The sequence below is a fragment of the Streptomyces amakusaensis genome (assembly GCF_039532665.1).
GTDB classification, from domain to species: Bacteria; Actinomycetota; Actinomycetes; order Streptomycetales; family Streptomycetaceae; genus Streptomyces; species Streptomyces amakusaensis.
Genome location: NZ_BAAASB010000002.1, coordinates 226474 through 341169, shown reverse-complemented (window position 1 = coordinate 341169; position 114696 = coordinate 226474). Strand labels below are relative to the sequence as shown.

General features: G+C 71.1%; 99 protein-coding genes and 1 riboswitch (2 of these 100 cut by a window edge). Of the genes, 32 read left to right on the top strand and 67 right to left on the bottom strand.

The genetic code is table 11. From position 1 onward, the window contains the following. The 9 genes from ABD371_RS04065 to ABD371_RS04025 form a co-directional block, all read right to left on the bottom strand. Positions 1-603 carry the 5' portion of a trimeric intracellular cation channel family protein gene (locus tag ABD371_RS04065; RefSeq protein WP_190125334.1) on the bottom strand. Its footprint begins 60 nt before the window's first position, so the window shows 603 of its 663 coding nt (coding positions 1-603); its start codon is at positions 601-603; its stop codon lies beyond the left edge, outside the window. Between the two features lie 41 nt (positions 604-644). After that, positions 645-1790: an ABC transporter ATP-binding protein gene (locus ABD371_RS04060; RefSeq protein WP_344472774.1), complete on the bottom strand. Its 1146-nt coding sequence runs from the start codon at positions 1788-1790 to the stop codon at positions 645-647. After that, complete coding sequence (locus ABD371_RS04055; protein ID WP_344472772.1) at positions 1787-2902, bottom strand: ABC transporter ATP-binding protein; 1116 nt, start codon at positions 2900-2902, stop codon at positions 1787-1789. The genes ABD371_RS04060 and ABD371_RS04055 overlap by 4 nt, the downstream gene beginning before the upstream one ends. Further along, complete coding sequence (locus tag ABD371_RS04050) at positions 2899-3897, bottom strand: ABC transporter permease (protein ID WP_190125337.1); 999 nt, start codon at positions 3895-3897, stop codon at positions 2899-2901. Before ABD371_RS04050 ends, ABD371_RS04055 begins: the two co-directional genes overlap by 4 nt. Positions 3898-4043: 146 nt before the next feature. Then, a complete protein-coding gene (locus tag ABD371_RS04045; RefSeq protein ID WP_344472768.1) occupies positions 4044-5822 on the bottom strand; it encodes an ABC transporter substrate-binding protein in 1779 nt (592 codons plus the stop codon). Positions 5823-5944: 122 nt separating this feature from the next. After that, a complete protein-coding gene (locus ABD371_RS04040; protein WP_344472766.1) occupies positions 5945-6946 on the bottom strand; it encodes an ABC transporter permease in 1002 nt (333 codons plus the stop codon). Positions 6947-7445: 499 nt separating this feature from the next. After that, complete coding sequence (locus ABD371_RS04035; protein WP_344472764.1) at positions 7446-8234, bottom strand: enhanced serine sensitivity protein SseB C-terminal domain-containing protein; 789 nt, start codon at positions 8232-8234, stop codon at positions 7446-7448. 128 nt (positions 8235-8362) lie between these two features. Next, positions 8363-9169, bottom strand: coding sequence for an enhanced serine sensitivity protein SseB (locus ABD371_RS04030; protein ID WP_344472762.1), 807 nt, complete (start codon positions 9167-9169; stop codon positions 8363-8365). Positions 9170-9394: 225 nt separating this feature from the next. Further along, the gene (locus ABD371_RS04025; protein WP_344472760.1) at positions 9395-10069 is read right to left on the bottom strand and encodes an AAA family ATPase; all 675 of its coding nucleotides are present in this window, start codon (positions 10067-10069) and stop codon (positions 9395-9397) included. 234 nt (positions 10070-10303) lie between these two features. Beyond that, positions 10304-10400, top strand: a riboswitch (glycine riboswitch). A gap of 164 nt (positions 10401-10564) precedes the next feature. On the opposite strand from ABD371_RS04025, the gene gcvT reads away from it, so the two are divergent. From gcvT to ABD371_RS03980, 9 genes are all read left to right on the top strand, one after another. Further along, complete coding sequence (gene gcvT / locus ABD371_RS04020) at positions 10565-11680, top strand: glycine cleavage system aminomethyltransferase GcvT (RefSeq protein ID WP_344472758.1); 1116 nt, start codon at positions 10565-10567, stop codon at positions 11678-11680. Between the two features lie 130 nt (positions 11681-11810). Beyond that, on the top strand, positions 11811-12188 hold the full coding sequence (gcvH, locus tag ABD371_RS04015; RefSeq protein WP_344472756.1) for a glycine cleavage system protein GcvH: 378 nt from the start codon (positions 11811-11813) through the stop codon (positions 12186-12188). Positions 12189-12226: 38 nt separating this feature from the next. Next, positions 12227-13486, top strand: a complete 1260-nt coding sequence (glyA, locus tag ABD371_RS04010; RefSeq protein ID WP_344472754.1) for a serine hydroxymethyltransferase — start codon at positions 12227-12229, stop codon at positions 13484-13486. Positions 13487-13680: 194 nt separating this feature from the next. Continuing rightward, on the top strand, positions 13681-15048 hold the full coding sequence (locus ABD371_RS04005; protein WP_344472752.1) for an L-serine ammonia-lyase: 1368 nt from the start codon (positions 13681-13683) through the stop codon (positions 15046-15048). A 534-nt stretch (positions 15049-15582) separates the two neighbouring features. After that, the gene (locus tag ABD371_RS04000) at positions 15583-16797 is read left to right on the top strand and encodes a hypothetical protein (protein ID WP_344472750.1); all 1215 of its coding nucleotides are present in this window, start codon (positions 15583-15585) and stop codon (positions 16795-16797) included. Positions 16798-17328: 531 nt separating this feature from the next. Next, complete coding sequence (locus tag ABD371_RS03995) at positions 17329-18009, top strand: hypothetical protein (protein ID WP_344472748.1); 681 nt, start codon at positions 17329-17331, stop codon at positions 18007-18009. After that, the gene (locus ABD371_RS03990) at positions 18006-21101 is read left to right on the top strand and encodes a coiled-coil domain-containing protein (protein ID WP_344472744.1); all 3096 of its coding nucleotides are present in this window, start codon (positions 18006-18008) and stop codon (positions 21099-21101) included. The genes ABD371_RS03995 and ABD371_RS03990 overlap by 4 nt, the downstream gene beginning before the upstream one ends. Continuing rightward, on the top strand, positions 21098-22468 hold the full coding sequence (locus ABD371_RS03985) for a serine/threonine-protein kinase (protein ID WP_344472742.1): 1371 nt from the start codon (positions 21098-21100) through the stop codon (positions 22466-22468). Before ABD371_RS03990 ends, ABD371_RS03985 begins: the two co-directional genes overlap by 4 nt. A gap of 63 nt (positions 22469-22531) precedes the next feature. Next, complete coding sequence (locus ABD371_RS03980) at positions 22532-23575, top strand: hypothetical protein (protein WP_344472740.1); 1044 nt, start codon at positions 22532-22534, stop codon at positions 23573-23575. A 587-nt stretch (positions 23576-24162) separates the two neighbouring features. On the opposite strand, the gene ABD371_RS03975 is transcribed toward ABD371_RS03980, so the two are convergent. From ABD371_RS03975 to ABD371_RS03945, 7 genes are all read right to left on the bottom strand, one after another. Beyond that, the gene (locus tag ABD371_RS03975) at positions 24163-24375 is read right to left on the bottom strand and encodes a hypothetical protein (RefSeq protein WP_344472738.1); all 213 of its coding nucleotides are present in this window, start codon (positions 24373-24375) and stop codon (positions 24163-24165) included. 980 nt (positions 24376-25355) lie between these two features. Further along, the gene (locus ABD371_RS03970) at positions 25356-26384 is read right to left on the bottom strand and encodes a thiopeptide-type bacteriocin biosynthesis protein (protein WP_344472736.1); all 1029 of its coding nucleotides are present in this window, start codon (positions 26382-26384) and stop codon (positions 25356-25358) included. Continuing rightward, a complete protein-coding gene (locus ABD371_RS03965; protein WP_344472734.1) occupies positions 26366-27589 on the bottom strand; it encodes a lanthionine synthetase C family protein in 1224 nt (407 codons plus the stop codon). The genes ABD371_RS03970 and ABD371_RS03965 overlap by 19 nt, the downstream gene beginning before the upstream one ends. After that, positions 27586-30645 carry a lantibiotic dehydratase gene (locus tag ABD371_RS03960; RefSeq protein ID WP_344472732.1) on the bottom strand — a complete coding sequence of 1020 codons (3060 nt, stop codon included), beginning with the start codon at positions 30643-30645 and terminating at the stop codon, positions 27586-27588. The genes ABD371_RS03965 and ABD371_RS03960 overlap by 4 nt, the downstream gene beginning before the upstream one ends. Before the next feature lie 85 nt (positions 30646-30730). Beyond that, entirely contained in the window at positions 30731-30925 is a 195-nt protein-coding gene (locus ABD371_RS03955) for an FxLD family lanthipeptide (protein WP_344472731.1), read from the bottom strand. Positions 30926-30979: 54 nt separating this feature from the next. Next, entirely contained in the window at positions 30980-32203 is a 1224-nt protein-coding gene (fxlM, locus tag ABD371_RS03950) for a methyltransferase, FxLD system (protein ID WP_344472730.1), read from the bottom strand. 264 nt (positions 32204-32467) lie between these two features. Next, a complete protein-coding gene (locus ABD371_RS03945; RefSeq protein ID WP_344472728.1) occupies positions 32468-33061 on the bottom strand; it encodes an ATP-binding protein in 594 nt (197 codons plus the stop codon). Positions 33062-33247: 186 nt separating this feature from the next. On the opposite strand from ABD371_RS03945, the gene ABD371_RS03940 reads away from it, so the two are divergent. From ABD371_RS03940 to ABD371_RS03895, 10 genes are all read left to right on the top strand, one after another. Next, positions 33248-34738 carry a helix-turn-helix domain-containing protein gene (locus ABD371_RS03940; RefSeq protein WP_344473194.1) on the top strand — a complete coding sequence of 497 codons (1491 nt, stop codon included), beginning with the start codon at positions 33248-33250 and terminating at the stop codon, positions 34736-34738. Further along, positions 34735-35427 (top strand): HAD family hydrolase, encoded by a 693-nt coding sequence (locus ABD371_RS03935; protein ID WP_344472726.1) that lies wholly within the window; start codon positions 34735-34737, stop codon positions 35425-35427. Before ABD371_RS03940 ends, ABD371_RS03935 begins: the two co-directional genes overlap by 4 nt. 132 nt (positions 35428-35559) lie before the next feature. Then, positions 35560-35826 (top strand): helix-turn-helix transcriptional regulator, encoded by a 267-nt coding sequence (locus ABD371_RS03930; protein ID WP_344472724.1) that lies wholly within the window; start codon positions 35560-35562, stop codon positions 35824-35826. A 123-nt stretch (positions 35827-35949) separates the two neighbouring features. After that, positions 35950-37383 carry a tyrosine-type recombinase/integrase gene (locus tag ABD371_RS03925; protein WP_344472722.1) on the top strand — a complete coding sequence of 478 codons (1434 nt, stop codon included), beginning with the start codon at positions 35950-35952 and terminating at the stop codon, positions 37381-37383. A 533-nt stretch (positions 37384-37916) separates the two neighbouring features. Further along, a complete protein-coding gene (locus ABD371_RS03920; protein ID WP_344472719.1) occupies positions 37917-38384 on the top strand; it encodes a VOC family protein in 468 nt (155 codons plus the stop codon). Next, on the top strand, positions 38381-38782 hold the full coding sequence (locus ABD371_RS03915) for a nuclear transport factor 2 family protein (RefSeq protein WP_344472717.1): 402 nt from the start codon (positions 38381-38383) through the stop codon (positions 38780-38782). Before ABD371_RS03920 ends, ABD371_RS03915 begins: the two co-directional genes overlap by 4 nt. A gap of 328 nt (positions 38783-39110) precedes the next feature. Then, entirely contained in the window at positions 39111-40313 is a 1203-nt protein-coding gene (locus ABD371_RS03910; protein ID WP_344472715.1) for a sensor histidine kinase, read from the top strand. Between the two features lie 159 nt (positions 40314-40472). After that, entirely contained in the window at positions 40473-41291 is an 819-nt protein-coding gene (locus tag ABD371_RS03905) for a hypothetical protein (protein ID WP_344472712.1), read from the top strand. Positions 41292-41360: 69 nt separating this feature from the next. After that, a complete protein-coding gene (locus ABD371_RS03900) occupies positions 41361-41891 on the top strand; it encodes a carboxymuconolactone decarboxylase family protein (RefSeq protein WP_344472710.1) in 531 nt (176 codons plus the stop codon). Between the two features lie 81 nt (positions 41892-41972). Further along, positions 41973-43250 carry an MFS transporter gene (locus tag ABD371_RS03895; RefSeq protein WP_344472708.1) on the top strand — a complete coding sequence of 426 codons (1278 nt, stop codon included), beginning with the start codon at positions 41973-41975 and terminating at the stop codon, positions 43248-43250. Here the strand turns inward: ABD371_RS03895 and ABD371_RS03890 are convergent, their stop codons facing one another. Continuing rightward, positions 43251-43883 carry an alpha/beta fold hydrolase gene (locus ABD371_RS03890; protein ID WP_344472706.1) on the bottom strand — a complete coding sequence of 211 codons (633 nt, stop codon included), beginning with the start codon at positions 43881-43883 and terminating at the stop codon, positions 43251-43253. It abuts the gene before it with no gap. Positions 43884-43999: 116 nt separating this feature from the next. Between ABD371_RS03890 and ABD371_RS03885 the strand changes: the two genes are divergently transcribed. Beyond that, complete coding sequence (locus ABD371_RS03885) at positions 44000-44299, top strand: hypothetical protein (RefSeq protein WP_344472704.1); 300 nt, start codon at positions 44000-44002, stop codon at positions 44297-44299. Between the two features lie 64 nt (positions 44300-44363). Here ABD371_RS03885 and ABD371_RS03880 read toward each other — a convergent pair whose 3' ends face one another. Both ABD371_RS03880 and ABD371_RS03875 read right to left on the bottom strand, forming a co-directional pair. Continuing rightward, positions 44364-44879, bottom strand: coding sequence for a hypothetical protein (locus ABD371_RS03880; protein ID WP_344472702.1), 516 nt, complete (start codon positions 44877-44879; stop codon positions 44364-44366). 118 nt (positions 44880-44997) lie between these two features. Further along, positions 44998-45441: a winged helix-turn-helix transcriptional regulator gene (locus tag ABD371_RS03875; RefSeq protein ID WP_344472700.1), complete on the bottom strand. Its 444-nt coding sequence runs from the start codon at positions 45439-45441 to the stop codon at positions 44998-45000. Positions 45442-45736: 295 nt separating this feature from the next. On the opposite strand from ABD371_RS03875, the gene ABD371_RS03870 reads away from it, so the two are divergent. Beyond that, on the top strand, positions 45737-46099 hold the full coding sequence (locus tag ABD371_RS03870) for a putative quinol monooxygenase (protein ID WP_344472698.1): 363 nt from the start codon (positions 45737-45739) through the stop codon (positions 46097-46099). Between the two features lie 82 nt (positions 46100-46181). On the opposite strand, the gene ABD371_RS03865 is transcribed toward ABD371_RS03870, so the two are convergent. Then, complete coding sequence (locus tag ABD371_RS03865) at positions 46182-47765, bottom strand: MFS transporter (protein WP_344472696.1); 1584 nt, start codon at positions 47763-47765, stop codon at positions 46182-46184. A 204-nt stretch (positions 47766-47969) separates the two neighbouring features. Here ABD371_RS03865 and ABD371_RS03860 point away from each other — a divergent pair, with 204 nt between their 5' ends. Next, the gene (locus ABD371_RS03860; protein ID WP_344472694.1) at positions 47970-48953 is read left to right on the top strand and encodes a sigma-70 family RNA polymerase sigma factor; all 984 of its coding nucleotides are present in this window, start codon (positions 47970-47972) and stop codon (positions 48951-48953) included. A 33-nt stretch (positions 48954-48986) separates the two neighbouring features. On the opposite strand, the gene ABD371_RS03855 is transcribed toward ABD371_RS03860, so the two are convergent. The 26 genes from ABD371_RS03855 to ABD371_RS03730 all read right to left on the bottom strand — a co-directional run bounded on the left by ABD371_RS03855 (position 48987) and on the right by ABD371_RS03730 (position 78207). Then, on the bottom strand, positions 48987-49703 hold the full coding sequence (locus ABD371_RS03855; RefSeq protein ID WP_344472692.1) for a thioesterase II family protein: 717 nt from the start codon (positions 49701-49703) through the stop codon (positions 48987-48989). Further along, entirely contained in the window at positions 49703-51118 is a 1416-nt protein-coding gene (locus tag ABD371_RS03850; protein ID WP_344472690.1) for a class I adenylate-forming enzyme family protein, read from the bottom strand. The genes ABD371_RS03855 and ABD371_RS03850 overlap by 1 nt, the downstream gene beginning before the upstream one ends. Positions 51119-51125: 7 nt before the next feature. Next, complete coding sequence (locus tag ABD371_RS03845) at positions 51126-51674, bottom strand: beta-ketoacyl-[acyl-carrier-protein] synthase family protein (RefSeq protein ID WP_344472688.1); 549 nt, start codon at positions 51672-51674, stop codon at positions 51126-51128. Further along, positions 51664-52821 carry a beta-ketoacyl synthase N-terminal-like domain-containing protein gene (locus ABD371_RS03840; protein WP_344472686.1) on the bottom strand — a complete coding sequence of 386 codons (1158 nt, stop codon included), beginning with the start codon at positions 52819-52821 and terminating at the stop codon, positions 51664-51666. The genes ABD371_RS03845 and ABD371_RS03840 overlap by 11 nt, the downstream gene beginning before the upstream one ends. Beyond that, a complete protein-coding gene (locus tag ABD371_RS03835) occupies positions 52818-53330 on the bottom strand; it encodes a 3-hydroxyacyl-ACP dehydratase FabZ family protein (RefSeq protein ID WP_344472684.1) in 513 nt (170 codons plus the stop codon). Before ABD371_RS03835 ends, ABD371_RS03840 begins: the two co-directional genes overlap by 4 nt. Before the next feature lie 12 nt (positions 53331-53342). After that, complete coding sequence (locus ABD371_RS03830; protein ID WP_344472682.1) at positions 53343-53774, bottom strand: acyl-CoA thioesterase; 432 nt, start codon at positions 53772-53774, stop codon at positions 53343-53345. Beyond that, positions 53771-55168, bottom strand: coding sequence for an aminotransferase class III-fold pyridoxal phosphate-dependent enzyme (locus ABD371_RS03825; protein ID WP_344472680.1), 1398 nt, complete (start codon positions 55166-55168; stop codon positions 53771-53773). Before ABD371_RS03825 ends, ABD371_RS03830 begins: the two co-directional genes overlap by 4 nt. After that, positions 55165-55419: an acyl carrier protein gene (locus tag ABD371_RS03820; RefSeq protein WP_344472678.1), complete on the bottom strand. Its 255-nt coding sequence runs from the start codon at positions 55417-55419 to the stop codon at positions 55165-55167. Before ABD371_RS03820 ends, ABD371_RS03825 begins: the two co-directional genes overlap by 4 nt. A gap of 189 nt (positions 55420-55608) precedes the next feature. Then, complete coding sequence (locus ABD371_RS03815) at positions 55609-57495, bottom strand: amino acid adenylation domain-containing protein (RefSeq protein ID WP_344472676.1); 1887 nt, start codon at positions 57493-57495, stop codon at positions 55609-55611. 282 nt (positions 57496-57777) lie between these two features. Next, a complete protein-coding gene (locus ABD371_RS03810) occupies positions 57778-58815 on the bottom strand; it encodes a ketoacyl-ACP synthase III family protein (protein WP_344472674.1) in 1038 nt (345 codons plus the stop codon). A gap of 4 nt (positions 58816-58819) precedes the next feature. After that, entirely contained in the window at positions 58820-60205 is a 1386-nt protein-coding gene (locus ABD371_RS03805) for a condensation domain-containing protein (protein ID WP_344472672.1), read from the bottom strand. Positions 60206-60266: 61 nt separating this feature from the next. Continuing rightward, complete coding sequence (locus ABD371_RS03800; RefSeq protein ID WP_344472670.1) at positions 60267-62048, bottom strand: amino acid adenylation domain-containing protein; 1782 nt, start codon at positions 62046-62048, stop codon at positions 60267-60269. Continuing rightward, on the bottom strand, positions 62045-63313 hold the full coding sequence (locus ABD371_RS03795; protein ID WP_344472668.1) for a cytochrome P450: 1269 nt from the start codon (positions 63311-63313) through the stop codon (positions 62045-62047). Before ABD371_RS03795 ends, ABD371_RS03800 begins: the two co-directional genes overlap by 4 nt. A 1-nt stretch (position 63314) precedes the next feature. Further along, on the bottom strand, positions 63315-64412 hold the full coding sequence (gene hppD / locus ABD371_RS03790; protein WP_344472666.1) for a 4-hydroxyphenylpyruvate dioxygenase: 1098 nt from the start codon (positions 64410-64412) through the stop codon (positions 63315-63317). A 173-nt stretch (positions 64413-64585) separates the two neighbouring features. After that, a complete protein-coding gene (locus ABD371_RS03785; RefSeq protein ID WP_344472664.1) occupies positions 64586-65743 on the bottom strand; it encodes an epoxide hydrolase family protein in 1158 nt (385 codons plus the stop codon). After that, positions 65724-67109 carry an FAD-dependent oxidoreductase gene (locus ABD371_RS03780; RefSeq protein ID WP_344472662.1) on the bottom strand — a complete coding sequence of 462 codons (1386 nt, stop codon included), beginning with the start codon at positions 67107-67109 and terminating at the stop codon, positions 65724-65726. Before ABD371_RS03780 ends, ABD371_RS03785 begins: the two co-directional genes overlap by 20 nt. A gap of 31 nt (positions 67110-67140) precedes the next feature. Then, entirely contained in the window at positions 67141-67584 is a 444-nt protein-coding gene (locus ABD371_RS03775; RefSeq protein WP_344472660.1) for an SgcJ/EcaC family oxidoreductase, read from the bottom strand. Positions 67585-67624: 40 nt separating this feature from the next. Then, entirely contained in the window at positions 67625-68803 is a 1179-nt protein-coding gene (locus tag ABD371_RS03770; protein ID WP_344472658.1) for an acyl-CoA dehydrogenase family protein, read from the bottom strand. 142 nt (positions 68804-68945) lie between these two features. Continuing rightward, the gene (locus tag ABD371_RS03765; protein WP_344472656.1) at positions 68946-69749 is read right to left on the bottom strand and encodes a DUF2306 domain-containing protein; all 804 of its coding nucleotides are present in this window, start codon (positions 69747-69749) and stop codon (positions 68946-68948) included. A gap of 98 nt (positions 69750-69847) precedes the next feature. Beyond that, the gene (locus ABD371_RS03760; protein WP_344472654.1) at positions 69848-71299 is read right to left on the bottom strand and encodes an extracellular solute-binding protein; all 1452 of its coding nucleotides are present in this window, start codon (positions 71297-71299) and stop codon (positions 69848-69850) included. A gap of 47 nt (positions 71300-71346) precedes the next feature. Beyond that, the gene (locus tag ABD371_RS03755) at positions 71347-72147 is read right to left on the bottom strand and encodes a TIGR03084 family metal-binding protein (RefSeq protein WP_344472652.1); all 801 of its coding nucleotides are present in this window, start codon (positions 72145-72147) and stop codon (positions 71347-71349) included. Positions 72148-72488: 341 nt separating this feature from the next. Further along, positions 72489-73985 carry an MFS transporter gene (locus tag ABD371_RS03750; protein ID WP_344472651.1) on the bottom strand — a complete coding sequence of 499 codons (1497 nt, stop codon included), beginning with the start codon at positions 73983-73985 and terminating at the stop codon, positions 72489-72491. A gap of 35 nt (positions 73986-74020) precedes the next feature. After that, on the bottom strand, positions 74021-74851 hold the full coding sequence (locus ABD371_RS03745) for a TIGR03084 family metal-binding protein (protein ID WP_344472648.1): 831 nt from the start codon (positions 74849-74851) through the stop codon (positions 74021-74023). Further along, positions 74848-75921, bottom strand: a complete 1074-nt coding sequence (locus tag ABD371_RS03740; RefSeq protein WP_344472646.1) for a carboxymuconolactone decarboxylase family protein — start codon at positions 75919-75921, stop codon at positions 74848-74850. The genes ABD371_RS03745 and ABD371_RS03740 overlap by 4 nt, the downstream gene beginning before the upstream one ends. A 61-nt stretch (positions 75922-75982) precedes the next feature. Next, the gene (locus ABD371_RS03735) at positions 75983-77641 is read right to left on the bottom strand and encodes an FAD-dependent oxidoreductase (protein WP_344472644.1); all 1659 of its coding nucleotides are present in this window, start codon (positions 77639-77641) and stop codon (positions 75983-75985) included. Next, entirely contained in the window at positions 77638-78207 is a 570-nt protein-coding gene (locus ABD371_RS03730) for a DUF5987 family protein (protein ID WP_344472642.1), read from the bottom strand. Before ABD371_RS03730 ends, ABD371_RS03735 begins: the two co-directional genes overlap by 4 nt. 369 nt (positions 78208-78576) lie before the next feature. Between ABD371_RS03730 and ABD371_RS03725 the strand changes: the two genes are divergently transcribed. Together ABD371_RS03725 and ABD371_RS03720 are read left to right on the top strand one after the other, a co-directional pair. Then, positions 78577-79539 (top strand): ParB/RepB/Spo0J family partition protein, encoded by a 963-nt coding sequence (locus ABD371_RS03725; protein ID WP_344472640.1) that lies wholly within the window; start codon positions 78577-78579, stop codon positions 79537-79539. Positions 79540-79652: 113 nt separating this feature from the next. After that, the gene (locus ABD371_RS03720; protein ID WP_344472638.1) at positions 79653-80420 is read left to right on the top strand and encodes a helix-turn-helix domain-containing protein; all 768 of its coding nucleotides are present in this window, start codon (positions 79653-79655) and stop codon (positions 80418-80420) included. Positions 80421-80467: 47 nt separating this feature from the next. On the opposite strand, the gene ABD371_RS03715 is transcribed toward ABD371_RS03720, so the two are convergent. From ABD371_RS03715 to ABD371_RS03665, 11 genes are all read right to left on the bottom strand, one after another. After that, complete coding sequence (locus ABD371_RS03715; protein ID WP_344472636.1) at positions 80468-81862, bottom strand: cytochrome P450; 1395 nt, start codon at positions 81860-81862, stop codon at positions 80468-80470. Continuing rightward, a complete protein-coding gene (locus tag ABD371_RS03710; RefSeq protein WP_344472633.1) occupies positions 81859-82419 on the bottom strand; it encodes a flavin reductase family protein in 561 nt (186 codons plus the stop codon). Before ABD371_RS03710 ends, ABD371_RS03715 begins: the two co-directional genes overlap by 4 nt. Next, positions 82416-82883, bottom strand: coding sequence for an acyl-CoA thioesterase (locus tag ABD371_RS03705; protein ID WP_344472631.1), 468 nt, complete (start codon positions 82881-82883; stop codon positions 82416-82418). The genes ABD371_RS03710 and ABD371_RS03705 overlap by 4 nt, the downstream gene beginning before the upstream one ends. Beyond that, the gene (locus tag ABD371_RS03700) at positions 82880-88696 is read right to left on the bottom strand and encodes a type I polyketide synthase (protein ID WP_344472629.1); all 5817 of its coding nucleotides are present in this window, start codon (positions 88694-88696) and stop codon (positions 82880-82882) included. Before ABD371_RS03700 ends, ABD371_RS03705 begins: the two co-directional genes overlap by 4 nt. Continuing rightward, a complete protein-coding gene (locus ABD371_RS03695) occupies positions 88693-89721 on the bottom strand; it encodes an enediyne biosynthesis protein (protein WP_344472626.1) in 1029 nt (342 codons plus the stop codon). The genes ABD371_RS03700 and ABD371_RS03695 overlap by 4 nt, the downstream gene beginning before the upstream one ends. A gap of 5 nt (positions 89722-89726) precedes the next feature. Then, entirely contained in the window at positions 89727-91628 is a 1902-nt protein-coding gene (locus ABD371_RS03690) for a CRTAC1 family protein (RefSeq protein ID WP_425575802.1), read from the bottom strand. Positions 91629-91632: 4 nt separating this feature from the next. Beyond that, positions 91633-92604, bottom strand: a complete 972-nt coding sequence (locus ABD371_RS03685; protein ID WP_344472620.1) for a DUF1702 family protein — start codon at positions 92602-92604, stop codon at positions 91633-91635. A gap of 97 nt (positions 92605-92701) precedes the next feature. Beyond that, positions 92702-93688, bottom strand: a complete 987-nt coding sequence (locus ABD371_RS03680) for a DUF1702 family protein (RefSeq protein WP_344472617.1) — start codon at positions 93686-93688, stop codon at positions 92702-92704. Between the two features lie 157 nt (positions 93689-93845). Continuing rightward, positions 93846-95183: a diacylglycerol/lipid kinase family protein gene (locus ABD371_RS03675; protein ID WP_344472615.1), complete on the bottom strand. Its 1338-nt coding sequence runs from the start codon at positions 95181-95183 to the stop codon at positions 93846-93848. Positions 95184-95259: 76 nt separating this feature from the next. Further along, complete coding sequence (locus ABD371_RS03670; RefSeq protein WP_344472612.1) at positions 95260-96243, bottom strand: CopD family protein; 984 nt, start codon at positions 96241-96243, stop codon at positions 95260-95262. A 108-nt stretch (positions 96244-96351) separates the two neighbouring features. Then, positions 96352-96573, bottom strand: coding sequence for an EF-hand domain-containing protein (locus ABD371_RS03665; protein ID WP_344472609.1), 222 nt, complete (start codon positions 96571-96573; stop codon positions 96352-96354). A 105-nt stretch (positions 96574-96678) separates the two neighbouring features. On the opposite strand from ABD371_RS03665, the gene ABD371_RS03660 reads away from it, so the two are divergent. Then, a complete protein-coding gene (locus ABD371_RS03660) occupies positions 96679-97332 on the top strand; it encodes a GNAT family N-acetyltransferase (protein ID WP_344472606.1) in 654 nt (217 codons plus the stop codon). Here ABD371_RS03660 and ABD371_RS03655 read toward each other — a convergent pair. The 3 genes from ABD371_RS03655 to ABD371_RS03645 are packed head-to-tail and all read right to left on the bottom strand — an operon-like array spanning position 97325 to position 98922. Further along, positions 97325-97975: an ADP-ribosyltransferase gene (locus ABD371_RS03655; protein ID WP_344472603.1), complete on the bottom strand. Its 651-nt coding sequence runs from the start codon at positions 97973-97975 to the stop codon at positions 97325-97327. The genes ABD371_RS03660 and ABD371_RS03655 overlap by 8 nt on opposite strands. A gap of 42 nt (positions 97976-98017) precedes the next feature. Further along, positions 98018-98740, bottom strand: a complete 723-nt coding sequence (locus ABD371_RS03650) for a SpoIIE family protein phosphatase (protein WP_344472600.1) — start codon at positions 98738-98740, stop codon at positions 98018-98020. Further along, positions 98737-98922: a hypothetical protein gene (locus ABD371_RS03645; RefSeq protein WP_344472598.1), complete on the bottom strand. Its 186-nt coding sequence runs from the start codon at positions 98920-98922 to the stop codon at positions 98737-98739. The genes ABD371_RS03650 and ABD371_RS03645 overlap by 4 nt, the downstream gene beginning before the upstream one ends. A 127-nt stretch (positions 98923-99049) precedes the next feature. On the opposite strand from ABD371_RS03645, the gene ABD371_RS03640 reads away from it, so the two are divergent. Together ABD371_RS03640 and ABD371_RS03635 are read left to right on the top strand one after the other, a co-directional pair. Next, positions 99050-100381 (top strand): NsdA family TPR-like regulatory protein, encoded by a 1332-nt coding sequence (locus tag ABD371_RS03640; RefSeq protein ID WP_344472595.1) that lies wholly within the window; start codon positions 99050-99052, stop codon positions 100379-100381. Between the two features lie 43 nt (positions 100382-100424). Continuing rightward, positions 100425-100973 carry an NUDIX domain-containing protein gene (locus ABD371_RS03635; RefSeq protein ID WP_344473191.1) on the top strand — a complete coding sequence of 183 codons (549 nt, stop codon included), beginning with the start codon at positions 100425-100427 and terminating at the stop codon, positions 100971-100973. A 429-nt stretch (positions 100974-101402) separates the two neighbouring features. On the opposite strand, the gene ABD371_RS03630 is transcribed toward ABD371_RS03635, so the two are convergent. The 6 genes from ABD371_RS03630 to ABD371_RS03605 form a co-directional block, all read right to left on the bottom strand. Continuing rightward, positions 101403-102605, bottom strand: coding sequence for a YVTN family beta-propeller repeat protein (locus tag ABD371_RS03630; protein WP_344472592.1), 1203 nt, complete (start codon positions 102603-102605; stop codon positions 101403-101405). Then, positions 102605-103399, bottom strand: coding sequence for a polysaccharide deacetylase family protein (locus tag ABD371_RS03625; protein WP_344472589.1), 795 nt, complete (start codon positions 103397-103399; stop codon positions 102605-102607). The genes ABD371_RS03630 and ABD371_RS03625 overlap by 1 nt, the downstream gene beginning before the upstream one ends. 419 nt (positions 103400-103818) lie before the next feature. Beyond that, entirely contained in the window at positions 103819-104352 is a 534-nt protein-coding gene (locus ABD371_RS03620) for an ATP-binding protein (protein WP_344472586.1), read from the bottom strand. Between the two features lie 259 nt (positions 104353-104611). Beyond that, positions 104612-105388 carry an enoyl-CoA hydratase/isomerase family protein gene (locus ABD371_RS03615; protein WP_344472583.1) on the bottom strand — a complete coding sequence of 259 codons (777 nt, stop codon included), beginning with the start codon at positions 105386-105388 and terminating at the stop codon, positions 104612-104614. Positions 105389-105429: 41 nt separating this feature from the next. Then, a complete protein-coding gene (locus ABD371_RS03610) occupies positions 105430-106695 on the bottom strand; it encodes a L,D-transpeptidase (RefSeq protein WP_344472580.1) in 1266 nt (421 codons plus the stop codon). Between the two features lie 245 nt (positions 106696-106940). Then, on the bottom strand, positions 106941-108167 hold the full coding sequence (locus ABD371_RS03605; RefSeq protein WP_344472578.1) for a L,D-transpeptidase: 1227 nt from the start codon (positions 108165-108167) through the stop codon (positions 106941-106943). Between the two features lie 143 nt (positions 108168-108310). Here ABD371_RS03605 and ABD371_RS03600 point away from each other — a divergent pair, with 143 nt between their 5' ends. The 3 genes from ABD371_RS03600 to ABD371_RS03590 all read left to right on the top strand — a co-directional run bounded on the left by ABD371_RS03600 (position 108311) and on the right by ABD371_RS03590 (position 112527). Then, a complete protein-coding gene (locus ABD371_RS03600) occupies positions 108311-110179 on the top strand; it encodes an ABC transporter ATP-binding protein (protein ID WP_344472575.1) in 1869 nt (622 codons plus the stop codon). Continuing rightward, a complete protein-coding gene (locus ABD371_RS03595; RefSeq protein ID WP_344472572.1) occupies positions 110176-112080 on the top strand; it encodes an ABC transporter ATP-binding protein in 1905 nt (634 codons plus the stop codon). Before ABD371_RS03600 ends, ABD371_RS03595 begins: the two co-directional genes overlap by 4 nt. Before the next feature lie 72 nt (positions 112081-112152). Beyond that, positions 112153-112527 (top strand): CU044_2847 family protein, encoded by a 375-nt coding sequence (locus ABD371_RS03590; RefSeq protein ID WP_344472569.1) that lies wholly within the window; start codon positions 112153-112155, stop codon positions 112525-112527. Between the two features lie 40 nt (positions 112528-112567). Here ABD371_RS03590 and ABD371_RS03585 read toward each other — a convergent pair whose 3' ends face one another. Continuing rightward, the gene (locus ABD371_RS03585; RefSeq protein WP_344472566.1) at positions 112568-112807 is read right to left on the bottom strand and encodes a hypothetical protein; all 240 of its coding nucleotides are present in this window, start codon (positions 112805-112807) and stop codon (positions 112568-112570) included. Positions 112808-113026: 219 nt separating this feature from the next. Here ABD371_RS03585 and ABD371_RS03580 point away from each other — a divergent pair, with 219 nt between their 5' ends. Next, on the top strand, positions 113027-113320 hold the full coding sequence (locus ABD371_RS03580) for a hypothetical protein (RefSeq protein ID WP_344472564.1): 294 nt from the start codon (positions 113027-113029) through the stop codon (positions 113318-113320). Between the two features lie 332 nt (positions 113321-113652). Beyond that, positions 113653-114696, top strand: partial view of a M4 family metallopeptidase gene (locus ABD371_RS03575; protein WP_344472560.1) — the 5' portion only. Its footprint extends 993 nt past the window's final position; only the first 1044 of its 2037 coding nucleotides appear in the window; its start codon is at positions 113653-113655; its stop codon lies off the right edge, out of view.

The window sequence follows — 114696 nt, the reverse complement described above, 5'->3', positions numbered from 1 at the left end:
GAAGCGCATGGCGAGCAGCCGCAGGGTGAAGGCGGTGAGGGCGGCCAGCGCGCTGGTGAAGGCGTTCAGCTCGTCGAAGCGGATGCACAGGACGACGATGACCGCGCCGACGATGGCGGGCACCGCGTACAGATCGCGGTCCCAGCGCAGCAGCGAGGGGACCTCGTTGGCCAGGACGTCCCGCAGCACACCGCCGCCGACCGCGGTCGCGAGGCCGAGGACGGCGGAGGAGGTGAGGCCGAGGCCGTACTCGTACGCCTTGGTGGTGCCGGTCACGCAGAACAGCCCGAGCCCCGCCGCGTCGAAGACGTTGACCCCGGTCTGGATGCGCTCCACGTGGGGGTGGAGGAAGAAGACTATGGCCGTGGCGACCAGCGGCATCAGGAAGTAGCCGAGGTCGGTGAAGGCGGCCGGGGGCACGGCCCCGATGACCAGGTCGCGGAAGAGCCCTCCGCCCAGCGCGGTCACCTCGGCGAGCACCGCCATCCCGAAGACGTCGAAGTTCTTGCGGACGGCGAGGAGAGCACCGGAGATCGCGAAGACGAAGATTCCGGCGAGGTCGAGCGCATGCTGGACGGAGGGGGAGAACAATTCTTGGAGCACCGGACGATTGTGCCGGTATCGGACCCCTGCTGGTGCCCGGGCTACTCCTCCCCGGACTCCGCGGAGTCTCCGGACTCCGCCTCGGGCTGTTCCGCTTCCTTCGCCGGGACCGCCTTCCCGATCTCGACCGGCACCGGGCCGGCCGCCTCCCCGGGCGTGTTCTCGGGCGTGTTCTCGGGGTGGTGGCAGGCCACCTGGCGGCCCGGGGCCAGCGCGATCAGCGGCGGCTCCTCGGTCTTGCAGCGCTCGGTCGCCTTCCAGCAGCGGGTGTGGAAGCGGCAGCCGGCCGGCGGGGCGATCGGGGAGGGCACATCGCCCTTCAGCAGGATCCGCTCGCTGCCGCCGCCGCGCCTCCTGGGGTCCGGCACGGGCACGGCGGAGAGCAGCGCCTTGGTGTACGGGTGCATCGGCGACTCGTAGAGCGCGGTGCGGTCCGCCAGCTCCACGATCTTGCCGAGGTACATCACGGCGATCCGGTCCGAGACGTGCCGGATCACCGAGAGGTCGTGGGCGACGATCACATAGGTGAGCCCCAGCTCGTCCTGGAGGTCGTCCAGCAGATTGACGACCTGCGCCTGGATGGAGACGTCCAGCGCGGAGACGGGCTCGTCCGCCACCACGAGCTTCGGCTTCAGCGCGAGGGCCCGGGCGATGCCGATGCGCTGGCGCTGTCCGCCGGAGAACTCGTGCGGATAGCGGTTGTAGTGCTCGGGGTTGAGGCCCACCAGCTCCAGCAGCCGCTGGACCTCGGCCCGCACCCCGCCCTCGGGCGTGACGCCCTGGAGCTTGAAGGGCGCGGAGACGATGGTGCCGATCGTGTGCCGGGGGTTCAGCGAGGAGTACGGGTCCTGGAAGATCATCTGGATGTCGCGGCGCAGCGGTCGCATGGCCCCGACGCCCAGATGGGTGATGTCGTGGCCCTGGAACTCGATCTTCCCGGCGGTCGGCTCCAGCAGCCGGGTGATGAGCCGGCCCATGGTCGACTTTCCGCAGCCGGACTCGCCGACCACGCCGAGGGTCTCGCCGGGGCGGACGTCGAAGCTCAGCCCGTCGACGGCCCGCACGGCCGCGGTCTGCCGCCGCAGCAGCCCCTTCTTGATGGGGAAGTGCTTGACCAGGCCGTCGACCTTCAGCAGCGCCTGGGGGGCCGGCGCCGTCTGTCCGGGAATCTTCACAGTGTCAGTCACAGCTTGGGCGCAATCTCTTCGGTCCAGATCCGCGTCCGGTCCTCCGTCGCCATGTGGCAGGCGGAGAAGTGCCGGTCGCCCGCCGGGCGGAGGTCGGGGCGGACGGTGCGCGTCGCGTTCTTCTCCGGCACGTCGGCGTAGGGGCACCGCGGATTGAAGGCACAGCCGTCGGGGATGTTGATCAGGCTGGGCGGGGAGCCCTTGACCGGGATGAGCCGCTCGGTCTGGTCCCGGTCGACGCGCGGCATCGAGCCGAGCAGTCCCCAGGTGTAGGGGTGCTGGGGCTCGTAGAAGACCTTCTCGGCGGGCCCGCGCTCCACGCACCGGCCGCCGTACATCACCAGGATGTCGTCGGCGAGTTCGGCGACGACGCCGAGGTCGTGGGTGATGACGATGACCGCCGAGCCGAACTCCTTCTGGAGGTCGCGGATCAGATCGAGGATCTGCGCCTGGACGGTGACGTCGAGCGCGGTCGTCGGCTCGTCCGCGATCAGCAGCTCGGGGTTGTTGACCAGCGACATGGCGATCATGGCGCGCTGGCGCATACCGCCGGAGAACTCGTGCGGATAGCTGTCCACCCGCTTGTCCGGCTGGGGGATGCCGACCCGGTCGAGCATCTCGACGGCCCGCTTGCGGGCGGTCTTCTTGTCGACCTTGTGGTGGACCCGGTAGGCCTCCACGATCTGCTTGCCGATCGTGTAGTACGGGTGGAGCGCGGAGAGCGGGTCCTGGAAGATCATCGCCATGTTGCGGCCCCGGAGCCTGCGCACCTGGTCCGGATCCGCGCCCAGCAGCTCCTGGCCGTCCAGCCAGACCTCGCCGGAGATCCGGGCCTTGCGCCGGCCGTACTGCCCGGCGGTGTGCAGGCCCATGATGCCCAGCGAGGTGACGGACTTCCCGGAGCCCGACTCCCCGACGATGCCGAGGGTCTTGCCGCGCTCCAGCTGGAAGCTGAGGCCGTCGACGGACTTGACCAGACCGTCGTCGGTCGGGAAGTGCACCTTCAGGTCGCGCACTTCGAGGAAGGCGGTGGGGGCGGCGGAACCGGCCGCTCCGACCTCGCCGGGGGCGAGGACCGGTCCGGAGGTTCCGGCTTTGCCGAGGTTGGTCATCCGATCCTCACTCGCGGGTCGATTACGGCGTACAACAGGTCCACGAGGAGGTTCGCGACACAGATGAACAGGGCGGCGACGAGGGTGACGCCGAGGATCACCGGAAGGTCCTTGGTGCCGATGGAGTCGATAGCGAGCCGGCCGAGGCCCGGCAGGTTGTAGGTGGACTCGGTGAGCACCGCACCGCCCAGCAGCGCCCCGATGTCCAGTCCGAGGAGGGTGAGCACCGGCGTCCAGGTGGAGCGCATCGCGTGCCGTCCGATGACGACCCGCTCGGTGAGGCCCTTGGCGCGGGCCGTGCGGATGTAGTCCTCGCCCATGACCTCCAGCATGGTGGCCCGGGTGAGCCGGGCGTACATCGCCGCGTAGAGGAAGGCGAGGGTGATCCAGGGCAGCACCAGGGTCTGGAACCACTGGGCGAAGTCCTCTTCGAGCGGCGCGTACTCGCCGCCGACCCAGTCGAGCTGGTAGCTGAAGACCGCCAGGGAGAGCAGACCGGTGAAGTAGATGGGCAGCGAGACGCCGGCCAGCGCGACCGTCATCGCGGCCCGGTCCCACAGGGTGCCCCGGCGCAGCGCGGAGACCACACCGGCGGCGACACCGCCGACGACCCAGAGCAGACACGCCCCGGCGGCCAGCGAGAGGGTGACCGGGATCGCCTCGGTGAGCTGCGGCCAGACGTCCTGCTCGGTGCGGAAGGAGTAACCGAAGCAGGGGGCCGGGCAGTTGGTGACATCGGCGCCGTTGGTGTACTCCCGGCCGACGATCAGGCCCTGGACGAAGTTCCAGAACTGCACCAGCACCGGATCGGCGAGGCCCAGCTTCTGCCGGATGCCCTCGATCGCGGCCGGGTCGGTCTGCTTTCCGGCGAAGAGATAGGCCGGGTCGGAGCCCGCCCACTTGGGGAGCACGAAGAAGATGACGAAGGTCGTCAGGGTCACGACCAGCAGCATCATGGCGACGGCGAACAAGCGCCGGATGACGTAAGCAAGCACTGTGCGCGGCCCGGCGGTGGCCCGGGGACCCCTTTCACGGGGCCCCCGGGCCACCGCCCGAGGCCATCACCTGCCCTTCGGGACTGGCGGGTTGGGCGATGGTGGGAGGTGACGCGTCACCATGGGGCGGTTGACCGTGACAACGGTTACTTGACGACGCCCAGGGAGACGTAGTCGTAGCGGCCGTTGTACGCGGCGGTGGAGTACGCGTTCGTCAGCCGCGAGCTGCGCCAGGTGAAGTTCTTCTCGTAGATGAACGGCATCTGCGCGGCCCGGTCGGAGACGGCGTGGTTCATCTCCTTGTAGATCTCACCGGCCTTGTCGGCGTCGGTCTCCTGGAGCGCGTCGTCGAAGAGCTTGTTGATCTTCGGGTCGTTGGTCTCGGAGACGTTGTAGTTGCCGTTGGGGGCGATGAAGCGGCCGTCCACCAGCGGCTGCGAGAAGCCCTGACCGGTCGGGAAGTCGGGACCCCAGCCGGTCATGACCAGGCCCAGACCGCGCTGCTTCACCACGGCCGGGGAGCCGGTGATGGTGGAGGACTCGGCACCGTCGATGGCCTCGACCTCGGCCTTGATGCCGACGGCCTGGAGCGACTGCTGAAGCGCCTCGGCGGTCTGCACCTCGCCCGGGTTGTTGCTGCGGGCGCTGATGTTGGTGCTGAAGCCGTCCGGCTTGCCGCACGCCTTCAGGGCCGCCTTGGCCTTGGCGACGTCGGGCTTGCCGTCGCGGGCGAGGATGCCGTACGGGTCGTAGTCGTCCGAGCCCTTGATGGACTTGGGCAGCATGTTGGTGGCGATGTCGCCGCCGGCCTCCGGGCCGCCGCGGACCGTCTGCATCGACTTGTAGTCGGCCGCGTAGATCACGGCCTTGCGGCACTCGACGTTGTCGAACGGCTTGACCTTGCTGGCGATGTCGACGTACCGGATGAAGCTGGTCTCGATGTTGTCGACATTGGCCTTGTGCTTCTGGAGCGCCTTGGTGCGGCCCGCCTGCGACATGCCGGTGGCGTTCATGTCGAGGTCGTAGTCGCCCTTGATCAGCAGCTCGTCGATCGCCTCGATGTTGGAGTTGACCGTGACCGTGATCTTGTCCGGGAGCGCGGCGCGGATCGGGTCCGAGGCCTTCTGCCACTTGTCGTTGCGGACGAGGACCGCGCCCTTCTTCGGGCTGTACGACTCGAACTTGTACGGGCCCGAGGAGAACGGCTTCAGCTGGTACTTGGCGCCGGTGTCCTTCTCCTTCTTCACCGGGGAGCCGGCCGGCATGGCGAGCATCTGCTCGAAGTCGCCGTTGGGCTTGGCCAGGTTGAAGACGATGGTCTTGGCGTCCGGCGTCTGCACGGCCTTGAGGCCGAGCTTGTCCGCGGAGGTGTCCTTGTACGGGCCCTTGTACTCGTTCTTGGGGTCGAGGACCTGGCGCAGATAGGCCGGGCCGCCGGTGATGACGTCCGAGGCCCAGGTGCGCTCGATGCCGTACTTGATGTCCTGGGAGGTGACCGGTGTGCCGTCCTCCCAGGTGATCCCGTCGCGCAGCTCGTAGGTGTAGGTCTTGCCGCCGTTGGAGACGACGCCCTTGGCCTTGGCGAGGTCCGGCACCAGCTCAGCGCCGGCGGGGCCCGGCTTGGGGGCGTAGGAGACCAGCTGGCGCGAGTAGAACCGGGAGAAGTCCCAGGCGAAGCCGTAGTACTGGCGCTGCGGGTCGGTCGAGTCGAAGTCCTGCTTGCCGATGAACTTCAGCGTGCCGCCCTTTTTGACGGACGGGTTGGCGATGCCCTTGACGGCCGCGTTGAAGCCCGCGGCCTTCCCGTCACCGCCCTCCTCGCCGTCCTTCGAACCGCCGCCGCACGCCGCGGTGGCCGTGAGGGCGGCCACGACGAGCGCCGCTCCGGCGATGCGCCTGGTCCTCGACGAACGTTGGGGTGTCATTGTTCCTGCAACCTCCGGGATAGCGCGGTTCCCCGCCGTGGTGCCGGGGACGTCGGTGTACCGCCTGGCCTTCGGGGCCCGGCGCGTTCAGTTGTGTGACGGTCGAGCGGCGGCCCGCGGGCTCACCGGGTTCCCTTGGGGTCCAGCGCGTCCCGTACCCCGTCGCCGAAGAGGTTGAAGGCCAGCACCGTGATGAAGATCGCCACGCCGGGGACGATCATGAAGGTCGGATTGGACTCATAGGTGTCCACGGCGGTGGAGAGCATCTGTCCCCAGGAGGCGGTCGGCGGTCGCACCCCCGCGCCGAGGAAGCTGAGCGCGGCCTCGGTGAGGATGTTGGTGGGGATCATCAGGGTGGCGTAGACGGTGATCGGGGCGACCAGGTTGGGCAGCAGCTCCTTGAAGAGGACATAGCGCCGGCCCGCGCCCAGGCTGCGGGCGGCCTCGACGTACTCCTTCTCCCGCAGGGAGAGCGTCTGGCCGCGCACGATCCGCCCGACGTAGGGCCAGCCGAAGAAGCCGATGACCCCGACCAGGATGGCGATGCGGACATTGCTGCCGGTCATGCCCAGCAGATTGTTGGGGAGGACCGAGACCAGCGAGATGATGAAGAGCAGCTGCGGGAAGGCCAGCAGCATGTCCATCACCCGGCTGATGGCCGAGTCGACCCAGCCGCCGAAGTATCCGGCGACGATGCCGAGGACGGTGCCGATGAAGACGGCGACGACCGCGGCGAGGAAGGCCACCAGCAGCGAGATGCGCGCGCCGTAGACGATCCGGCTGAAGACGTCGCGGCCGTTGTTGGGCTCGACGCCCAGCAGATGCTCGGAGCTGATGCCGCCGAAGGAGCCGGCGGGGGTGCCGAAGAGCGGGTCGATCTTGTCCTGGTGGAACTCGTTGGGCGGATGGCCCAGCAGGCTGACGATGAGCGGGGCGAAGATCGCGACGATGACGAGGAGGAGAACGACGACACCGCCGGCGAGCGCGAGCTTGTCCCGCTTGAGGCGGGTCCACGCGATCTGACGCAGCGACCGCCCCTGGACCGGCGTGCCGGCCGGCGCCGCGGCGTCGGCGGTCGTGGACTTCTCCGCGTCCACGCTCGTGTCGTGCAGTGGTGCCGTCATCGTGGTGGGGACCCCTCTCGGCCGGAGGTGACCGGCCCGTACCCGCCGCTGTGGCGGCTTCTCTCACAACATCGGTCGTACTTGGGACACTTGGTACGAGATTCACTTGCGGAGCCCGCCGGGGACGGGAGCGAATCTTCCCTTGCTGCGGGAGTCTTCAATGGTCAGGCGACCAGCCGCCAGACCCATCGGGGAATGTTTGCTCAAACGTGATGCGCGTAGAGGGAATCCGTTATCCGGACCGTGCCAACGGCTGAGCGGAACCCCATCTGCCGCATATCGGTGACGAGTTGAGGTTTATCCCGCTCCCTGGACACCGGAGCGGCTCTGCGTTTCGAAGGTGACAGCCCGATGGGGATAGCGCTTTCCGTGGGAGATCGGGATGGTCACCGTGTGAAAGCCCGGAGGTGCGAGGGGTGATGGTCCGGGCTCACCACAACGCGCCCCGAACAGGAATGCGTTCGGGGCGCGTCGATGAATGCGCGAGGGAGATTTTCGGTCAGCGAACGGGGGCCGGCGGATAGCCGTAGCCGGTCTGCTGATCGGGGGCGGCGTGCGCGTCGCGGTCGTAGAAGGGGCGGGCGTTGGCCCGCAGCCACATGGTCACCGGGTCGTACTCGTCCGACATCGCCACCGTCGAGACCGGCAGTCCCTCGGGGACCGCCGCGATCGACTGCTGCATCATCGCCCGGGCCGCGTCCACCGACTGGGGGGCGGTGTCATAGAGGTCGAGCCCGATGACCAGGTACGGAGCGCCCAGGGCGGGCTGGACCCAGGCCCGGCGCAGCGATCTGACCGGGGGTGTGCGGTGGGCGTGCTGGGAGAGCAGGGCGTAGAAGTGCGGGATCTCGATGGCGGGCTCGGTGAGCCGCAGCGGTCCCGCGGGCATCCGCTCCAGGCCGGTGGCGATCCTGCGGAGATCGGGCCAGGGGATGCCGACCCCGCCGCCGGGTGCATGCGGATTCAGCCAGATGCCCCAGCGCTCGGGGAAGAGGGTGCGGGCGATGTCGGGGCCGGAGACCACCTCGTGGGCGCGGTTCCAGCCGGAGACGGCCAGCTCCTGGGCGGAGGTGACGCAGGGGGCGTAGCCGACTCCGTCGATCTCCATGTTCCCGTACTGGGCGTCGGGGGAGCCGGGCCTGCCGTGCCAGAGCAGCATCCAGACCCTGCCGCCCGCCGGGTCGGCGAGCGCCTTCAGCAACGCCTCGTACGCGTCGTACCGTCCGGGCGTCACCTGGCGCAGCATGTGCTCGACCTGCCCGGTCGCCGCGGTGCCTGACGCGCTCACCCTCGTTCCGCCCCTCTCCTGCTCCGTGCTCCTGCTCCGTGTTCCGCACAGCCCTGGGACCGGTGGGAGCCGGGCTGTGGAGCCAGCTTAATCGGCCGCCTTGACACCGACTTGACGCGCGCGGGCGCTCACCGGGTTCCCGGTGGCGGGCTCTCGTGGTGATCCCGCTGGTAGAAGGGCCGGACCTGGGCGAGCATCCAGTCGGCGACCGGGTCCTGGGCGACATCGAGGAGTACGAGATTGACCGGCCAGCCGACCTGGACGCGGCCCAGTGCCCGGCCCAGCGCGTCGAGGGGGGCGGATCCGCCGGGGCCCTCCCAGGAGGCGAGCTGGACTCCGATGAAGAGGGCGGGCGGGTCCCCCTCCACGGAGGCGAGCGCCCGGCGGGCGGTGAGGACGTTTCCGGCCTGCTGGAACTCTCCGGCGGCGGCGGAGAGGAAGTCGATCGGCTCCTCCTGCCAGTCGGGTTCGAACATCCGGACCCGGCCGCCGGGGGCGGGACCGGCGGCCGGGGCGGGCGCTCCGGCCCGGCACAGCTCGGCGACGGCGGGCGGGGGGAGCGGCGCGCCGACGGTGCCGCCGGGGTTGACCGCGATGCCCAGCTGGGGGGGCAGGCCCCGGGCGAAGTCACGGGCGGGGGCGACGGTGAAGGACATGTGGGGGCCGACGCAGCTCATGAACTGCTGTTCGGAGCTGAAGACGGGGACATAGGGGAGGCCGTCGATCTCCATGGTGGGCAGATCGAGGTCCCGGCTCTCCGGGGAGCCGCCCCGGGGCAGGGGCACCCAGATCGGGCTGCGGCCGATCACCTCCACCAGCCGGGCTCCGGCCTGGGGGTCGCCGAGGGACGCGGTCAGCGTCTCCTCCAGCTCGTTCGCGGGCCAGCCGCCGCCGTAGGGCTGCGGATACGGGTGCGGATGCTCCGGAATGGTCATGTACTGGCCCTCTCCCCCGGCTCCGCCGGTCGTCCCCTCTGCTTTCTCCCCGACCCTAATGCCGACGGCGATCTCCGGGCACCGCCTCCCGGGTGCGGACCCGCCGGGGTGACCCCGGGCACGCGTGTACGAGCGGGGGCGGGGGGCGCGGGTGCGGAAACGGGGTCGGCGCGGAGGGGCGGGGGCCGGGCGTACGGGTGGGTCGGGGCTCAGGGGGGGCAGGGGTCAGGACGGTTCGAAGCCGAGCAGGGTCAGGGCGGAGGCCGCGTCGCGGTCGAGGAGGACGGCGGAGGAGCAGCCCGCCGGGAGACGGCCCGCCTCCGCGTCGGCGATCAGCCGGCCCACTCCACGCCGGTGGCGGGCGAAGGCGTATCCGGAGACTCCGCGACCGCGCTCGCGCTGGCCCTGCCGGGCGACCTTGGGCGGGACGTCGAGCAGCACCAGATGGAGCGCCGCGCCCCGGCGGCGGGCCCGGCGGGCCAGCCAGCGCCGCACCCAGGCCTGGGTGCCGCAGTCGTGGACCACGACGCTCTCGCCGGAGCGCAGGGCCCGGCGGAGCCCGGCGTAGTGCGCGAGGCGGACGAGGGGGCGGTAGACCGCGTACGGCAGGAAGCCCGGCGTCCACGCGTCCCAGCGGTCCCGGCTGTCCTGCGAGTCGATGCCCCGGCCGGCCGCCGCGCGGCGGATCAGGGTGGATTTCCCGCTGCCCGGCAGACCGGACACCACCACCAGGTCCCCGGCGGCGAACATCAGACGGCGCGGGCCGTGCCCCGAGCGGTCCCTGAGGTCGCGCAGTACGGGCGCGGCCCCCGCCCCCTCGCGGATTCCGCTGACCGCCGGCCGTGGCTGCGCGGGCACACCCGCGGTCGTGGCGTACGCACCGGAGTGCTGCAACGTCATCACACCCTCCCCCTTGTCAGGTCACCCACACACTTGCCCAAGAAGCGTAAAGAAATGGTAATGGGACGCAACTGATTTGCGTCCGAGGCGCGTACGGCGTGTGGCGTGTCGCTCCCCGGCCCCGGGCGGCCCCGCCCCGCGCGTCCCGGGCATCGCTCAGAACGACCGGGATCACACCCCCCACCAGCGCCGAATGCGTGCAATGATGTGCCCGCCAACTGCATACCGGCCGCTTGAATCCACGCGGGAGAGTCCCGGGCACCCCTGTGCCGGGCGCCGAAGGAGCAAGTTCCTCCCTTGAATCTCTCAGGCCCCGTACCGCGCGCGATGAGGCAGATCTGAAAAGCGAGTCGCCCCCGTGCGGCTCCACCCAAGGTGCAAGTCACGGCCACCGGTACGTACGGTCACCCGTACACACGGTCGCGACGAACCTCTCAGGTTCCGATGACAGATGGGGAGGGTCGTCCTCGCCCGCATGCCCTGGGAGCCTTTTTCATGAGCAACGCCCATCGTCAGACAGCGCTCGACGCCCTCCATCGCTCGCTGGGCGCGACCATGACCGACTTCGCCGGCTGGGACATGCCGCTGCGGTACGGCAGCGAGCGCGACGAGCACCTCGCCGTCCGCACCCGCGCCGGGCTCTTCGACCTCTCCCACATGGGCGAGATCACCGTCACCGGCCCCGGGGCCGCCGCGCTGCTGGACCACGCGCTGGTGGGGAACATCGGTTCGGTGGGGCTGGGCCGCGCCCGCTACACCATGATCTGCCGGGCGGACGGCGGCATCCTGGACGACCTGATCGTCTACCGGCTCGGCGAGACCGAGTACATGGTCGTCGCCAACGCCGGGAACGCCCAGATCGTGCTGGACGCGATCACCGAGCGGTCGGCCGGCTTCGACGCCGAGGTCCGTGACGACCGGGACGCCTACGCGCTGATCGCGATCCAGGGCCCCGAGTCCTCCGGAATCCTGAAGTCCGTCACCGACGCCGACCTGGACGGGCTGAAGTACTACGCGGGCCTGCCCGGCACCGTCGCGGGCGTCCCCGCGCTGATCGCCCGTACCGGCTACACCGGCGAGGACGGCTTCGAGCTGTTCGTCGAGCCCCGGTACGCGGAGTCCCTGTGGCGGGCGCTGACCGAGGCGGGCGAGCCGGCGGGCCTGGTGCCCTGCGGCCTCTCCTGCCGGGACACCCTGCGTCTGGAGGCGGGCATGCCGCTCTACGGGCACGAGCTGACCACCGACCTCACCCCCTTCGACGCGGGCCTGGGCCGGGTCGTCAAGTTCGAGAAGGCGGGCGACTTCGTCGGCCGCGAGGCCCTGACGGCCGCCGCCGAGCGGGCCGGGACCGCCCCGCCGCGCAAGCTGGTCGGGCTGATCGCGAAGGGCCGGCGGGTCCCCCGCGCCGGGTACCCGGTCGTCGCGGACGGAGCGGTGATCGGCGAGGTCACCTCCGGCGCCCCCTCCCCCACGCTGGGCAAGCCGATCGCCATCGCCTATGTGGACGCGGCCCACGCCGCCCCCGGCACCGAGGGCGTCGGCGTCGACATCCGCGGGACGCACGAGCCGTACGAGGTCGTCGCGCTGCCGTTCTACCAGCGCGAGAAGTGACGATTCCGCTCCACGGACTCGTACAGAGCCTCGCACGAAGCGGCGCTCCGGCCCCAGAAGTGACCAGCGGCACGCCCGCACGCCCCCAGCCCGTTCATCCGCCCTTCCCGCGTACAGGAGAATTCAGGTCATGAGCAACCCCCAGCAGCTGCGCTACAGCAAGGAGCACGAGTGGCTGTCGGACGCCGAGAACGGCGTGTCGACGGTCGGGATCACGGAGTTCGCCGCGAGCGCGCTCGGTGACGTCGTGTACGCCCAGCTCCCCCAGGTGGGCGACACCGTGATCGCGGGCGAGACCTGCGGCGAGCTGGAGTCCACCAAGTCCGTCAGCGATCTGTACTCCCCCGTCTCCGGTGAGGTCACCGAGGCGAACCAGAACGTCGTCGACGACCCCTCCCTGGTGAACAGCGCCCCCTTCGAGGGCGGCTGGCTGTTCAAGGTGCGGGTGAGCGAGGAGCCGAAGGACCTGCTCTCCGCCGACGAGTACTCCGCTTTCTCCAGCAGCTGATTTCCAGTACCCGACCACGACTACGACAGGGACCCGAGATGTCGCTTCTCAACACCCCTCTCCATGAGCTGGACCCGGACGTCGCCGCCGCCGTCGACGCCGAGCTCCACCGTCAGCAGTCCACCCTGGAAATGATCGCCTCGGAGAACTTCGCTCCGGTCGCGGTGATGGAGGCCCAGGGATCGGTCCTCACCAACAAGTACGCCGAGGGCTACCCGGGCCGCCGTTACTACGGCGGCTGTGAGCACGTCGACGTCATCGAGCAGATCGCGATCGACCGCGTCAAGGAGCTGTTCGGCGCGGAGCACGCCAATGTGCAGCCGCACTCCGGCGCGCAGGCGAACGCGGCGGCGATGTTCGCGCTGCTGAAGCCGGGCGACACGATCATGGGTCTGAATCTCGCCCACGGCGGGCACCTGACCCACGGAATGAAGATCAACTTCTCCGGCAAGCTCTACAACGTGGTCGCCTACCACGTCGACGACGCCACCGGCCAGGTCGACATGGCCGAGGTGGAGAAGCTCGCCAAGGAGTCCCGCCCGAAGCTGATCGTGGCCGGCTGGTCCGCGTACCCGCGCCAGCTGGACTTCGCCGCCTTCCGCCGGATCGCGGACGAGGTCGGCGCGTATCTGATGGTCGACATGGCCCACTTCGCGGGCCTCGTCGCGGCCGGGCTGCACCCCAACCCGGTGCCGCACGCCCATGTGGTCACCACCACCACCCACAAGACGCTGGGCGGCCCCCGGGGCGGAGTGATCCTCTCCACCCAGGAGCTGGCGAAGAAGATCAACTCTGCGGTCTTCCCCGGTCAGCAGGGCGGTCCGCTGGAGCACGTCGTGGCGGCGAAGGCGGTCTCCTTCAAGGTCGCCGCGTCCGAGGACTTCAAGGAGCGCCAGCAGCGCACCCTGGACGGCGCGCGGATCCTCGCCGAGCGCCTGGTCCGCGAGGACGTCACCGAGCACGGCGTCTCGGTGCTCTCCGGCGGCACGGACGTCCACCTGGTCCTGGTCGACCTGCGCGACTCCCAGCTGGACGGCCAGCAGGCCGAGGACCGGCTCCACGAGGTCGGCATCACGGTCAACCGCAACGCGATCCCGAACGACCCCCGGCCCCCGATGGTCACCTCGGGCCTGCGCATCGGCACCCCGGCGCTCGCCACCCGCGGTTTCCAGGCGGAGGACTTCCGCGAGGTCGCCGACATCATCGCCGAGGTCCTGAAGCCCTCGTACGACACCGAGGCGCTGCGCACCCGGGTCTCCGCGCTGGCCGCGAAGCACCCGCTCTACCCCGGGCTGTAAAGCCCGCCTGAAGCGTATGCGTACTTTTGTACGCTTCTTCTTCGGGGGCACCGCGCACACTGGAAGGTGGGCGCGGTGCCCCTGCCCGTCTCCCCGCCCCGCTCCCGTCCTCCTCGCCTTTTCGCACAAGGCGCTTCGCGCCGCCGAGTCACCTGGCAGACAACGGCGTCTACCAACCTCCTAGGAGTCACCCCGTGGCCATCTCGGTCTTCGACCTGTTCTCGGTCGGCATCGGCCCCTCCAGCTCGCACACGGTCGGCCCGATGCGCGCGGCCCGTATGTTCGCCCGCCGGCTCAAGAACGAGGACCTGCTGGAGCGCACCGCCTCCGTCCGCGCCGAGCTGTACGGCTCCCTCGGCGCGACCGGCCACGGCCACGGCACCCCCAAGGCCGTCCTGCTCGGCCTCACCGGCAGCTCCCCGCGCACCGTCGACGTGGAGACCGCCGACGACCAGGTCGAACAGATCAAGAAGTCCGGCCGGCTCGGTCTGCTCGGCACCCACGAGGTCGGCTTCGACTTCGACCGCGATCTGGTGCTCCACCGCCGCAAGACCCTGCCGTACCACGCCAACGGGATGACGGTCTTCGCGTACGACGCCGAGGGCGCGAGCCTCCTGGAGAAGACCTACTACTCGGTCGGCGGCGGATTCGTCGTCGACGAGGACGCCGTCGGCGAAGACCGGATCAAGCTCGACGACACCGTGCTGAAGTATCCTTTCCGCACCGGCGACGAGCTGCTCCGGCTGGCCCGCGAGACCGGCCTCTCCATCTCCTCCCTCATGCTGGAGAACGAGAAGGCCTGGCGCACCGAGGACGAGATCCGCGCCGGCCTCCTGGAGATCTGGCGCGTCATGCAGGCCTGCGTCTCCCGCGGCATGGCCCGCGAGGGCATCCTCCCCGGCGGCCTCAAGGTCCGCCGCCGCGCCGCCAACTCCGCCCGCCAGCTCCGCGCCGAGGGCGACCCGCTGGCCCGCGCCATGGAGTGGATCACCCTCTACGCCATGGCCGTCAACGAGGAGAACGCCGCCGGCGGCCGCGTCGTGACCGCCCCCACCAACGGCGCCGCCGGCATCATCCCCGCCGTCCTCCACTACTACATGAACTTCGTCCCCGGCGCCGACGACGACGGCGTCGTCCGCTTCCTCCTCTCCGCCGGCGCCATCGGCATGCTCTTCAAGGAGAACGCCTCCATCTCCGGCGCCGAGGTCGGCTGCCAGGGCGAAGTCGGCTCCGCCTGCTCCATGGCCGCCGGCGCCCTCGCCGAGGTCCTCGGCGGCACCCCCGAACAGGTCGAGAACGCCGCCGAGATCGGCATGGAGCACAACCTCGGCCTCACCTGCGACCCCGTCGGCGGCCTCGTCCAGATCCCCTGCATCGAACGCAACGGCATGGCCGCCGTCAAAGCCGTGACCGCCGCCAAGATGGCGATGCGCGGCGACGGCAGCCACAAGGTCTCCCTCGACAAGGTCATCAAGACGATGAAGGAGACCGGGGCGGACATGTCGGTGAAGTACAAGGAGACGGCGCGGGGTGGGCTCGCGGTGAACATCATCGAGTGCTGAGCCCGGTATGACGGGTAGGCCCTGATCAGCGCTTTCTGTCTTTCAGCGCTGTCAGGGCCTTCCCTGCTTGCACGGCGGAAAGTCCCTGGATCGCCCCTGGGACAGGCGTGAAAGTCCCTGAAAAGTCCCTGGGATGTCCCTGCTGGCACGGCCCTGAAGGTGTCGGTTGCTCCAGTCTCCTGAGACCCGAAGGTCTCGTCCGAAGAGCTCGGTACCGCTGCTCGGTTCGAGCTCGGACTCGCACACCACCCTGACCAACAGGTCGCCCTTGGGTATACGCAGACCCTGCTTAGTTTGAGCACCACGACCTCGTCATCGACCACAGCCCTGGCATGACCGTGATCGCAATACGCCCCGACCCTCCTATCAGATCAGCTACCCTGCGTGCTGTGGTTGGGACTGGAGGCAACGAGATCGACCTGGAGCGGCCAACTCCTCATGCACGACCGTCGAACGCATCAGAGTTACACCTCCCTCAGGCAAACCGAGGTGGAACCCCAACTCTAGAGTCAGGACACAACCAGGGGCGGTTCAGTGGCGGACGAGCAGTTTGGACTGGATACAGTGGCGGCCGAGCAGGCCGTCGCTTCTGTGTTTGGGCAGATTGTCGCCGTCCTTGCGCGCCGGGCTGACGCGGCTATCGATGACGCGGTCTTGTTCCGGCTGGCGAACACGCTGTTTGCTGCGTTTGCCCGCGCGGGCGAGGACGGGCTGACAGTAGAGCAGATCAGGGCGGCATGCGCCGCCTTTCCGGACGAAGTGATCGAAAATCGCCTGGGCGTCCTGAAGAAGCTCGGCGCGATCCAGCCCGCATTCGACAAGCCCTACCAGCACGAGTTCCGGGCCTCGTTCACCAGCTACGTGTCAATGTTGTTCGTCCAGCGGATGCTGGCCCGCGGGGGTCAGTCTGAATTGCACCAGCTTCTGACGATGGAGAAGATCAGACTAGAGGGCGGGCAAGGTACAGCCGAGGAAGCCCTCGAGGTAGTCATCGGGGTAACCACGGCGCTTCGGCTCCTGGTCGCCGAGCTCGTGGCACTGACCGTCGGCGGCACCGTGGAGGCTCTTCGGGAACGCGCGCCGCTCCTGTGGAACGCGAAGGCGCTCATTGACCAGGCCTCTGCGGTACATGAGATCTTGCTGGCCTCCTGGCCGGAACTCAGCCGCAAATGCGGGGAGCTGCGATCGGCGATCGCAGCCTACGAAGATGCTTCGACGAACGCGTCGGCACGCCTGATGACCGCAGCGGGGACCACGAGGGCGCTGAACCTGCTACCACCCGAGATGTGGCGACGCTTTGCGCGGCGGGCAACCGTGGATGAGCTCGCAGCAGTACTAGCTGATCAAGTCTTCGACGCGCCTGCCCCATGGCACGACGTCTCCGACCTGACAGAGGTCGTTGTCGGCAGACCGCAGCCAAGCGGCAGTCGTTCCACGCCGCCGCGTTCCCGGGTTCCCGATAGCGATGAGCAGCCGTTCCAGGAACGCCCAGACTCGGAGGCCGAGCGACTGGTAGAAGTCGCCGAGGAGGTGCTCGGCGGCGGGGACTCTGTTGCGGTCGAGCAAATTCTGTCGGGCATGGATTGGGTGACGGCACGCCGCGTGCTCGCCGACCTAGTCGCCGCGAGCAACAACGACCGACTCGGCTACCGGCTGGCATGGTCTGGCCCGGTCCAGGTACAGGCGGGCAGCGTGCCGTCCTGGCTTACCCCAGGGGTGTTCGAGCGAGAGCGGAGACTGCGTGAGTAGTACAGAGGCGGCGCTGTGGTGGGCGAGGGCTCGAGCCGAAGGCCCGCTCCGCGTACCGTCAGCAACCACAATCCCTGCAGGCATGCTGCGGCTGGTGGAGCGGGACAGTGAGCATTGTTGGTTGCTGCCCCGCCCGCCCGACGACGTGACGCCGGCCGTGCTGCGTGAGCTGCGGATGCAGGTGCTCCCAGTGGAGTTCCCGAACGAGACCAGCCGGGTTTTGGCAGCAGCGCTTCGCTGCTGCTGGCCAGACGTACAAACCAGCCCGTGGCCAGGGCAGTCGGCGACAACGCGCGAGGTGCTGGATGTAGTGGACCAGCTCATTCCCGGACGCGGGGAAGAGGTGTTGCACCGCCTCGGAACGGGGGCACTCCGACGCCTACATACCAACTGGTGGTTGGAAATCGATGCCGAGGCCCAGAGGGTTTACCTCGGCCCCCGGGTGGCTACCTGGCCGGAGCAGGACCTACCGGCGCTGCGGGAGCTGTGCCGGGGGCTGCCGCTCCCGCGGCCCGACCGGGAGCTGGACCGATGAGCGGCTTGTTCGATGATCAACTCCAGCCGCTCGGCGACAAGGAGCGCGACGCACTGGTCTCAGCCTGGGCCGCTCTGGAGTACGGAAGCGAACCTGCCAGTGAGGCCGCGCTGCCGGCACTTCGAGACGCGACGCTACGTCACCTGCTTGACCAGATACTGCAAAGGACCGGCCGCACGCTCGTGCACGCTGGTGCCAACCTGTGGACATCGGGGTACCGGGACGACATAGCCGCAGAACTAGTGGCGAAGGGCTGGGGGATATTGGAGCCTCTGGAACGAGCTGCGCTGATCTTGGTGCTGATCCACTCGGTCGCGATCCCCCGGGCAGAAGGGCATCTGATCGGGGACGACTGGCAGTCGCCCCATCCGACCACACCGACCCGCCTGCGAAAGCTCTCGCAGGTTCACGGGCAGCGGCGCCTGTCCGATGCCTTGCAGTGGCTGCGCGCAGCCGGGTTGGTCCGCCAGGTGCGCGGCTCTGATCCCGAGACTACCGGCGCCTCCTACGTCCCTGGGCCGGCGCTGCATCGGCTCACTCCCGCTACGCGCCAGCGCCTGCAAGAGAACCTAATCCTGGCCGTAGGCCCGGATACCGCGCTCGCAACATCGATCGCGGTCCGCCGGAGCTTGGGCCGCCCCCAGGAAGTGACGATTTCCCCAAGGAGCGGTTCATGAGCGACAGCACACCACAAGAAGAGGACATCGTCGGTGACCGTGTCCTTGTCGGCCTACAGAGCGTGCGGGTCTCCCGGCTGTCCATGCATCCCATCCCGATTGCCGCTGGCACTCTTATTGCCGTGGCCGGGCAGGGGCCGAAAGATTCCAACGGGGCGGGAAAATCGTCGCTTCTGGCCCAGATCAGCTTGCTGCATGCCGATGAGCAGTGGAGATTCGGCTCCGGCGCGCCTGCCGCAGTCGACCTACTGTTCAACTCGGAGGACGCCGGTGGTGAAGACCGTTGGGGCAACGCAGACCATGGGTATGTCATCGGCGTATTCGCACCCGCCGCCGGAACTCTTGATCAGCTTCAAGCCAGGGCTCTGACCGTGTGGATCCGGATCGACCGCAGGAGCCAAAAAGGGCCCCGACTGAAGCTGCGCTGGCAGGACGGGCTGCATCTACCAGCCGGGGAGAGCGAGGCCAAGCGAGAACAAGCCGCTGACTTGGTTTGGCAATCCCTGCCCCCGCGGGCTAGGAAGCAGGACGTAGCGGCCCGTGATCTTCCGCGGACACTCTACGGAGAGCACGTGCGATGCGTGTCGTTCTTGTCGACATCGGTGCGGGCCAGCGCCGCCCCAAACCTGCTCGCCCAACCGCTCAACGAGATCTCCGAGCGGCGGATTTTCGAGGCGATCGCAGCGCTCACTGGCATCGACCGCGAGCTGGAGACGGAACGGCAGGCACGCCGCCGCGAGTACGACCTCCTCCAGAAGGCCCAGGCCACCGAGTCTGATCTGGCCACCTGGGAGAAAAGCGCCCAGGTCACCGAGGAGGGTATCGATGCCCGAGACCAGGCGCGTGAGCACCTCGCGGAAGCTGCTGACCACTGGCGGTCGCGCACGGCACGGCTGTTGTGCGATGCCCTCCGGCGCGACGCCGAAATCCAGGCCGAGATTGCTGGCATTGATACCGAGACTGAGAAGGCCAGTCGCACGGCACAAACGCTAGTCAGACAGGTGGCGGAGCTGGCCGATGACAAGGCATTCGCACGACGGCAGCAGGATGCAGAAAGCACGTTCAGCAGGCTCGACGGCGAAGAACGCGAGCTGAGTAAACAGATTGCAACGCTGGAACATCAGATCGAGGAGACCGACCGTCGACTGCGCGCGGTCAGGGAAACAGCCCGTGACGCTGATGGCCGTGACGAGCCAACCGCCAACCAGGAACGCGCCGTCGCGGACACTGAGCTGGAAGAATCAGTCAAGGCAGTTGGAGTGGCAGAGAAATCGCTCTCCGACGCCGAAACAAGCCTGCAGGACGCGGAAAGCGGCAGAGATTTGGCCCGGCAGCAGATCGACGTCCTCGCAGCCGAGGGAATCAGTGGGATCTGCCTGCTTGACGCAGTTGTCCTCAACGCGCAACAAAGGCCAAAGTGGGAGCCAGCCCTCTGGCCGTACCGTGAGGCGACTGTCGTGGACTCGGACGATCTTGACAGGGCTGGCACACTTTTGGCAGACGTACCTGGGTCGACCCTGATCGCCGCCAATCTCATCGCGAGTGCGGGGCACGTCGACCTCCCGCGCAACGCCAACCCGCAGTACGATCTGAGCGGCTTCCTCGCAGCCATTGACGTGCGAGCTACTCCCCGCGCCAACCCTGACCGAGTCCACGACGACGCAGGCATCGTGATCATCGGCGGGTTTCCCAGACCTGTGACCGGCCGAGCCGCCCGCATCGCCGCCGCACAGGAGCTCGTTCGCCAGGAATCCGAACAGCATCAGCAGGCCGAGGGAAGATGGAAGGCTGCCAGCCAGCAGGTTACCGCTGCTGAGCGTCGGCAGAAGGGCGCAAGAGCCGCAGTCGAGGCAAACCAATTGGACGTACAGATTGGCAACCTGCGGAAGCGAGATCAGGCCATGCGGGACGAGCAGGCGAAACTCGCCCAAGCTCTGACCTCTGCAACAGCCGAACGGAACGATGTGCTCCGCCTGGATGGCTTCCGTCAGAAGGAGATTCAGTCTCTGCAGGGTCAAAAGACCAGCCTCGACAACACAACCAAGAATCTGCGAGCGAAGCGCGAGAATCTCAAGAAGGAGCAGTCGCAGCTCGGCCTTCCGGAACTAACCTCCCAATGGGATGGCACTCTCGACTCTGCCAGCGAGCACCTGCTCGCCCTGCCCGACAACCAGCAGTCCTGGACTGCCGAGAACTGGTGGGAGGAGGCCAGAGATCCGATCAGTATCGCGATATCCAAGTGTTTCCCTTCCGCTGCTTCTGACAACATGCCGATGGAGATCACTGGCCTGCTGAAAGAGTTCAGCCAGCGCGGAGCCGACGGCAGCCGACGGGCACAGGCTGCTTTCGTTCCATTGCGCCATGCACTCCACGTCTACCTGCGCCAGCATGATGACAGCGACCAGTACGAGCGTCAGCAGATCGTCAGGCAGCGCAAAGAGCGCTACGAGAGCCTCGACGCCGCGCGGATTGGTCATGAGGAGGCGGTCCAGGCCAGCCGGGCCTACCGAGGAGCGCTCACCTCCGCTATCAAGAAGAAGCTGGAGGACGTAAAGGCCGAGTTCGACCGGCTCGATACGGCTCACGGCGGGTACGGGGCATCGCTCCTGTACGACGAACCTCCGCCGCCGGCCGACCCCACCGAGCACTGGGGCTGGAAGGTCACGCCGATTTGGCGACGCGCCCACGGGCGGCGACACATCCCCTACAACCGGCGAGCCAACACCGCACAGATCGATGATCGGGCGATCAAGCTCGTGTGCGCCGCCGCTGCTGCAAGCGGCACGGGCCGTCCACTGGTACTCGTTCTGGACGAACTCGGCCGCAACCTCGGTAAGCAGCACCGCCGCGAAGCCGTCGCCCTACTCGGGCAGATCGGCGGGGAGAGCGGTATCACCGTCATCGGGGCACTGCAAGACGACATGGAATCCTATGCCATCGGTGCCTGCGGCGAATACGTCAAGCTGCGCCGCAGCTCTGACTCCAGCCCGTACAACGAGGAACCTGTCATTGTCGGCTATGACGAGCACACTCCGCGTGTCGAACTGCTCCGCGCCTGGCTGACCGGCAACGGGTACCGTGAGCCGGCATGACCGCCCGCTCCCGCCCACGCGGCTTCGCGATGCGCCACCTCAGCGTCTACCCAGGCCTGACCACATATGCCGTCCCTCGGCCCGACGGCAACTACAGCACCGACCGCAACGGCAATCCAAAGTTCACGCGCGTCACTCTGGAGCCGGAAGGCTTTCCGGCGCCTCACCGCCCGTCCGGCCTGACCGACAGGCAGTGGGCCTTCGCCACCAACAGCCCCCGCCGGTGGCAATCCGCTGTCACCACCTTCGGCGCTCGTGCCGAAGACATAGCCGCTGAGCTTGCGCGCAACGGGTGCATCATCCTCGAATGCGACTTCCGCGACGCTCGCGTGGTCCTGCCACCCCGTGGATGGGCTCCGCATCCTGATCTGCAGGCTGCCCGGCAAGAGCACAGCGACCAGCGCGCATGCCGACGAGCTGCTCAAGGTGACGAGGCACGCCGTCTTACCGTCGAGCTCGCTCCACATCCGACTGCCAGGCCACTGGTGGCCATCCTCGGAGCGCAACGGGACGGGGCCTTCCGTGACCACGTCATCAAAGTCGCCCAAGACTTTCTCAACGACGAGGCCATGACGGGCGCCGGGGACGTCGCGCCGTGGGCCGCTGTGCGGTGGCTCAAGCGTGGGGCGAAATCGGACTACGAAAGGGATCAGGAGTCGCTTGCGGAAGGCGGCCAGGGAGCGGTCTACGGCGGCGTGCACAAGTACACCCGCATCCCTGTCGCTCTGAAGCAGCTCCGCTACGGCGATGAGGACTCTGTACACCGCATGGGCCGCGAGATCTTCATCGGGCACCTCTACGGAGAACACCCAAACGTCATGCCGGTACTTGACTCTGACCCAGACAGGCGGTGGTTCGTCATGCCGCTTGCGAGTGGTAGCGCGGCCAGCCACGCAGAACGTCTACGGCGAGAGACCGGTGCGCTCCGGGACCTCGTCACTGCAGTCTGCGAAGGACTGCGCGGCCCGCACGCCGACGACCGAATTCATCGCGACATCAAGCCAGCGAACGTCCTACTCCTCAACGGCAAGTGGGTCGTGGCGGACTGGGGGCTGGGCCGCCAGCCCCGAGGGGAGACTAGCGTTCCGCGCCGGACTCAGACCGGCACCGGCTTCGGGTCCGAGGGATTCGCGGCGCCGGAGGTGTCATCCGGAAACCCCCATAACGTGGCGGCCACCGCCGATATCTACAGCATCGGACGGCTCATCGCAGCAATCCTGACCGGGGAGCGTCCGGCGCAGAACCTCCCGCTACTGCCCTCACATGGACCATGGCGAGCCGTAGTAGCGGAGGCAACCCAGCACAAGCCGACTGACCGGCCTCAGGACGTGAACGAGTTCCTCCGTCTACTTGAAGACATCCCGTGAGCGTTGCCACGCCATCCCGCCATCGCCAGGCAGTGAGTCTGGTCCGTCCCAGCTAAAAGGATCATGTCGTCGATGACGCGCATCTCGCTAGAGCCATACTTCCTGCACCAGGACCAAGTTCAGTCCCTCCTCGGTGACCAGCGGACGGAGTCCGCGCGAGCACGGGCTGCCCGCAGGAGCGATCCCGAGGCAGCGTTGCCCTATGTGCTTGCCACAGAACTGGCCGAGGCGCTCTCCTCGCTGGGAGTCCGCGAGCTGGCGAGATGCGTCCTGGAACAGGACCTACGCACGGGGCAGGTCGTCGGCGCTGAACTGGCATTTGCGTTTCAGAGGAACCGCGACCAAGACGCCCCAGGCTTCAAACCGGTCGGCTTCACAGCAGTGCTTGACGCGGGCAAGCCGGTGCACGTCACCGGCACATTCAACTCGGCAAGAACCGCCAGCTCATCCGCGACTGGCAGTCTCACCGGGCACAGGCAGGCCTATCTGATCGGAACGGTCACTGATCTCAGCGCAGCGAAAGTTGAGCTCAGGCCAGTCTTCATCGGGGTCAGGTCGTTCGTCGATGACCACCTTGCCGCCGAAGGCTCGGCACCGGGAGCACGGGTGTATCCGGGCGATATCGGCCAGTTCAGCGGGATCGACTTCGCTTCTCCCCTCACAGAAGCTGAGCGTGAAGCAGTCCTACACGTGCCGGAGAACGCAGTGAAGCACGCCTTCGCCAAGCTGATCGGCGAACCATACGTTCCCAAGGACTGGGGTGGCGAGCGTTCCGATCTCTACACATCACGGGTGTTCTCCCGTGGACGTCAGATGTCGGCCGCCTGGCTGTTCAAGGGACCCAGCTACCCTCGCGCCATGGACGTCAGGGCACTGGGCAAGAATGGCGACCAAATCGACCGGCTGTTCACCGAGCCCGCGGAGCTACTCGTTCTACAGCATTGTCATCAGATTAAGACGGGCGTGGTTGGCATGATGGACGCCTACGCCCATGACGCCCGGCGCCCTCGCTCCTACATGATCATCGACGGGGCTGATACCGGACGCATACTGAAGTCATTGGGCCTGCTCCCGGCTGTGCCAGCAAGGCTGACTCTGTTCGAGTGACGGGCTGGATGCTCTGGTTTCCACAGCACTCGTTCGACCGCCCCTGTCGACGCCTTGACTGGGCTAGCTGGAGTTTAAATCCTTGCCATCTGATTGAGGTCGCCCCCGGCTCAAGCAAACGACCGGCGGTCATCAGTTCCTCGGCCAGGGCCCGCTGCTCGGTCAGCCACGCGCGGACGTCGCCGTGGATGCGGGCAAGGACGGCGTTGGCTACGGCGGAAAGCGGCTGCCGTCAGCTCGACCGCACGGGCCGACCTACTGGATGGTCGCAAGTTTCGTCGGCGGTGAGGCGGATGACGAGGATGACGCGGACGCGTTGAACGACCTAAAGCAGGCGCGGACGCTCCGCAGCGGAGGCAACAGGTTGTCCTGCCCTGGCTACGGTCCGCCCCCGGTCGCAGCCTTTCTCCCCCCGTCCCTAGTGCCGAAAGGGTTCTCCCGCCCCGTTCGGGGTGGGGCATGCGCGCCCGAAACTCCTTGGCGTCCCTGGGCTGCCAAGAAGTTTCGGACGATATAGCTTGCTCGGCCTCGTGCCGCGCAGTCGCCTCCCTCCAGCAGTGTGGTGGTGTCGGCCGGTTCAGGGCGGTTCATCGGCGGCTCTCCGGGGGCGGTCGCCGGAGCTCTCGGAGCATCTCGGCGGCGTACTCGAGGGCGAAGGCCGGGTGGTGCAGGGTCCACGGCCGGCTGGCGGGGGTGCGGCGGACGGTCCAGCTCGTGTCCGGGCCATGCTCGGTGTGCTGGAGGTGGAGGGTGGCGATCCAGGCATCCGCTTCGGCCGGGGTGACCTGGGTGGTGCGCAAGAGGGCCTCCGGTCCGGACAGAGCCGGAGTTCGGTGTCCAAGTGCCCCGGGTGGGGTGACCGGGCCGGTCAGTCTGGCCCGGTCACCCTCCTCCTGCGGTCGGTCAGCCGGTCGCTGGCCAGCGGGTGGCGTGCACGACGATCTGGCGGGGGCAGTGTTCGTCCGGGTGACCGCCGCTCGTGTGGTCGGGGCGAGTGCGATCAGGTCGGGCGCTGGTGTGCCGGTGGTCACCGCGGTCGGTCGGTGTCCGGTCAGTCCGGTCAGTCCGGTCAGTCAGCGGTGAGCCGGTCAGTTCACATCGTCCGGTATCCGGGCGGTCGGTGCGGGCACGCTGGGCTGGAGGCCGCGAAGATCTCCACAGCTCCGACGAGGGCGAGAAGAGTGATCATGCAAGAGACTCAGTCGTGGCACTCGCCGGGCAAATGCTGCTGGTGATCAACGACGCCCGATGTTGGGTTCCCCGTTGGCGAGAGCGGCGTGGTCTGGCGGTCGACGGCGCGGGTGGTGGATACGCAGGCCAGGCCACCGATGAGCAGGGCGTCGTGGCGGGCATCGCGGCTCCTCGGCGTAGGCGACGGACATAGTCGGCGCAGGTGGACCAGGTTGGTGACCAGGGACGATAGCCGAGAAGTCCGGCCAGTCCAATCCGTTTCAGCGTTCGTCCAGGAGCCTTGGCCGTCTCCCTGAGCTCGGAACCAGACGGTGGGCAGGTGTGGGGGTGCTTGCACCCCGCAGTAATAGTTCCTAGATCCTGGTTCCTAGGTCCTAGATCCGGACCATGAGCCCTCACGGAGTACTCACTGAGGGCTCCGTGAGTACTCCGTGAGGGCTCACTGAATGCCGCTTGACCTGGGATTTTGTGATTCACGGAGGGATCACTGATTGCTCCGTGAGGGCTCACTGAGCCCTCAGTGAGTGTTCAGTGAGCCCTCACCGCATCCTCCGTGAGCCCTCACGGTCAGCTCCGGGCGGCGACGCCCTCACTCTCCGGAAGAGGTCTTCGGAGGCTGGGATGAATCCTGCGATTGGCCCAGGATCACAGTGCGGGCGGTCAGAGCCAGGACGCCCTGGGAGTGCATGGTCAGCCCCATCCGGTTCCAGTGGAAGATCACGTGGAGGCTGAGAATCCGGCGCAGCCCTCGGTCGAGTGTGCCGAGCCGGACGGCGTCGGCAAGCGATCGGCCGGTCTCCCTGAAGGCGGCGGCCCATTCCTTGACGGGTTCGAGTGGCCCGCCGGGGTGCAGCAGGGTGTCGTGGTCGGCTCGGAGGAGGGTTCCGATGTCCGCGGTGATGACTTCGAGCTTCTCCGGGGACATGAGGTTGACCGGGGTGCGGTGTTCGTCGGTGATGACGCGGTGCCAGACGTCGGCCTGTTCGTACCATTCGAGGCCGGCGGCGCGCATCATCAGGGTGCAGAGGAGGACGGACAGTTCTCGGCGGCCGAGGGGGATGTCGTGGCGGTCGTCGATGCGGGGGATTTCGCGGCTGTCCGCGACGAACAGTCGGTGCGCGGCCGTCATGCCTGCCGGGCCGCCGAAGGCCGTGGTCTCCGGTTCGTAGATGGCGGTCCACCATCGTTCGAGGAAGCCCTGGGCCGGGGCCGTGAGCCAGTCGAAGCCGTCCGTCAGTGCGGCCCTTGCCGTCGGCTTCGTGGAGGTGAGCCGGATACGGAGGCGCCAGCAGGGGTGTTTGCGCGTGTACCACCAGCCTTCTATGTCCCCTGCGGCCTCAGCGTCGCGAAGGAGGGGCATGATCGTCGCCAGGAAGTAGGACTCGGCCATCCGCCACTCGGTGAAGTGGAGGTTCACCTGCCACCACTCGGAGTCGGTCGAGCTGCTCCGGAGGGCCTCTGTCCCCGCGTGCCAGAAGAGCTCGACGGCGTCGGTGAGGTCGGAGGGTTCCATCTCTGCTTTGCGGGCGGCCTCGGAGAGCTCGGTTCCGGCCAGCACGTCGAGGACGGCTTCCGCAGCCTGGGACGGATCGGTCCGGGTCAGTCGATCAGAAGGCATGCGTCCCATCCCGAGGTCGGTGTCTGCTGCGCGGTAAGGGTGGCCAGGGCGAGCGCCGTACCCGCGTCGCCGTTCAGAAAGCCTGGGTTCCGGTCGTCGTCAGGGTGTGCGCGAGCTCGGAAGGCGGTGCCGAGGAGAGCGGGCAGAGCGCGGAGACGGGGGTCGTGCGCGTCGTGGGCTGCCCGGACAGCTGTTTGGTAGATGCCGGCCCATCCGTGGCAGAGACCGTTGTCTGTGATGCTCGCGAGCTGGGTGGGATCGGTCAGAGCCCGGTGGAGAGCATCTTCGTGGACGGCCTGGAGCTTCGCGTCGTTCAGGGCAATGCCTGCGAGCTGTCCGGCGCGGGCGATGCCGGTGGTGCCGTAGCACCAGCTCGGGCGGGCGGGGCCGGGCTGGTGGGGGCGGCCGGTGGCGAGGTCGTGGCGGGTGAGGTGCTCCGGCCACCAGGGGCCCGTTTCGCCCTGTTGCTGCCAGCTGTCGAGGTGGCAGCAGATCGTACGGATGGCCTCGGACTGGCCGGGGACGGCAGCGCCCCGGCGGAGGGACTGGGCGAGGAGGAGCAGCGGACCGGTGATGCCGTGGGCGACGCCGAGGTTGCCGTGCCCGCCCGGGAAGTCGGCGGAGTGCTCGCGGTTCGGGCCGTGGTCGACCCACCAGCCGGGGAGGCCACGGTGGTCTTCGCCGAGCGGACGGGTCAGAGTGACCAGGTAGCCGAGGACTCGTTCCAGGGCCGCTCCCCCGGGGTCGGTGCGCAGGAGGTATGCGCCGATTCCGGTGAGGCCGTAGAAGACGTCGTACTCGGCGAACGAGACCGGGCCTTCGTGGTGGATTCGTTCGAGCGCGGCGTCGGTGCGGCGGTGGGCGAGCTCCGTGATGTGCCGGTGCAGGGTGACCCGTGCGTCGGCGTAGAGATGCTCGACGGACGGGGGTGTGGTGCTGAGGAGGAAGGCAACGGCCGGCGCCCCGAGGAACAGGCCGGTGGTATCGGCTGCGCTGACTTCTCCGGCCACCACTTGGGTGATCCAGCGGTGGGCGTACTTCCAGGGAGCCAGACCGAGGCGGGCGCGTTCGATGTGGAGGAGGGCGATTCCCGCTGCTCCTTCGGCGAGTGACTGCGCGCGCCAGGGTTCGTCCGCGGGCGGCGGGACGGGTTCGGCCAGGCGGTCGGCGATTCGCTGGAGGAGTTCGATGGCCGGGGTGGTCATCGCGTTCCCCTCCGGTGCTGGTGGTGCAGGGCTGCGGTTCGGGCGAGTCGTAGCGTGGTGGCTTCGGTGGTGGGGTCCGGTCCGAGGGTGCGGGCGTGGTGCTGGTGGATCAACAGGCGAGCGGTGGTCAGAGGGGCGCGCTGGTCGGTCAGGGCTCGCCGGTAGTCGCGGACGGCGGTGGCACGGGTGGCCCATGCCTCCGCGACCCCGGTGCCGCCCGGAAAAGCTGTGCGCGCGGCCCGCTCGCGCAGGGTGGCGAGGTCGAGGGTCTGTTCGCACAGGTGCCGGTCCAGTCGCCCGCTTCCCTGAGGTGTCTGTTCGATCAGCCAGTCCTCCCCTTCTTCGAGGGTGGGGGCAATGTGTCGTACGAGGTCGAGGATGCTGGCCGCTGCCAGGGCTTGAGGTGAGTGGTTGGGGTTCTGGTCAGTGAGTCGGATCTGGGCGAGGGCTGCCGCTGAGTCGGCGGCGAAGAGCCGGTGCGCGGCGGCCAGCGCCGGCCCATGCCCGTACTCACCCGGGCGTGGACGGAAGTCGATCAGGGTGAGTCTGGAGGCCATTGCCTTCTCGTGGAGCGAGCGAGACCACGCATGGACGTGTTCGGCCGCCGTGCCGTACGTGCCGGGTTCGATGTGGAGAACCAGGTCCAGGTACGGCGAGGTGCCGTGGCGGCGGGAGAACCACCACGTCGGCGGGGTGGCGCCGAAGCGTTCGAGGAGGCGGGGCAGGTGCCGGTCGAGGATCTCGTCCTGGCGCCGTGGGTGGGCGTGGAGCTGAGCGCGCAGGACTGTACCGGCGCCGGGTAAGTCGAGTTCTCCCCTGGCAACCAGGACGGTCGAGGTCCGCGCAGAGCGCTCGGAGTCGCCGTCGTTTTGATGGGTGGAGTGGAGCGGCAGCCAGATCTCGTGGGCGCGGCCGAGCCAACCATGGGCGTCGGTGTCCGGTGCTTCGCGCAGGATCAGGCGACCGGCTCCGTTGAGGTGCGTGCGGAGGATGTGGCGGTGGACGCTGTGGGTCAGGTCCAGCAAGAGGCGCTGGTCGTGTTCGGTCATGGTGACGCGTTCCGGGACGCGGAGCCGGTCCCGCCAGGCGTCGAACGTGTGGTCCCACTCCTTCGTTGTAGCCGTCTGACCTGGAAGATCCTGGGCGTTCAGCAGCCAGCGGGCCGGGGTGAGGATGGTGCGCCGGTAGCGCACCCGGGGCAGGTACGGCAGGCGGGCGGCGGCGCCGTAGTCAAACGGCTTGTAGACGGCGTGCCGGGCGGTGGCGATCTCGGCGAGGAACCGAGCCAGCAGCGGGGTCTGGACCGCGGCTTCAAGGGCGTGCGGAACCCGTACGGTGATCGGCCTGCCGGTGGAGACCTGGACAAGGCGGAAACTGCGCTCATCGGCGGTGACGGCGAGATCAGTAAGAGGGATCGCGCCGTCGTCCGGCTCGCGGTGCTCAGCAAGCGGGATGACGCGGGCGAGCAGGCGCGGGACGCGGGCGACATTCTCGTTGCGCCGTCGGCGGGGGACGAAGCTGAGCTGCGCGGCGATCGCGCCGGTGTTGTCCGTGTACGTAGCGGCCAGCACGTCCCGATGCTCTGCGGGGAGCAGGTAGGCGAAGCGACCGGCCATGCTGCTGCCCGGTCTCGGCACACCGGTGATCACGAGCTGGAAGTCGCCCCGGGCGAGTGCCGTGGTGGAGGTGGAATGGATCTCGAAGGCGGCCTCCACCCGAGGTACGAGTGTCCGGTCGTCGGTGCCTGCGGCCTCAGCCAAGGCAGTGATCACGGTGTCGGTGAGGACCAGTTCGTCGCGGCCCGCCATGACGGCTTCCTGAGCCAAGGAGAGAAGGATCCCGTCCCGGTCCGTCAGTTGCTTCGGTGTCCGCTCGCGGACTGATCCGGTGTAGCCGGCGGGTAGGCCGAGGCCCGTGTCCGACACCAGGTCCAGAACGGGGACGAGCGTTCCGGTGCCGTACTCGGCCAGGAACTCGTGGTGGTAGTCGCGCCAGTGCTGGTAGCCGTACGGCTGCGGGGTGGTGCGGTACAGCGCCGCGACGGCGCGCTGCGCCTCGTCCACCACCGGCTGAGAGATCCTGACCTCGCAGTCAAGGACTGTGTCGAGGAGTACCGGGGTCCGAGTGACTGAGGAGACCGTCTGCATACGCGCGATCGTGGCGCCGAGGGTCGTGCGGTCGGACCGTGCCTCGGACAGCTCCTGGTGAATCGCGTACAGCTCCCGCACCAATTCCCCGACCTCGTCCACCGTCTCCGCGTCGGCCTTCCTCAGTTCGGTGCAGAGGTGCCCGAAGGCATCGACGGTGGTCATGGGCGCCCACAGGCTCGTGATGAGGAGGTGGTGCGAGACGAGCTCCTGGAGCAGAGTGTCGATCTGCTCGACAGCGGCCCGTGGGAACCGGGTACGGAGTCGGGAGCGCAGATCCCCGTACGGGATGGGTTCCCGGGCCGCGTCCATCGCAGCGGCGAGCGAGCGCGTGTTCCAGACGGCTATCTCTTCCGGCGCCAGGTGCGTCGCATGGGCGTCGGCAGGCTGGCCGGGGGCGACGAGCCGGTCATCACGAATCTGAACCGGCGCATTGGCGATCACAGGCAGCCGGTCACGGAGCCCGGAGCTGGCCTGGAGGCGCTTGATGATCTCGGTGAGCCACTCGGCATCCGCTCGTACAGTCGCTGTCGGCTCCGTACCCCATCGGACCGAAGGCTCCGACCCGACGAGGAGTGGGGCCGTACCGGCGAACAGCCCAAGGGGTGTGGGGCGATGCTGCCAGCGCAAGCGGTACGAGGCGACCGAGAGCACGGCCCGGCGGATCTTCCGGGGCTGGGTCTGTTGTCCCTGGACGACGGCTTCGACCGTCTCGCACAGCACCGGCGCGGCAAGCCGCAGTGCCCCCCGTACGTCGTCGCGCTGCCAGATCCTGGCCAGCCAACCTCGGAGGAGCACGGTGTTGTCCAGGTCGAGCGAGCGGGGTAGGTCGGCGGTGTCCGTGCTCGTGGTGGCGCGGAGCAGAGCCACGCCCTGCCACCGGTATCCGACCTCGGTGTTGGCGGTCATGGAGAGGAACCCCTTCGGTCGCCACGGGCGCAGGGAGCGGGTCGGTGGACCGGACCGAGCCGGTCCGGTCCACCGAGAGCGCTGATCAGGCGGAGTCCTCCACGAACGAGTTGCAGGCGGAGGCCCCGCCCTGACACGTCGGTCCGCAGCCGTCACCGGTGGAGCACATGAGCTTGCCGTACGGGTGTTCCGCGACGACGACCCGCACGTCGAGCGGAGCGAAGTCGTCCTCGTCGAAGGCCAGAGGCGGTTCGGCCTGGGCCAGGGTGGCGTTCGTCATGCCGTGCCCTTCCTTTTCTTCTGGGGTGGTGCGGGACGACCTGGTCTCCTGCGGCTATGCCGCAGGCCAGGCGAGTGAGATCCGGCTGTGCACCTTGTCGATGACCCGGTCGGCCGGGATCTGCTCGTCGGGGGTGCCGGCCGGATGGACGCGGATGACCGGGTTGGGGCCGCCGCGCCGGTCGCGGGCCCAGTCACGAACGTGGTCCGCGACGATCTTGGCGAAGCCGGAGGCCGTGGGGCCGAGGGCGTGGACGCCGTACTCGACGCCCTTGTCGTCCTCGGTCCGGCGGACGGTGAGGTAGGCGAAGTCGGCGCCGTCCACGGCGGCGAGGGAGAAGGACTTGTTGGAGGGGGCGACGATCCCGGTGTCCAGGTCGGGGTCGACCGTCATGACGCAGAAGCCGGGCAGGGTGATCGCCAGGTGCATCTGGAGGGTGTCGACGAGTTCACCGCGACCGACCTCGACCCCGGTCCACAGCTCGACCCGGGGGGTGGTGACGGCGTTGTCGAGCAGGCTCGGGTCGGCGGGCAGACCGTCGTCGAACCGCAGCCCGATCTCCGGGGTCCCAGCGACAAGCAGCAGTTCCTCCCGGTGCGCGGTCGAGCCCTGCATGGGGACGAAGCCGCAGACGAACGTGGACTCGCTCTCCAAGTGATCGTCCACGCGGACGAAGACCACGGACCGGGTGAGCCCGCGCATCCGCAGCGGTACCACCAGGCGCCCGCCGGGAGTGAGCCGCTCGGTCCACGCGGGCGGGATGTCCCACGCACCGGCGGTCACCATGACGAGGTCGAACGTACCGAGGTCGTCCAAGGGCTCCGCCGCGTCGACGCAGACCACGCGGACCCGGCCGAAGCCGTGCTCGTCCAGCAGCCGGCGGGCCCGGTCCGTGACGGTGGAGTCGATGTCCACGGTGACCACGTCACCGGCTTCCCCGACCAGCTCGGCGAGGTAGGCCGCGTTCAGACCGCCCGAACCGATCTCCAGCACCCTCATCCCGGGTCGGACCCGGGCCTGCTCCAGCATCATCGCCTGGATCTGCGGCGCGGAGACCGAGCTGAGCTGGACGCCGTGCTCGTCCGTCTTGGTGATGACGGCCGCGTACGGGGCGTACGCCTTCTCCAGGGTCGCCTCGGGGGCGAACGCGTGCCGGGGGACCTTCCGCATCACGGCCTCGACCTCCGGAGAGGAGATCGCGCCGTCGGCGACCAACTGGTCCACGACCTCGTTGCGGAGCCGTGCGGCCTCGTCGGAGTCGACCGTCGTGTGGGTCATGAGGGTGTCCTTCGTTCGTACGTGTTCGGGGCGGGAAGAACCGCCCGGCGGGGCGCCGTCGGTGCCACCACGCCGGGACGCTATCGGCGGCCGTCGGCCTTCCCCGGAAAACGACAGGGGCTGGCCGGAATGCGCTGCGTCGGGTCGTGCGGTCTCCTGTGGGTCACGGGGTCTGCCCATCGCCGCAGTGGACGACAGCCGCCTCGGAAGCCGGAGGGCAGGATGTCCGAAACCTGCTGCGGAGAGATTGACCCGATAGCGGAGTCAATCAGCGGGCGTCGCCTCCTTGGGGGATTCGCCTTCAGGAGTCAGAAGCGAGCACCACACCCAGGTGCGGTCGTCCGACAGTCCCCAGGAGTCGGCGAACGCATCGACCAGCAGCAGACCCCTACCAGTCTGGGTGAGATCTTCGTCCGGCGCTTCGAGCCAGCCTGCGTCGATCTCGATCCGTGAGCCACTGCCGACCCTGAGCCAGAAGCGGCTGGCGGTGCACCACAGGCGTACCTCGACAGGGCCACGTCCATGCTCGAACGCGTTGGTGACCAGTTCGGTGACCAGAAGGTCGGCAGTGCCGACGAGATGGTCAGCTCCCCAGAGCCGCAGATGTGCTCGTTCGATTCGCCGGACCTCTCCGGGGCGCGACCGGTCCTCACCGGTGAGGGGGCGGCCTGGAGCCGTGGTCCGGTCGTAGTCAACCGCGAAGCCCTGCGTTTTCGGGTTCCGGAGGTTCCAGCACCTCACCCCTCGTCCGAGTGAGCACACCAACGCGGCCGGCTTCGTGAGGACGGACGATGGTGAAGCCTGTTCGTCGGTCAGCAGGGCGACGCGCTTCGAGCGCTGAGCCGTACGTGTGGTCACTTTCCCCTCCCTCGGACTCGGAATCTCGGTGCTTCCGGACGGCGCGTTCGGCGAGCCGTGGGAGGAGTCTTGAGGTCGTGCGGGTTCAAAGGGACCGCTGGAGCGATATCGCTTCAGCGATATCGACCTGCGCCTAGCCTGGTGCCGATGGTTGGTCGGGGTGAGGCAGTGCAGGAAGGACCGCTCATGAAGTCGTCGTTTCGTGTGTGCGGCAGGTGCGGTCACGGGCTGAGCCAGTACAACCCCGACCCTCTGTGCGCTCCTTGTTCCCGGGGCGGCGACATCACGCGGATTCCCGACCGGGCATGGCGTGACGAACAGGTCCACAGAGCCCTGTCCGCCTGGGACTTCGGCGAGTTACTGCGGCTGCTGCGCAGGCGATCCGGCCTCTCTCAGATGGCCGTCCGCTCTCTGACGGGCCTCACCCAGTCGTTCATCTCGGACCTGGAACGGGGCCGGAAACACCTGGGAGGAGGCGAGGCCATCATCGACTTCCTCAACGGCCTGGGGCTTCCTGCGGACCTTCGTCCCCTGCTGTTGACCCCGTTCGGTGAACCGGACCGAGGTGCGTCGAACGGGCCTCTCGACCCCGCTCTGCCGTGGAACTCGGACCGTATGGTGACTTCACTTGAGTTCGCTGTCGGAGGTGTCATGAAACGCCGTGGGGTGCTGGCACTCAGCGGGGCCGGCCTGACGCAGTACGTACTGCAATCCACCATCGCGGCCCCTGAGGCCATGGCCTCGATGTCTCCGAACGGCTCCAGAGTCACCGTCCCGCTGATTGCTTCTCTGGAGGCGACGACCGACGCTCTCCGGCACATGGACGCCAGTAGCGGCAGCGGCAGTCTGGCCGCGACGTCGCTGGGACACCTGAAGATCCTCGTCAGGCTGCTGAAGCACGGTTCGTACGACGAGGCCCGGGGACGCCGGCTGGCGGCGGCGACCGCGGACGCGGCAACCCAGGCCGGCTGGTACATGTTCGACGGCGGCAACCACGCGAAGGCGCAGCGGCTGTTCCTCGCCGCGCTGCGAGCCGCCCATGCCTCCGGGGACTCCCGTCTTACCGCGGCGGCCCTCTCTTTCCTGGCCATCCACGGGTACTCCGTCGGAGATCCACGGGACGCGGTCACCGCCGCCAGGACCGCGCGACTGAGCATCAGCGACCGCGAGGCTCCGGCCCTCCAGGCGATGCTTCTGACCCGACAGGCCCGAGGCCACGCACGGCTGCGCGAGGAGTCAGCCGCCCGAGCGGCCCTTGAGGAAGCCAGGGTGCTGTGTGCACAGGGCCGTGGGGAAGACGATCCGCACTGGCTGTACTGGATCAAGCCGGGCGAGATCCTTGGTCAGACGGCAAGCTGCCTGCTCGACCTCGGTCGGCCCACCGAAGCGGCGGAGTCGTTCGACGCCGCTCGTCATGAGCTGAGCCAGGAGGAGATCCGTACGACTGCCCAGTTCCTCTCCCGGGCGGCGACCGCCCACATGCAGACGAAGAACCCCGACGCCGGATGGGGTATCGCCCAGGAAGTCCTCAGTCTCGTGGACGGCGTGCACTCCGCGCGTCTGGACGATCACCTCCGCTCCATGCTTGCGGAGGTCCGTCGGTTCGAGGACTCCCCTGCGGCGCGCGACCTCCTGGAACGCGGCGAATCCGTCATGAAGGGACGTGCGGCGGCATGATTCTTGTCCTGTGGGACATCGACCGGACCCTTCTCTACGTCGGCGATATCGACCGGCTCGTCTATCGCACCGTCTTCGAGAAGGTAGTCGGACGCGCCCCGGAGCGACTTCCGGCAAAGGGTACGGGCGTCACCATGCCGGTCGCGGTGAAGGAACTCCTCACCGCGAATGGTGTCCCCGCAGAGCAGGTGGACGCATTCGCCCGGCGGGTCATCGGTCTCATGCCCGGGGAGTTGGAGCGGCACCGGGGAAAAATGCTGAAAGATGGGCTGCTGCTCCCCGGTGCGGTCGATTCGCTCACCACGGTACGGAAGTCCCCCCACCTTCTGCCGACCGTCGTCACCGGAAATCTTCAGGCCAGCGCGGAAATCAAACTCTCGGTATTCGACCTGATCGGCCTGGTCGATCCGACGGTCGGCGGGTACGCGTCGGACGATCCGCATCGCCCGGCCCTGGTGAGCGTTGCGCAGCAGCGTGCCGAACGCGTATACGGCCACAGCTTCGACCGGAGCAACACCGTCATCGTCGGGGACTCGCTGGAGGACGTCCGTACGGGACGTGAAGGCGGAGCCCGGGTGATCGGCGTCTCCTCCGGGACCACCTCGGCAGCCGATCTGGCCGGAGCAGGCGCGGATCATGTGATCACCGACCTCACCGACCCTTCGCAGCTTCTGCGGCTGATCGGCTGAGGCCACGTAGAAGGGGCGCATACCGGAGAGCTACCGAAGGACCTTCTACCACCGGCGGCCCGGCTCATCCAAGCCTCTCCTTCTCCGGATCATCCTCCTGTCATCTCTCAGTCGGACGACAGGAACGCAGCCATGCCGCAGGAAAGCTCACAGCACGAAACGGCCTTCTTGAGCCTCCCCCAGGCAGCCACATATCTTGGGCTCTCTCCGAACACCCTTTACGTCTGGCGTCATCGGCGGCAGGGACCGCCGAGCTTCCGCATGGGCCGTCGCGTCATGTACCGGATCACCGTGCTTGACGAGTGGGTGCGGGCCCAAGAGCTGTCCGATTCGCGGTCGAACCCTTCTCTTGACCCACTTATCCAGAAACCTCGGGCGCGTACGCGCAGGGTCGCTTAGCCAAACTCCCCTCGAAAAATCCTTCAAAGAGATCTCCGGATGTGGGATAAGGACCGGCTCCAGCCAGCGTTCTGAACACCCACTCGGAAGGAATCACCGCACCACAAGGGGAGCACCAAGCGCATGGCCGGTTACATAGAGGACCGATGGCTGAAGAAGCGGCCGAACAAGGAAACCGGCAAACGCGAGCGCACCGCCCTGTACGGCACGGGCAAGCGGTACCGCGTCAAGGGGATACCCGGCGTCCAGGACCGCTCGTTCACCACGAGTGAGGACGCCAAGAAGTGGCTGGCGACCGCCACGACCGACTCCCGTCGGGGTGAGTTCATCGATCCTCGCGACGGCGCGATCTCGGTCGGCGACTACATCGTGGAGCACTGGTGGCCGGGACGGACCGATGAGCCGTCGACCGCCGGCCCGATGGCCAGTCGGATCAACAACCACATCATCCCGCTGCTCGGCGACGTGGCGCTGCGGGACATCGACGCGTCCACCCTGCGTACCTTCAAGGCGACCCTGCTGACGCGGGTCGAGGACTCGACCGCGGAGGTGATCTGGGGGCATCTCTCCTCCGTCCTCAACAGCGCCGTGGACGACCAGCGGCTGCTGCGGAACCCGCTCAAGGTCCACAAGAGCGTCAAGGCCCCGCGCGCCAAGGAGAAAAAGACCAAGGCATGGGCCCGTACGACCGTCGATGCCGTCCGGGAACACCTTCAGGAGCGTTACCGGTTCGCCGTGGATCTGGGGCTGGGGCTCGGGCTGCGCCAGGGCGAGGCGTTCGGCCTGGCGGAGGAGGACTTCGACTTCACGAACATGGTCGTGCGCATCCGGCGTCAGCTCCGGTGGGACACGAAGGGGCGTCCGTACTTCTGTCTGCCCAAGGGCGGCAAGACACGGGAGGTGCCGCTCTCCCCCAACCTGGCGGCTCGCGCCCGCGCGCACTTCCGCAGGTTCCCCTCGGCAGCGTGCACCCTCCCCTGGCGGAACCCGGAGCCGCCGGCCAACGCGCTGGAGGAGCGGCAGCGACGTCCAATCACCGTGCAGCTCGTCCTCACGACCTCCCACGGGAACCGGATCTACTACAAGACCTGGAACGAGCGGAGCTGGCGGCCCGCCCTCGCGGCCGTCGGGCTGCTCACCGTGATCGGCGAGAAGGTCCAGCGGTACGGCGGCCGGGCTCGCCGCTACCCGGTCTACGCGTCGTCGCGGTCGGACATGTTCCACGTCCTGCGGCACACCTATGCCGGCGTGCAGCTGGAGGCTGGCGAGTCCGTGGTGAGCCTCGCGGCCTGGCTCGGGCACTCCTCCCCCAAGATCACGCTCGACCACTACGCTCACTTCATGCCCGGGGCCGGGCGGCGCGGTCTGGCGGCCATGGACTCCTGGCTCGCGGGCGATCAGCACAAAGCCCCTGAGAAGTCCCTGGCGGCCGGATGGGCCTCCGGTCTCGTCCTGAAGCCGCAGCTCAGGGGCATGATCACTATGGCGGCCACGATGAAGGTCAAGTACAAGGAGACGGCGCGGGGCGGGCTCGCGGTGAACATCATCGAGTGCTGACGCCCTCGTGATGCATAGGCCCTGACCAGCGCTTTTTATCTTTCGGCGCTGTCAGGGCCTTCCCGTGCCCGCACAGCGGAAAGCCACAAGTACGCCCTCGACGCCATCGTGGCCGCCACCGTTGTTGCCCTCGACGGCCTGGGCCTGCGCCCTTGGAGCCCTTGGAGCCCTCGGAGCCCTTCGAAGTCGACGATCGCGGAGGAATCCCTGCCGTACCGCACGTTCAGGTCCACCGCCATCGCCCCATCTTTGGCGGGAGGGCCCGGCCCGACGTCGCCGATGCCCGCACCGCGTCACCCCGGAAGGTCTCCGTAGCGAACTCCGATCTGATGTTCCGTCAGGAGGCTACACTCGAATACACGCTCTCCGGCCGGTCCGAACAGGCGAGGGCCGGTGCCGACCGGACGCCGGGCCGGCGTACCGAGAACGTCCCCGGTGCCCGCATCGGCCTGATGCCCTGACGCACGGGTGCCGTGTGCCAAGCGTCCGGGTGATCCGCCGCCGCTCGTCGCTGTAGCAGGAGGAGAGTTCCCGTGTTGGAGAAGAAACTCACCGAGGCACGCTGGACCCATGTCGCCCTGCCGACGTCCGACCTGGACGCGGCGGTGGAGTTCTACACCTCGTTCACCCCGCTGGTGGTCGTGGCTCGGCACAGTGACAAGGACGGCGCCAACGCCTGGCTCTCCAATCCGAAGCAGGTGGAGACGCCGTTCGTCCTGGTCCTGGTCGGCTTCGACAAGGACAGGGGGAAGAAGCAACCGCAGCTGAGCCCCTTCGCGCATCTGGGGATGGAGGTGCCCGACCGTTCGGACGTGGACGAGACGGCGGCCCGTGCCCGGGAGAAGGGCTGTCTGCACTGGGAGCCCATGGAGCTCCCGCCGCCGGTCGGCTACATCTGCGCGCTGACCGACCCGGACGGCAATGTCGTGGAGATCTCCCACAACCAGCGGGTGTTCGAGGAGGTCCGCTCCCGGTGGGGCGGTGAGGCGGAGCGCGGGTGAACGGCGAACTCACCCGGAGGGCGGCGGAAGGCTACCTGGCCGCACTGAGCAGTGGCGACCGTGACCAGATCGCCTCCCGGGTGACCGAGGACTTCCACAACGAGCACACCTCGGCACTCGGCCGCAGCCTCCACGGACGGGCCGCGTACCGGGAGCGGCTGGCCGACTTCCTCGCGGAGTTCGAGGAGTTGCGGTACGAGTGCGAGGATCTGGTGGTGGAGGGGGACCGGGCCGCGCTCGCCTACCGGATGTCTTTCCGGTGGGCAGGTGCGGCGCACCGGCCCCTGGTCCGGCTCCGGGGCGTCTTCCGGCTCCGGGTCCGCGGCGGGCTGATCGCCCACCGGGTGGACTACTGGGACAGTGCCGAGTTCCACCGCCAGACGCGCCCCGCGGAGTGAGTGGACGTTAAGCCCGTTTCTGGTAGCGGCCTCGTCCGGGTTGGGCGAGGAAGCCTTGGCGGGTGAGGCGTCCGAGAGGGCTGCGGGTGATGTTGACGGACGCCTCGTCGACGGGCATGCCGAGGAGTTCGCGCAGCTCGCGTGCCCGGAATGCCTGGTGGGGGTGGTGGGGCGGGCGGCTCCGGCTGGGGGTGCGGCCGATGTGGGGGCCGCGAGGCCGGCAGTCGGGAGTACCCGGAGGGCGAATAATCGGCGTGCGCCCTTCGGCGCATTCGGCCTCCCTCGTGGTGACCAGGCACGGGAGCCGTGGCCGTGTGTTGATGGAAGGGTGAATCTCCCCCGTCCCCCTCGTCACGATCTGTTCCTCGCCGTGGCGGCGTTCCTCGGCGGTGTGCTGCTGTGGTCGCTGGGGCTGTCCACCCACAAGGACTCGCCGCTGCCCGCCTGGGCGGCGCTGGTCCCACTGGCGGTGATCTGCGCCGCCCAGCTGTTCCGCCGCTCGCTGCCGATGGCCTTTCTGGTGGTCGGGATCGTGACGGTGGCCGCCGATCTGGTCACGGTGGGCAACCCGGGCACTGTCCTGGTCTTCACCGACGCGGTGTACGCGGCGGTGCTCTACGGGCCGCCCGGGGCGGCCCGTCGCATCCCGGTGGTGACCGTGCTGTTCACGGTGGCCACGGCCGTCGGGTTCGTGCTGTGGACCGGGTCGGCGGAAGGTCTGCTGCTCGGGATGCTCGTGGGGCTGGTCACGATCGCCCCGGCGACGACCGCCGCGATCGTCCGCAACCACCGGCAGGCCGCCGACACGGCCCGGCTGCGGGCGGAGCAGACGGCGCTGCTGGCGGAGATGGACCAGGTGCAGGCGGTGGCGGCCGAGCGGAACCGGATGGCCCGGGAGCTGCACGACCTGGTGGCGAATCACCTCACGGCGATCGCCATCCACTCCACCGCGGCGCTCTCCCTGGACGACCCGGGGACCACCCGGAAGGTGCTGGAGACGATCAGGGAGAACAGCGTCGCCGGGCTGGCCGAGATGCGCCGGCTGATCGGTCTGCTCCGTGACGGCGCGGACGATCTGGAGCCCGCCGCCGCGCCGACTCTCGCCGGGGTGGAGCAGCTGGTCGACCGGGCGCGGAAGAACGGCGCGGCGAGTGGGCTCACCTTCGCGCTCGACGACCGGCGGGAGGACGGAGCGCCGTTGTCGGTGCCCGCCGACCTGGCGGCGTACCGCATCGTCCAGGAGTCGCTGACGAACGCTCTCAAGCACGCCGACCCCGGCGAGGTGCGGATCGCCCTGACCCAGGCTCCCGAGGGGACCCTGACCGTGAGCGTGACCAGCGCGTACGGCAAGCGCTCCCGGCCGCGCGCCCCCGGCTCGGGCAGTGGGCTGACCGGCATCCGCGAGCGGGTCACGCTGCTGGGGGGCGAGGTCTCGGCGCGGCCCGAACCTGGCCCGCCCGGCGGGCCCGCGCGGATCTGGTGCGTACGCGCGGTGCTGCCCGTGGAGGACGGGGAGGAGACCCCCGCGTAGCGGGGCCGCCGAGGGCGGGGGCGGATCCCCTGACGACACGAGGGGGCGGAGATCCCTTGCGGGAATACCCCCGGGGGGTATGCTGTTATCGCAGGTGTCCGGATACGGGCAACGCCACAAGACGCGTCACGCGACGCGCAGCACGCGGGTGGAGAGACGATGATGAGCACTTCCGGCCACGACACGACCAGCCACAGCGGCCACGGCGGAGCCCGTCCGGGCGGGCTGTCGGTCTCCGAGAGCGGGTACACGCTCGCGTTCGACTCGACGATCCTTTCCGCCGGGACGCAGACGGTCACCTTCCGGGTGACCGGCCCCGACGGAGGGCCGGTGACGGAGTACACGGCCGAGCACGGGAAGAAACTGCACCTCATCGCGGTCCGGCGGGACACGGCCGGTTTCCAGCATGTGCACCCGGTGATGGACGGGAAGGGCACCTGGAGCGTCGGGGTGACCCTGGAGCCGGGCGACTGGAGGTTCTTCGCCGACATCCACCCGGCCGGTCACGACGGGACCCTGACGCTGGGGATCGACGCCTCGGTCGCCGGACAGTACGATCCGCGGCCGGTTCCCGAGGACACCCGGACCGCCCGGGTCGGCGAGTACACCGTCACCCTCGACGGCGAACTCGTGCCCGGCGAGGCGAGCGATCTGACGCTCACCGTCAGCCGGGAGGGGCGGCCCGTCACCGATCTGGAGCCCTATCTGGAGGCGTACGGGCACCTGGTGGCGCTGCGCGTCGGCGACCTGGGCTATCTGCACGTCCACCCGGAGGGCGCGCCCGGTGACGGCAGCACCGAGCCGGGGCCCCGGATCACCTTCATGGCCGCCGCGCCGTCGGGCGGCGTCTACCGGCTCTACCTGGACTTCCAGCACGAAGGCGTCGTCCGGACGGCCGAGTTCACGGTACGGGCCTCGGCGAAGGCCGCCTCCGGGCACCCGGGCGGGCACCACGGCGGCCACGCGCACCACCGCTGACCGCGGGGGGCGCTCGACCCGTCGGGCGCCCCGCCGCCCCCGTACATCCTCCGCACCGGAAGGGCCGTCATGCCCCGTCTGACCCGACTCACGCCCGACACGGCGGTCGGCGCCTCGCGCGACCTCCTCGCCGAACTCGTCTCCCGCCGCGGCCAGGTGGGCGACATGGTCTCCACGATGGCCCACTCACCCGCCGTTCTGGGCGGCTATCTCCAGCTCAGCCGGGCCATGGGACGAGCGAAACTCGACCGGAGGATCAGCGAGCGGATATCGATCGCGATCCAGGTCCGGCAGGGCTGCGGGCTCTGTCTCGACGCGCATGTGAGCGCCGCCCGCGCGCTGGGGGTGGACGAGGAGGAGATCGAGCGGGCCCGTGCGGGCACCTCGGCCGATCCCGCGATCGCGGCGATCATCACCCTCGCCCTCCAGATCTACCGCGAGCCGACGTCGATCACCGACGAGCAGATCGCGGCACTGCGCGAGCACGGCTACAGCGACCGCGCGACAGCCGATGTCGTCGGCGTCGTCGCACTCAACATCCTCACCGGTGCCTTCAACCTGCTCGCCGGACTCACCCCGGAGAGCGGCACCGATGCCTAGGGACACCCCGGCCCCCCGCCGCGGGGCACGGCCTCCGGTCCGAGGCCGCGCCCCGCCGCACGGACACAGAAGGAACACGCCATGCGCCTGTTCGCCAACCGCGACTACCGCCGCCTGTTCAGTGCCCAGATCATCGCCCTGTTCGGCACCGGGCTGACGACAGTGGCCCTCGGACTGCTCGCCTACGAACTCGCGGGCCCGAGCGCCGGCGCGGTCCTCGGAACCGCCCTGACCGTCAAGATGGTCATGTACGTGGTCATAGCCCCCCTCACCGCCGCGTACGTCGACCGCCTCCCCAGAAGAACCCTCCTGGTCCTCCTCGACGTGGTGCGCGCCGCGGTGGTCCTGGCGCTGCCGTTCGTCAGCGAGATCTGGCACATCTACGTACTGATCGGCCTGCTCCAGGCCGCGTCGGCGGCGTTCACCCCGACGTTCCAGGCCGTCATTCCGGACATCGTCACCGATGAGTCCGACTACACGCGCGCCCTGTCCGCCTCCCAGGTCGCCTCCACCATGGAGAGCCTGCTCAGCCCCGTACTGGCGGCGGTCGCCCTGACGTTCATGAGTTTCGACCGGCTGTTCCTGGGCACCTCCGCCGGATTCCTCCTCTCCGGCCTGCTCGTCCTGTCGGCGCGCGTTCCCGACGCCCGCCCCAGTGCCCACGCCCGGGCCCGGGACAGGGCGGTGGCGGGGATCAGGACCTTCCTCGCCACACCGCGACTGCGCGGCCTCATGGCGCTCAATCTCGTGGTCGCGGCGGCGGGATCGATCGTCGTCGTCAACACCGTCAACCACGTCCGTGACAACCTCGGCGGCTCGCAGTCGGACGTGGCGTGGATGCTCGCCGCCTCCGGCGGCGGAACCCTGCTGGCCGCTCTCGCGCTGCCCCGCGTACTCGACCGGATCGCCGCCCGCACCGTCATGGTGACCGGCGCCGGGGTCCTCGTCGGCGGCACGGTCGCCGCGGCGGCTCTCATCGCCGCAGGTACGGCGGGACGGACCGGCACGGCGGTCGTCTGGACCGTGATCGGCGTCGGCATGGCGCTGGTCATCACACCGACCGGCCAGGTCCTGCGCGCCTCCGTCGGGCCGAACGAGATCCCCGAGGCCTTCGCGGCCCAGTTCTCCCTGTCGCACCTGGCCTGGCTGATCACCTATCCCATCGCGGGATGGCTCGGTACGAACGCCGGCCTCACCCTCGCCTGGACCGTCCTCGCGTCCCTCGCCGGGGCGGGCGCCCTCGGCGCTCTCCTCCTGTGGCCGCGCCACGACGGCCGGCGGGCCGCGACCCGATCCGTGACCACCGGCCGCGCCGCGACTCCCCGGCCGGACAGGTCCGCCCTGTCCAAGGCCGCGTAGCTATCCGTGGCAGGGCGGCCGGTACCCGGGGCCGCCCGGGGCGGCCTCGTGCAGCGTCAGATGCGTGACCAGGAAGTCCCAGACCGCCGAGGCCAGGGCGGGGACCGGGCCGCCGGCGGTCAGGGGCACCCGCGCCAGATGGCCGTGGGGCAGGGCGCGGGCCGCCCGGGCGGACAGGGTTCCGAGGCGCGGGGAGCCGGAGTCGGCGACGAGCAGGGTGGGTACGGCGATCGCGGCCAGCTCGCTCAGCCGCGCGGAGCCCCGGTCCCGGCCGATGACGAGTGCGGCACGGACGCGGTCGGGGCGGGCGGCGGCCACCCGCAGAGCCACCGCTCCGCCCGGGCCCGTACCACCCAGCGCGGCCCGCCGGAGGCCGAGCCGGTCCAGCAGGGCGTCGACATCCTCGGCGTACCGGGTCCCGGCACGGCGAGTGCGGCAGGCGCACACCGAGCGGCCGTGGCCGCGCACCTCGGCCAGGACGACCGTGAGGCCGTCGGCGAGCAGCCGCGCCAGCGGCAGCAGCCCCCGGCGGTCCGCCCCACCGCCGTGCAGCAGGATCAGCGCGGGCCCCTGGCCCAGCGCGGTGGCGTGCAGCCGGCAGCCGTCGCTGCCGTGATAGACGAAGTCGCGCATACGAACCCCTTGGGTGTCTCCCGGCCGCACCCATACCCTGAGGGGGTATGGGCAACCCCCTCAGGATATACCCCCCTCCGGTACCCCTTGCCCTGCCCCACCCCCTCTCGTCCGGGGTGCCGACCGCCGTCACCCGGCCGGACTCCAGGAGCACCACGGAGTCGGCCGCGCGGATGGTGGAGGGCCGGTGGGCGATGGCCAGCAGGGTGCACTCGGCGGAGAGCCGCTCAATGGTGCGGGTGAGCGCCGCCTCGTTCGCGGCGTCCAACTGGGAGGTGGGCTCGTCCAGGAGCAGCAGCCGGAGCCCGAGCACGAAGCCCTCCCCGGTGCGTTCCAGGGAGTACGCGGCGAAGGCGGAGAGTACCGCCTCCGCGAGGAGCACCGCCCGGGTCTTCGTCGGCCCGGGTGGCCCGTGAGCGGGTGAGCACAGGAGTCGACTCCTCGACCGTGATGGGGTGGGGGTTCCCGTCCGGTGGGGCCTCAGCGGCGGCCCCGGGCGCCCCTCGTGTTGTTCGCCGCGGCCTGCGCCCGCCGTCGGCGCTCCTGGGCGTTCCACTTCGCGCGGGTTGCCAGCCAGAGGAGGAGGGCGAGCACCAGGCCGCCGGTGGCCAGGTAGGCGGCGGAGGCCGCGTGTTCGTCGCCGTGGCCCAGGTGGTAGAGCACGGTGGCGCTGATGCCGGCGCCGACGGGTATGTGGGTGAGGGCTGCCGCCGTGATGCGGGGGTGGTCCTCGCCGAGGTAGCGGAGGAAGTACTTGCCCAGGGCGGCGAGCCAGAGGATCCCGAGGGTGACGCCGATGGCGTACCAGTGCTGGTGGGGGCCGTCGCCGAGGTAGATGGTGCTGCCGTTGGCGTAAGAGCGGGTCACCACGCCCAGTTCGATGGGGGCCACGACGGCCAGGCCCATTCCGGTGGAGCCTGCCAGGAGGACGAACCACAGCACGGTGAAGACGGCGATGTCGAACCAGTTCCTCAGACTGTCTGTCGTGGTCAGCATCCGTCCCCCGGTCGCCGTCTGGCATATATGTGGTGCCAGGGTGGCAGGAGGTGCGACGGCCGATGGCGTATCACCGGGTGTCGGGACCGGCCTGTGACAAGGCGGCGCGGGGCCGGGGTCAGCGGAGGGGGCGGACCTGGACCTCGTCGTCGGGGATGGGGGTGTCGCAGGTGGCGCAGTGGGGGAGGACGACGACGGGGCCTTCGCAGCCGTGGTGTTCGGCGCGGCGGCGGGGGCCGTGTTCGGAGGGGAGGTGGCGGTCGCCCCACTGCATGAGGACGAGGACGGCTCGGGCGAGATCGCGGCCCATGAGGGTCAGCCGGTACTCGTACCGCGGGGGGCGCTCCTGGTAGGGGACGCGCTCCATGACACCGTGTTCCACCAGACGGCCGAGACGGTTGGTCAGGACGGTTCTGGCGATTTCCAGATGGTCGAGGAATCCGTCGAACCGGGTGGCGCCGAGCAGCGCCGAGCGAATGATGAGAAGGGTCCAGCGTTCACCGACCACTTCCAGGGTCCGCGCCAGCGAACAGTCCTGACCGTCGTAAGTACGTCTCAGCATTTGGTCGATTTTAGGGGCAGTTCGGCTTCTCTGGCAGTACTGTCCCGTAATTTTCGCCGCCCGCCGATACTACGACCCCCCGCCGCCATCCGCGCATTTATCCGATCGAACCGCCGGTCCGGCCGCGGCCGGCGGCTCTCCGGCCGCCCGCGGCGATGGCTCGATATGGCCGACATGACCTCGTCCCCGTCGGCGGCTCCGGAGCCCGTCCCCCTCCGGGACCGGCCGCTCGCAGGCCCCTCGGTACTGTCTCCCGCTTCAGGACGAGTTGTTTCCTCACGCTTTTCGTCAACTCATGCAAGGGGCAGTGATGTTGGGTAATGTTCGTACCCAGCAGGGCCGTTATGAATGCACGAAGAGAGGGAATACCGCTGTGATCATCGTTTCCGGATACCTCAGTGTGGCCGCGGACAAGCGGGAGGAATACATCAGTGGCTGTCATTCGGTCATCGAGCAGGCCCGGGCGGCGGACGGGTGTCTTGATTTCGCCCTCTCGCCCGACCCGATCGACCCCGGCCGTATCAATGTCTATGAGCGCTGGGAATCGGACGAACAGCTCATGAAGTTCCGTGGTTCGGGACCCGAGGACGAGCAGAACGCCGAAATCCTGGGCGCGGATGTCTGGCGTTACCGGATCTCGGCGAAGGAAGCCGCCTGAGTCACGGCCCGGGAGGGGCGACGCCCGAGCGGGCCCTCGCGATCGTGCGAGGGCCCGCTTCGGTGTGAGGTGCCGGCCCCGGTCAGTCCCGGGCCGCGGCCGGAACGCTCTGCGGCGCGCCGCCGGCGTCCGATTCCGCTTCGTCCTTCTTCGCCGCGCCCAGCGGGGGCGCTTCGCGCAGGGCGACGGCCGCGAGCAGGGCCAGGCTGCCGAAGAGCACCCCGCCCACGATGGCGGACATGTGCATTCCGGAGGTGAAGGCCTCCCTGGCGGAGTCGAGCAGGGCCGCTCCGCCCTGGGAGAGTCCGTCGGCGGCGGCCACGGCTCCGGCCACGCTCTCCTCGGCCGCCTTCGCGGCCTCGCCCCCGAGGCTCTCGGGCACGGCGACCTCGGAGTGGTAGACGGCCGAGCCGATGCTGCCGAAGGCCGCGATGCCCATGGCGATGCCGAGGTGGTTGCTCGTCTCCGACATGGAGGCGGCCGAGCCGGCCTTCTCCGGCGGGGCGGAGCCGACCACCAGATCGACGCCGAGGGCCACGGCGGGCCCCGCGCCGAAGTAGATCACCGCGATGCCCGGGACCAGCAGGCCGAGACCGCTGCCCGCGTCCACCTGGGTGAGCATGATGAAGCCGACCACGGACAGGGCGAGACCCACCGCGATCGTGGTGCCGGGGCGCACCTTCTGGGCGATGGCCGGGGACACCATCGCGCCGATGGCGATGGAGACGCCGACCGGCACCAGCCACCAGCCGGCGGCGGCGGGCGACAGCCCCTCGACGGACTGGACGTACTGGCTCACCAGCAGGAAGGTGCCGCCGAGGGCGGCTCCGCCGAAGAGCATGATGCCGAGCGCGGCGGCGAAGGCGCGGTTGCGGAAGAGCTTGACGTCCAGGATCGGGTTGTCGATCCGCCCCTGCCTGCGGAGGAACACCGCTCCGGCGACCAGGCCCACGGCCATCGCGACCCAGGGGAGCACTCCGCCGCCCAGGCCCTCGGCCGCCAGCTCCTTGAAGCCGTAGATGACGGGGAGGACCGCCGCCAGGGAGAGCACCACGCTGACCAGATCGAGGCCGCCGGCGTCCTCGTCACGGAACTCCGGCAGCAGCACCGGGCCCGTCACCAGGAGGAGGAGCATGATGGGCACGCCCATCAGGAAGACCGAGCCCCACCAGAACTGCTCCAGCAGCACACCGCCGACCACCGGTCCCAGCGCGCCGCCCGCCATCATGCACATCGCCCAGACGGCGATGGCGGCTCCGCGCTGGCCCGCGTCCGCGAACATGTTGCTGATCAGCGCGAGGGTGGACGGCATCAGGGTCGCCCCGGCGACGCCGAGCAGGGCCCGGGTGACGATCAGCATCTCCGGGCTGGTGGAGTACGCGGCGGCGACGGAGGCGATGCCGAAGGCCGCCGCGCCGATCAGCAGCAGCTTCCGGCGGCCGATGCGGTCGCCGAGGGTTCCCATCGTGACCAGGAACCCGGCGAGCAGGAACCCGTAGATGTCCATGATCCAGAGCTGCTGGGTGCTCCCCGCGCCGAGGTCCGCGCCCAGGCTCGGCAGAGCCAGGTACAGCACGCTGATATCCATCGACAGCAACATGGTGGGCAGAGCCAGTACGGCCAGCCCGGCCCACTCACGCCGTCCCGCCTTGGGCACGTCGCTCATCCTTGAACTTCCTTCCGCTTCATGACAGCCACTCACCACTACAGACCGGCGCCGAAGCGGGTTTTCATCGGGTCGGCGCGAACTTCTCCCGAATCCGGTCGGATCCGTGGCCCTTCCGCAACCCTGAGGGCGGACGGCGGGGGGTCCGGTCGCCTAGAGTCGGCGGACAGGAACGATGAGCACAACGGGCAGATGGGAGAGGCCATGGCGGTGCCCACCAGCACACTCGCCGATGAGTTCCCTCGGGCGACCGACCCGTTCCGGAGCGCCCTGTTCGCACACTGCTACCGGATGCTCGGGTCGGTGCACGACGCGGAGGACCTGGTACAGGAGACATATCTGCGCGCCTGGCGGGCGTACGACCGTTTCGAGGGCCGTTCCTCGGTGCGGTCCTGGCTGTTCCGGATCGCCACGCACGCCTGTCTGACCGCGCTGGAGACCAGGGGCCGCCGGCCGCTGCCGCGCGATCTGGGCGGGCCCGAGCCCGAGCCCGGTTCGCACGCCGCCGCCGAGCGGTCCGACGTGCCCTGGCTCCAGCCGCTGCCGGACTCGGCGGCCGGGGTCGGCGGGGACCCGGCCTCGATCGTGCTGCACCGGGAGAGCACCCGGCTGGCGTTCATCGCCGCGCTCCAGCATCTGCCGCCCCGGCAGCGGACCGTGCTGATCCTGCGGGACGTGATGGGGCTGCGGGCGTCCGAGGTGGCGGAGATCCTGGACACCACGTCCGTGGCCGTCAACAGCGTGCTCCAGCGGACCCGGGCGCAGCTGGACCGCATCGCCCCGCGTGAGGAGCAGCTGGCCGAGCCGGCCGACCAGGACCAGAAGCAGCTGCTCGACCGCTATGTCGACGCCTTCGAGAACCATGACGTCCCGGGGATCACCGCACTGTTCCACGCCGACGCCACCTGGGAGATGCCTCCGTTCACCGCCTGGTACCGGGGGGTCGACACGATCGGCCGGCATCTGGCGACCCAGTGCCCGACCCGGGCCGGGGAGCTGCGGCTGCTGCCCACCCGGGCCAATGGGCAGCCCGCGTTCGCGACGTATCTGCGCGGGGAGGACGGCCGGCACCACGCCTCGGCGATACAGGTCCTCACCGTGGAGGGGGGCCGCATCGGCGCGATGACGATGTTCTTCGATCTGCGGCTGTTCCCGGTCTTCGGCCTCCCGGACACGCTGCCGGAGTGATCCGCGAGCCCAGCAAGATCCGTAAGAGACGGCCTAGGGCCCGGCGGTCAGCCGGGCGAGGAAGCGGCCGACGGCCGTGCCGGTCCCGGCGGGGGCGCGGTAGGGGAAGAAGTGCCCTCCCGGCACCTGCCGCAGGGCGAACTCCCCGGTGGTGCGCACGCGCCAGCCGCGCATCGGGCCGCCGGGGGCCAGCGGGTCGTCCGTGCCGTGCAGCGCGAGCAGCGGGCAGGAGAGCGGCTCCTGGGGCGCCGGGCGGTAGGCCCCGGCGAGACGGAGGTCGTCCCGGAGGACGGGGAGGAACATCCGGTACGTGAGGGGGCCCGCGCCCCGGGCGGGCGCGCCGCCGAGGGCGACGATCCGGGCGTACAGCTCCTCGTCGGACAGTTCGGGCAGCTCGGCGGTGTGCGGGACGGCACGGAGGGTCTCGTGCGGGGGCCGGCGGCCGGTGACGATCAGCAGGGCGGGCGGCCGGGCGCGGTCGGCCCGTACGGCCAGTTCATGGGCGTAGAGCGCGCCGAGGCTGTGTCCGAGGAGGCCGTAGGGCTCGCCGGGGCCGGTCCGGGCGGTCAGCCGCTCGGCGAGGTCGTGGCAGGCGGTGGGCCAGTCGGGGCAGGGGGGTTCGCGCCAGCGCTCGCCCCGGCCCGGGGGCTCCAGCGGGGTCAGCCGGGCCCCTTCGACCCAGGGGTCGAGTGTGCCGGCGAGACGGGCGGCGGAGCCTCCGGCGTGCGGCAGGCAGAAGATCTTCATCATTACTTGGGGCCCGCCTCGCCGGCCGGCAGCGCCCTGATCCGTCCTGGCCGCTCCCCGCGCACCAGCTTGCGGTGGAGGGCGCGCTCGGTCTCCGCGACCGTCTCGGGGCGGGTGTCGAGGAGGTAGAGGTCCAGCGCGAAGCGGGTGTCGCCGTCCTCGGCCGTGTAGGGCCGGGTGGCCGAGGTGACCACGCCGGGGAGGGAGTTGGCGATCCGGCGGACAGAGGCCAGGGAGACCTTGAGGCCGTCGGCGACGAGGAAGTCGGAGAGCCTCCCCCGGAAGTGGAGATAGCCGTCGGCGTCGATGCGGAAGCGGTCGCCGGTGGCGATCTGGCCGGGGCCGGTGAACAGCTCGCCCGCCCGGCCCTCGGAGACCCCGACGGTGCCGCGGAGCACGGTGGGCGAGGTGACCAGCAGTTCCCCGGTGCCGTCCGGGTCGACCGAGCGCAGCGCGACGCGGACGCCGGGCAGCGGGGTGCCGACGGAGGAGAGCCGGTGCGGGGGTTCGCGGTGGGCGGCGAGGGTGCTGACGCGGGGTCCGGCCTGGGTCAGCCCGTAGGTCAGATACAGCTCGGTGCCGGGGCCCCGGTCCAGCAGCGCCCTGGTCATGCCGGTGCTCATGGCCTCGCCGCCGACGGTGAGCATCCGCAGGCTCCCCGGCGGCTTCCAGTCGCCGCGCAGCAGGGCGCGGGCGACGGTGGGCGTGATGGAGGAGCTGGTGACCCCGGCGGTGGTGAGCGCCGCGTGGTAGGCGTCGGGGCTGAAGGGCGGGCCGGAGATCACCAGCCGGGCCCCGGTCACCAGGGCGGCCAGCGCCTGGGCGACCAGCGCGTACGAGTAGTTGAGGGGCAGATTCACCAGCACGGTGTCCGAGGCGCACAGCCCCACTTCGGCGGCGTGCAGCCGGGCGTTGTGGACGAGGGAGGAGAGGGGGTGGAGACAGCCGCTGGAGATGCCGGAGGTGCCGGAGGTGAGGAGTACGACATCGCCGGGCCGGTGTGTCACCCGATTCCCCAAGTCCGTGCCGGGGCCGGGGCCGGGGAGCGCGACCGCGAGCGCGCCGTGACTCCCGTACCGGGGGAGGTCGCGGAAGGCGGCCGACTGCGCGGGCAGGAGCAGCAGCCGCGCGCCGAGCCGGTCGGCGATCTCCTGGATCCGGGCGCGGGGGGTGCCGGCCGGGAGGGGGGCGGGGACGCCGCCGGCGAAGAGCACGGCGAAGAAGTGCCGCAGCAGCGCGGTGCCGTTGGGCAGGGCGATGAGGACGGTGCCGCCGGGGCGCAGTCCCGCCTCCAGGAGGGTGTCCGCGATGGCGTCGAGCGAGGGGACGGGCCCGTCGTCGGGTTCGGTGTCGAGGGCGTTCCCGGACAGATGGTCCTCTATCCCGGCGGGTGTCCAGGGGATGTCATCAGGGGTCATGGCGGCCTCAGTTCGCGGTGTGCCGCACCACACGGCTGCGGACGAAGTGGGTGCCGGCGGCGTCGGTCAGATGCTCGTTGACGACGACTTGGCGGCAGCCGCCCGTGGTGAGCCAGCCGTGCACCAGGGGTACGAGAAGGGGCTCGGCGGCCGTGGGCGGCATGGTCAGCACGAGGCTGGGGCCCCGGAGCCCGTGGACGATGCAGGCGAGTCCGGCGAGCGAGCCGGGGCCCGCTCCGGCGAAGCGCAGGGGCGAGATACGGCCCCGGCCGAGGCCGGCCGCGAGCGTCCGCATGGTGTGGAGGGTGCCGGTCTCGCTGACGGTGAGCACCCCCGTACACACATCCGTGTCCGTGTCCGTACCCGTCTCCGGGACCAGGGCGAGGGCCTCGGCGACGGTGTCGGAGACCAGCAGGGCGACGGGGTCCGCGTAGGAGGAGACCGTGCGCCGTACGGGTCCGCCGGCCGGGTCCCCGCTCAGCCGGGTGCGGGCGACGACCCTCAGGCGCGCGTCGGTGTCGAGGGCGTCGCCGCCGGGCCGGGGTTCATCGTGCATGGCCGGGTCCCCGTTCCAGCGCGAGGGCGGTGTTGAAGCCGCCGAATCCGAGGGTGACGCTCAGTCCGATGCCGGGGCCGATCCCGGCGGGAGCGCCCGCCGGGACGGGCAGGGCGAGGGCGGGCAGCGGGGTGCGCAGCGAGTGGACGGGCGGCACCCGGCGGTGTTTGAGCGCCAGGACGACCGCGACGGCCTCCATGGCCCCGGTCGCGCCCAGGGTGTGGCCGAAGGCTCCCTTGGTGGCGAAGACCGTGGGCCGGTGGCCGCCCTCGGCGAGCCTGCCCAGGCTGCGGGTCTCGACGTCGTCGTTGGCCTCCGTACCGGATCCGTGGGCGTTGACGACGCCGACGTCCTCCCAGCGGGCTCCGGCGTCGGCGAGCGCGGAGCCGATGGCCTGGACCACCGTGTCGCCGGAGGGGTCGGGGGCGGTCATGCCCGTGGCGTCGTTGGAGGAGCCCGCGCCCCGGAGCACGGCGTACGCCCTCGCGCCCCGGCGGCGGGCGGACTCGGCGGACTCCAGGACGAGGAAGGCCGCCCCCTCCCCGAGGAGGGTGCCGTCCCGCCGGGTGTCCAGGGCGCGGAGCCGGGTGGGGGACATGGTGCCCAGCCGTGAGTGGCCGAGCCGTTTGGCGTCGGTGAGGACGTCGGCCCCGCCGCAGACGACGCGTTCGGCGGCGCCCGACCGGATCAGCCGGGCGGCGACGAGCAGCGCGTCGGAGCCGGAGGAGCAGGCGGTGGAGAGCGCGACCGGGGCGCGGGCGAGGCCGGTGTCGCGGGCGGCCTCGGCGGCCCACGCGTACAGGCTCCGGGTGTCCGGGTCGTCGAGATGGGATCCGTAGCTGGTGCCGGCGACCAGCCAGGGGTCTCCGTCGCGCGCGCCGGGGCCCGCGTCGTCCAGGGCGCGGGCGATCGTGTCGGCCGTCAGGGCCCGCTGGCGCTCACGCGGTCCCGGCCCCGGCCCCGGTGGAGTGCCGGGGCCGGGCGGGGGTTCGGCGAGCGCCCCGGCCAGCTCGTTGCGGAGCTCGTGGCGCGAGGGTACGGGGCGCACTCCGCTGTCCCCGGCGATCAGCCGCTCCCAGACGGCGTCGAGCCCCGTGCCCAGCGCGGTGGACCAGGCCATGCCGGTGATCAGCGGCTCGCCGCTCACCACAGCTGGCGTCCCAGGTCCGCGACTCTGGTGCGGACCAGGGAGCCCCGGAAGGCGGCGACCTGGCGGTCCTCGACGGTGGCCCGGCAGGAGAAGTGGAAGGAGGCCTCGTAGAGGCGGTCCACCCGGACGTCGAAGACGACCCGGTCGCCGGGGACGACGACCTGGGTGAAGCGGCAGCGGGTGGAGCCGATGAGGGTGAGTTCGTCCTCGTCCAGCTTGGACGTGCTCATCTGGTAGAGGATGATGCCGGACTGGGCGAACGCCTGCATGAGATGGCTGCCGGGGAAGACGGCGCGCTCGGGGAAGTGTCCGGCGATCACGTCCATCGTGCCGGAGACCATGGTGACGCTGCGGAGGTACTCCCCCGGCCGGTGGTCGAGGATCCGGTCGATGTAGATCATGGGGTGGCGGTGGCGCAACCACTGCTTGATCTCGGTGAAGCCCAGCGCGGTGCCGGTCGTGCCGGTCGCTTCGGTCGTCTCGGTCGTCTCGGTCGTGTCGGTCATGGCTCTCTCCGTTCACGCGGTCGCGCGGGTCAGCCGGTCGCGCAGGGTCTGCCGGAGCGGGGCGGGCAGCGGGGCCACGGTTCCCCTGGCCCGGTCGACCACGCAGAGGACGAGATCGCCGGAGGCCAGCAGGGCCGTTTCGCCGTCGGCGGTCCGGTGGATCTCGCCGTGCAGCCGGCAGGACGCGCCGCCGACCCGGTCGACGCGGACCGTGATGCTGACCTCGTCGGGGAAGCGGGCGGGCAGATGGTATTTGAGATGGGTCTCGGCGACGGCGAGGTCGAGTCCGTCGTCCGCGAGAGCGGTGACGCCCTGGCCGAGGCTCTCCAGGTTCTCCAGGATCGCGGTCTCCATCAGGGAGGCGTAGCGGCTGAAGTGGACGACTCCGGCGGCGTCGGTGTCGACGTGCTCCACCCGCCGGACCACCGGGCGCAGCCCGTTCACTCCGGGCGTCCGAGGAAGGCGCGGGAGCCCTCGGCGATGCGGGCCACGATCTCCTCGGCCTCCTGGGGGCCGGTGATGAGCGGCGGGGCGATCCGGAGGGTGGGGAAGACATAGCGCAGTCCGGCGGAGCGGCGGCCGGCCCCGGCCATGAACTCGACCATGACTCCGGCGCGGACGATGTGCTCGCGCAGTTCGACGAGCCGGCCGGCGGCGGCCTCGGTCAGCTCCAGGCCCTGGATGACGCCCCGGCCCCGGATCTCCCGGTACAGCTCGGGGAAGGCCGCCACGGCCTCCTCGCGCAGGGCGGCGGTGAACTGCTCGCCGAGGGCGGCCGAGTGTTCGAGGAGTTTCTCGTCGACGATGTGGCGCAGTCCGTCGCGGATGACGGCGCAGCCCAGCGGGCGCAGATCGGAGGTGGCGACCGCGCCGGAGCCGCGTACGGTCAGCTCCTTGCGGGCGATGACCATCGAGACGGACTGCGCGCCCATGCCGATGCTCTTGCCGATGACGGTGATGTCGGTGGGGACGGGTCCCTCGTCGTCGGCCATGGCGAAGAATCGGCCGCTCTTGGCGAAGGTGAGCACCTCGTCGGCGATGAGGAGCGCGCCGGCCCGGCGGGTGCGTTCGGCGAGGGAGCGCAGATAGCCGGGGGGCGGGGTGAGGATGCCCGCGTCGCCCTGGATGGGTTCGACGACCACGGCGAGCAGCCGGTCGCCGAACTGGGAGAGATAGCCGGCGAGCGCGGTCTCGTCGCCGAAGGGCAGATGGTCGACGGTGGTGCCGTAGGGGCGCGAGGGGTCGGGGACGGGGAGTCCCAGCCGGTAGTGCCTGCGGTTGAGGAAGGGGACGAGTCCGCTGGTCCAGCCGTGCCACGCGCCTTCGAAGGCGAGGATCCGGTCGCGTTCGCCGCGGCCGGTGGCGGGGCGCAGGGTGCGGTGGTCGAAGCGGGTCTCGAGGGCGAGGCGGAGTGCCAGTTCCATGCCTTCGGAGCCGGAGTTGCGTCCGCTGGCGTGGTATTCGCCCGCGGGGAAGTGGTCCGTCCAGAGTCCGCCCTCGCCGAGGACTTCGGTGAGCAGCGCGGAGCGCTCCAGGGAGCCGATCTCGTCGGTGGCGTACCCCGCCTCCCGCGTCCCCCGGTCCAGGGCGCGCCGTACGACCTCGTGGCCCGCGCCCAGGCAGGCGCTGGCGTAGCCGCCGCTGGCGTCCAGGGCCTCGAAGACGGTGCCGGCGCGCTCTCCTTCGAGCTCCGCGTACCGCTGACGCACTCCGGTGCCGCCGAGGAGGGCGAAGGGGAGCCGTCTGCCGTAGTGGTCGAGGTGGAGTTCGCGGCCCCGGGCGAGGGTGTCGAGGGTGCCGGGGGGCAGGTGGGCGGGCCCGGTCGGGGCGGCGCTCACGCGGCGTCCGCCCGGAGCCGGGCGACGAGCGCGGTGACCGTGCTCAGGGAGCGGAAGTTCTCCGGGGTGAAGTCGTCGTCGGAGATCCGGACGGCGAAGGACTCCTCGCACAGGACCCGGAGTTCGGCGAAGCCGAGGGAGTCCAGGCCGTGGACGGCCCGCAGGCTGTCCTCGGCGCCTATTTCCTCGGGCGGGGCCTCCAGAAACAATTCGGCGGTCAGGATCTTCCGTATCGTTCCTTCGATATCCATGGGTGTACCTCTCCCGTTGTTTCCGCTCCTGGCGGCCCTTGTTATCAGAATTCATCATGAGGGGCGGAACTCGTCGGGCGCATCTCCTGGATTGCGCCGAACGGAATTTCGGCCGGGTACGCCGGAGCACCCCGGTCCGAAGGGAACCGGGGCGCTGGGAGGTGGCGTTGGCGACGCGGGCGGCGGGGCTCAGCCGTACCGGGCGATGAGGTCGAACGCCTCCTCGGACAGTTTCCGGCGGTCCACTTTTCCATTGAAGTTCATGGGAAAGGCGGGGAGCCGGACGAGATGGCGGGGCACCAGGTACGGGGGCAATTGCTTTTCGAGAAAGGCGAGGAGCCGTTCCCGGTCGGTCTCCGGTCCGAGATGGAATCCGGCGAGTTCGGTGGTGCCGTCGGCGGTGACGCAGGGGACCACGACGGCCTCCTCGACCGATTCATGGCGGCGGAGCGCCGCCTCGATGTCGCCGGGTTCCGCACGGAAGCCATGGATTTTCACCTGGTTGTCCACCCGGCCGAGATAGACGAGAGTGCCGTCAGGTTCCGTGTGGACGCGGTCCCCGGTGCGGTACCAGTGGGCGTCGGTCAGCTCCTCCCCCGGCTCGTGGGGGGCCCAGTCGTCCTCGCTCCAGCGGGCGAAGCGGCCCGTGTTGTGCGCGGGGTCGAGATAGCCGTCGAAGCGCTGGGGGCCCCTGATGAGCAGTTCGCCCTCCGGGGAGCGCCGGCCCCGCTCGTCGATCACGACCCATTCCAGCGCCGGGTAGACGGGTCCGATGGGCAGCGAGCCGAGGCGGGCGTCCGGCCAGTCGGCGGGGTCGGCGGGCAGCGGGTAGGTGGTGCAGGTGCAGGTGACCTCGGTGGGCCCGTACACATTGGACAGCACTCCGCCGGGCGCGGCCTCCTGCCAGGCGCGGGCGTTGTCCACGGTCAGGGGTTCGCCGCCGAACAGGCTCCAGCGCAGGGTGGGCAGCGCGCCGGGGGTCAGCTCGCCGAGCAGCCGGGCCATGGAGAGCGAGGAGGGGACGGAGAACCAGTGGGTGATGGCGTCTTCGTTGATGTGCGCGACGGGGGTGAGGAGTTCGGCCTTCTCGGGGACGACGAGGGCGGCCCCCGAGGCCCAGCCGACGAAGAGCACCCAGATCGAGAGGTCCCAGGAGAGGTCGCAGGTCTGGGAGAAGCGTGAGCCGGGGCCCGCCTCGAAGTACGGCACGGTGTGGGAGAGCCAGGCGGAGACATGGCGGTTCCTGATGGGGACGCCCTTGGGCGCTCCGGTGGAGCCCGAGGTGAAGATGATGTACGCCAGGTCGTCCGGGCCGGGCCCGCTCCCGGGGGCGGGGCCAGGGGTGTCGGAGGTGTCGGGGGTGTCGGGGAGCACCAGGTGGGGGATCCCGGTCTCCCGGCCGATCCGCTCGGCGAGTTCGGCGTCCTCGGCCGTGCAGAGCAGCAGGTCGACGGCGGCGGCGCGGGCCGTGGCCGTGTTGCGCTCGGGCGGGAACTCGGGGTTGAGCGGGACGACCGCCGCGCCGAGCCGCAGTCCCGCGAGATATCCGGCGTAGGTGCTCACGGTGCGGGAGCAGAGCAGACCGAGCCGCCCCACCCGGCCGCCCGGCTGTTCGGCGACCCGGCCCGCGAGCTGTCCCACCGCCTGTTCCAGGGCGCGGTACGAGAGGTCCTGGCCCGCGACGCGCAGGGCGAGCGCCTCGGGGTGACGGGCCGCCGAGCGGGCGAACCATCCGTAGAGGGAGAGGTCCTCGTCCCCCTCATCGGGAAGGGACCCGGCCGCCGCCGGGGATCCGGGGGCCGCGCGCCGCGTACCGCTTCCGGGGCCGGCGGACCCGGCGGACTCGGTGGCGGTGTACAGGTCGTGGACGCCGCGCAGATTCCGCCGCCGGTACAGCTCGGCGATGGGGATGCGGTGGCCGGTGTGCTTCTCCACGGCCAGGACCAGCCGTACCAGATCCACCGACCGCCAGTTCAGGGCGTGGTCGAAGTCCGGCACGGCCCCGTTCACGGGCAGCGGGAGAGCGAGTTCGTCACGGACGAGACGGACGAGGTCGTCCAGGGTGAACACGGGCATCGCCTTTCTGCGGGGTGGTGGGGCCGTGCCGGACGGGACTTCGAAGAGAAGAGACGGCCTAGGTCGTTTCTTACGGATCTGGCTGGATCAGGGAGCGGGGCCTGGTGCGTGCGATCGCAAGGCGGAGGAAGGAGCCCACGCGGTGGGGGTACCTCCCGGGCGAAGCCCAGGGGGCCGTAGGCGACTGACGACAACGCGGCGTGGGGGCACCTCCCGGGCCGCCAGGCCCAGGGGGAGTGCGTGCCAGGCCCCGCGAGCCCAGCAAGATCCGTAAGAGACGGCCTAGGTCCGGTCGGGCGTCTCCAGTACCTCGACCACGGCGGAGGTGAAGGAGAAGCCGGTGCCCGCGCCGTGGAGCAGCACCCGGTCGCCGGGGGCGAGAGCGCCGGACTCCAGCAGGTGGGCGAGGCCCGCGAACTGGTCGCCCGCGCCGAGGTGGCCGGCGCGCCGGCCCCACTCCCAGGTGGTGCGCTCCAGGTCGACGCCGAACTCGGCGCGGGAGTCCCAGCCGGTCAGCGCGAGGCCCATGTTGGGGAAGACCCACCGGGCGATGTCCCGGGCGGTGCAGTCCGCGTCGGCCAGGGCGCGTTCCATGGTCTCGTTCTCGCAGGCCCAGATGGACTGGACGAGATCCATGAAGATCTCCGGTCCGTGCCGCTCCACATAGCCCCGCACCCGCTGGTCCTGGTCGACCGGCCAGCCGTTGCCGCCGCTTACCTCCGACCAGGGGTCGGCCCCGACCTGGAGTCCCTCGTGGGCGGTGTCCCCCACGGAGGCGCTGGAGCAGAGCCGCAGCGGCCCCGAGCCCCGGGCCAGCACCAGCGAGGTGCCGCCGTCCCCCAGCAGACACCCCTGGGCGGTACGGAACCGGTCGTACCCCGGCGGGACGAAGCGGTCGCTGGTGGCCAGCAGCACGGCTCCGTCCGGGCGGCCGGCGCTGAGATGGGCCGCCGCCAGCTCCAGGGCGGCCATGCCGCCGTTGGAGGCCTGGCGGATCTCCACGGCCGTGCCCCGGCCGCCGACGGTACGGCTCTGGAGGTGCGCGGCGGGCGCGAAGTCGTCGAGGCCCTGGTGGGCGACGGAGGAGTGGGTGACCAGGGTGAACCGGCCGGGGTCGGTGCCGGAGCGCTTCAGCGCCCGTTCGGCGGCGCGCACCGCCAGGTCGATCGCGGGCCCCTCGGGGCAGACCCGTACCCCCAGATAGCCGCTGCGCTCGTGTTCCTCGGCGTCGTAGCGGCCGTCGGCCACCGCGTCGGCCGTGCGCTCCTCGTGGCCGAGAGCGGTGGCCACGCCGTCGATGAAGAGGTCGTTCCAGCGCATCCGTTCAGACCCTTTCCGCAGGTGCCCGGCCGGGCGTGAGGTGCAGGGGGGCGTCGGGTTCGGCGACCAGCTCGCGCAGCGTCTCGCGGTAGCCGGTGGCGAGCGCGGCGACGGTGGCCGGGTCGTAGAGGCTCCGCTTGTACGCCACGCTCGCCACGACGTCGCCGTCCGGGTCGAGGTTGAGGGTCCACAGCGAGCCGTCGGGGATGTCCGAGGCGAGCGGCTGGGAGACGAGCCGCCGCCGCACCTCGGTGTAGGTGAGATCGCCGATCGCGTCGCCGTCGAGGACGAAGGGGAAGGGGAAGACCTGGAAGACGCAGGTGGCCCGATCGTCCGCCATGGCGGGGGCCATCATCTCGGGCGCTTCGGCGGGGATCTGCGGCATGTCGTGGGCGTAGGCCGAGATACAACTCTTCCGCACCCGCGCGAGCGCCTCGCGGAAGGTGGCGCAGCCTTCGAGGTCGGTCCGGACGGGCATGAAGTTGAAGAACGAGCCCACGGTCTGCTGGAACCGGTCCGGTCCCCGGCCCGGCGAGAAGGTGGGGACGGTGACCTCGGTGACGTCCGTCGTCCGGCAGATCAGCACCTGGAAGGCGGCCATCAGCACCATGAAGGGCGAGCTGCGGTTCTTCCTGGCCAGCTCCAGGGCCGCGGTCATCGTCTCCCGCTCGATCAGGAAGCGGTGCATGCCCGTCGTCTGTTCCAGACCGGCCGAGCGCGGGTGGTCGGTCCCGATGGTGACGATCCGCGCGCCCCGGAGCCGGTCGCGCCAGTACGCGCGGGCCGCGTCGGCGGCGGGGGTCTGGGACTGCTCCCGCTCCCACTGGGCGAACTCCCGGTACGGCAGCGCCTCGGGCAGCTCCGGCAGCTCGTGGCCGCGCCGTACCGCGTAGCGGTGGGCGAGGTCCCGCATGATCAGCCGCATGGACCAGCCGTCGGTGGCGGTGTGGTGCGCGGTGAGCACCAGCACCGCGTCCGTGTCGGTGAAGCGGGCCAGCACGGCGCGCAGATGCGGGATCCGGAGGCTGTCGAAGGTGCCGCGCTCGGCCTCGATCAGCAGATTCTCCACCAGCTCGTCCCGGAGCGCGGGGTCCGTCGCGGGGAGGTCGCGGACGGTCAGTTCCGGGGAGGCGGGCGGATGGATCCGCTGGTACCGCTCGTCCCCGTTCCGTATCACCGCGGTGCGCAGGGCCTCGTGGCGTTCGACCACATCGTCCAGCGCGCCCCGGAGCGCGGCGTGGTCGACCGCGCCGCGCACCCGCCAGCCGTGCACGATGTGGTAGCGCGGGCCGAACGGGCCGGCGTCGTCCCCCTGGTCGTACAGACAGAGGAAGTCCTGGTTGAAGGAGAGCGGAACCTGAAGGGTGTCGTCGCTGTGCGCGGTGCTCATCGGTGGCCGGGCTCCTGATCGTGGTGGCGGTTGACGGGATACGGCGGGATACGGAGGGGTGTCACGGCGCGGGGCTCGTCTCGCGGGCGAGATGGGCGGCGAGGGCCGCCGGGGTGGACTCGTCGAACACCACGGGCACGGCCAGTTCGGCCCCCAGCTCGGCCTGGACCCGGCTGATCAGCCGGATCGCCAGCAGGGAGTTGCCGCCCAGCTCGAAGAAGTCGTCGTCGGGGCCGACGGACTCGACGCCGAGGACATCGGCGTACAGGGTGCGCAGCACCTCCAGGCCGGAGTGGGCGGCCGGCCGCGCGGCCCCGTCGCTCTCCTCGGCGGCGGGGGCGGCCAGCGCGCGGCGGTCCAGCTTCCCGTTGACCGTCAGCGGCAGCGCGTCCAGCAGGGTGAAGCGCGAGGGGACCAGGAAGTCGGGGAGCGAGCGCCGGGCGTGGGCGCGCAGCGAGTCGACGGTCCGCGCCGGTTCCTCGGAGAGCGCCGAAGGCCGGAGCACCGCGTAGGCGGCGAGCTGCCGTTCGCCGGTACGGGCGGCCTCCTCGGCGACGACGGCGATCTGCGCCACGTCCGGGTGGCGGGCGAGCACGGCCTCCGCCTCGCCCGGCTCGACCCGGAACCCCCGGATCTTGACCTGGCTGTCGGAGCGCCCGATGAAGTCGATCAGCCCCTCGGGGGTGTGGCGCACCAGATCGCCGGTGCGGTACATCCGGGTCCCGGCCGGGCCGAAGGGGTCGGGGACGAAGCGTTCGGCGGTCAGCGCCGGGCGGGCCAGATAGCCCCGGGCGACGCCTACGCCCGCCATGTACAGCTCCCCCGTCTCCCCGGACGGCACCGGCCGCAGCCGCTCGTCCAGGACATGCGCCCGCATGCCGTCGAGCGGACGGCCGACGGGGACGCTGTCGCCGGGCTCGTACCCGTCCCGCATCTCCGACTGGGTGGCGAACAGCGTGGTCTCGGTCGATCCGTACATCGCGCGGACCACGAGCCCCGGGTTGGCCGCGAGGACCCGGCCGACGGCGGCGGGCGGGATCCGGTCGCCGCCGGTCATGACCTCGCGGAGCCCGGAGAGCGCGCCGGGGTCCTCCTCGGCGATCACCCGGAAGAGTCCGGCGGTCAGATGGACGACGGTGATGCCGTGCGCCTCGACGGCCTTGCGCAGCACGGGGGCCGTCGGCTGTCCTTCGGGGGCGAGCACCAGCCGTCCGCCGCGCAGCAGCGGCACCCACAGCTCGTAGGTGGACATGCCGAAGGCGTACGGGGCGACCATCAGCACCCGTTCGTGCGCGCCGCCGTCCCAGCAGCTGTCGAGGGCCAGGGCCAGCGCGTCCCTGTGGGTGACGGCGACGCCCTTGGGCTCCCCCGTCGAGCCGGAGGTGAACATGAGGTAGGCGAGGGCCAGCGGATGCCCCGGGCGTCCCGGGTCGTGGGAGGGGGCCCGCGAGGTCGCCGCGTCGGTGTCGACGACGACGGTGTGCTCGACGGCGGGCAGCCCCCGGCCGCGCATGGCGTGGTCGGTGAGGAGCACCGTGCCGCCGCAGAGGTCCACGATCCGCTGGAGCCGCTCCGGCGGATAGGCGCTGTGCAGCGGCAGATAGCAGGCCCCGGCCTTGACCACCGCGAGGATCGCCACCACCAGGTCGGCCGAGCGCTCCATCAGCACGGCGACCGGCTCCTCCGGCCGTACCCCGAGGCCGAGCAGCCGATGGGCGAGCCGGTTGGCCCGCTCGTCCAGCTCACGGTAGGTCAGCTCCCCGGCGGCGAGGACCACGGCGGTCTCGTCGGGGGTCAGCGCGGCCTGCCGGGCGAATCGCTCCTGGAGCGAGGGGGACGTCATCGCATACTCCGTTCGATGGGGACGGGACGGCGGGCCGGCGTCAGCCGGACGGGCAGGGAGGTGTAGCCGCGCAGAAAGGTGGAGTAGAGCGGTACCGGTTCGCCGAGCTGCTCGATCACCTCCACCCGCTCCAGGAGGGCGGCGAGGACGGCCGCGATCTCGGCCCGGCCCAGGAACGCGCCGAGGCAGAAGTGCGGCCCGTGGCCGAAGGCGAGATGGCGGTTGGGGGTGCGGGCCACGTCGAAGACCCCGGGGCGGTCGAAGACTCTCTCGTCGCGGTTGGCGGAGACGTTCCACACGGTGACGAGGTCGCCCTCGGCGATCCGCCGCCCGCCGATCTCGGTGTCCCGGCGGGCGGTGCGCCCGACGTGCATGGCGGGCGAGTTCCAGCGCAGGATCTCGTCCACGGCGCTCTCGACGCCGGCGCGGCCCTCCTTGAGCACCCGCCACTGGCCGGGGTGGCGTACGAAGTCCAGGACCGCGCCGGTCATCGCGAGCCGTCCGGTCTCGTCGCCCGCGAGGACCAGGCCGTAGCAGTTGAGGACGACCTCCTCCTCGGTCAGCGGCGCGCCGTCGACCGTGGCGTGGACCAGCAGACTGATCACGTCGTCCGCGGGCCGGGCGCGGCGGGCGCGCGCCAGGTCGGAGAAGCGCAGCAGGATCTCGTTGCGCGCCATCCGCATGTCGCGGGCGGTGTCCCCGGGGCGGTCGGCGCTCAGCGCGCGCTTGCTGAGCGCCAGCATCGCCGCCTGGTCGGACTCGGGGACGCCGAGCAGATCGCAGATGGTGGCGATCGGGACGATCTCCGAGACCTCCCGGGCGAAGTCGCACTCCCCGGCGGCGACCGCCCGCTCGATCAGGGCGTCGGCCCTGACCCGTACGCCTTCGGCGACCCGGCGCATCAGCCGGGGCGAGAAGGCCTTGAGCAGCATGGTCCGCAGGGCGGTGTGGCGCGGCGGGTCGCTGACGGCGAGCAGCCGGCCGCCCGCCGGGTCGCCGCCGGCCAGCAGGGAGGTGAGCATGTTGCCCCGGGCGGAGCCGAAGCGGGCCGGGTCCTTGTAGACCGTCAGCGCGTCGGCGTAGCGGGTCAGCACCCAGAAGGCGGGGCCGAGTTCGGTCGCCGGGTGCCGGTACACCGGGTCGTGGGTGCGCAGCCGGTGCCAGACGCGGTCCATGTCGGGGCGGACGAAGGTCGCGGGGTCGGCGAGGTTCAGCTCGCTCGGGTCTGCCGGCATGGGGGAGGTGTCCTCGGGGTCGCGGGTCATGTCACGCGCCGGCGGATCCGTCCTTGGCGCGCTGCGCCTCGACCGCCTCGTACAGGGCTTTGATGTTGCCGCTGCCGAAGGTGCGCGCGCCCAGGCGTTCGATGATCTCGAAGAAGAGGGTGGCCCGGGGGTGGGTCGAGCGGCTGAAGATCTGGAAGAGCTGTCCGTCGTGGTCCTCGTCCACCAGGACGTTGAGTTCCTGGAGTCGCGGCACGGTGTAGCGGGCCAGTGCGATGCGGCCTTCGAGGAGCCGGTAGTAGCTCGCGGGCGTGGTCAGGAATTCCTGGCCCCGGCCCTGGACGGCGGCGACGGATTCGATGATGCTCCCGGCGGTGAAGGCGATGTGCTGGACGCCGGGGCCGCCGTGGTTCTTGAGGAAGGCGTCGATCTGGCCGGGGCGGCGGGAGAGGTCGGGCTCCAGCAGGGTCAGGGTCAGCGCGCCGGAGGCGCTCTGGACGACCTTGGAGTCCATCGCCTGCTCGCCGACGACGATCCGTTCGGTGAAGATGACGGAGAAGCCGAGGGCCTCCTCGTAGAAGCGGACCGTCTCCGCCAGTCCGCCGGCCTCCAGGCAGACGGCGAAGTGGTCGACGGCGAGCAGTCCGGTCTCCGAGGCCGCGGGGGCTTTCGCGGGCGCGCCGGGGATCGGGGTGAAGCCGGGCAGCGCGCCGGGGTCGGCGTCGTCGGGGCGCTGGACCAGGGTGTGGATGACATCGCCGAAGCCCATGACGGCGGCGGTGACGATGCCGTCGCGCTCCACGGGCGGGGAGACGCTCCGGGCCCCGCCGCGCACGGCCCGCTCATGGGCGGCGCGGGCGTCGCGGACCCTCAGGGCGATGTCGCCGACGCCGTGTCCGTGCCGGTCGAGATGGGCGGTGCCGGGGTGGTCCTCGACCAGCGGCCGGGTCAGCACCAGCCGGATGTCCCCCGCGCCGAGGGCGATCGAACTGGTCTCGTCCGTCTCGGCGGCGGTCAGCGCCGGAATGCCGTAGCGCCCGGCGAATATCTCTTGTTGAACGGCGGTGTCCTCGACGAAGAACCGAATGTGGTCGAGGGCCATTCCCTCGAACGCGTCCGCAGGGCTCGCAGGGCTTGTCATCGCTTTTCCCATCCGCTTGGACAACTCCTTCGACGATCGCACCGGCGTCGAGCGGGCCGCATCCTCTGGATTGCGGCGTCCCGCGCCGGTGGGCGGCGGCGGTCCGCCGGGCAGGGCGAAGGCGCGGTCCGCCGGGGAAACGGGCCGCGCCTTCGCCGGATCGGGGCGGGGAATCAGCCGCGCAGCGGCCGTACGAATTCCCTGATGTCGCCGACGAGCAGCTCCGGTTGTTCCAGGGCGGCGAAGTGGCCGCCCCGGTCGAATTCGGTCCAGTGGGTGAGTGTGGGCAGCACCTTCTCGGCGATGCGGCGCACGGGCAGGGAGGCGTCCTCGGGGAAGACCGCGACCCCGGCGGGCATGGCGAGGGGCCAGGGCCCGCCCCAGACGGCCGGGAAGTCCGCCGGGGTGGGGGTGGACTCGTAGTAGAGCTGGGCGCTGGAACCGGCGGTGGCGGTCAGCCAGTAGAGGGAGGCGATGGTCAGCAGCTCGTCGCGGTCGATGGCGTCCTCGGGGACGCGGTCCGCGGCGCTCCACTCCTTGAACTTCTCGGTGATCCAGGCGAGTTGGCCGACCGGGGAGTCGGTGAGGCCGTACGCGAGGGTCTGCGGACGGGTGGACTGGATCTTCTGCCAGCCCATCGCGGTCTGCTCGAAGGCGAGGGCGAACTCCAGCCGGCCCCGGTCCTTCTCGTCCAGCCCTTCGAGGTCCTCGGGTCCCGTGGGGATGGTGGCGAACATATTGAGGTGCACCCCGGCGACGTGCTCGGGGTCGGCCAGCCCCAGCTGGAGCGAGATCGGCATGCCCCAGTCGCCGCCCTGGGCGACATAGCGCTCGTGGCCGAGCCTGCTCATCAGCTCCGCCCAGGCGCGGGCCACCCGGCGCACGTCCCAGCCGGGGGCGCGGGTCGGGCCGGAGAAGGCGTATCCGGGCAGCGAGGGGATCACCACATGGAAGGCGTCGGCCGCGTCCCCGCCGTGGGCGACGGGGTCGGTCAGCGGTCCGATCAGCGAGAGGAACTCGGTGACCGAGCCGGGCCAGCCGTGGGTGAGCAGCAGCGGCATCGCGTCCGGTTCGGCGGAGCGCACCTCCAGGAAGTGGACGGTGGTGCCGTCGATCTCGGTGAGGTACTGGGGGTGGGCGTTCAGCCGCGCCTCGGCGGCGCGCCAGTCGAATTCCGTACGCCAGTACTCGGCCAGCTCGCGGAGGTAGGCGACGGGGACGCCCCGGTCCCAGCCGGCCCCCGGTATCTCGTCGGGCCAGCGGGCCGCCGCGAGTCTGCGGCGCAGATCGTCGAGGTCGGACTCGGGGATGTCAACGCGGAAGGGACGCACGGGGGCTCCTGTCCTCGAAAGGGGTGGCGGGGTCGGGTCGGCGGCGGGAGGCGCGCAGTACGCGCAGGAGGTTGGCGGGCCGCATCAGGGCCTGCGGCGGGTCGATGAGTCCGGCGGCGCGGATGAAGGCGTTGCCCAGCTCGGCGTCGTGGACGGCGGCGGCCTGGAGGCGGGCGACATAGCTGTTGGCGAGCCGGACCTTGAGGGTGCGGCGGCCGGCGACGCCGGGGTAGCCGAGGTCGGCCCCGGCGGAGAACTCCCAGGGGGAGTCGATGTCCGCGCTGATCCCGGCGAAGAACTCGGCGGGGCGGGGCACGGCACCGCGTTCCAGCAGCCGGGCCAGGGTCAGGGACTGGAGGGCGCAGACGGTCATGCCCTGGGCGTAGAGGGGGTTGAAGCTGCACACGGCGTCGCCCATGACCAGCAGTCCGTCGGGGAAGCGGGCCAGCTTCTCGTAGTGGCGGCGCACGCTCGCCGGGAAGCGGAACCGCACCGGGTCGTCGATCGGCTCGGCGTCCCGGACGGCCCGGTGGATGTCGGGCACCGGGAGCGAGGCCGCGAAGTCGAGGAAGCCCTTGGGGTCGGTGGGCGGATGGTCGCCGAGCATGCCCGTGAGCGAGAGCTCGACCTTGCCCTCGTCGCCGGGCAGCCGGTAGAAGAAGGCCCCGCGCGGAAAGGCCGGGGTGGCCGCCGGGATGATCGCCAGGTCCGGGCCGAAGGGGTCGTTCTCCAGCCGGAAGTGCTGGGTGGTGTAGGCGAGGTCGATCACGACGCGCTCGTCCTCGGGCCGTTCGTAGCCGAGTTCGGCGAGCCAGGCGGGGGTGCGGGAGCCCCGGCCGGTGGTGTCGACGACCAGATCGGCTTCGAGGGTCTCCTCCCCGCCGTCCCCGGTGCTGATCCTGACCCCGGTGATCCGCCGGCCGTCCGGGCCCGCGACCGGGGCGAGGATGTCCCGTCCCTCCAGCAGCTCCACGCCGGGAAGCGCGGCCACGCGCATCCGTACATGGTGTTCCAGGACGGGCCGGGTGGCCGGGATCGACAGCAGTCCGGAGTGGGAGGGGCGCATCCGCCGGCCGTTGAAGTACCAGCGGATGTCCCCGCTGAAGTCCCCCGGGCGCACTCCGGCGGCGCGCAGCTCCTCGGTGAGGCCCGGGAAGTGGCGTTCCAGGATCTGCTGGCCCCGGGCGACCAGACCGTGCGCGTGGCCGCCGTGCGGCACTCCCCTGCGGGCCTTCGTGACGCCGGTCAGCTCGTCCCGGTCCACGAGCAGGACCCGCTCGAAGTGCCCGGCGAGGACCTTGGCCGCGAGCAGCCCCGCCAGACTGCCGCCGAGCACCACCGCGCGGTCGCCTATTCGCCGTTCCACGGCGTCACCTTCTCTCTTGTCGCCGAACCGGTCAGGCGGTGCCGATGGGGGTGTTCTGGTACGCGGTGATGAGCCACTCGCCGTCGTGGCGGGTGAGCAGCCAGCCGGCGCGGATGGCCCGCTCGGGGGCGACCTCGGTGTCGCCGGGGGCGAGCACCCCGCCCTTGGTGATCACCATGGCGACGTCGGGGGCGAGCCGGCGGAGGCTCAGCGGCTCGCCGAAGACCCGGGTCCCCTTGAAGGGGCCCTGGTAGGCGCGGGTCATGAAGGCCCGGACCTCCTCGCGACCGCGCAGGAAGACGTCGCCGGGCAGGATCAGGGTGCTGTCCTCGGCGAAGACCTCGGCGAAGGCGTCGGCGTCGTTGTCGGCCCAGGCGGCGACGATGCGCCCGGGGACGCCCGCGATCGCCGCGATGTCGGTGTCGGTGCCGGTCTCGGTGCCGGTGCCGGTGCTGTCGGAAGTCGATGCGCTCATGTTCACGGTCCTGTCCGGTGGTGGGTGGCCGGGATGAGGGTCAGATGAACTGGGTGTTGGGCTCCAGACCGCACAGCACTCGGCCGTACAGCTCCAGATTGGTGTTGGGGTGCATGATCGAGTGCATGTTGACGGTCTGGATGTCGCGCTCGATGCGCTGGATCGGCACCGAGTGGTAGATGGACGAGCCGCCGCTGGCCGTGTTGAGGATGTCCACGGCCTCCTTGGCGCGGGAGCACACCGCCCCCACCCGGAGCCGGGCGCGGGCCCGCTCCTCCATCGTCCACTCCTCGCCCGACGCGCCCTTGGCGTCGAGGAGGTCGGCGGCGGCGTACGCGTGGAACTCGGCCTCGTCGATCTTCACGGTGGCCTCGGCGACCTGGAGGTGGGTCAGCGGGGCCTCGCTCTGCTTCTCGTACGAGGTGTAGCTGATCCCCCGGCCCGGCAGCCGCTCGAAGAACGCGTCCCGGGCGGCCTTGGCCAGGCCGAGGGCCGGGCCGCTGACGGTGGCGACCGCGGTGGGCAGGAAGGGCGCGCGGTAGATCGTCCGTCCCGCGTTCCGCCGGGAGAGATGGTGGCCCTGGAGCGCCGGGCCGAGCGGCAGCACCCGCTCGGTGGGGACGAAGAGGTTCTCGGCCACGGTGGTCACGCTGCCGGAGCCGCGCAGCCCCGAGGTGTGCCAGTCGTCGATGACGCCGAGGTCCGCGACCGGCAGCAGTGTCATGATCGGCTCGAAGCTGCCGTCCGGCCGGGCGAGCACGGCCGCGTTGGTGTTCCAGCCGCTCAGCCGGACACCGGTGTTGAACGCCCAGCGTCCGTTGAGGACGATGCCGCCCTCGGTGGGCACGGCCATGGCGCTCGGGCTGAGGATGCCGGAGATCCGGACGTCGGGGGTGGCGAAGACCTCCTCCTGCACCTCGTCCGGGAAGAGTCCCACCATCCAGGTGCTGACCGCCCAGACGGCGGCGGTCCAAGAGGTCGAGCCGCAGCCCCGGCCCAGCTCGGCCAGGACCTCGACCACGGTGCGCATGTCGGACTCGTAGCCGCCGTGCTGGACGGGGACCCGCATCTTGAGCAGTCCGGAGTCGGCGAGCGCCGCGACGGTGTCCTCCGGCAGGCTCCGCTCCTCCTCGGCGGTGGGCGCGTTCTTCTGGAGCAGGGGCACCAGCTCGGCGGCGCGCCGGACGAGTTCCGTCCTCGACGGGGTGTCGGTGGCCATGGAGTTCTCCTCGGCTTGGGGCACGGGGTGGGGTGGGCGACGCCGCGTCGGACGCGGCGTCTTGAGACTCGCAGCCGCCTCGGCGGGGCCGCATCTTCCTGATTGCGCTCCGCGTACGGCGGCGGGCACGGGCGGCCCCGGGTCAGGCGGAGGGGGCGGTGGCGGCGGGCCCGCGCCCGGCCCCGGGCTTGGCCTCTGACCTGGACTTGGACTTGGACTTGGACCTGCGGCCGTCCAGCCACCAGGCGGCGATCATCAGATTGACCACCCAGCCGAGCCAGGCCGAGGCCTCGGCCGCGGTCATCATCGAGGCCGCCTGCTCGGTGGGTATCTCGCCGGGTGTCATCCCCATCGCCAGCATCAGCCCGTTGGCGAGCAGCCGGCCGCTCAGGGCCTCCATCGTCAGGGCGAAGCTGTAGATCATGAACCGGCGGTGCTCCTGGTAGCGCCGCTGCCGGGCGCGCACGTAGCCCACGGCGGTGGTGATGAACCACAGCGCGGCCAGCGAGGCCCGCCCCACCCAGCCGGGTCCGCCGAAGGAGGTCACCAGCAGATAGAAGGAGAGCACCACCGAGGGGAGCACCCCGGCGAAGACATAGAGCCGGCCGCTGCGGCGGTGGATCGCGGGGTGTTCGCGCCGCAGCCAGGGCCACACCTGGAGGCACATCGTCACCATGGCGATGGAGCCGAAGAGGATGTGGCCGACCAGCATCGCGTACTTGGCGGGGAACTCCGGCGGCAGCGGCACGGTCGCCTCGGCGGGGTCCAGCCCCAGATACGGCGGAAGGACATAGGCGAAGACGGCGACGGTGGACAGGGCCAGCAGAATCATCCACACCCGCACACCGCGGCGGTCCGGCGGGCCGGCCGACGGCGGCGTGGGCGTGGGCGAGGACGGGGGCGGGGCGGGAGCCGGCGTGCCCGCGCGCTCCAGGTTCTGTGTCACGGTGAATCCTCCGGTTCATGCGCACGGGCGGTCCGGTGGTACGGAGGGCGCGCGTTCGGGGGGTGGGCCCGGCCGGGCGGTCGGCCGGGCCCGTCGGGTCAGCCGAGTTCGCCGACCGTCAGGCAGTCCGGGGCCACCGGACCCGCGCCGACGCAGCGCGTGTTGTAGTCGTTCAGGATCTTCTGGCCCTCGGCGTCGGCGAGGCCGAAGCGCTTCGCCGGGCGGGCGCCGTCCTTGAGAACGTCGTGCATGGCCTTCGTCAGCTCGTTCTCGACCCCGGTGAAGCCGCCGAGCACCGGGCCGAGCGCGCCCGGCTCGTCCTTGGTGGCCCGGATCTGCTCCAGTGCCACCTCCGGCGCGGGGTTCCGCTCGAACCAGCCCTGCTCCTCCAGGAGTTCGGCGGAGCTCTCGGTCATCGGCAGATACTGGGTGTTCCTGTGCCACTCGGCCCCGTTGGCCGTGCTGTTGAGGAACTGCATGAAGGCCAGCGCGCCGTCCCGGGTCCGCCGGTCCAGACCGGACTTCAGCCAGAGCGAGTCGCCCGAGGTCAGATTGCCGGTCCTGGGGGTGCGGCCGTTGTGCGGCACCGGGCCCGCCTCGACCTTGTAGCCGGCCTTCTCGCCCTCCTCGGCGAGCATGCCGCCCATGTTGGCCGAGTCCAGCACGAAGGCCACGTTCTGCTGGTTGAAGGCCTCGAAGTTGCCGCCCCAGTCGCCCGGCTGCCCGGTGTAGAGGTACGCGCCCTTGCGGTGCAGCTTCTCCCACCAGGAGGCGTAGGACAGCAGCTCCGGCGAGTTCAGCTCGACCTGGGTGGCACGGCCGTCACGGCCGCCCGCGCGGTCGGTCAGCAGTCCGCCCTGCTGGGCGGCGGCCTGCTGGAAGAACCAGCTGTGGTTGGGCCAGGTGACGCAGTTCTTCGGGCCGTCGGCGAGCTTGGCGACCTTCTTGCAGGCGCGCTCCAGCTCCCGCCAGGTCCTCGGGAAGGAGTCCACCCCGGCCGCGTCCAGGATCTTCTTGTTGCCGTACATCAGCGAGGTCATCGCGGTCAGCGGCATGGACCGCAGATCGCCGGACTCGGTGTAGTAGCCGCGCAGCGCGGGCAGCAGGTCGTCGGTGACGACGGGCTCGCCGAGGATGGTCGAGCGGCCCGCGATCGCCTTCTCCACCGAGGTGAACAGCGGCTTCCCGGCCTTGTTCCGGGCGTCCCGGGCCAGCTGGGTGGTGCTGTAGTAGTAGTTCGCCACGGCGGGCGCCCTACCCTGCGCCGCGGCCTTGGAGACCTCCAGCGGCAGCTGGGTGTAGGGGAACGCCTTGATCTTCACCCGGTAGCCGGGGTGCTTCGCGTTGAACTCCTCGGCCAGTTTCCTACGGGTGTCCAGATACCCCGGGAAGGGGTATTCGGCGAGCCAGACGTCGACGGTGGTGACCTTGCTCGTGTCCACTCCGAGCTGGGCGTGGGTGCCGGGTGAGGCCGGGGTGCCGCACGCGGCGAGGGTGAGCATGCCCGCCGTGGCGAGCGAGGCGGCGAGCAACGTCCTTGGGCTGCGCATGCTTTCTCCAAAGAGGGATGGGGTGAGGGAGGGCCGGGCGGGTCGGTTCAGCCGAGGTGGGCGAATTGCCCGGGGGTACGGCCGGGTCCTGCGGGGCCCCGGTAGGCCTGGGCGATGTCGAGGTAGCGGTCCGCCTCCGCGCCCGTGGCGCTCAGCTCCAGATCGGCACGGTGCCGCCGACGGGTCGCCAGCAGACAGAAGTCGTTCGCGGAGCCGGTGATCCGCTGCTCCGCGTCGGCGGGGCCGAACTCCCACAGCGCGCCCGAAGGCCCGGTGAGCTCGAACCGGAACGGCTCGGACGGCGGGGTGAGCCCCCGGGCCTGATAGCCGAAGTCCCTGGTCAGCGTGGCGAATCCGACCAGGTGCAGGATCCGGTCGGTGGGCTCGCGCCGGATGCCGAGCGCGTCGGCGACATCCTGGCCGTGGCCGAACAGCTCCATGATCCCGGCGCAGGCGAGCACGGGCGCGGGCAGCGGGTTGACCAGCCAGGGCACCATCTCCCCGGCCGGGACGGCGGCCAGTGCCGCGCCCGCCTTGGCCCGCTCCTCGCGCCAGAGGTCCAGCACCGTGGCGGCCGGTTTGTCGAGATAGCCGGCGAGCGCGGCGTTGACCGCTCCCTCGAAGTCCTCGGCGGCGGCCGCGGCAGCGGTCTTGAACACCTCCGGAGCCCCGGCGGCGGCGCCGGCCAGCCGGAAGATGAAGGCCAGATGGGCGATCTGGTGCTTGACCGTCCAGCCGGGGGCGGGGGTGGGCGTGTCCCACTGCCGCTCGTCCAGCTCCGCCACCAGGCGGTCGATCTCGTCGCCCGCCGCGGTCAGATCGTCCAGCACGTCTCTTGAGTCGTTCACGCGTGGTTCCTCTCGTGGGAGATCGGGTCCTGGGGGTCGGGTCCGGGGTGGTCGAGGGCGTGGCGGTCCGGGGCGCGGCGGGGCCGCGCCCTGTCCGTCCGGTGACGGGCGGCGCACGGCGGGGAGGCGGTGCGGGCCGTACCTCGTCGGAAGAAGGAAGAGGAAGAGGGAGAGGAGGGCGGGCCCGGGGCGGGCGGGGGTCCTTCGTTTCCCGGCGGGGCCGTACTGCCGTGCCGGACCGGTCCGTTGGTGACGGGTGGTCGGGTGGCTCCGCGGTGCACCCCAGCGTGCCGCACTCGTGGGGCGCTGTCTTCTCCTTGTGTGCTGTCCGTACCGGCAGGTCAGTCGGCCGGGGCCGCGCCGCGGATCCCCCTGAGCGCGAGGGCGGCGAGCCCTGCGGCCAGCAGGGCGCAGACCCAGGCCACGGTGGTGAGCCCGTCGGTGAACGCCTCCCTGGCCTGGTCGAACAGGGCCTGGCCGGGTCCGGCGGGAAGCTCCTCGCTCCGGGAGACCGCGCCGGCGAAGGTCTCGTCCGTCCGCGCGCCCTCGGGCATCCGCACCCGGTAGACGGCGGTGCCGACGCTGCCGAGCACGGCGGTGCCGAGCGCGAAGCCCAGTTCGCTGCCGCTCTCCGAGAGCGCGGACGCGGAGCCGGTCCGGTCGGCGGGGGCGGCGGCGAGGATCAGGTCCGTGCCCAGCACGGCCGAGGGGGCGAGCCCCAGATACACCACGACCAGGCCGGTGATCACGACCGGGAGCCCGCCGGAGGCCGCCTGGGTCAGCAGCAGCCCGTAGCCGGCCGCCGCGAGCGCGAGACCGCCCGCGATCAGCCGTCCGGGCGGGATCCGCCGGGCCAGCGGCGGGGTGAGCGCGGAGCCGATCAGCATGGCGAGGGCGTACGGGAGCATCCACAGCCCGGCGCTCAGCGGGTCGAGCCCCAGGGCCAGTTGGAGATACTGCGCGGTGAGCAGCCCGATGCCGCCCATGGCCGCCCCGCCGAGCAGCATGATCAGCAGTACGGAGCGGATGGTGCGGTCGGCGAAGAGCCCCAGGTCCAGCAGGGGCCGGGCCAGTCCGCGCTGGCGGCGCACGAACATCCGGCCGAGGAGGAGGCCGAGGAGCACGAGGGCCGAGGAGAGCGCCGTGCCCGCGCCGGTGGCGAGCCCTTTGAGCCCTTGTACGGCCGCGAGCACGGCGGCGAGGGAGAGCAGCACGCTCAGCGGGTCGAGCCGGGCGGAGTCCGGCGTGCGCTCCCGGTCGGCGGGGAGCAGCAGGGGCGCGGTGATGAGCAGCAGCGCCATCACGGGCACGCCCAGCAGGAACACCGAGCCCCACCAGGCGAATCGCAGCAGTACGCCGCCGACGAGGGGGCCGATCACCATGCCCGCCATGAAGCAGGCCATCCACACGCCGACGGCGGCCGTGCGCTGGCGCGGATCGCGGAAGAGGGTGCCGATCAGGGCGAGAGTGGTGGGCATCAGCGCCGCGCCGGCGATGCCGAGGAGGGCCCGCGCGGCGATCAGGGTGGTGGCGCTGTCGGCGTACGCGACGAGGACGGACGCGCCGCCGAACGCGGCGGCCCCGGCCGTCAGCAGCCGGCGGCGGCCGATCCGGTCGCCGAGGGTGCCCATGGTGACCAGGAAGCCCGCGATCATGAAGCCGTAGACGTCCATGGCCCAGAGCAGCTGGGCGGGGCCGGTCCGCAGGTCCGCGCCGATGGCCGGGAGGGCGAGCAGCAGCACCCCGGAGTCGAGGGCGAGCAGCAGCGCGGGCAGCGCCAGGACCACGAGCGCCAGCCACTCCCGGCGGCCCGCGCGGAGGTTCTCTGCTGGGGGCACCGTGGGGGCCTCTCTTGGGGAAGGTACGGACGGGGTCAGCCGAGGTGGGCGAATTGCCCGGGGGTACGGCCGGGGCCGGGGTTCCCCCGGTAGGCCTGGGCGAGGTCGAGATAGCGGTCCGCCTCCGCGCCGCTGGCGTTCAGCTCCAGATCGGCGCGGTGCCGCCGGCGGGTCACCAGGAGACAGAAGTCGTACGCGGAGCCCGTGATCCGCTCCTTCGCGTCGGCGGGACCGTACTCCCACAGCGCGCCGGAAGGCCCGGTCAGCTCGAACCGGAACGGCTCGGACGGCGGGGTGAGCCCCCGGGCCTGATAGCCGAAGTCCCGGTTGGCCTGGGCGAATCGGGTCACATGGACGATGTGGTCGGTGGGCCGGTGCCTCAGTCGGAGCGCGTCGGCGATGTCCTGGCCGTGGCCGAACAGCTCCAGCACGCCGACCCTGGCCACATCGGCGGGGAGGGTCGGGCCGGTGAGCCAGGGGACGGGCCGCTCGGGGGGCAGGGCGGCGAGCGCGGTGTGGGTGGCCCGCCATGCCTCGCGCCAGCGGGCGATCAGGGTCTCGCGGGAGTCGTCGGCGTAGTCGGCCAGCGCCGCGTTGACCGCTCCGTTGAAGTTTCCCGCCGCGCGTTCGATGAAGCCGTGGAAGGCGTTCGCGTCGGTGGCGGCGACGCGGGCGAGCCCGAAGACGAAGACCAGATGGGCGATCTGGTCGGCCACGGTCCAGCCGGGGGCCGGGGAGTCCGTGGCCAGTTGCCCCGCCTCCACCTGTGCCACCAGGGCGTCCAGCCGTGCGCACTCCTCGGCCAGGGCGTCGAGCGCCGGTGCCGGGTGCGGCGGGCGGTGCTCGGTGTTCGGCGAGTCGGTCATGGGCTGCTCTCCTTCGGAGCGGGGGCGGTCGGGGGGTTGCGCACCGTGCGTGCGCCGTGGGTGCGCGCGGCGGCCAGGGCCGCCCAGGAGGTCAGTCCGATCAGCGCGCCGTCGCCGGGGGTGCGGGCCCGGAAGGCGGCGATGTCGCGGTCCTCCACGCGGTAGGAGGCCAGGGCGGTGAGCAGGGCGAGCCGGGCGGCGGGCCGGTCGCCGGGCGGGAGCGGGGCGGTGCTGTCGTCCAGCCAGCCCCGGCCGACGGGGGGCGGGCTGCCGTCCCAGGCGTCGAGTTCGGCGAGCACCCGTTCGCGTACGGCGGCGGGGAGCGCGGGCCCGGCCGCCCGGTCGACGGCGGCGGCGGAGCGGGCGAACGCTTCGGCGAGGTCCGGGACGCCGGCCGCCCAGGCGAGGTCGGGCGGCAGCGGGGCCTTCGGCAGCAGCGGGAGCGAGGCCCCGGCCGCGGGGCCGCCGGGGGCGGTGGGGCGCAGGGTGCGCGCCACCATGCGCAGCAGCCCGTCGTGCGCGGCGGCGGGCAGTCCGGCGGGGAGCGGGGAGTCCTCCAGGAAGACGTTGACCATGCGGTTGAGGTAGTGGAAGGCCACCGCGACGGCCGTCAGCTCGGTGCGGGTGTCCGCCGGGGGTTCGTCGTCGGCGTCCGCGCCGGGTACGAGGCCGGCGCGGGCCCACCGGGCGGCGGCGTGTGCCGCGCTCCCCGGGGCGGGGGCGGCCCCCGGGGCGGCGGCGGGTTCGAGGTCGCGCAGGGCCGCGCCGTGCACTTCGACGCAGTACGGGCAGGAGTTGGCCTCGGAGACGGCGTGGGCCACCGCCTCCTTCGCCGCCCGCCCGGCGGTCCGGGGCACCAGCAGGCTCTCGCGGAGCATCAGCCAGGAGGCCGCCAGCGGTTCGGGGGCGGGTGAGTGGAGGGCGATCGGCGGGGCGAGCCCGCCGAAGTCGCGCACGGTCTGTTCGTACACCCGGGCCACCAGGCCGGTGGCCCCGTCGGGGCGTACCGCCTCGATGTGACGGATGCTGCCGAGCGAGTTCTTGACCACGGTGCGGAGGACTCTCTTCACGGCAGTCTCCTTCGTGGCCCGCTCGCGGGTCCGGGTGGGACCGGGGCCGCGCCGGGCACGGTCAGTCCCGCGCGATCAGCGGGACGAGGGGGCGGACGCCGCGCCGGCCGCTGGTCGAGCCGTCGGGGGCGGGGGCCCCGTAGGAGACCTTCACCCCCCGCTCGCGGGCGGCGGCGACGATCGCGGGGACGGACCGCTCGGCGAGCGCCGCGATGGTCATCGCCGGGTTGACGGTCAGCGCGCCGGGGACGGCGGAGCTGTCGGTGACGAAGATGCCCGGGTGGCCGCGGAGTTCATGGCGGTCGTCGAGGGCGGAGGTGGCGGGGTCGTCGCCGATCCGGCAGGAGGCCAGCGGGTGCACGGTGTACGCGCCGACGAGGTCGTTGGTCCAGGGCATGACCTCGGCGAGGCCGTCGCGCTCCAGGATCTCCTTGACCTCGCGGTCGGACTCGGCCCAGCCGTGGCGGGTGTTGGCCGTGGGGTCGTAGCGGAGCGCGCCCCGGCCGAGCATCTGCTGGGAGATGCGGTGGGCGTTGCCGGTGGCCGGGGGCGGGCCGAAGACGCCCTCGTTGTCGTCCTCGCTCATGGTGAAGATGGTCAGCCAGGACCGCCAGCGGGCGAGGAGCTCCTTCTTCCTGGGGCCGAACCAGGTGGGTCCGCCGTCCGCGTTCGGTATCTGGGCGAGGATGGTGCCGAGGCCGGGCGGGAAGTAGAGCTGTTCCAGGGAGTAGCGGGAGTACTCGGGGAGCGAGCCGTCCAGCCGGTCCCAGCTGGCGACGGTCGGGCCGCGGCCGATCTGGTTGGCCTCGTAGGCCAGTCCGTCGCCCCGGGACAGGCCCAGCACCTCGGCGATCCGGTCCTCGTTGAGATAGGCGGTGTTGAGCCGTTCGCCGTTGCCGGAGAAGTAGCGGCCGACGGCGTGGGGCATCGTGCCGAGCACGGGTTCGCTGCGCTGGAGGATGACGGGGGTGGCGCCGGCTCCCGCCGCGAGCACGACGATCTTGGCGTCGATCTCGCCGGAGCCGGTGCGGATCCGGTAGTCCTCCTCGTCGATGGTGTCGAAGTGGACCCGGTAGCCCCCGCCGTCGGTGCGGGAGATCCGCTGCACCTCGTGGAGCGGCAGGATCCGCGCGCCGTGGGCGACGGCGGCGGGCAGATAGTTGGTGAGCAGCGACTTCTTCGCGTCGAAGCGGCAGCCGGCCATCATCCAGTTGCAGTTGACGCAGGCCTTCTTGTCGAGCCCGACCGGCAGCGGGTTGGCGGTGCGGCCCGCGTGGTCGCAGGCGGCGGCCCAGAGTCCGCCCGCGTAGGTGACGTCGTCCCAGGACTGCTGGACGACGGGGATGGCCTCGGCGACCCGGTCGTACCAGGGTTCGAGGGTGTCCCGGCTCACGGCGGCGGGCCACATCCGGCGGCCGATGCTGCCGCGGCGGTCGAAGACGAAGCGCGGGGCGCGGGGCAGCGAGGCGAAGTAGACGACGCTGCCGCCGCCGACGCAGTTGCCGCTGAGCACGCTCATGCCGTCGCCGACGACGAAGTCGAAGGCCCTGGTGTAGGAGGAGCCGAGTTTGAAGTCGTGCTCGAAGTCCTCGCTCTCCAGCCAGGGTCCGCGCTCCAGGACGGTGACCTTCGCGCCGCCGGCCGCCAGATGGTAGGCGGCGATGGAACCGCCGAAGCCGCTGCCGATGACCAGGACGTCGGTGCTCTGCGGGGATGTCATGCCGGACTCCCTGAGGGGGTGGTGTCGGGGTGCAGACGGGCCAGCGGCCTGCCGTAGGAGTGCTGGTCGAAGCGCCACAGACCGTCTTCGTCGGGCTGGCTGATGCCCATCGCGGCGAGGCCGGGGTGGCCCGCCGCCATCGCCTCGGCGGTGTGCAGATGGGCCGCGGAGTCGTAGGCCATGTTGCAGAAGAGTGCGAGCAGTACCCAGAATTCCTTCTCCGGGTGCTCCGGCGCGGTCAGCCGTCGCACCAGGGCCGTGCGGTGCTCGAAGGACAGGGCGACGAACGGCGGCACCTCCGTGTCCAGTACGAGGCCGTGCTCGTCCGCGTACGCGCCGGTGTGCTCGTTCAGCAGCCGGGCGAGATCGCCCAGCCCCTGGGTCATCCCGGTGGCGTCCCATTCCAGCAGTTCGACGGCGCCGGCCTCCACCGAGCCCGCGCTCTGCGAGACCCCGGCCACCGCCCGGTCGCCGGGGCCCCTCGCGCGCCCCGGCAGGATCGTGTCCGCGTAGGCCTCCAGGGTGGGCGTCCGATCCCATTCAGGAGCGGAACTGTGCTGCTCCATCGCCAATCCTCCTTTTAAACCACCGAATTTACTCGGGCTGCCAATAAGGTATTGATAGCGAGTTCGTTCAAGCAACCAACGAAACGGAATCATTGCCGCCGCTTGAACAATAGGCCAGCTCTTGGCCACTTCTCGATCTCCCGGTACGCTTCTCGCGCCAACGCAACCCCCCTGAGAGAGTGCAACGTGAACTTACTTCAGAGTAATTTCACCCAGCGCAACCACGATCCGAACCAAGTCAACATCAACCGTGAGGGTCCATCAGTGGCTGACGCGAGTGCACGGGCGCAGTTGACCACCGCCCGAATCCCTGACAATCACCCTGTCGGCGAGGGCAGATCGCCGAGCCATTCTCCCGAACTCAGGGAAATGCCTCACCTGATCAAGGTCGACCGCCTTCTCCCCGCCGATTCACCTCGATCCACCGGCGTCGACGAAGAACACGTACTCCGGCTCGCGGAATTCGAAGGAAACCTTCCACCCATTCTTGTGGAGCGCCTCACCATGCGCGTGATCGACGGCATGCACCGGTTGCGCGCGGCGCAGCTGAAAGGGCAGCAGAGTATCGCCGTGACATTTTTAGAGTGCAGCGAGGAAGAAGCGTTCCTCCGTTCGGTGGAGGAGAACGTCTCACACGGACTTCCGCTCTCACTGACGGACCGCAAGGCGGCGGCCCGGCGAATTCTGGCCACTCGGCCCGAACTTTCCGACCGGTCGATCGCCGCCAGGACCGGGCTGGCCGCCCGGACCGTGGCCGCCGTACGCCGATGTTCAGGCGCGGAAGAGGAGCAGTTGAACTCCCGCTTCGGCACCGACGGCCGGCGGCATCCGCTGAGCGGGACCGGCGGCCGGCTGCGGGCCGCGGAAATCATCGCGGCCCGCCCCGAGGCCTCGCTGCGCGAGATCGCCCGGGAGGCCGGAGTCTCCGTGGGCACCGCCCATGACGTGCGGGCGCGCCTGCTCAGGGGGGAGGAGCCGCTGCCCGCCACCCAGCTGACCGCGGGCCGCTCCGGCACCGGGAAGGCCGGGCGGGCGGCCGCCTCGGCATACACCCAGTCGTCGCCGCCGACCGTGCGCTCCCGCTGCCAGGACGGCGGCGAGCAGTCCGCGGCGATCCTCCGCAATCTCACCAAGGACCCTTCCCTGCGGCACACCGAGAGCGGTCGCGAGCTTCTGCGCTGGCTCCACGCGCAGTTGGTTCTGGACGACGACTGGCGGCCCCGGGTCGAGAGCGTGCCCGCCCACTGCAGCGACGCCGTCGCCGAGCTGGCCCGGCATTGCGCCGAGGCCTGGCAGCAGATCGCCCGGCAGCTCTCCGACCGCGACACGTAGCACCGTTCCTCACCGTTGAACTCTCGAAAGACTGGACTGGTCGCGGTTAAGGTCTGATTACACGGCCATATACCGCATTCGGCGTGATCTTTTCGACGAACGAGGGACCCTTCATGGAATCCACCATTGAACGCGTCGTGACACGGGTTATCGAGGACATGCGCGCCAACCTCGGCGAGCGAATCACCATCGATGACATGGCCCAGACCGCCATGTTCAGCAAGTTTCACTTCACCCGCCTTTTCCGCGGCCAGACCGGGGTCTCCCCCGGCCGCTTCCTCTCGGCGCTCCGCCTGAATGAGGCAAAGCGACTCCTGATCAACACGGACCTCAGCATCGCTGACATAAGCAATTGCGTTGGCTACAGCAGCGTCGGCACCTTCAGCTCGCGCTTCAAAACCTGTGTGGGTATTGCACCTTCAACGTACCGCCAGTTCAACGGATTCGTTTCAGAGATCCCGACCGCCGATGACAACCTGCCCCAGGGAGCGGCCCCGACCTCGATCACCGGCACGATATCCGCAGCCCCGGAAGGGGACACCGGATTTGTTTTCATCGGGCTGTTCCCCGACTGCATACCCCAGGGCCAGCCGGTCCGCTGCGTCATCCTGGACCGCCCGGGGCCCTATACGCTCCGCAACATCCCGCCAGGAACTTGGCATGTACTCGTCCAGTCGGTCCCGTACGGCATGGAGGAGTCCCAGGACCTCGGCGAGGACGACGCGACCTTCGTCGGGGCCCACGGCCCGCTGACCGTCGGCCCCGACGGGACCCCCGCCCCGGCCGACATCGAGCTGCGCCCCATCCGGGCCCTGGACCCGCCGGTCCTGCTCGCGCTGCTCGACATGCGCCTCACCGCGCTGCGGGCCGTGGCCGCCTGAGCGCGGGAGGGGCCGAACGGTGCGCGCCGGCCCCTCGGGCACCACCCTCACGCGGGCCCGACCTCCATCGGGAGCCCGCCCCTCATCCGGAGTGAGAGCATCGGCTCGGGCACCACACGGTGCCCGTTCGCCGTGCTCAGCCGCAGCTCCCTGACGACCAGGGCGGTGACGAAGACCGCCTCCATCATCCCCAGATTGCTGCCGACGCAGAACCGGGGCCCGGCCCCGAAGGGGATGTAGGCGTACCGCGAACGGCCGCCCGAGTCCCCGAGGAAGCGGCCGGGGTCGAAGCGCTCCGGATCCGGCCAGAAGCCGGGATGCCGGTGCAGGGTGTACGGGCAGATCAGCACGTCCGCCCCGGCCGGCACGTCGTACCCGCCGATCACATCGGCCTCCTGGGCCCGCCGGGTGAGGATCCACACCGGCGGATAGAGCCGCATGGCCTCCTGCACGACGGCCGTGATGTACGTCAGTTCCCGCAGATCCTCGTGCTCGGGCAGCCGGTCGCCCAGCACCGCGCGGGCCTCGTCGCGGGCGCGCGCGGCCACCTCCGGATGGCGGTCGAGCAGATGGAAGGTCCAGCTGAGCGTGGACGCGGTCGTCTCATGACCGGCCAGCAGCAGGGTCACCAGCTCGTCGCTGAGCCGCTGCCGTCCCGCCTCGGGGCCGCCCCGGCTCTCGGCGGCCTCGATCATCTGGGAGAGCGCGTCGTCCCCGACACCGCCCTCCCCGCCGTCCGGACGGTGGTCCGCCACCAGCAGATCCACCACCCGGTTCAGCTCGCGGCGCGCCCTGCGGAACCGCATCTGCTGGGGCAGCGGGGCCCAGAGCGGCACCGCTCCCTGCGTGATCATCTCGAACATCGCCTGGTCCTGCACCACCTCGAAGGCGTGCGCGACCGAGCCGTGCGCCGTCAGATCCGTCTCCAGCAGGGTCCGGCCGAGCACCCCGAGGGTAAGACCGGTGAACTCCTCCACCACATCGACGGGCCCCGCGCCCCGGTAGGTGCGCAGCCGGGCGACCAGCCGTTCGGCCTCCTCGGCGACCACGGAGGCCTGGGCGGCGATCCGCTTGTGCTGGAACACCGGCTGCATCCGGGTGCGCTGCTCGCGCCAGATCCGCCCCTCGCTGGTCAGCAGGCCGTCGCCGAGGACCCGGCGGGCCTCGCTGAGCCCGATGCCCTTGTGGTAGTTGGCGGTGTTGTCGGCCAGTACGTGCTTGGCGTGCTCGGGGTGGTTGAAGATGTACAGGGTCCTCGGCCCGATCGCGACCCTGACCGCGTCGCCCAGCGCGGCGGCCTCGCTCATCAGCCCCAGCCGGTCGGTGGCGAGCTTCGCCAGCAGCCTCGGCAGCGCCCGGCGCGGCGGGCCCGGCGGGGTGCGGGGCGGGGCGGGGGACGGGCCGCCGCCGCCCGGCGGCCCGGGGAGCGCCTCGGTCGTCATGCCGCCTCCGTCTCGTCGGCCAGCCGGCGGAACCGGCCCTGGAAGAAGACCAGCGCGCCGTCGGACTCCGTACCGCCGGACTCCGTGCCGCGCTCCAGCGAGAGCACCTCGCCGAGGAAGACGGTGTGGTCGCCGCCCTCGTAGCGCTCCACCAGCGCGCACTCGAAGCGGGCCAGCGCGCCGTCGATCAGCGGAGCCCCGCCGGACGCCCGGCCCGGCGTCCAGGGGACCGAGGCGAACTGCGAGAGACCGGAGGGCCTGGAGTGGTCCGCGAAGTGCCGGGCCACCGCCTCCTGGCGGTCGCTCAGCACGGACACCCCGAAGTGGGACGCCGACTCCAGCGACCGGTGCATGGTCGCCTCGTGCTTGACGCAGATCAGCAGCAGCGGCGGGTTCAGCGACACGGCGGTGAAGGAGTTGGCGGTCATCCCCCGGGGCACGGGCCCCCCGGTCGTCACCACCGTGACGCCGGAGGCGAACTCCCCGAAGGCGCGGCGCAGGGCCTTGCCGTCGGTCAGGGCCGGTGCGGCGGCGGGCGGGGCCGGGCGGGCGTTCATACGCCCCTCCCGGTGAGCTGCACGGGCCGGGGCCGGTACGGGGCGAGCGCGTCGAGGAGCGCCTCGGGCACCGTCACCGGGACGGTCGCGCCGTTGGGTCCCCGCATGCAGGCGACCCGCTGCCGGCCCCGGGCGACCAGGGTCTCGCCGCCGGACGGCTCCAGCTTGACGTAGTCGAAGGTGAACTCCAGCTGGGTGCTGGCGATGTCGGCGAGCCGCATCCGGATGGACAGCTCGTCGAAGGCGGTGATCTCGGCGAAGAACTCGCAGTCGACCTTGAGGGTGAAGAGCTTGAGATCGCTCTGCACCTCGGCCAGCACGGCCGGCGCGCGGAACTTGAGGAACATCTCGCGGCACCGCCCCTGCCAGCGCAGATAGTTGACGTAGTACACATTGCCGACGAGGTTGGTCTCCTCGAAACCGACCGTGTGCCTGTGCTCGAAGTAGTCCGTATGGTCCGTCATGACCGGTGACCGTCTCCTGTCAGTATCGCGAACACGACCTTCTCCGGTACGCCGCGCACCGCGGTCGCCAGCGTCGCCACCCGCAGACCGCCCGAGGCGAACACCCGCCAGCCGTCCCGTTCCACCGGGGTCAGGGTGAGCGGCGCGTGGGTGGTGAGCCCGGCCTTCTGGAGGCACTCGACGGCCGCCCACACCCGGGTCGCGGCGGTGTCCGCGTCCTCGTCCGGCCGGGTGAGGACCCGGGCCAGCGGGGCGTGTCCGCCGAGCAGGCCCGCCCACTCCTCCTCGGAGCGCGCCACCACGGTCTCGACGTCGCAGCCCACGGCGGAGGCCGGGGAGCCCTCGGGGGCCGGGGAGCCCTCGGGGGCCGGGGAGCCCACCACGCAGAGCGTCAGCCCCGCGCCGTGCGAGGACGACAGCGGTACGCCGCCCTCCAGTTCGGGCCGTCCGTCGGGCCTGCGGACCGGTTCGACGGGCCGGTTCAGCGCGCGTCCCGCCGCGAGCGCGGTACGGGAGCGTCCGCCGGTTCCGGTCGCCGGATCCCCGTCCGGCTCGACCACGACCGCGACCCGGCCCGGGGTGAGATCCCCGACCGCCCGCTCCAGATGGGGGCCGAGCAGCACCGGCGACCAGGGCCCGGCTCCGTCGCCCTTGCGGACCGCGCGCAGCCGCAGCCCCTCCCAGCGCTCCACGATCGCGCCCTCGGGGGTGCGCACGGCGATGTCGTACACATAGGTGTCGCCGTCCTGGGAGCGTTCGACGGCGCAGTAGCGCAGCTCTTTGGCGTCGGCCGGTCTGTCCCCGCAGGGGTGGATCCGGTCGACGGCGACGGGCAGCAGGGTGGCGTCCGGGACGCAGACCTGGTTGCCGTGCATCAGCGCGTCCCGCATGCCCGGGTCGCCGAGCAGCAGCTCCCGGGGGAGGAAGCCGGCGAACCAGTCGGCGGACTGCTCGGTGGCGATCACCGCGTCGACGTGCCGGGCGGCGGCCCGGTGGTAGCGCCGCAGCCGGCGGAAGCGGCCGGACTGGAAGAGGACCGGGCCGTACAGCTCGGACGCCGGGTCGAGCGGCACCTCGGGCAGTCCCTCGGTGGGCTCCGGCGGGCCCTCGGCCGGCTCGTCGTCGTCGGCCAGGACGAGCCTGGCCCGGAAGTGCTCGGCGGCGAAGCCCGTGTCGGCGCTCTGGATGACCGCCCGGACGGTGTCGTCGCCGGTGACGACGACGGCGACGCGGATGGTCGTCGTCCCGTTCGGGGGGACCACGATGGGCCGCAGGAACTCCGCGTCCTCGATGACGGGGGCCCCGGTCCGGCCGGTGACCGCGGCGGCGGCCTGGGCCATCGCCTCCATGCCCATGACGGCGGGGAAGAGGAGATTGCCGTCGAGGAGATGGTCGGCGAGATAGGGGTCGGTGCCCGCGTTCAGCTCGACCTCGGTGACCAGTTCGACCCCGTGGTAGCGGAGCAGGGGCTTCTCGACGAAGCGCAGCAGCGGCAGCGGCGGCACGGCGTGGCGCACGGTGTCGATGGTGCCGGTCCGGCCGCTGATGACGACGGTGGTGGGTGCGTCGGGGTCGGCGACCAGCCGTCGCATCAGCTCCACGCCCTGATCGGTGGAGATGGGGGTGATGCCGTCGCGGACCAGGGACTCGACCACGGAGAGCCGCTCCCCCATGCCGGTGCCCGACCAGACCGACCACTCCATGCACAGGGTGCGGCAGTCGGGCCGCTCGCGGGCGAACTCCTCGGTGAGGCCGGCGAGCCATTCGTTGGCGGTGGCGTAGTGCCCCTCGCCGCGCAGTCCGGCCCGGCCGATGATGCTGCCGAAGGTGACCAGCAGCTTGAGCCGGCCGGGGTCGACGGCGGCGAGCACGGCCTTCAGTCCGTCCGCCTTGGGGGCCAGGGTGCGCCGGAAGGCGTCCCGGTCCAGGGAGGCGACGGCGGCGGGCTCGTTGCGCCCCGCGCCGTGCAGTACGGCGGTGACCGGGCCGAGTGCCGCGGTCAGCTCGGCGACGGCGGCCCGGACCTGCTCCGGGTCGGTGACATCGGCGCGGGCGTACCGCACCTCGACGCCCGCGTCGGCCATCCGGCGCAGATTCGCCGCCAGTTCCTCGTCGGCGGCCGGGTCGGAGCGGCCGAGCACGGCCAGGCGCGCGCCGTGGTCGCGGGCGACGACGAGGGCGCACTCGGCGGTGATGCCCTTGCCGCCGCCGGTGACGAGCAGGACGTCGGAGGCGTCCAGCGGGGCCTTCGTACGGGCGGGGGTGACGGGCAGCGGGCGCAGCACGGGGACGCGCCGGCGGCCCTCGGGGTCGTAGTGGGCCTCGGTGAAGCGGGTGGTGGCGGCGGTCTCGGCGACCACCCGGTCGACGGCTTCGGCGACGGGGGGTGTGTGGACGACGGTGACCCTCAGCCGGGGTGTCTCCAGCCGCAGGGTCTTGGCCAGTCCTGCCGCGCCCCGGCCGTGCTGGACCAGGACGTACCGCCGTCCCGCCGTGCCGGAGGCGGCCTCCTGGGCTCCGGCCAGGGCGAGTTCGAGGTGTTCCTCGGTGCAGTCGGGCGGCAGGCAGACGAGGGTGCCGGGGCCGACGCCCGCGTTCTCCAGCCGGGTGCGCAGCTCTTCGGCGAAGGGGTGGCCGTCGGCGGCGTGGAGCCGCCAGGGGCCGTTCTCCTCCTCGGCGGCGCGCCCGGCGAGGGGCAGTTCGTCGTGGTCGACCGCGAAGGGGCGGGCCCAGGCTGCCGCGCCGGAGATCACGGCGGCGGCCCCGTCGTCGGGCAGTCCGGTGGCGGCCAGTTCCTGGAGGGCCTCGGCCAGCTCCCGCACGGTGGCGGTGGCGAAGTTGACCGGGGCCCGGGAGGCGGGGACGCCCAGTTCCTGGGCGGCCTGGTTGACGATCTGTCCGACCGTGATGGAGCTGAGGTGGAGGTCGTCCAGGAGGGTGGTGTCCTCCCCCACGGTCTCCAGGGGCAGTTCGGCGCGTTCGGCGACGAGTCTGCGGAGCAGGTCGAGGCCGTTCTCACCGGCCCCGCCGCCCTGTTCCGCCGGCGGCCGGGGCGCGGTGTCGCGCGGGGTCTCGCCGAGGTCGATCTCGGGTGCCCGCTCGCAGGGGCTGGCGAAGAAGGTGAATTCCGCGCCGACTTCCAGCGGGCGGCGCAGCCGGTCCTCGAAGAGCCGGTCGTGGCGGAGCGGCGCGCCGACGGCGTAGGCGGCTCCGGCGGCGCGCAGGAGTCCGCGCAGCGATTCGTCGTCGGTGTCCAGGGAGAGGGCGGGTACGCCGGTGATCTCGGCGGCGAGTCTGCCGAGGACGCGGCCGGGGCCGACCTCGATCAGCAGGTCGACGTCTTCGGCGGCGCGGCGCAGGGCGGCCTCGAAGCGGACGGGCTCGGTGATCTGGGAGCGCAGCAGGCCGGGTACGCCGGTGTCGGCGGGGAGTTCCTCCCCGGTGACGGTGGAGATGATCCGGCGGCCGACGGGGCCGAAGGGTTCGTCGGCGATCCGCTGGTGGAGGAGTTCGGCGGCGGGTGCGACCAGGGGCGAGTGGAAGGCGTGGGAGACGTTGAGCGCGGTGTGGACGACCTCCCGGGTCCGGGAGATGCGGGCGAGCGCGTCCAGGGCGTCGGCGGGTCCGGCGACCACGGTCGCGCGGGGTCCGTTGTACCCGGCGACGACGACCGGGAGGTCGCCGATGAGCTCGGTGGCGGTGTCGGGGTCGGTGGCGAGCGAGGCCATGGAGCCGGGGGCGGCGTGTTCGGACATGGTGGCCCCCCGGGTGCGGGCGACCTTCAGCAGGGTCTCGGTGTCCATGGCCCCGGCCCAGTGCAGGGCGGTGATCTCGCCGAGGCTGTGGCCGACGGCGACCCGGGCGGTGAGGCCCAGCGCGTCGAGGGTGCGCAGGCCCGCGACGGATCCGGTGACGATCCTGGGCTGGGCGACCTCGGTGGCCACCATGTCGCCGCGCAGGGGGAGTTCGGCCGCGTCGTACACCTCGGCGGCGGTGCCGAAGCGGCGGCGGAGCATGCCGCCGCTGGTGCCGCGTCCGGAGCCCTGGCCGGGGAAGAGGTAGCCGATGCGGCCGGGCCGTCCGGCGTGGCCGAGGAAGGCGTTCCCCTCGGCGGGGAGGTGTTCGGTGCGGCCTTCGTCGAGCGCCCGGATCAGCTCGCGCAGCCGCTCCTCGGCGTCCCTCGGGGAGGAGACGACGGCGGCGGCCCGCCAGGGGGCGTCACGCAGTTCGCTCTGGAGGGTGGCCGCGAGGTCGGCGAGTTCGGCGTAGGAGACGGCGGGGACGAAGTCGGCGATGCGGGTGAGCCGCTCGCGCAGCGCCTCGGGCGAGTCGCCGTCGACGAGGAGGAGTTCGGTGTCCTGGGCGGAGGCGGCGAGGGTGCGGGTGCGGGGGGTGAGGCCGGCCGGGCGGGCCGGCCCGCCGGTGGCGGGCCGGTCCAGCACGATGTGGGTGTTGATGCCGCCGAAACCCATGGCGGTGACTCCGGCGCGGACGGCCTGGCCGCCGGGCCAGGCCTCGGCCCCGCGCAGGGCGCGCAGGGCGGCGCCCTCGCCGGTGAGGATGGGGTGGGGGTCGACGCAGCCGATGGCGGGCGGCAGCACCCCGGCGTCGACGGCGAGCGCCGCCTTGATGAGTCCGGCGATGCCGGCGGCGGCCTTGGTGTGGCCGATCATGCCCTTGATGGAGCTGATGGCGGCGGGGGCCGCCGCGGGGTCGGCGGCCCGGCGGGCCTGGGTGAGGGCCTGGAGTTCGGTGGCGTCCCCGACGGCGGTGCCGGTGCCGTGGCCCTCGAAGAGCGGCACCGTCTCGATGCCGAAGCCCGCCCGCTCGTAGGCGCGGGTCAGGGCGAGCCGGTAGCCGCTGATCTCGGGGCGGGTGATGCCGCCCTGGCCGTCGGAGGAGATGCCCCACCCGGCGATGGTGGCGTAGACGCGACGGCCGCTCTCCAGCGCGTCGCTCTCGCGCATGAGGACGACCATGCCGCAGCCCTCGCCGGGCCAGAAGCCGTTGGAGCCCCGGTCGTAGACCTTCATCTGGCCGGTGGCGAGCGCGCCGGTCTTGGCGAAGCCGATGATCTCGAAGGGGTCGATGGAGAGGTCGACGCCGCCGGTGATCGCGATGTCGATGTCGCCGTCGAGCAGGGACTTGGCCGCCTGGGTCACCGAGAGCAGCGAGGAGGAGCAGGCTCCGTCGACGCTGTAGCCGCCGCCGTTGAGGTCGAAGTGGTTGCAGATCCGTCCGGCGATGGTGTTGGAGAGGCCGCCCGCGAGCGAGTCCTCGTCGACGGGCGGGAAGGGGCTCTTGTACGAGGCCTCGAGCCCTTCCAGGAAGGGGATGATCCGGTCGTCCTCCCAGCCCTGTTCCCTGAGTGCGGCGGCCGTCACCCGGCGGACGTAGGGCCAGCGCAGCCGCATGGTGTTGGCGCGGGTGAACTCGCCCGTGAGGGTGTTGCCGACGATCACTCCGGTGCGGTCCCTGGGCATTCCCTCGCCGCCCGGGAAGCCCGCGTCGGCGAGGGCGCGGCCGGCGATGTCCAGCGCGAGCCAGTGGGTGAGGTCGGTGGTGCGGTAGGTGCTGCCGGCGACCCGGTGGCCGAGCCGGTCGAACTCGTACCCCTCGATGACGGCGGCGTCGCGGGCGTAGAAGCGGTCGGGGGCGGTGGGATCGGGGTCCCAGTAGTCCGACTGCCGCATGCGTTCGTCGGGGAGCCGGCGGAAGGCCCGCCGGCCCGCCAGGGCGTTCTCCCACAGCTCGTGGGGGTCCTCGGCGTCGGGGTATCGGCAGGCCATGCCGACGATGGCGATCCGGTTCATGCGAGTACCGCTTTCTGGCCCGTTTCGGCCGGCTCATCGCCGGGGGCCGTGGTCGCGGGTGGTTCGACGACCGGGGCGGCGGTGCGCCTGCGCTCGGCGAAGTCGGTCCACCAGTGGTAGCCGCCCCGGATGAGGCAGACGGCCGCGGTGGCGAAGAAGATTCCGTAGGCGACGCCGAGCGCGGTGATCACCCCGTACATCAGCGCCACCCCGCCGCCGAAGGCGATCTGCGCGGCCGGGCGGGAGGGGGTGGTGCCGGGGTCGGTGATCATGTAGTTGGTGAAGAGGACGAAGGCGACTCCGGTCATCATCGCGAGGGCCGCGGGGATGGCGGTGCCGAAGATGAGGCCGCGCAGGATCGCCTGGAGCGCGAAGCCGCCCACCCAGGCCATGATCAGCCACATCCGGTTGGTCAGCTTGGCGTTGAGCAGGGTGCCGGCGGCGATGATGATGCCGGGGATGATCCAGTCCCAGGCCCCGTCGACGTACTCGGTGAAGTGGTACGGCGGGGCGATGCTGGCCCAGGGGAAGAGCAGCAGGATCATCGCGATGCCGAAGTTGGACGGGTTCATGTAGTGGCGGTCCTTGCCCCGGACCGGGGCGCGCAGCACCCATTTGGTGGCGACGGCGACCACCACGCCGAAGATCATGACCCAGACGCGGTCGTTGACGTAGGTGAGCATGTTGAGGGCGAGCGCGGTGATGTGGGCGGGGAAGAGGAACTCCATGACCCCGCGCGCGCCGTTGCCGAGGAAGCGGGGGGCGCGGCCCTCGACCCGGGCCCCGACGATCTCCAGCGCGATCTCCACGGTATAGCCGGTGAGCAGCGCGAGGATGGGCCAGAGCCAGGGCTGTTCGAAGCCCAGCACGGTGTAGCCGAGGATGTTGAAGATCGTGATCGACATGGCGAACCGGCGGAGCGCCGTGGTGACCTTGGGGTCGTGGCGGGGCGCTGCGGCGGGCTTGGAGCCGGTGGCGGCGGTTCCGGGGGCCGGGCCGGTCGCGGTGAGTCCGTTCTCGCTCATCTGGGTCACTTCTCCTTCACGGTCGCCGCGAGTTCGAGCGTGTGCCGGCCCGGGCTGAGCCGGAGGGTCTCCTCGCGCACCTGTCCGTCGCGGTCGCGCCACCTCAGCCGGGTCTCGACCGGTCCGGTCTGCTTCCCGAGGCCGATGTGGACGTCGTGGGCGCGCTTGCCGGAGTGGCCGCCGCCGCCGTCGACCCGGCTCACCCGGCGGGTGCCGTCCGGGAGGACCACGGTGACCTGGGCGTCGACGACGGGGGAGCCGGAGGGGTGCAGCAGCCGCAGTCCGAGGGACTCCCCGGCGTTCGGGGCCTTGTTCTGGTAGAAGACGGGCTCGGCCCACTGGCGGGCCACCGCCATGTCGAGCCGGCCGTCGCCGTCGGTGTCCCCGGTGGCGATGCCCCGGGTCGGCACGGGGACGCTCATGCCGAGTTCGGAGGCGACGTTGGCGTAGCGGCCGTTCTCGCCCTTGACGAAGAAGCGCAGGGTCTGGTCGCCGCCGAGGTCGTCGTTCTCCCGGACGTTGGGCCAGAACAGCGGGTTGGAGGTCAGTCCGTCGTTGGCGGTGGCCAGCTCCTGGAGCTGCGGCCAGCGGTTGGTCTTGCCCTTGACGAAGCCGGTGGTCTGGGCGATGGCGAGGGTGCCGCTGTTGTCGAAGTCGCCGGTCTTCACGTCCCAGCCCCAGCCGGACCAGGCGAGATTGAGCGGGGCGCTGCGGTCCTCGTAGAGGGCCTCGCCCTTGTTGAACTTCGAGCGGAGCCGGTCCTTGCTCCCGGAGGTGTCCATGAAGGCGAAGTTGCTCTCCTGGATGCCGAAGGAGGTGGTGATGTTGCTGACGAACATGTCGTAGCGTCCGTCGCCGTTGAGGTCGCCGAAGTCGACGCCCATGCCCTTGAAGGAGCTGGTGCCCAGCCGCTTGGACTTGGGGACGAGAGCGTCGCGCGGGGCCTTGACCACGGCGTACTCGATCTTCCCGGGGCGGGAGCGGTTGTGCAGCAGCTGGCTGGTGCCGAAGTCGTGGGCGAGGAACATCTCCGGCAGCTGGTCGCCGTCGAGGTCGGTGGCGGCGACGCCGAGGGTCCAGCCGGTGCGCACCTCCCTGGGCAGGGCGTCGTCGATGTGCTCGAAGCCCTTCGGGGTCCAGCGGAAGAAGTGGTCCTCGCCGCCGTTCTCCGCGTGCGACAGCGAGTCGTTCATCTCCACGCCGCCGTTCTTCGACGGGTCGAGCACGGGGCTGTCGGGGAAGTAGTTGCCGATGAAGATGTCGTCGTGGCCGTCGCCGTCGAAGTCGGCGATCGCGGTGGCGTTGCTGTTCCACTGCGGGCCGTCGTAGGTGTCGGCGCCGACGCCCTTCATCAGCTCGACGGGCTTGAAGGAGGCGAGGGAGCGGCCGTCGGCCCCGGGCCGCGCCTCGAAGACGATGGGGGTGCGGCCCCAGTAGTAGACGAGCAGATCGGTCCGCCCGTCCTCGTTGAAGTCACCGGCGGCGCAGCCCATCGGGGCCATCACCGAACTCATGGGCAGCGGTGCGGGGTTCAGGACGAACGGCTCGTAGCGCCCGGCGCGGGCGTCCGGCGCGGGGGTGAGCGCGACCTGGTCGATCCGCGGGTCGGTGACGCACAGGTCGTTGGGGAGTCCGTCGTTGTCGGCGTCCGTCATGGAGACGCCCGCGCCGACCGATGAAATCCATCCGTCGATGTGCTTGTACTTCTTGTTCACCTTGCGGACCGTCTGCTGCGGATATCCGGAGGGCAGGGCGATCGATTTGGCGTCGAAAGCGAACGGCTCGGCACTCTTCTCGATTTCGGCGGCCGATGGCTCAGGGAGCTTGACGGCGTAGAACATTCCCACCATGAGCACCATTGCGATTATGCCGGGCATTCTCCGGTATGCCCATGATCGTGACTCCATTGAATCAGCACCTCCCCATCGAAATGAATGTGTCCGCTATACGCCTGCGCCACTGCTCGTAGGCGAGTGAATCGGCGCTCTCTTTTCCGGTGGGCCGCGTCGTGACACAGAGTTCGGACGCCTCCTCCGGCGTCATTCCGCAGAGCAGCGCGGTGGCGGCCCCGGTCCCCGGGACGACGAGCCCGGCCCGCACCCGGGCCTCGGCGGCGAAGGCCGAGCCCTGGAGCAGCGAGGCGCGGTGGTCGCCGGCCCGCTTCAGCAGCAGCCTCAGCTCCTCCTCGCTCGCCCCGGCCGCGTAGGTGGCGGCGAGACCGATCCCGCCGTAGAGGTCGGAGTGGCGCACGGCGGGGAACGCGTCCGCGAGATCGGCGACCCGGCCGGGGTCGGTGCCGCCGATGAACCACAGCGCCCGGCCGATGCCCTGGTCGATGGCGCGCCGCGCGTAGGAGGCGGTGCCGTGGGCCCAGTTGAAGTGGGGCTCCTGGTAGCGCTGATGGACATAGCGGCCGGTCTTGAAGTACGCCTGGTGGAAGCCGTAGCCGTCGAGGATCAGCCAGCGGAGCAGCGGATCGGTGGCCGCGATGTCGGGCCACAGCGGCCTCGGCAGCCGGGCCATCGCCCAGCCGATCCCGACATACGCCATGTACACGTGGTCGTCGCCGCGGCCGGCCAGCATCCCGGCGAGCCGCTTCGTCCGGGTGACCGGCAGCGAGTCCATGATCACGCAGCCCATGGCCGCGCCCTCGTAGGCGAAGCCCCGGAACTGCCTCGGGACCCGTTCGAGATTCTCTTCCATTTCCGCCGTCGAACGCGTCTCGACGGCCTCTCCATACCCGTGGAGGAATTGCTTTCCGACCGTCTCCAGCAGCTCTGTGGCGGCCGGCCCCTTGTTGTGGAACCCCCTCTTCTCGATTTCTGTCTCTGTTGTGGATGGTGTGAGAATGCGGCGCCTGAAGGCGCGCAAAAGAGCCGTCACAGTGCTCTACCGCCCCTCGTCGAGAAAACTCGGATGCCCGGGGTATGCCGTTCGAATCTACACAGCAGGGCCGTGGAGGTGTCTACTTCGAATGTGCTCAGAGAGCAGGGGAAGGAATTCTGGCGCGGACTTTCTCGCGCCACAGTTCATAAGCGGGCCGTGCGCCCGGGGAGCCGTCCGGGACGGAGCTGTCGTCCGCGAGCCGGACGGCCGCCTCCACGGTGAGGGAGGCGAGCGCGGCGGTGGCCGCGTGGGTGTGCTCGGGCACCGTGCCCGCGTAGTCGCGGGCCTTGGCGGCGAACACGGCCCCCTGGCCGAGATGGTCCCCGTACCCCTCCCCCGCCGCCTCGCGCAGCGCCCGGAACCCTTCGGGCGGGCAGCAGCCCGCGAAGGTCGCGGCGAGCCCCACCCCGCTCCACAGATCCGCCCGGCGGTCCTCGGCGAACCGCTCGACCGCGTGGGCGACCCGGGGGACGTCGGCCCCGTGCATGAACCACAGGGCGCGCCCGATGCCCTGGTCCACGGCGCGCGGGAAGTAGCCGGGCGAGCCCTCCCAGGGGTACGGGTCGGGCCGGCGCTGCTCGTCGACCCAGCGGCGGGTGTGGAAGTAGGCGAGGTCGAAGCCGTATCCGTCCACCGCGAGCCAGCTCATGACCGGGTAGTAGTCGGAGCCCGTGAGATCGGGCAGCACCTTCTTCCACAGGATCCTCGGCAGCCGGGCCATCGCGAAGCCGATGCCGATGTAGTTGAGGAAGACATGCTGGCGGGCCGCGCCGCGCAGCAGGTCGGCGGCGTGGTGGCCGCGCCCGGGGCCCATGGCGTCACGGATCGTCAGGGCCATGGTCGCGCCCTCGTAGACGAAGCCGCGCAGCTCCGGTTCGACCAGGAGGGTGCGGCGTTCGGTCTCCCAGGGGCCGCGTGCGTCGATGGCCCACTCGAAGCCGCAGACCACGGCCTGCGGTATCGCCTCCAAGCGGCGGGTCAGCTCCGTGGAGGGGATGCCGAACCCCCGTGCGGAGAAGCCGACCTCCTCCAGGGGAGGCGCCATCAGAAGCCTGCGGAGCGATCCGAGCGTGGTCGGCATGATCCCCTCCTGCCATGAACATGACGTCGTCGCCGTTAACCGGTGACGGTCGTTCCATGGTCGGACCGCGCGAGGGAAAGGGGCATCCTCCCCCGTGCGCTTCTCGCCACGGGGGAGAAGGCGGGGGCGGAAGGGGTTCGGGCGGCCGGACGGACCCTCAGGGGCCCGTGCTCCCCGGCTCGCGCCGGACGGCGAGAGCGCCGACGCGACGCCACAGCCCGTGGAAGGAGACGGGCCGGGCCGCCGGGCCGGTGGCGGGAACCCGTACCCGCAGCGCGCGGTGCTCGATCTCGCAGCTCACCGGGGTGGCCAGCCGCAGGGCCTCGCCGTCCACCGCGACCGGAAGCGTCGGCTCCGGGGAGGAGACGGTCACCCGGCGGGCCGTCGTGACGGAGAGGCTCATCGCCTTCTCCCTGCGCAGCGCCAGCTCCGCCGCGTCGGCGGCCCCGGTGACCCTGATGCTCCGCACCCCGAGCCTGCCGGAGTCCAGCCGGGGACGGGTGCCGAGGTCCGTGAGCCGGCCGGCCGCGTACGGGTTGTTGCTGACGAGCAGCGCCTGCGGCGGTACGAGGGGGTCGCCGTCGGCCTCGGCGGTGAAGGCCGCGCCCGCGCCGCCGGAGAGCAGCTCGGGCAGGACGTCCAGGATCGTCGCGGCCTTGGCCTCGCGATAGGCGGGGCGCTGCACGATGTCCGCGTACGCGCCGAAGGAGACCGTGTTGACGAAGGGCCGGCCGGAGACCGAGCCGAGGTCGACCCGGATCTCCACGCCGTGGGCCAGCGCGTCCAGGGCGCGGGCCGGGTCGGAGAGATCGAGGCCGAGGTCCATCGCGAAGTGGTTGAGGGTCCCGGCTGGGATCACCAGATGGGGTACGTCATGGGCGCGGGCGACCCCCGCGACCAGCGCCTGGGTGCCGTCCCCGCCCGCGACTCCCAGCAGATCGGCCCCGTCCGCCACGGCCCGCCGGGCGATGGCCGCGACGTCCTGCCGCCGCGAGGTGTCCAGCACGACGACCTCGCACCCCAGCGCCCTGGCCCTGGCGGGCAGATCGAAGGAGAGGACCTTGCCCCCGCCGGAGCGCGGATTCATGATCAGCACCGGGTGCCGGGGCGGCGGCCGGGACTCCGCCCGCGCCCGGGCCGGGCTCCGCCGCCGCAGCGCCTGCCGCGCGCAGGCCAGCCCCGCCGCCCACAGCAGGGCCGCGGCCAGCGCGTAGACCCACAGACCGCTGCTGAAGAACAGCACCAGCACCACGACGACGGCCACGACCGCGAGCAGCAGCCCCAGCACCCTGCGCACCCCCCGGTACGCGAGACCCCACCAGGCCCCCGCGCCGACCGCCGCGAGCCCGGCCAGGGCCGCCAGAAGCAGCCCCAGACTGCGCGGTCCGGCGGCGGCGAGCAGCAGAACACCGATCGAGACGGCCCCGGCGGCGCAGCACAGGGCCGCGATGGCCGGAAGCCGGGCGGACGTCGTCCGTCTCGCGGTCCGGGTCATCGTGGCAGCCTCCGGCCCCAGGCTATTCCCGGCCCGGACACGGTGCACCCGGAGCGCCGCCCCCGTGCCACCCGGCTCAGCGGATGCCCAGCCGGGCGCTCACCCAGTGCGGATCGGGCACGACGGTGAGGATCGCCGACACCACGACGATCAGCGCGAGCACCGCGAGTTCGGCCCTGGCCGGGATCTGGGCGTCCAGCCGCCCGCGCCTCATCCGGTGGCGCGCGAGCAGCGCGAGGGCGCAGGCGAGCCCCACCAGCAGCAGTTTGGCGATGAGGACCCTGCCGTACGCCGAGGTCAGAACGGCGTCCGGGGGCAGCTTGCGCAGCGTCGACGCGGTGCCGGTCAGCGCGAGCAGCGCGAGGAGCCAGGCCGCCGGGCGGGCGTAGCGGGCGAGTACGGCGAGGGCGCCGGCCCGGTCGGCGCGGCGCAGCCACATCAGACGCAGGGTGTAGAGCAGTCCGCCCGCCCAGAGGGAGGCCGCGGGCAGATGGACGGCGGTGAGCGCGGCCCCGATCTCGGGCGTGTACTGCTCCGGGTGGGCACGCAGCGCCTCAGCGCCGACGACCAGGGCCAGCGGCAGCAGGGCGAGCAGGGGCCTGCGCAGGGCGAGGCATCCGGCGGCGGCGAGGAAGCCGTTGGCCGTCAGCAGGAGGAGTCTTCCGTCGCGGGTGCCGTACGCCGTCGCCATGTCGATGTCGCTGACGGACGCGAGCACCGCGATCTGCCCCGCCGAACCGGCCGCCCCCACGAGCGCCGCGTACAGCGACCAGGCCCGGGGAGCCGGTCCGCCGGCCGTGAGCCGGCCGCCCGCGAGTTCGCCGAGATGGATCGCGAGCGCGGTGAAGACCGCGGTGCGCAGCACCGTGGTGGTCCCGGTCGCGGGTACGCGCAGCTCGCCCGTCCCACGAGCGGCGAGCGGGCCGCCGAACAGGGCGGCTCCGAGGCCCACGAGCGTCACCGCGAGAGCGAGCGCCGCCAGTCCGCGACCGGTGCGCCGCGCGGCACGGCGGCGTGCGGCCCGGCCGGGGGCGGGGGCCAGTGCTCCGGGAGTGGTCACTTCATGATCGTCACCGGGGTGCTTTTTCATGGCAAATCGAACTGGTCCGGCTGTCCCGGACCGCCGGCACGGCTCCCCGGCCGTCCGCCGGGGAACCGCTCCGGTCGCTCAGCCCTGGTTCTTGTTGAGCGAGGCCCAGAACTCCTCGAAGGTCAGCTGACCGTCGCCGTTGGCGTCCTTGGTCTTGATGATCGCCTCGGCGACCGTCTCGGTGACATTGAAGTCGCCCAGCTGCGCCATCACGCTCTTGTACTCCGCCGCGGTGATCCGGCCGTCGCCGTTCACGTCGTACCGGTCGAACGCCTTGCGCGCCTCTTCGATGTCCGCCACTGCTTCGCCCCTCCTGGTGCACTTCTTCCGCACTACTGACGGAGATCAGATTATCGGGAGGGCCGGGGCGGTCCGTCCCAGGGGCACGGAGGCGAGGATGCCGCCATGAGCGATGAACTGGCAGAGATGTTGCGGGCCGCCGCGCGGGGGAGCTTCCCGCCGGCCGACGGCGGGACGACGGTGATCGGGCAGCCGAGCGCCCGGGACGCGGGGGTGCTGGCGTTCACCGCGCACTCGGTGGTCTTCACGGACGAGGATCCCGGCTGGGTGCGGGAGCGGCTCGCCCGGACCCCGGCGGACCCTCTGGCGGCGGCGATGAACCCGGTGTTCCTGGCGGCGCTGCTGGAGCGCACGGGCCGGGTGATGGAGACGGTCGACCTCGTCTCGGCGGCCGGTGCGCTGCCGGGCGGGCCGGGGCTGGCGCTGCGGGAGATCGAGGACCCGGACCATCCCCGGGTGGTGCGGGCGCGGGCGTACCGCGACGGGGTGCGGGTGTGGGCGGCGGAGGGCGGGCTCCTGGTCCTCGGCCGGGGGCTCGCGGGCCGCTGGGAGGCCGCCGTCGAGGTGGACGAGGAGGCGCGGGGCCGGGGGCTCGGGCCCGCGCTGGCGCTGGCGGCCCGTCATCTGGTGCCCGACGCGGCGGTGTGGGCCCAGCAGTCGCCGGGGAACGCCCGCAGTGTGCGGGCGTTCCAGGCGGCGGGGTTCCGGCCGGTGGGCTCGGAGGCGCTGTTCGCCGCGAGCGACGGGGCGGCTAGCTGACGGGGTAGGACTCGCGCCAGGGCTCGTAGTGCGGGTTGTCCTGGCACTCGTTCAGGATCTCGATCTTGCGGGCGCGGTCGACGGGGCAGACGCCGACGATGAATTCGCGGGCCACTCCGCCGGGGAAGGCGACCTCGACCTGGGAGGCGTACTTGTGGGTGTCGCCGATGGTCTCGTTGACGTCGACGCCGCCGGGGGCGTCGACGTAGTAGTTCCAGCCGCTCTTCCAGGACTTGTACAGGTCGTGGTCGTAGCTGGTGGAGACGTAGGGGGACGGCTGGTTGACCAGTACGTACTTCTCGATGTCGTACTGGCCGTCGATGGGGGCCTTGGGGTGGAAGCCCTCCTCGAAGATCACTTCGGGGCCCCGGCCGTCGGAGCGGTAGAGCTGGCGGCAGTTGGTGCGCCAGACGGGGTAGGGGGTGATGCGGTCGGTGTCGACGCGGGTGTCGGCGGCGGCGTAGAGACGGGCCTCGACCCGGGGACAGGAGTTGGCGGGGGCGGCCTTGAAGGCCGCCGTCCGCACGGCGGAGGCGGGAGCGGCGGGGGCCGAGGCTGCGGAGGTGGCGGCGGCGGGGAGCAGGGCGGCGGTGAAGGTGAGCGCGAGGACGAGGGCGCGCCGCCGCAGACGAGTTGTGATCATAGGGATCACCATCGAGGGCCTGCGGTGACGCCCCCGGCACCGTCACCCGCGCGTGGGCGCGCCGGGGCGCGGGGCTGACGCGGGCGGGGGGAGCCGGCGGAACTCGCGCGCGGGTGGCTCAGGTCCGACGACGATGGCGGTGGCGTCGTCGCGGCAGCCCGCCCCGTCCGCTGCGGCGGCGGCCACGATCGCGTCGGCGAGGGCCTGCGGATCGGCGGCGTGCTCGCGGGCGAGGGCCTCCAGCGTCCCCCGGCCCGGGTCGGCACCGTCCGAGACGAGCAGCAGCATCTCCCCCGCCGGGGCGGTGGCGGCGGCCACGGTTGTCGCGACCGCCGTTCCGAGGCCGACCCGGAGGTCGTCGCCCACTCCCTGCGGGACGGTGCGGGCAGTCAGACGCCGGCCGTCCCAGCCGTACGCGACCGAGTCCCCCGCCGCGCAGATCCTCGGCGGCCGGCCGGGACGGAGCACCGTGACGACGATCGCTCCGTCGGGCAGGGGCCCGGCCCCGAGGCCGTCTCCCGGATCGGCCACCAGGGCGGCGGCGTCGAGCACCGCGGCGGTGGCTCCATAGCCTGCGCCGATCGCCGCCGCCCTCCAGGCGAGACGGTCGGCGAGCACAGGTGCGCCGGGGTGGTGTCCGGCGATGTCGATCAGGGCTGCCGCGACGGTGCCGTCCGACGCGGTGAACACGGACGCGGCGTCGGCGTTGTTCTCGCCGGTGCCCTGCCGGGTGGCGGTCGCCACGACGATGGCGGGGTTGTTCATCGGCGGCCGTCTCCGAAGCGCTGTCCGGAGCACCGGGGGCAGCCGCAGGGCGGGTAGCCGGACGAGATCGGCACTTCCCGCGGCCCGGGCGGTCCGCCCGGGCCGCCGACCACGATCCTCGGCGAGACGGGGCGCTTGGTCCCGTCCCGGCCCATGCGGTACACCTCAAGCGTCATCGGCATGCCATGACCGTAAGCAGGCTGAATGACCAGCGGCAGTGTGTGCGGGCCGCCCTCGTAATTGGTTGTCTCACACAGTGTGTGAACGCCGCGCGGATACGCTGAGTGCTCTCACCGATACGGGGCACGCATGGACGCGAACACACTCCTGGACGCACTCCTCGACGAAGCCGGAATGAGCCGCACCGGACTCGCCACGCGCGTCAATCGCGCAACCCGAGCGCAGGGAAAGACCTATTCATACGATCACTCATCCGTGATCCGATGGCTGCGCGGGCAGCGCCCCAGAGGGATCGTGCCGGACCTGATCCGCGAGATCCTCAGTGGCCGTCTCGGGCGACCGCTGACCGTCGATGACATCGGCATGGGCGTCGCCCCGCCCCCGGTCTCCACTCCGCTGACGGGCTTCGTTGGGCGCGCCACCGCTCTGTGGCGTGGTGACCAGCAACAACGCCCGGATGTACAGGAGGCTCCCGTGATCACCGGCCTTCCCGCAGTCGGACCGGTCTGGGAATGGGAGAACCCGCCGGAGGACGTCGACGTCTCCCGTCGCGGAACCATCCAGGTCGGCATCGCCGATGTCTCCAGCCTGCGGACCGCCCGCTCGCATTACGAGCAGATGTATAGGAAGGCCGGCGGCGTCACCACTCGCTCCCGCGTCCTGGGATTCCTGAACGCGGAGACCGCGCCACTGCTGCGGGGCTCCTACAGCGACGCGACAGGCCGTGAGCTGCACCGGGCGACCGGCGGGCTGGTCGCGGTCGCCGGGATCTGCGCGTATGACTCCGATGCGCAGGGACTGGCCCAGCGCTATTTCCACCAGGCGCTGCGCCTGGCGAAAGCCTCTGGGGACCGGGCATTCGGCGGGTACGTGATAGCGCTGATGGTGAATCAGTCCCTGTTCATGGCCGAGTACCGGCAGGCAGTCGCTTTCGCCGAGGCCGGTCTCCGGACGGCTGGCGGGGCCATTTCGCACGCGTTGGCTTGTGATCTGTACGCGATGCAGGCCAAGGCCTACTCACGCATGGGTGACCAGACTCAGGCGCATCGGTGCATGACGGCGGCCGAGCGGGAGGCCGGGCAGATCCGGCCTGCCGATGAGCCCGCCGAGACCGGCTACGTCCAGGGCGGCCTGCTGGAGACGAACCTGGCGGACGCGCTGATGCGGCTCGGGGACACCGCTGCGGCGCAGACCTACGCGGCAGAAGCGGTAGAGGTGCAGACCCACGAGCGGGGCCGTATCCACCGGCTGGCGACGCTCGCGGACTGCCAGCTACGCGGAGGAGACGTCGAGCATGCGGCGAGCACGGCGACGGTGATGCTGGACCGCATGGAGGGGATGGAGTCACACCGGCTGCGCGACCGGCTGATCAAGCTACGGCGGACACTGGCCGGATCACAGGCGCGGGCAACGTCAGATGTGGTGACCCGGATTGACGACACGCTGTGCATCCCACTGTGACGAGCGTGATGGGATGGCCTGGTTCCCAGCGAAAGGCGTGGCGATGTCGGAGTGGAAGAACCTCGGCGAGCGGACCGTGTACGAGAACCGCTGGCTCACGGTGAACATGGCCGATGTGGAGCTGCCGGACGGCCGACATCTCGACCACACCGTCATCCGACTCCGGCCGGTCGCCGTCGCCGCCGTGGTGAACGCGGCGGACGAGGTGTTGCTGCTGTGGCGACATCGCTTCATCACCGGGGCGTGGGGCTGGGAGCTGCCGTCCGGCGGCACGGGCGAGGATGAAGACCCGGCTGTGGCGGCGGCGAGGGAGTTCGAGGAGGAGACCGGCTGGCGGCCCGGCCCGATGCAGCTGTTGATGGCCCTGGACCCGATGCCGGGAATCTCCACCTCGCACCACCGCGTCTACTGGGCGGACGGTGCCGAGCGAATCGGCGAGCCCCGCGACGGATTCGAGTCCGCGCGGCGGGAGTGGGTGCCGCTCGCGCGAGTGCCGGAGCTGGTGCGGCGCGGGGAGATCCGCTCCGCGAACGCCGTCTCGGCGCTGCTGTTGCTCCACCATCTGAGGGTCGATGGTCCGGGCTGGGCGTAGCAGAAGCCCCGCCCAGAGAAGCACCCCTAGCAATGGGCTCCGTGTGCGAACTGGCCGTCAATGCCTACCCGATCTGGAGCCGCGCCGGGTGGGTCTACATCTGGCACGCCGCCTGCACCGGGATGCGTCCTGACAAAATATACGAGCGCCAGAAGACATACACGCCACCCATGTGGCCGGCCTGCAAGCACAATCCCGATGTGCGGGCGGAGTCCCTGGAGCGGCCAGCGGGCTCTGGATGCCTCCGTTTCCCACTCCTCTCCCAGTTGATCAAGAGACTGGTGTCCCCCGCAGGTCAGGGACCGTGAACTTGAAACCATCTAACGATCTCGGGGATCACCATCGCGGGCCTGCGGTGACGCCTCCGGCACCGGCACCCGCGCGTGGGCGCGCCGGGGCGCGGGGCTGACGCGGGCGGAAAGGCTCCGGTCAGCGGAAGACGCCGGTGTGCCCCAGGGAGTAGCGGCCGGGCTGGGGGTAGACGGCGAGTCCGTGCGGGCCGCCGCCCACCGGGATGCGGGCCAGCTGTTTGCCGCTCCTGGTGTCGATCGCGTACACCTCGTCGTCGTACCGCCCGGACAGCCAGAGGACCTTGCCGTCGGCAGAGACCCCGCCCATGTCGGGGCTGCCGCCGTCCGGCAGCCACCACTTCTTGGTGAGCCCGTTCTTGGCGAAGTCGAAGACGGAGATGGATCCCTCGCCTCGGTTGGGGATGTACATCTCCCGGGAGTCGCGGCTGATGTAGAGCCCGTGGGCGCCCTCGCCGGTGGGGAGCAGCTTGGGGGTGGTGAACTTCTCGCCGTCGAGCACCCACACCCCGTGCGCCATCATGTCGGCGATGTAGAACGTCCCGCCGTCCGGGGAGATCTTCACATCCTGGGGCATCGCCCCCTCGAAGGGCAGTTTCTGCTGGGCGACGACCTCCATCTTCTCCGTGTCGACCTTGAGCAGTTCGCCGGAGAACTCGCAGGAGACGATGAAGTAGCGGCCGTCCGCCGAGAAGTCGGCGTGGTTGACGCCGAAGCAGGAGACCGGGGTGGTCTTCACCCGGTTCATGGTGTGCGGGTCGCGGAAGACCAGTTCGCGGTCGAGGGAGGCCATGACGACGGCGTACTTGCCGTTGGGCGTGAAGTAGAGGTTGTACGGGTCGTGCACCTCCACCGGGTCGCCCGCGACGCCGTTGGCCGGGTTGATCGGGGTGAGGGTGTGGCCCCTGTTGTTGTTCACCCACAGGGTCTTCAGGTCCCAGGAGGGGACGACGTGCTGGGGCTGGACGCCGACCGGGATGGTCTCGACGACCTCGTAGCTCTTGGGGTCGATGACGGAGACGGTGTTGGAGTTGGTGTTGGGGACGTACACCCGGGAGGGGAAGTTCCGCACCACCGGGGAGAGCAGACCCGGCCGGTCGGCGGCGTAGATGTCCTGGGGGTCGAGGACCGGCGGCATGCCCGGCAGCCCGGCCGGGACGACGGGCTCCGGTGCGACCAGCGGGACCGCCGCCCCGGTCTTCCGGGCGTCGCCGACCGTCGGGGAGCCCTCCCCGGCGCAGCCCGCGATCAGGGCGAGCAGGGCCCCGGTGGCCAGGGTGCCGGCCCGCCGGGTGAGTCTCAGTGGAGTGATTCGTCGGTGCATCAGCTCAGCAGCTCCGTGGTGGTCACCGCGCGCAGTCCGCGGCGGTCGAGATCGTCGAGGAGGGCGGGCAGTGCGGCGACCGTGTCCGCATGGCCGAAGTGCAGGCTCACCACGGATCCGCGCCGGATCTGCCCGGTGACCGTACGGGTCACGGCCGCGGCCCCGGGCGAGGTGAAGTCGAGGGAGTCGAGGTCGTACGAGAGGACGTGCGGATAGCCGGCGCGCTGTGCGAGCCGGATGAGCGGCTCGGTGGCGTGCTGGGTGCGGGAGGGCCGGAACCAGGTGCCGATGGAGCCGGTGAGCCGGTGCAGCCGCCGCGCGCAGCCGGTGATCTCGGCGTAGGCCTCGTCCTCCGGCATCTCGGTGATGCTCAGATGGCGCTGGGTGTGGTTGCCCAGGTCGTGACCGCCGTCGAGGATCCGGCGGGCGAGGTGGGGGTACTGGTCGAGCCAGCCGCCGACGGCGAGGACGGTGACCCTGGCGTTCGCCCGCTCGGCCTCGGCGAGGAGAGCGGTGGCGGTGGCGGGGTCGCCGCCGCCGTGGAAGGTGAGGGCGACCCGGTCGCGGTCGCGGGGGCCGTGGGTGATCTGCGCGGGCAGGCCCGGGAAGCGGCGGGCGGCGGGGGCGGCCCGGCCGCCGGGCGGGGGCGTCGCCGCCGGGGAGGACGGGGCGGCCGGGGAGGACGGCGGCACCGCCCCGGCCCGGGGGGAGCCGTCGGTACAGCCGGCGAGGGATGCGCACACGGCGGCCCCCGCTGCGGAGCGCAGGGCGCGGCGGCGGTCGATCGGGGTCACGGGAAGGCAGCGTAGGGGCGAATGGCGCGAATAAGGATGATTTGCCCATTGAATGAACCCTGCGGGTCGCGGGGCCCCATCCGAGCAGATCAAGGAAATATTCAGCGAGAGGGAACTTTATGCGTCGTTTACTAGGCGAGTGGCCCACCTCACCTGCGATTCACAAGTGATCTATGGCTATTCATCACATTTGTCCGAGTAGCGGATTTTGGTACGGAGGCCCCCGTCTGCCATAGTCGGTGGCACGACCCCCATTGACCCGGGCCAGGTCGTCTCTGTCGCCGTGGTACACCCCCCCGATCCACGGCGCTTCACAGAAGCCCCCCGGCGCCGACACCCTCGGACCGCACGGGGGCTTCTGTGCGTTCCGGGCCGGAAGGAGCGCCGGGGCTCAGGACTCGGGGCTCGCGGCTCGCGGCTCAGGGTGGCGGGGGCGCGTACCGCTCGCCGGTCCGCATCTCGAACCAGGTCGTCTTGCCGCGCGGCAGCAGATCCACGCCCCACCGGTCGGAGAGCTTGTCGACCAGGAAGAGCCCCCGCCCGCTGACGTCCATCGGCTGGACCGGCAGCAGACAGGGCAGCCCGCGCGAGGGGTCGCGCACCTCGATCCGGATCCAGCCCCGGCGGCGCAGCATCCGCAGCCCGAAGACCCGGGCCCCGGTGTGCCGCACGGCGTTCCCCACCAGCTCCGAGACGAGGAGCACCGCGTGCTCGGCGGTCTGCGGGGAGAGCGACCACTGCCAGAGCACGACGGAGTGGGTCAGCCGGCGGGCGGTGGCTGCGGATTCCGGGCGGGAGGGGAGCCGGACCTCTCCCTCGGTGGGGTTGCCGTACAGCTCCAGCGCCCTGAGGGACTGCTCGTCCTCGATGGCGGCCATCCACCGGGTGGCGACAGCGCCGTCGGACTGCCGCGGTTGCTCCACACCTTCGAGGCCCGCCATGCCCCCCATCATGGCCGCAATGAGGGAGTTCCGTGGCCGTTCCAGCGGAACAGGGCGGCCGGGGCACCCCTGCCCGGAGGTGCCCCGGACATATGACCATGGCGTCATACGGGTTGCCGCTCCCCCGCTGAGCTGCGTTGACACCCTGTCAACAACAGGCGGCGGAGCGTCCGCCCGGGGATCTCGCCGGGGTTTTCTCCGTCCGGATTTCGGGCTCGTACCGCGTTGACGCCAGGGGCGGACGGCGGGCAGTCCCGCGACAGCCCGCCGCTCAGCGGAATTTCGCCTTACCGGGACCGTCCTCCACGAAGCTCCGCATCCCCGTCTCACGGTCCTCGGTGGCGAAGAGGCCCGCGAACCAGTTCCGCTCGATCGCGAGACCGGTCTCGATGTCCGTCTCCAGACCCGCGTCGACGCACTCCTTGGCGGCCCGCAGGGCCAGCGCGGGCCCCTGCGCGAGCTTCCCGGCCCAGGCGCGGGCCTGCTCGTACACCTCGGCGGCGGGCACCACCCGGTCCACCAGACCGAGCGCGAGCGCCTCGTCCGCCCGTACCTGACGGCCGGTGAAGATGAGGTCCTTGGCCCTGGACGGGCCGATCAGCCGGGAGAGCCGCTGGGTGCCGCCCGCGCCCGGGATCAGACCGAGGAGGATCTCGGGCTGACCGAGCTTGGCGTCCTCGGCGGCGATCCGGAAGTCGGCGCAGAGCGCCAGTTCGCAGCCGCCGCCCAGGGCGTAGCCGGTGACGGCGGCGACCACGGGCTTGGGGATCCTGGCGATCGCGGTGAACGACTCCTGGAGGGCGCGGGAGCGGACCACCATCGCCGCGTGGTCCATCTCCCGCATCTCCTTGATGTCCGCGCCGGCGGCGAACACCTTCTCCCCGCCGTAGAGGATCACCGCCCGCACGTCCTCGCGGCGGGTCGCCTCCGCCGCCAGCTCCAGCAGCCGGTCCTGCACGGCGATGTTCAGCGCGTTCATCGGCGGCCGGTCCAGCCGGACCGTGGCGACGCCGTCCAGGACCTCGAAGTGCACACTCGCAGTCGTCATGACAGGAGGTTAACCGGCGCTAACGAGAGCGGGCGATGCCCCTACTTCTTCCACTCCGCCCAGGACATGTTCCAGCCGTTGAGGCCGTTGGACGGGGCGATCTGCTTGTCCTTGGAGTTCTTCACCACGACCACGTCGCCGAGGATCGAGCGGTCGTAGAACCAGGCGGCCGGGGACTTCTTGTTCCATCCGCCACGCACATCGCTCAGCCCGACACAGCCGTGGCTGACATTCGCCGATCCGAAGGTGCCGGAGGAGGCCCAGTAGTTGCCGTGCAGGAAGGTGCCGGAGGTGGAGAGGCGCATCGCGTGCGGCACGTCCTTGATGTCGTACTCGCCGCCGAAGCCGACGGTGGCCCCGTTCATCCGGGTGACCTTGTACTTCTCGCTGATCACCATCTGCCCGTTGTAGGTGGTGGTCGCGGGGGCCCCGGCCGTTATCGGGATGTCCTTGATCTGCTTGCCGTCCCGGACGACCTTCATCCGCTTGGTCTTGGCGTCGACGGTGGACACCTGGCTGCGGCCTATCGTGAACGAGATCGTCTTGGCCTGCTTGCCGTAGACGCCGGGGCGGCCCTGGACGCCGTCCAGATTGAGCTTGACGGTGACCTTCGTCCCCGGGGCCCAGTACTTCTCCGGGCGGAAGTCGAGCCGGTCGTTGCCGAACCAGTGGCCCTCTATCGGCACGGACGGCACCGAGGTGACCGTGATCGCCCTCTCGACCGCGTCCGGGTCGGTGATGCCCCGGGTGAAGTTGAGCGAGACCGGCATCCCGACGCCGACCGTGGAGCGGTCCTCGGGGGTGTAGTGGCCGATGAAGGTGTTCTTCGGGGACAGGGTGGTGAAGGAGGTGTCCTTGGCGGACTCCCGGCCCTCCTCGTCCCGGGCGACCGCGTGCACCTTGTAGCGGGTGGCCCCCGCCAGATGGTGCAGCGGCTCCCAGGAGCCGCCGTCGGCGGCGATCCGGCCCTTGACCTCGGCGCCCTTGCCGTCCTTGACGGTCACCGTGGTCAGCCGGCCCCGGTCGGCGGTGACCTTGAGCGCGCCGCTGGTGGCCACGGTCCCCGCGCCGTCCCGGGGCGCGACGGTGACGACCGCCCGCGAGGGCCCGTCGGCGACCCGGCTCGCGCCGTCGCCGTTCTTCTCCCCGCCGGAACCGGCGGCGTCCCGGTCGTCGCCCCCGCCGCCGCCGGCGCAGGCGGTCACCAGTACCAGCAGCGCCGCGGCGGTAGCGGCCCGCGCGGCAGCGCCCCCGCGTCCGCGTGCGACGACGGCCGGCGCTCCCGATATCGGGTGCTTCTTCCCCATGGTCTCTCCCCTCGCACGGCCTGGCCCCGCCACGGCCCGCGCCCCCGTACGCCATCCTTTGCGCACTCGAACAGAGAATCACACGGCATCCTTTGAACCCTTCTCGCGGATGTCACTGTTCGGTCCCAAGTTGTCCGGAAACAGCCGTCCGGAAAGCAGCCCTCCGGGAGGCCGGGGGCGGAGGGGGAGCCCTGGGCGGGGAAGGGCCGGGGACGGCCGGGGCGGAGCGGGGAGAGCGAGGGGCCTCAGCGCAGCGCGGCCCCCTCCTTCCAGCGGTTCCACTCCATGTTCCAGCCGCTCAGCCCGTTGTCCGGGGCGATCGTCCGCTCGGCCGAGCGGACCACCTCGACCACATCGCCGACCAGGGTGCGGTCGAAGAACCAGCCCGCCGGGGTCTCCCCGCTGCCGCCCTTCACATCGCGCAGTCCGACGCAGCCGTGGCTGAGGTTGACCTCGCCGAAGATGTCCGCGTCCTCCCAGTAGTTGCCGTGCAGGAACGTGCCGGACTTGCTCAGCCGCATCGCGTGCGGCACGTCCTTGATGTCGTACTCGCCCTTGCCGCCGGAGTCGGTGAAACCGACGGTCGCCCCGTTCATCCTGGTGACGTCGTGCATCTCACTGACGACCATCTTCCCGTTGTACGTGGGGAACTTGGCCGCACCGGCGGTGATGGGGATGGTGACCGGCGCGCTCCCCTCCCGCCGTACCGTCATCGTCTTCGCCTCGGCGTCCACCAGCGAGGTCTGCGAGCGGCCGACGGTGAAGGAGGTCTTCCGGTGCTGGATGCCGTACGCGCCCGGCGCGGCCTGCACATCGCGCAGCCGGACGTCGACGGTGACCTCGGTGCCCGGGGCCCAGTACTCCTTCGGCCGGAAGTCGAGCCGGGTGTCGCCGAACCAGCGCCCCACGATCTCGACGGGCGGCTCGGCGGTGACCCTGACGGCGCGCTGCACGGCCGCCCGGTCGGCGATCCTCTGGTTGAAGTCGAAGGAGACGATCATCCCGGTGCCCACGGTGGCGCGGTTCTCCGGCTTGAAATAGCCGATGAAGCGGTGGTCGGGGACCTCGGTGGTGAAGGTGGTGTGGCGGGCCGAGCGCCGGCCGTGGCCGTCGAGGGCGACGACGTCGACGCTGTACTTGGCCGCGAGATCCAGCCGGACACCGGCCCTCGGACTCCAGCGCAGCCCGTCCTCGGAGATCGAGCCCGGCACCCGCGCGGGCGTCTCGTTCTCGATCCGGCGGACGGCGACCCGCTCCAGCCGCCCGCTGGGCAGCCGCACCCCCAGCGGAACGCCCGGATCCACATCCCTCGCGCCATCGCCCGGAACGACCCGGATGACCTCCTCCGGGGAGCCCGGCTTGCCGCCGACGTCCAGGACGCCACCGCCGCAGCCGGTCAGCCCGGCCATCAGTCCTGCCCATGCCAGCGCGAACCCGGCGCCCCGGCCTGCCCGTCTCAGTGCGTGTCTCACGCTTCCCCCAACGACCGGGTCCGCCGGGGGAAACGTGGTCCGCGCACGGATGGGGCCGGACGGGCGGGGCGGCCACGCCCCGCACCGGAGCGGCCGGTAAATAGGATGAGAGCTGTCAGGAATAAACCGTAGGCTCGCTCCTGATGTCCACTACACACACCCCCTCCGAGGACCGGTCCGCGGTCCGCTCGCTGACCCGGCTGTGGCCGTATGTCCGGCCGGTCCGCGCGCGCCTGTTCCTCGCGGCCTTCATCGCGATCGTGGCCTCCTGTCTGAGCCTGGTCATCCCCCTCGTGCTGAAGTGGATGGTGGACGGGCCGGTCGCCGACCACGACCCGGGCGGGGTCTGGCTGGGGGCGCTCGCCCTGCTGCTGCTCGGCGCGGCGGAGGCGCTTCTCTTCGGCTTCCGGCGCTGGCTGGTGGCCCGCCCGCTGGCGGGGGTGGAGGCGGCCATGCGGGCCGCCCTCTACGGCCGTCTCCAGCGGCTGCCGGTCTCCTTCCACGACCGCTGGCCGTCGGGACAGCTGCTCTCGCGCGGTACGACGGATCTGATGCTGGTACGGCTGTTCCTGGCCTTCCCGCTGACCTTCCTGCTGGTCAACGGGGCCACGATCCTCGTCGGGTTCGTGATCCTGTTCGCCCAGGACTGGCTGCTGGCGCTGGTGCTGCTGGTGCCGGTGGTCCCGCTGACGGTCCTGATGACGTACTTCGAGGGGCGGTACGCGATCGCCGCCCGGCTGGCCCAGGACCAGGTCGGCGATCTGACCACGCTGGTCGAGGAGAGCGTCCTGGGCATCCGGGTGGTCAAGGGCTTCGGCCGCCACCGGAGCCAGGCGCGCGCCTTCCGTGACATGGCGAAGGAGCTGCGCGGCACCGAGCTGTCCAAGGCGCGGCTGCTGGCGGGCATCTGGGCGGGGGTCACCGTCATCCCCGAACTGGCGATCGGCACCGCGCTGGTGCTGGGCTCGGTGCAGGTGGCGGAGGGGGATCTGTCGGCGGGCACGCTGGTGGCGTTCCTCTCCATCGCGCTGGCGCTGCGGTGGCCGGTGGAGTCGATGGGCTTCCTGCTGGCGATGTGCCAGGAGGCGGCGAGCGCCACCGACCGCTTCTTCGAGGTGATGGACGAGGAGCCGGAGGCGGATACTCCGGCGGCGGGGAGCCGGAAGGCCGACGACCCGGAGACCGGCGACCCGGAGACGGGCGACCCGGACGGCGGCGGGATGCGGTTCGAGGCGGTCGGTTTCCGCCATTCCGACACCGCCGAGGACCTCCCCGCCGTACTCGGACCGATCGATCTGCACATCCGGCCCGGCGAGACGATGGCCCTGGTCGGCGGCACCGGCAGCGGCAAGACCACGCTCACCTCCCTGGTGCCCCGGCTGCACGAGATGACCTCCGGCCGGATCACCCTGGACGGCGAGGACATCACCGCGATGCCCAGGGAGCGGCTGCGCTCCCTGGTGTCGGTCGCGTTCGAGGAGCCGACGCTGTTCTCCACGACCGTCGGCGAGAACGTCCTGATGGGCGCGGACCCGGCCGGCGGGTCCCGTACGGAGGACCTGGAGCGGGCCCTGCGGGTGGCCCAGGCCGGATTCGTCCACTCGCTCCCCGACGGGGTGGACACCGAGGTCGGCGAGCAGGGCCTGAGCCTGTCGGGCGGCCAGCGCCAGCGGCTCGCCCTGGCGCGGGCGGTGGTCGGCAGGCCCCGCTTCCTGGTCCTCGACGACCCGCTGTCGGCGCTCGACGTCCACACCGAGGCGCTGGTCGAGGCCGCCCTGCGGGAGGTGCTGCGGGAGACCACCGCCCTGGTGGTGGCCCACCGCCCCTCCACCGTGCTGCTCGCGGACCGGGTGGCGCTGCTGTCCGGCGGGCGGATAGCCGCCGTGGGCACACATCAGGAACTGCTGCGCACCAACGCCGAGTACGCCTGGCTGATGTCGGGAACCGGCACGGAGAGCCCCGCCGCCGGGGCCGACCGTACGGCGACGGAAACGGAAAGGGACGCGCGATGACCGCCCCCACGACCTCCGGCCCCACCGAGCACACGGACCGCCCCGGCGGTCCCGGCGAGGCGGCGGGCCACGCCCCGGGAGCGCCGGACGACGCCCCGGCCCCCCGGAGCGCCGACCCCTTCGACCGGGACGATCTGCCCACGGTGAAGGGGGCCACCGGCGCCCTGCTGCGCTCGCTGCTCTCCCCGCACCGCCCGAGGGTGATCCGGCTCGCCCTGATCCTGCTGATCCAGCAGGCCACCATCCAGGCCGGACCGCTGCTGGTCGCGTACGCCATCGACCGGGGGGTGCCCGCCTTCCGCGACCGGGACTACGGGCCGCTGATCGCCGTGGCCACCGGCTACGCGGTCTGCTCGCTCGGCGCGGGGCTCTTCCAGTACCTGTTCATCATGGTCTCCGGCCGGCTCAACCAGGATGTGCTGCTGGATCTGCGCGGACGGATCTTCCGCCACTCCCAGGCGCTGAGCGTCGACTTCCACGAGCGCTACACCTCGGGCCGGCTGATCTCCCGCTCCACCACCGACGTCGAGTCCCTGCGGGAGCTGCTCGAGGAGGGCCTCCAGGAACTCATCAACGTCATCCTGGGCTTCGTCTACATCTCCGCGATGCTGCTCTGGCTGGATCTGGGCCTCGGCGGGATCGCGGTGGCCTCCTTCATCCCGCTGTATCTGCTCATCCAGCTCTACCGGCGGCGTGCGGGAGTCATCTACAGCGAGCGGTCGACCGCGATCGCCGGGGTCATCGTCAAGTTCACCGAGACCCTGAACGGCATCCGCCCGGTGCGGGCCTTCCGCCGCGAGCGGGCCAATGACGAGGCGTTCCGGCTGCTCAACGAGCACCACGGCCGCAGCAACGGCGACACGCTGATCGAGATGGCGCGCTATGTCGTCGGCTCCCGGCTGGTCGCCAACGCGGCGGTCGCGGGGATCGTGCTGTGGGGCGCCTACCGGGTCGCGGACGGGACGCTGGCGCTCGGTGTGCTGGCGGCCTCGGTGCTCTATCTGCGGCGGCTGTACGACCCGATCGACCGGCTCGGGATGTTCCTCAACTCCTACGAGAGCGCCGCCGCCTCGCTGACGAAGATCGCGGGCCTGCTGGCCCAGACGCCGACCGTGCCGGAGACCGAGCACCCCCGGGAGCTGCCGCAGCGCCAGGGCGGCATGCCGGGCCGCGCGGTGGACTTCGAGAGCGTGCGGTTCGCCTACCGGACCGGCGGCGAGGTGCTGCCCCGCTTCGATCTGGCGATCCCGGCCGGGCAGACGGTCGCGGTCGTCGGCTCGACCGGCGCGGGCAAGTCCACGCTGGCCAAGCTGCTGGCCCGGTTCTACGACCCGACCGAGGGCCGGGTCCTGATCGACGGGGTCGACCTCCGCGAGCTGGACACTCCCGAGCTGCGGCGCGGGGTGGTGATGGTGACCCAGGAGGCGTTCCTGTTCTCCGGCACGATCGCGGAGAACATCGCCATCGGCCGGCCCGACGCCACCCGCGAGGAGATCGAGGGCGCGGCCAAGGCGATCGGCGCGCACGACTTCATCAGCGGCCTCCCGGACGGCTACGACACCGACGTCCGCAAGCGCGGCGGCCGGATCTCGGCGGGCCAGCGGCAGCTGGTCGCCTTCGCCCGCGCGCTGCTGGCGGACCCGGCGGTGCTGATCCTCGACGAGGCGACCAGCTCGCTCGACATCCCCGGCGAGCGGTCGGTGCAGCGGGCCATGGACACCGTGCTGCACGGGCGTACGGCGGTGGTGATCGCCCACCGGCTCTCCACGGTCGAGGTCGCCGACCGGGTGCTGGTGATGGAGCACGGCCGGGTCGTGGAGGACGGCTCCCCGGCCGAGCTGATCGGCGGGACGGGCCGGTTCGCGGATCTGCACCGGGCGTGGCGGGACAGTCTGGTCTGACCCCGCCGGGGCCCGGGACGGGCTCGGGACGGGCCGCTGGACTCTCCGACTCCCCAGCCCCGTAGGAGTGTTATGAGCGAGCGGCCCGTCCGTACGGTGGAAGTCCCCCTGGGCGACGGGAGCGAGGAGTCCGTGCGCGTCCAGATCAGGGAGGTGGACGAGGCGCTCGTCCGTGTGGGCCGGGGAAACCGTTCCGTCGCGCGGGCCGAGCGGTCGCTCGGGCAGATGCTGGACACCGTGCGCCCGGTGGCGGAGAGCTTCGTGGGGCGGTTCCGGGGGCTCGCGAACCCGCCGGACGAGATGACGCTGGAGTTCGGGGTGTCGCTGTCGGCCGAGGCGGACGTGGTGATCGCCAGCACGGCGACGGCAGCCAATTTCTCCGTGAGTCTGACGTGGCACAGAAGCCCCGCGGCGGAGCCCGCCGGGGACGATGCGCGGCGGAGCTGACCCGGCCGGGCCGGGACGGGGAGGTCGCTGTGACGGATCTTCACAGGCGCGATTCCGGCGCGGGCTTCCTCATCGCCCCGGATCTGGTGCTGACCTGCGCCCATGTGGTGTCGGACGCGCTGGGCCGGCCCCGGGAGGAGCCGGTCGGGGAGGAGGTGGAGCTGTACTTCCTCGACGAGGACGAGCTGCTGACGGTCTCCGGCAGCCGGATCGAGCACTGGGACGCCCGGACCGGCCGGCGTCTGTCGAGCACGATCGACGTACGCGATCTGGGACTCACGAAGGAGGATCCGCCGAGGTTCCTGGTGGACGCCCACCCCGAGCCCGGACACACCCAGATCATGATCGAGGGAAGTCCGGTCGTCCACGCGGTGAGTCTGCGAACGGGCGAGGAGGACAAGGCGCTTCGGCTCACCTTCCCTCCGCAGGTGGACAACGCCGTACTCGACGGCGGCGGGCGGTACGCGGCCGTGCGGACCACGGGCGACATGGTGGAGGTGTGGTCGGCAGGGCCCGGGGGCGCGTGGAGAGGGTGCTCGGCCCCTTCGGTCCGCTGTACGCGTTCGACCGGTATCAGGCCGGATTCCTGCGGGACGGCTCGGGGAGGTTCCTCCTGGCCACCGGGGACGGCGGAACCCTGCTGCGGCTCACCGACGGCAGCCGGGTGGATCTGCTCCGCCTCGACCCCGAGGTCTGGAAGGACCGGCTGTGCGAGGTCCTCGGCCACGAGCCGGCCGAGGACGAACGCCGGGGTCTGCCCCGGTGGCTGCCGCGCGAGATCTGCCCGGCCTGACCGGGCGGAGGCGCTTACCGGCCGGATCGGGGGCCCCGGCGTGCGGGCCGGCGCGGGCCCGCGCGACATACGGCGGTAATGGACGCCGGGGTGCGCGACTCCTGGGGCCGGGGTGGCGGCCAGGGGCGTACGGGAACGCAACACGGCCGAAACGTCCGCTCAACGAACACGACCCTTCGGTCAACGGACGAGTTCCGGCCAATCCTTGACGGGGCCCTGACAGAAACTGGTTACTCCTGCCACTCTTCCCCCGTTCCCCGCACCACTTGCTCCGCACGCTCGCCCGGACGGCCCACCACGCCGTCCGGTACCGCCTCGCAGAAGGAGTTCGTGTGAGATCCACGCCACGACGTCGCACCACCGCGACCGGTGCCTTCATCGCCACGGCCGCACTCCTGGCCGTAGCCGTTCAGACCGGCGTGCCGGCCGCGGCGTCCCCGGCGGCCGCGCCCGCCGCCGCACAGGCGGGCAAGGCCGACCCCGGCGCGCTGCCGGCGAGTCTCACCCCCACCCAGCGCGCCGGGCTGATACGGGCCCAGAGCGCCACCACGGCGGCCACCGCGAAGGAACTGGGCCTCGGCGCGCAGGAGAAGCTCCTCGTCCGGGACGTCACCAAGGACCGCGACGGCACCACCCACACCCGCTACGAGCGCACCTTCGCCGGGCTCCCGGTGCTCGGCGGCGACCTGGTGGTCTCCGAGTCGAGGACGGGCGCGACCGAATCGGTCGTCAAGGCCTCCCGTACCGCCCTCAAGGGCGTCGCCACCTCCGCCGGGATCGCCCCGGCGGCGGCCGAGAAGCAGGCGCTCGCCCGCGCGAAGGCCGAGGGCTCCACCAAGACCGACGCCGAGCGCGCGCCGCGCAAGGTCGTCTGGCTGGCCCAGGGCGGCAAGCCGGTCCTCGCGTACGAGACCGTCGTCGGCGGCCTCCAGCACGACGGCACCCCCAACGAGCTGCACGTCGTCACCGACGCGAAGACGGGCGAGAAGCTCTACGAGTGGCAGGCCGTCCACAACGGCACCGGCAACACCCAGTACAGCGGCCAGGTCACCCTCGGCAGCACCCAGTCGGGCTCCTCGTACAACCTCACCGACGCCGGGCGCGGCAACCACCGCACCAACAATCTGAACCGCGGCACCTCCGGCACCGGCACCCTCTTCTCCGGCACGGACGACGTCTGGGGCAACGGCCAGCCGGCCAACACCGAGACCGCGGGCGCGGACGCCGCCTACGGCGCCGGGGCCACCTGGGACTACTTCAAGAACGTCCTGGGGCGCAACGGCATCCGGAACGACGGGGTCGGCGCGTACTCCCGGGTCCACTACGGCAACAACTACTCCAACGCCTTCTGGACCGACAGCTGCTTCTGCATGACC

What these genes read in the sequence shown, in the direction of transcription:
- ABD371_RS04055 (WP_344472772.1), bottom strand. Translation starts at nt 2,902, where the DNA reads ATGACCAACCTCGGCAAAGCCGGAACCTCCGGACCGGTCCTCGCCCCC.
- ABD371_RS04045 (WP_344472768.1), bottom strand. Translation starts at nt 5,822, where the DNA reads ATGACACCCCAACGTTCGTCGAGGACCAGGCGCATCGCCGGAGCGGCG.
- ABD371_RS04040 (WP_344472766.1), bottom strand. Translation starts at nt 6,946, where the DNA reads ATGACGGCACCACTGCACGACACGAGCGTGGACGCGGAGAAGTCCACG.
- ABD371_RS04030 (WP_344472762.1), bottom strand. Translation starts at nt 9,169, where the DNA reads ATGACCATTCCGGAGCATCCGCACCCGTATCCGCAGCCCTACGGCGGC.
- ABD371_RS04025 (WP_344472760.1), bottom strand. Translation starts at nt 10,069, where the DNA reads ATGACGTTGCAGCACTCCGGTGCGTACGCCACGACCGCGGGTGTGCCC.
- gcvT (WP_344472758.1), top strand. Translation starts at nt 10,565, where the DNA reads ATGAGCAACGCCCATCGTCAGACAGCGCTCGACGCCCTCCATCGCTCG.
- gcvH (WP_344472756.1), top strand. Translation starts at nt 11,811, where the DNA reads ATGAGCAACCCCCAGCAGCTGCGCTACAGCAAGGAGCACGAGTGGCTG.
- glyA (WP_344472754.1), top strand. Translation starts at nt 12,227, where the DNA reads ATGTCGCTTCTCAACACCCCTCTCCATGAGCTGGACCCGGACGTCGCC.
- ABD371_RS03995 (WP_344472748.1), top strand. Translation starts at nt 17,329, where the DNA reads ATGAGCGGCTTGTTCGATGATCAACTCCAGCCGCTCGGCGACAAGGAG.
- ABD371_RS03990 (WP_344472744.1), top strand. Translation starts at nt 18,006, where the DNA reads ATGAGCGACAGCACACCACAAGAAGAGGACATCGTCGGTGACCGTGTC.
- ABD371_RS03985 (WP_344472742.1), top strand. Translation starts at nt 21,098, where the DNA reads ATGACCGCCCGCTCCCGCCCACGCGGCTTCGCGATGCGCCACCTCAGC.
- ABD371_RS03980 (WP_344472740.1), top strand. Translation starts at nt 22,532, where the DNA reads ATGTCGTCGATGACGCGCATCTCGCTAGAGCCATACTTCCTGCACCAG.
- ABD371_RS03970 (WP_344472736.1), bottom strand. Translation starts at nt 26,384, where the DNA reads ATGCCTTCTGATCGACTGACCCGGACCGATCCGTCCCAGGCTGCGGAA.
- ABD371_RS03965 (WP_344472734.1), bottom strand. Translation starts at nt 27,589, where the DNA reads ATGACCACCCCGGCCATCGAACTCCTCCAGCGAATCGCCGACCGCCTG.
- ABD371_RS03960 (WP_344472732.1), bottom strand. Translation starts at nt 30,645, where the DNA reads ATGACCGCCAACACCGAGGTCGGATACCGGTGGCAGGGCGTGGCTCTG.
- ABD371_RS03955 (WP_344472731.1), bottom strand. Translation starts at nt 30,925, where the DNA reads ATGACGAACGCCACCCTGGCCCAGGCCGAACCGCCTCTGGCCTTCGAC.
- fxlM (WP_344472730.1), bottom strand. Translation starts at nt 32,203, where the DNA reads ATGACCCACACGACGGTCGACTCCGACGAGGCCGCACGGCTCCGCAAC.
- ABD371_RS03940 (WP_344473194.1), top strand. Translation starts at nt 33,248, where the DNA reads ATGAAGTCGTCGTTTCGTGTGTGCGGCAGGTGCGGTCACGGGCTGAGC.
- ABD371_RS03935 (WP_344472726.1), top strand. Translation starts at nt 34,735, where the DNA reads ATGATTCTTGTCCTGTGGGACATCGACCGGACCCTTCTCTACGTCGGC.
- ABD371_RS03930 (WP_344472724.1), top strand. Translation starts at nt 35,560, where the DNA reads ATGCCGCAGGAAAGCTCACAGCACGAAACGGCCTTCTTGAGCCTCCCC.
- ABD371_RS03925 (WP_344472722.1), top strand. Translation starts at nt 35,950, where the DNA reads ATGGCCGGTTACATAGAGGACCGATGGCTGAAGAAGCGGCCGAACAAG.
- ABD371_RS03905 (WP_344472712.1), top strand. Translation starts at nt 40,473, where the DNA reads ATGATGAGCACTTCCGGCCACGACACGACCAGCCACAGCGGCCACGGC.
- ABD371_RS03900 (WP_344472710.1), top strand. Translation starts at nt 41,361, where the DNA reads ATGCCCCGTCTGACCCGACTCACGCCCGACACGGCGGTCGGCGCCTCG.
- ABD371_RS03895 (WP_344472708.1), top strand. Translation starts at nt 41,973, where the DNA reads ATGCGCCTGTTCGCCAACCGCGACTACCGCCGCCTGTTCAGTGCCCAG.
- ABD371_RS03890 (WP_344472706.1), bottom strand. Translation starts at nt 43,883, where the DNA reads ATGCGCGACTTCGTCTATCACGGCAGCGACGGCTGCCGGCTGCACGCC.
- ABD371_RS03880 (WP_344472702.1), bottom strand. Translation starts at nt 44,879, where the DNA reads ATGCTGACCACGACAGACAGTCTGAGGAACTGGTTCGACATCGCCGTC.
- ABD371_RS03875 (WP_344472700.1), bottom strand. Translation starts at nt 45,441, where the DNA reads ATGCTGAGACGTACTTACGACGGTCAGGACTGTTCGCTGGCGCGGACC.
- ABD371_RS03870 (WP_344472698.1), top strand. Translation starts at nt 45,737, where the DNA reads ATGCAAGGGGCAGTGATGTTGGGTAATGTTCGTACCCAGCAGGGCCGT.
- ABD371_RS03865 (WP_344472696.1), bottom strand. Translation starts at nt 47,765, where the DNA reads ATGAGCGACGTGCCCAAGGCGGGACGGCGTGAGTGGGCCGGGCTGGCC.
- ABD371_RS03860 (WP_344472694.1), top strand. Translation starts at nt 47,970, where the DNA reads ATGGCGGTGCCCACCAGCACACTCGCCGATGAGTTCCCTCGGGCGACC.
- ABD371_RS03855 (WP_344472692.1), bottom strand. Translation starts at nt 49,703, where the DNA reads ATGATGAAGATCTTCTGCCTGCCGCACGCCGGAGGCTCCGCCGCCCGT.
- ABD371_RS03850 (WP_344472690.1), bottom strand. Translation starts at nt 51,118, where the DNA reads ATGACCCCTGATGACATCCCCTGGACACCCGCCGGGATAGAGGACCAT.
- ABD371_RS03845 (WP_344472688.1), bottom strand. Translation starts at nt 51,674, where the DNA reads ATGCACGATGAACCCCGGCCCGGCGGCGACGCCCTCGACACCGACGCG.
- ABD371_RS03835 (WP_344472684.1), bottom strand. Translation starts at nt 53,330, where the DNA reads ATGACCGACACGACCGAGACGACCGAGACGACCGAAGCGACCGGCACG.
- ABD371_RS03820 (WP_344472678.1), bottom strand. Translation starts at nt 55,419, where the DNA reads ATGGATATCGAAGGAACGATACGGAAGATCCTGACCGCCGAATTGTTT.
- ABD371_RS03815 (WP_344472676.1), bottom strand. Translation starts at nt 57,495, where the DNA reads ATGCCCGTGTTCACCCTGGACGACCTCGTCCGTCTCGTCCGTGACGAA.
- ABD371_RS03810 (WP_344472674.1), bottom strand. Translation starts at nt 58,815, where the DNA reads ATGCGCTGGAACGACCTCTTCATCGACGGCGTGGCCACCGCTCTCGGC.
- ABD371_RS03805 (WP_344472672.1), bottom strand. Translation starts at nt 60,205, where the DNA reads ATGAGCACCGCGCACAGCGACGACACCCTTCAGGTTCCGCTCTCCTTC.
- ABD371_RS03800 (WP_344472670.1), bottom strand. Translation starts at nt 62,048, where the DNA reads ATGACGTCCCCCTCGCTCCAGGAGCGATTCGCCCGGCAGGCCGCGCTG.
- ABD371_RS03795 (WP_344472668.1), bottom strand. Translation starts at nt 63,313, where the DNA reads ATGACCCGCGACCCCGAGGACACCTCCCCCATGCCGGCAGACCCGAGC.
- hppD (WP_344472666.1), bottom strand. Translation starts at nt 64,412, where the DNA reads ATGACAAGCCCTGCGAGCCCTGCGGACGCGTTCGAGGGAATGGCCCTC.
- ABD371_RS03775 (WP_344472660.1), bottom strand. Translation starts at nt 67,584, where the DNA reads ATGAGCGCATCGACTTCCGACAGCACCGGCACCGGCACCGAGACCGGC.
- ABD371_RS03770 (WP_344472658.1), bottom strand. Translation starts at nt 68,803, where the DNA reads ATGGCCACCGACACCCCGTCGAGGACGGAACTCGTCCGGCGCGCCGCC.
- ABD371_RS03760 (WP_344472654.1), bottom strand. Translation starts at nt 71,299, where the DNA reads ATGCGCAGCCCAAGGACGTTGCTCGCCGCCTCGCTCGCCACGGCGGGC.
- ABD371_RS03745 (WP_344472648.1), bottom strand. Translation starts at nt 74,851, where the DNA reads ATGACCGACTCGCCGAACACCGAGCACCGCCCGCCGCACCCGGCACCG.
- ABD371_RS03735 (WP_344472644.1), bottom strand. Translation starts at nt 77,641, where the DNA reads ATGACATCCCCGCAGAGCACCGACGTCCTGGTCATCGGCAGCGGCTTC.
- ABD371_RS03730 (WP_344472642.1), bottom strand. Translation starts at nt 78,207, where the DNA reads ATGGAGCAGCACAGTTCCGCTCCTGAATGGGATCGGACGCCCACCCTG.
- ABD371_RS03725 (WP_344472640.1), top strand. Translation starts at nt 78,577, where the DNA reads ATGCCTCACCTGATCAAGGTCGACCGCCTTCTCCCCGCCGATTCACCT.
- ABD371_RS03720 (WP_344472638.1), top strand. Translation starts at nt 79,653, where the DNA reads ATGGAATCCACCATTGAACGCGTCGTGACACGGGTTATCGAGGACATG.
- ABD371_RS03715 (WP_344472636.1), bottom strand. Translation starts at nt 81,862, where the DNA reads ATGACGACCGAGGCGCTCCCCGGGCCGCCGGGCGGCGGCGGCCCGTCC.
- ABD371_RS03710 (WP_344472633.1), bottom strand. Translation starts at nt 82,419, where the DNA reads ATGAACGCCCGCCCGGCCCCGCCCGCCGCCGCACCGGCCCTGACCGAC.
- ABD371_RS03705 (WP_344472631.1), bottom strand. Translation starts at nt 82,883, where the DNA reads ATGACGGACCATACGGACTACTTCGAGCACAGGCACACGGTCGGTTTC.
- ABD371_RS03700 (WP_344472629.1), bottom strand. Translation starts at nt 88,696, where the DNA reads ATGAACCGGATCGCCATCGTCGGCATGGCCTGCCGATACCCCGACGCC.
- ABD371_RS03695 (WP_344472626.1), bottom strand. Translation starts at nt 89,721, where the DNA reads ATGAGCGAGAACGGACTCACCGCGACCGGCCCGGCCCCCGGAACCGCC.
- ABD371_RS03690 (WP_425575802.1), bottom strand. Translation starts at nt 91,628, where the DNA reads ATGGAGTCACGATCATGGGCATACCGGAGAATGCCCGGCATAATCGCA.
- ABD371_RS03680 (WP_344472617.1), bottom strand. Translation starts at nt 93,688, where the DNA reads ATGCCGACCACGCTCGGATCGCTCCGCAGGCTTCTGATGGCGCCTCCC.
- ABD371_RS03675 (WP_344472615.1), bottom strand. Translation starts at nt 95,183, where the DNA reads ATGACCCGGACCGCGAGACGGACGACGTCCGCCCGGCTTCCGGCCATC.
- ABD371_RS03660 (WP_344472606.1), top strand. Translation starts at nt 96,679, where the DNA reads ATGAGCGATGAACTGGCAGAGATGTTGCGGGCCGCCGCGCGGGGGAGC.
- ABD371_RS03655 (WP_344472603.1), bottom strand. Translation starts at nt 97,975, where the DNA reads ATGATCACAACTCGTCTGCGGCGGCGCGCCCTCGTCCTCGCGCTCACC.
- ABD371_RS03650 (WP_344472600.1), bottom strand. Translation starts at nt 98,740, where the DNA reads ATGAACAACCCCGCCATCGTCGTGGCGACCGCCACCCGGCAGGGCACC.
- ABD371_RS03645 (WP_344472598.1), bottom strand. Translation starts at nt 98,922, where the DNA reads ATGCCGATGACGCTTGAGGTGTACCGCATGGGCCGGGACGGGACCAAG.
- ABD371_RS03640 (WP_344472595.1), top strand. Translation starts at nt 99,050, where the DNA reads ATGGACGCGAACACACTCCTGGACGCACTCCTCGACGAAGCCGGAATG.
- ABD371_RS03635 (WP_344473191.1), top strand. Translation starts at nt 100,425, where the DNA reads ATGTCGGAGTGGAAGAACCTCGGCGAGCGGACCGTGTACGAGAACCGC.
- ABD371_RS03630 (WP_344472592.1), bottom strand. Translation starts at nt 102,605, where the DNA reads ATGCACCGACGAATCACTCCACTGAGACTCACCCGGCGGGCCGGCACC.
- ABD371_RS03620 (WP_344472586.1), bottom strand. Translation starts at nt 104,352, where the DNA reads ATGATGGGGGGCATGGCGGGCCTCGAAGGTGTGGAGCAACCGCGGCAG.
- ABD371_RS03615 (WP_344472583.1), bottom strand. Translation starts at nt 105,388, where the DNA reads ATGACGACTGCGAGTGTGCACTTCGAGGTCCTGGACGGCGTCGCCACG.
- ABD371_RS03610 (WP_344472580.1), bottom strand. Translation starts at nt 106,695, where the DNA reads ATGGGGAAGAAGCACCCGATATCGGGAGCGCCGGCCGTCGTCGCACGC.
- ABD371_RS03600 (WP_344472575.1), top strand. Translation starts at nt 108,311, where the DNA reads ATGTCCACTACACACACCCCCTCCGAGGACCGGTCCGCGGTCCGCTCG.
- ABD371_RS03595 (WP_344472572.1), top strand. Translation starts at nt 110,176, where the DNA reads ATGACCGCCCCCACGACCTCCGGCCCCACCGAGCACACGGACCGCCCC.
- ABD371_RS03590 (WP_344472569.1), top strand. Translation starts at nt 112,153, where the DNA reads ATGAGCGAGCGGCCCGTCCGTACGGTGGAAGTCCCCCTGGGCGACGGG.